Annotated in this window: 104 protein-coding genes and 1 riboswitch (2 of these 105 cut by a window edge); of the genes, 55 read left to right on the top strand and 49 right to left on the bottom strand. The window is 62.4% G+C overall.

Annotated elements, in window-relative coordinates; translation table 11 throughout:
* Both REH34_RS14260 and REH34_RS14255 read right to left on the bottom strand, forming a co-directional pair.
* Positions 1 to 842, bottom strand: partial view of a DUF2235 domain-containing protein gene (locus REH34_RS14260; RefSeq protein WP_311971969.1) — the 5' portion only. 403 nt of this gene lie to the left of the window's left edge; only the first 842 of its 1245 coding nucleotides appear in the window; it begins with the start codon at positions 840 to 842; the stop codon falls past the left edge of the window.
* A gap of 183 nt (positions 843 to 1025) precedes the next feature.
* Positions 1026 to 2402: a glutamine synthetase family protein gene (locus tag REH34_RS14255; RefSeq protein WP_311971968.1), complete on the bottom strand. Its 1377-nt coding sequence runs from the start codon at positions 2400 to 2402 to the stop codon at positions 1026 to 1028.
* A gap of 789 nt (positions 2403 to 3191) precedes the next feature.
* Between REH34_RS14255 and REH34_RS14250 the strand changes: the two genes are divergently transcribed.
* The 8 genes from REH34_RS14250 to REH34_RS14215 all read left to right on the top strand — a co-directional run bounded on the left by REH34_RS14250 (position 3192) and on the right by REH34_RS14215 (position 12448).
* Positions 3192 to 4550, top strand: a complete 1359-nt coding sequence (locus REH34_RS14250) for a glutamine synthetase family protein (RefSeq protein WP_311971967.1) — start codon at positions 3192 to 3194, stop codon at positions 4548 to 4550.
* Between the two features lie 48 nt (positions 4551 to 4598).
* Entirely contained in the window at positions 4599 to 5966 is a 1368-nt protein-coding gene (locus REH34_RS14245; protein WP_311971966.1) for an aspartate aminotransferase family protein, read from the top strand.
* A gap of 90 nt (positions 5967 to 6056) precedes the next feature.
* Positions 6057 to 7157, top strand: coding sequence for a polyamine ABC transporter substrate-binding protein (locus REH34_RS14240; protein WP_226505418.1), 1101 nt, complete (start codon positions 6057 to 6059; stop codon positions 7155 to 7157).
* Between the two features lie 161 nt (positions 7158 to 7318).
* Positions 7319 to 8413 carry a polyamine ABC transporter substrate-binding protein gene (locus tag REH34_RS14235; RefSeq protein ID WP_311971965.1) on the top strand — a complete coding sequence of 365 codons (1095 nt, stop codon included), beginning with the start codon at positions 7319 to 7321 and terminating at the stop codon, positions 8411 to 8413.
* A 56-nt stretch (positions 8414 to 8469) separates the two neighbouring features.
* The gene (gene potA / locus REH34_RS14230; protein WP_311971964.1) at positions 8470 to 9612 is read left to right on the top strand and encodes a polyamine ABC transporter ATP-binding protein; all 1143 of its coding nucleotides are present in this window, start codon (positions 8470 to 8472) and stop codon (positions 9610 to 9612) included.
* Between the two features lie 38 nt (positions 9613 to 9650).
* Positions 9651 to 10532 carry an ABC transporter permease subunit gene (locus REH34_RS14225; RefSeq protein ID WP_226505653.1) on the top strand — a complete coding sequence of 294 codons (882 nt, stop codon included), beginning with the start codon at positions 9651 to 9653 and terminating at the stop codon, positions 10530 to 10532.
* A complete protein-coding gene (locus REH34_RS14220; protein ID WP_311971963.1) occupies positions 10529 to 11419 on the top strand; it encodes an ABC transporter permease subunit in 891 nt (296 codons plus the stop codon). Before REH34_RS14225 ends, REH34_RS14220 begins: the two co-directional genes overlap by 4 nt.
* 78 nt (positions 11420 to 11497) lie before the next feature.
* Positions 11498 to 12448, top strand: a complete 951-nt coding sequence (locus REH34_RS14215; protein ID WP_311971962.1) for an alpha/beta hydrolase — start codon at positions 11498 to 11500, stop codon at positions 12446 to 12448.
* Between the two features lie 135 nt (positions 12449 to 12583).
* On the opposite strand, the gene REH34_RS14210 is transcribed toward REH34_RS14215, so the two are convergent.
* Positions 12584 to 13330 (bottom strand): hypothetical protein, encoded by a 747-nt coding sequence (locus REH34_RS14210; protein WP_226505423.1) that lies wholly within the window; start codon positions 13328 to 13330, stop codon positions 12584 to 12586.
* Between the two features lie 140 nt (positions 13331 to 13470).
* Here REH34_RS14210 and REH34_RS14205 point away from each other — a divergent pair, with 140 nt between their 5' ends.
* Together REH34_RS14205 and REH34_RS14200 are read left to right on the top strand one after the other, a co-directional pair.
* Complete coding sequence (locus REH34_RS14205; protein WP_311971961.1) at positions 13471 to 14103, top strand: 2OG-Fe(II) oxygenase; 633 nt, start codon at positions 13471 to 13473, stop codon at positions 14101 to 14103.
* A gap of 1 nt (position 14104) precedes the next feature.
* A complete protein-coding gene (locus REH34_RS14200; RefSeq protein ID WP_226505425.1) occupies positions 14105 to 14590 on the top strand; it encodes a DUF523 domain-containing protein in 486 nt (161 codons plus the stop codon).
* Between the two features lie 108 nt (positions 14591 to 14698).
* Here REH34_RS14200 and REH34_RS14195 read toward each other — a convergent pair whose 3' ends face one another.
* Together REH34_RS14195 and REH34_RS14190 are read right to left on the bottom strand one after the other, a co-directional pair.
* Positions 14699 to 15802 (bottom strand): phosphoserine transaminase, encoded by a 1104-nt coding sequence (locus tag REH34_RS14195; protein ID WP_311971960.1) that lies wholly within the window; start codon positions 15800 to 15802, stop codon positions 14699 to 14701.
* A gap of 19 nt (positions 15803 to 15821) precedes the next feature.
* Positions 15822 to 17120, bottom strand: a complete 1299-nt coding sequence (locus REH34_RS14190; RefSeq protein WP_311971959.1) for a hypothetical protein — start codon at positions 17118 to 17120, stop codon at positions 15822 to 15824.
* Positions 17121 to 17238: 118 nt separating this feature from the next.
* Here REH34_RS14190 and REH34_RS14185 point away from each other — a divergent pair, with 118 nt between their 5' ends.
* A complete protein-coding gene (locus tag REH34_RS14185; RefSeq protein WP_311971958.1) occupies positions 17239 to 17442 on the top strand; it encodes a hypothetical protein in 204 nt (67 codons plus the stop codon).
* A 46-nt stretch (positions 17443 to 17488) separates the two neighbouring features.
* Here the strand turns inward: REH34_RS14185 and serA are convergent, their stop codons facing one another.
* Positions 17489 to 18718 (bottom strand): phosphoglycerate dehydrogenase, encoded by a 1230-nt coding sequence (serA, locus tag REH34_RS14180; protein ID WP_311971957.1) that lies wholly within the window; start codon positions 18716 to 18718, stop codon positions 17489 to 17491.
* 169 nt (positions 18719 to 18887) lie between these two features.
* On the opposite strand from serA, the gene REH34_RS14175 reads away from it, so the two are divergent.
* Both REH34_RS14175 and REH34_RS14170 read left to right on the top strand, forming a co-directional pair.
* Complete coding sequence (locus REH34_RS14175) at positions 18888 to 20291, top strand: FAD-binding oxidoreductase (RefSeq protein WP_311971956.1); 1404 nt, start codon at positions 18888 to 18890, stop codon at positions 20289 to 20291.
* Positions 20292 to 20335: 44 nt separating this feature from the next.
* Positions 20336 to 21001: a fumarylacetoacetate hydrolase family protein gene (locus tag REH34_RS14170; RefSeq protein ID WP_226505431.1), complete on the top strand. Its 666-nt coding sequence runs from the start codon at positions 20336 to 20338 to the stop codon at positions 20999 to 21001.
* Between the two features lie 112 nt (positions 21002 to 21113).
* Here the strand turns inward: REH34_RS14170 and rpiA are convergent, their stop codons facing one another.
* Positions 21114 to 21785 carry a ribose-5-phosphate isomerase RpiA gene (gene rpiA, locus REH34_RS14165; protein ID WP_226505432.1) on the bottom strand — a complete coding sequence of 224 codons (672 nt, stop codon included), beginning with the start codon at positions 21783 to 21785 and terminating at the stop codon, positions 21114 to 21116.
* 147 nt (positions 21786 to 21932) lie between these two features.
* On the opposite strand from rpiA, the gene ilvA reads away from it, so the two are divergent.
* Both ilvA and REH34_RS14155 read left to right on the top strand, forming a co-directional pair.
* Entirely contained in the window at positions 21933 to 23447 is a 1515-nt protein-coding gene (gene ilvA, locus REH34_RS14160) for a threonine ammonia-lyase, biosynthetic (protein ID WP_226505433.1), read from the top strand.
* A 120-nt stretch (positions 23448 to 23567) separates the two neighbouring features.
* Positions 23568 to 24020, top strand: a complete 453-nt coding sequence (locus REH34_RS14155; protein WP_311971955.1) for a DUF2269 family protein — start codon at positions 23568 to 23570, stop codon at positions 24018 to 24020.
* A 125-nt stretch (positions 24021 to 24145) separates the two neighbouring features.
* On the opposite strand, the gene REH34_RS14150 is transcribed toward REH34_RS14155, so the two are convergent.
* Positions 24146 to 24805 (bottom strand): HAD family phosphatase, encoded by a 660-nt coding sequence (locus tag REH34_RS14150; protein ID WP_226505435.1) that lies wholly within the window; start codon positions 24803 to 24805, stop codon positions 24146 to 24148.
* A 141-nt stretch (positions 24806 to 24946) separates the two neighbouring features.
* Here REH34_RS14150 and REH34_RS14145 point away from each other — a divergent pair, with 141 nt between their 5' ends.
* Positions 24947 to 25426, top strand: coding sequence for an RNA pyrophosphohydrolase (locus REH34_RS14145; protein ID WP_226505654.1), 480 nt, complete (start codon positions 24947 to 24949; stop codon positions 25424 to 25426).
* A 22-nt stretch (positions 25427 to 25448) separates the two neighbouring features.
* Positions 25449 to 27728, top strand: a complete 2280-nt coding sequence (gene ptsP / locus REH34_RS14140; RefSeq protein ID WP_226505436.1) for a phosphoenolpyruvate--protein phosphotransferase — start codon at positions 25449 to 25451, stop codon at positions 27726 to 27728.
* 112 nt (positions 27729 to 27840) lie between these two features.
* On the opposite strand, the gene REH34_RS14135 is transcribed toward ptsP, so the two are convergent.
* A complete protein-coding gene (locus tag REH34_RS14135) occupies positions 27841 to 28602 on the bottom strand; it encodes an NRDE family protein (RefSeq protein WP_311971954.1) in 762 nt (253 codons plus the stop codon).
* A 301-nt stretch (positions 28603 to 28903) separates the two neighbouring features.
* On the opposite strand from REH34_RS14135, the gene lgt reads away from it, so the two are divergent.
* Both lgt and REH34_RS14125 read left to right on the top strand, forming a co-directional pair.
* Positions 28904 to 29716, top strand: a complete 813-nt coding sequence (lgt, locus tag REH34_RS14130) for a prolipoprotein diacylglyceryl transferase (RefSeq protein WP_311971953.1) — start codon at positions 28904 to 28906, stop codon at positions 29714 to 29716.
* Between the two features lie 48 nt (positions 29717 to 29764).
* A complete protein-coding gene (locus tag REH34_RS14125; RefSeq protein WP_226505439.1) occupies positions 29765 to 30736 on the top strand; it encodes a thymidylate synthase in 972 nt (323 codons plus the stop codon).
* Between the two features lie 64 nt (positions 30737 to 30800).
* Here REH34_RS14125 and cadR read toward each other — a convergent pair whose 3' ends face one another.
* On the bottom strand, positions 30801 to 31250 hold the full coding sequence (gene cadR, locus REH34_RS14120) for a Cd(II)/Pb(II)-responsive transcriptional regulator (RefSeq protein WP_226505440.1): 450 nt from the start codon (positions 31248 to 31250) through the stop codon (positions 30801 to 30803).
* Positions 31251 to 31338: 88 nt separating this feature from the next.
* Between cadR and REH34_RS14115 the strand changes: the two genes are divergently transcribed.
* The 6 genes from REH34_RS14115 to REH34_RS14090 all read left to right on the top strand — a co-directional run bounded on the left by REH34_RS14115 (position 31339) and on the right by REH34_RS14090 (position 40064).
* On the top strand, positions 31339 to 33705 hold the full coding sequence (locus REH34_RS14115; RefSeq protein WP_311971952.1) for a heavy metal translocating P-type ATPase: 2367 nt from the start codon (positions 31339 to 31341) through the stop codon (positions 33703 to 33705).
* A gap of 313 nt (positions 33706 to 34018) precedes the next feature.
* On the top strand, positions 34019 to 34177 hold the full coding sequence (locus REH34_RS14110; protein ID WP_226505442.1) for a hypothetical protein: 159 nt from the start codon (positions 34019 to 34021) through the stop codon (positions 34175 to 34177).
* Between the two features lie 83 nt (positions 34178 to 34260).
* Positions 34261 to 35535, top strand: coding sequence for an HlyD family efflux transporter periplasmic adaptor subunit (locus tag REH34_RS14105; RefSeq protein ID WP_311971951.1), 1275 nt, complete (start codon positions 34261 to 34263; stop codon positions 35533 to 35535).
* The gene (locus tag REH34_RS14100) at positions 35532 to 37682 is read left to right on the top strand and encodes a peptidase domain-containing ABC transporter (RefSeq protein WP_311971950.1); all 2151 of its coding nucleotides are present in this window, start codon (positions 35532 to 35534) and stop codon (positions 37680 to 37682) included. Before REH34_RS14105 ends, REH34_RS14100 begins: the two co-directional genes overlap by 4 nt.
* On the top strand, positions 37675 to 38667 hold the full coding sequence (locus REH34_RS14095; RefSeq protein ID WP_311971949.1) for a hypothetical protein: 993 nt from the start codon (positions 37675 to 37677) through the stop codon (positions 38665 to 38667). The genes REH34_RS14100 and REH34_RS14095 overlap by 8 nt, the downstream gene beginning before the upstream one ends.
* The gene (locus tag REH34_RS14090; RefSeq protein ID WP_311971948.1) at positions 38664 to 40064 is read left to right on the top strand and encodes an efflux transporter outer membrane subunit; all 1401 of its coding nucleotides are present in this window, start codon (positions 38664 to 38666) and stop codon (positions 40062 to 40064) included. Before REH34_RS14095 ends, REH34_RS14090 begins: the two co-directional genes overlap by 4 nt.
* Before the next feature lie 76 nt (positions 40065 to 40140).
* On the opposite strand, the gene REH34_RS14085 is transcribed toward REH34_RS14090, so the two are convergent.
* Entirely contained in the window at positions 40141 to 41514 is a 1374-nt protein-coding gene (locus REH34_RS14085) for a DUF3482 domain-containing protein (RefSeq protein ID WP_226505447.1), read from the bottom strand.
* On the bottom strand, positions 41507 to 42922 hold the full coding sequence (locus REH34_RS14080) for a DUF2868 domain-containing protein (RefSeq protein ID WP_409373299.1): 1416 nt from the start codon (positions 42920 to 42922) through the stop codon (positions 41507 to 41509). Before REH34_RS14080 ends, REH34_RS14085 begins: the two co-directional genes overlap by 8 nt.
* A gap of 48 nt (positions 42923 to 42970) precedes the next feature.
* On the opposite strand from REH34_RS14080, the gene REH34_RS14075 reads away from it, so the two are divergent.
* The gene (locus REH34_RS14075) at positions 42971 to 43483 is read left to right on the top strand and encodes a dihydrofolate reductase (RefSeq protein ID WP_311971946.1); all 513 of its coding nucleotides are present in this window, start codon (positions 42971 to 42973) and stop codon (positions 43481 to 43483) included.
* Between the two features lie 141 nt (positions 43484 to 43624).
* On the opposite strand, the gene REH34_RS14070 is transcribed toward REH34_RS14075, so the two are convergent.
* Together REH34_RS14070 and ilvD are read right to left on the bottom strand one after the other, a co-directional pair.
* Positions 43625 to 45016, bottom strand: a complete 1392-nt coding sequence (locus REH34_RS14070) for an L-cystine transporter (RefSeq protein ID WP_311971945.1) — start codon at positions 45014 to 45016, stop codon at positions 43625 to 43627.
* A 177-nt stretch (positions 45017 to 45193) separates the two neighbouring features.
* The gene (gene ilvD / locus REH34_RS14065) at positions 45194 to 47035 is read right to left on the bottom strand and encodes a dihydroxy-acid dehydratase (RefSeq protein WP_311971943.1); all 1842 of its coding nucleotides are present in this window, start codon (positions 47033 to 47035) and stop codon (positions 45194 to 45196) included.
* A 471-nt stretch (positions 47036 to 47506) separates the two neighbouring features.
* On the opposite strand from ilvD, the gene mgtE reads away from it, so the two are divergent.
* The gene (gene mgtE, locus REH34_RS14060) at positions 47507 to 48853 is read left to right on the top strand and encodes a magnesium transporter (RefSeq protein ID WP_226505451.1); all 1347 of its coding nucleotides are present in this window, start codon (positions 47507 to 47509) and stop codon (positions 48851 to 48853) included.
* 356 nt (positions 48854 to 49209) lie between these two features.
* On the opposite strand, the gene REH34_RS14055 is transcribed toward mgtE, so the two are convergent.
* Positions 49210 to 50406 (bottom strand): class I SAM-dependent rRNA methyltransferase, encoded by a 1197-nt coding sequence (locus REH34_RS14055; RefSeq protein ID WP_226505455.1) that lies wholly within the window; start codon positions 50404 to 50406, stop codon positions 49210 to 49212.
* A 345-nt stretch (positions 50407 to 50751) separates the two neighbouring features.
* Here REH34_RS14055 and REH34_RS14050 point away from each other — a divergent pair, with 345 nt between their 5' ends.
* From REH34_RS14050 to REH34_RS14040, 3 genes are all read left to right on the top strand, one after another.
* Positions 50752 to 51564 carry an HDOD domain-containing protein gene (locus tag REH34_RS14050; RefSeq protein ID WP_226505656.1) on the top strand — a complete coding sequence of 271 codons (813 nt, stop codon included), beginning with the start codon at positions 50752 to 50754 and terminating at the stop codon, positions 51562 to 51564.
* A gap of 18 nt (positions 51565 to 51582) precedes the next feature.
* On the top strand, positions 51583 to 52395 hold the full coding sequence (gene mutM, locus REH34_RS14045) for a bifunctional DNA-formamidopyrimidine glycosylase/DNA-(apurinic or apyrimidinic site) lyase (RefSeq protein WP_226505456.1): 813 nt from the start codon (positions 51583 to 51585) through the stop codon (positions 52393 to 52395).
* A 125-nt stretch (positions 52396 to 52520) separates the two neighbouring features.
* On the top strand, positions 52521 to 52877 hold the full coding sequence (locus REH34_RS14040; protein ID WP_226505457.1) for a multidrug transporter: 357 nt from the start codon (positions 52521 to 52523) through the stop codon (positions 52875 to 52877).
* A gap of 135 nt (positions 52878 to 53012) precedes the next feature.
* Here the strand turns inward: REH34_RS14040 and REH34_RS14035 are convergent, their stop codons facing one another.
* Positions 53013 to 53264, bottom strand: coding sequence for a YfhL family 4Fe-4S dicluster ferredoxin (locus tag REH34_RS14035; protein ID WP_311971942.1), 252 nt, complete (start codon positions 53262 to 53264; stop codon positions 53013 to 53015).
* A 107-nt stretch (positions 53265 to 53371) separates the two neighbouring features.
* Complete coding sequence (gene coaD, locus REH34_RS14030; protein WP_226505459.1) at positions 53372 to 53851, bottom strand: pantetheine-phosphate adenylyltransferase; 480 nt, start codon at positions 53849 to 53851, stop codon at positions 53372 to 53374.
* 266 nt (positions 53852 to 54117) lie between these two features.
* Here coaD and REH34_RS14025 point away from each other — a divergent pair, with 266 nt between their 5' ends.
* Together REH34_RS14025 and REH34_RS14020 are read left to right on the top strand one after the other, a co-directional pair.
* Positions 54118 to 54768, top strand: coding sequence for a TetR/AcrR family transcriptional regulator (locus REH34_RS14025; protein ID WP_226505460.1), 651 nt, complete (start codon positions 54118 to 54120; stop codon positions 54766 to 54768).
* 54 nt (positions 54769 to 54822) lie between these two features.
* A complete protein-coding gene (locus REH34_RS14020; RefSeq protein WP_311971941.1) occupies positions 54823 to 55677 on the top strand; it encodes a sulfurtransferase in 855 nt (284 codons plus the stop codon).
* Here REH34_RS14020 and REH34_RS14015 read toward each other — a convergent pair.
* From REH34_RS14015 to REH34_RS14000, 4 genes are read right to left on the bottom strand one after another with little or no spacing between them, the layout of a single operon-like run.
* The gene (locus REH34_RS14015; protein ID WP_311971940.1) at positions 55640 to 56683 is read right to left on the bottom strand and encodes a hydrolase; all 1044 of its coding nucleotides are present in this window, start codon (positions 56681 to 56683) and stop codon (positions 55640 to 55642) included. The two genes, REH34_RS14020 and REH34_RS14015, sit on opposite strands and share 38 nt — an antisense overlap.
* A gap of 9 nt (positions 56684 to 56692) precedes the next feature.
* Positions 56693 to 57289 carry a 16S rRNA (guanine(966)-N(2))-methyltransferase RsmD gene (gene rsmD, locus REH34_RS14010; protein ID WP_311971939.1) on the bottom strand — a complete coding sequence of 199 codons (597 nt, stop codon included), beginning with the start codon at positions 57287 to 57289 and terminating at the stop codon, positions 56693 to 56695.
* Positions 57289 to 58794 (bottom strand): pitrilysin family protein, encoded by a 1506-nt coding sequence (locus REH34_RS14005; protein WP_311971938.1) that lies wholly within the window; start codon positions 58792 to 58794, stop codon positions 57289 to 57291. The genes rsmD and REH34_RS14005 overlap by 1 nt, the downstream gene beginning before the upstream one ends.
* On the bottom strand, positions 58787 to 60142 hold the full coding sequence (locus tag REH34_RS14000; protein WP_311971937.1) for a pitrilysin family protein: 1356 nt from the start codon (positions 60140 to 60142) through the stop codon (positions 58787 to 58789). Before REH34_RS14000 ends, REH34_RS14005 begins: the two co-directional genes overlap by 8 nt.
* A gap of 232 nt (positions 60143 to 60374) precedes the next feature.
* On the opposite strand from REH34_RS14000, the gene ftsY reads away from it, so the two are divergent.
* The 4 genes from ftsY (at position 60375) to rpoH (ending at position 64606) form a co-directional block, all read left to right on the top strand.
* Entirely contained in the window at positions 60375 to 61952 is a 1578-nt protein-coding gene (gene ftsY, locus REH34_RS13995) for a signal recognition particle-docking protein FtsY (RefSeq protein ID WP_311971936.1), read from the top strand.
* On the top strand, positions 61949 to 62620 hold the full coding sequence (ftsE, locus tag REH34_RS13990; protein ID WP_226505467.1) for a cell division ATP-binding protein FtsE: 672 nt from the start codon (positions 61949 to 61951) through the stop codon (positions 62618 to 62620). Before ftsY ends, ftsE begins: the two co-directional genes overlap by 4 nt.
* The gene (gene ftsX, locus REH34_RS13985) at positions 62617 to 63642 is read left to right on the top strand and encodes a permease-like cell division protein FtsX (RefSeq protein ID WP_226505468.1); all 1026 of its coding nucleotides are present in this window, start codon (positions 62617 to 62619) and stop codon (positions 63640 to 63642) included. Before ftsE ends, ftsX begins: the two co-directional genes overlap by 4 nt.
* A 109-nt stretch (positions 63643 to 63751) precedes the next feature.
* Positions 63752 to 64606, top strand: a complete 855-nt coding sequence (rpoH, locus tag REH34_RS13980) for an RNA polymerase sigma factor RpoH (protein ID WP_226505469.1) — start codon at positions 63752 to 63754, stop codon at positions 64604 to 64606.
* Positions 64607 to 64751: 145 nt separating this feature from the next.
* Here the strand turns inward: rpoH and mtgA are convergent, their stop codons facing one another.
* Positions 64752 to 65474, bottom strand: a complete 723-nt coding sequence (mtgA, locus tag REH34_RS13975; protein ID WP_226505470.1) for a monofunctional biosynthetic peptidoglycan transglycosylase — start codon at positions 65472 to 65474, stop codon at positions 64752 to 64754.
* Positions 65475 to 65551: 77 nt separating this feature from the next.
* On the opposite strand from mtgA, the gene REH34_RS13970 reads away from it, so the two are divergent.
* The 4 genes from REH34_RS13970 to trmB all read left to right on the top strand — a co-directional run bounded on the left by REH34_RS13970 (position 65552) and on the right by trmB (position 67906).
* Complete coding sequence (locus REH34_RS13970) at positions 65552 to 65923, top strand: DUF423 domain-containing protein (protein WP_226505471.1); 372 nt, start codon at positions 65552 to 65554, stop codon at positions 65921 to 65923.
* Between the two features lie 200 nt (positions 65924 to 66123).
* Positions 66124 to 66324: a sulfur carrier protein ThiS gene (gene thiS, locus REH34_RS13965; protein ID WP_226505472.1), complete on the top strand. Its 201-nt coding sequence runs from the start codon at positions 66124 to 66126 to the stop codon at positions 66322 to 66324.
* Positions 66325 to 66376: 52 nt separating this feature from the next.
* The gene (locus tag REH34_RS13960; protein WP_311971935.1) at positions 66377 to 67171 is read left to right on the top strand and encodes a thiazole synthase; all 795 of its coding nucleotides are present in this window, start codon (positions 66377 to 66379) and stop codon (positions 67169 to 67171) included.
* Positions 67172 to 67180: 9 nt separating this feature from the next.
* Positions 67181 to 67906, top strand: a complete 726-nt coding sequence (trmB, locus tag REH34_RS13955; protein WP_311971934.1) for a tRNA (guanosine(46)-N7)-methyltransferase TrmB — start codon at positions 67181 to 67183, stop codon at positions 67904 to 67906.
* A gap of 74 nt (positions 67907 to 67980) precedes the next feature.
* On the opposite strand, the gene REH34_RS13950 is transcribed toward trmB, so the two are convergent.
* The 8 genes from REH34_RS13950 to REH34_RS13915 all read right to left on the bottom strand — a co-directional run bounded on the left by REH34_RS13950 (position 67981) and on the right by REH34_RS13915 (position 74281).
* Positions 67981 to 68304, bottom strand: a complete 324-nt coding sequence (locus REH34_RS13950) for a DUF3392 domain-containing protein (protein WP_226505475.1) — start codon at positions 68302 to 68304, stop codon at positions 67981 to 67983.
* Positions 68305 to 68313: 9 nt separating this feature from the next.
* Positions 68314 to 69522 (bottom strand): radical SAM family heme chaperone HemW, encoded by a 1209-nt coding sequence (gene hemW / locus REH34_RS13945; protein WP_311971933.1) that lies wholly within the window; start codon positions 69520 to 69522, stop codon positions 68314 to 68316.
* On the bottom strand, positions 69519 to 70118 hold the full coding sequence (rdgB, locus tag REH34_RS13940; RefSeq protein ID WP_311971932.1) for an RdgB/HAM1 family non-canonical purine NTP pyrophosphatase: 600 nt from the start codon (positions 70116 to 70118) through the stop codon (positions 69519 to 69521). Before rdgB ends, hemW begins: the two co-directional genes overlap by 4 nt.
* A 55-nt stretch (positions 70119 to 70173) precedes the next feature.
* Entirely contained in the window at positions 70174 to 70794 is a 621-nt protein-coding gene (gene metW, locus REH34_RS13935; RefSeq protein WP_311971931.1) for a methionine biosynthesis protein MetW, read from the bottom strand.
* A gap of 7 nt (positions 70795 to 70801) precedes the next feature.
* Positions 70802 to 71941 carry a homoserine O-acetyltransferase gene (locus REH34_RS13930; protein WP_311971930.1) on the bottom strand — a complete coding sequence of 380 codons (1140 nt, stop codon included), beginning with the start codon at positions 71939 to 71941 and terminating at the stop codon, positions 70802 to 70804.
* 172 nt (positions 71942 to 72113) lie between these two features.
* Complete coding sequence (locus REH34_RS13925; RefSeq protein WP_311971929.1) at positions 72114 to 72731, bottom strand: YggT family protein; 618 nt, start codon at positions 72729 to 72731, stop codon at positions 72114 to 72116.
* Positions 72732 to 72741: 10 nt separating this feature from the next.
* Positions 72742 to 73560, bottom strand: a complete 819-nt coding sequence (gene proC, locus REH34_RS13920; RefSeq protein WP_311971928.1) for a pyrroline-5-carboxylate reductase — start codon at positions 73558 to 73560, stop codon at positions 72742 to 72744.
* Positions 73561 to 73594: 34 nt separating this feature from the next.
* Positions 73595 to 74281, bottom strand: a complete 687-nt coding sequence (locus tag REH34_RS13915; protein ID WP_311971927.1) for a YggS family pyridoxal phosphate-dependent enzyme — start codon at positions 74279 to 74281, stop codon at positions 73595 to 73597.
* A gap of 66 nt (positions 74282 to 74347) precedes the next feature.
* On the opposite strand from REH34_RS13915, the gene REH34_RS13910 reads away from it, so the two are divergent.
* A complete protein-coding gene (locus tag REH34_RS13910) occupies positions 74348 to 75382 on the top strand; it encodes a type IV pilus twitching motility protein PilT (protein ID WP_226505483.1) in 1035 nt (344 codons plus the stop codon).
* 105 nt (positions 75383 to 75487) lie between these two features.
* Here the strand turns inward: REH34_RS13910 and REH34_RS30210 are convergent, their stop codons facing one another.
* Positions 75488 to 76345, bottom strand: a complete 858-nt coding sequence (locus tag REH34_RS30210; RefSeq protein WP_409373298.1) for a C40 family peptidase — start codon at positions 76343 to 76345, stop codon at positions 75488 to 75490.
* 250 nt (positions 76346 to 76595) lie between these two features.
* Between REH34_RS30210 and REH34_RS13900 the strand changes: the two genes are divergently transcribed.
* A complete protein-coding gene (locus tag REH34_RS13900) occupies positions 76596 to 77018 on the top strand; it encodes an NINE protein (RefSeq protein ID WP_226505484.1) in 423 nt (140 codons plus the stop codon).
* A gap of 112 nt (positions 77019 to 77130) precedes the next feature.
* Here REH34_RS13900 and REH34_RS13895 read toward each other — a convergent pair whose 3' ends face one another.
* The 7 genes from REH34_RS13895 to gshB form a co-directional block, all read right to left on the bottom strand.
* Entirely contained in the window at positions 77131 to 78402 is a 1272-nt protein-coding gene (locus tag REH34_RS13895) for a dihydroorotase (RefSeq protein ID WP_311971926.1), read from the bottom strand.
* Entirely contained in the window at positions 78399 to 79403 is a 1005-nt protein-coding gene (locus REH34_RS13890; protein WP_226505486.1) for an aspartate carbamoyltransferase catalytic subunit, read from the bottom strand. The genes REH34_RS13895 and REH34_RS13890 overlap by 4 nt, the downstream gene beginning before the upstream one ends.
* Positions 79404 to 79416: 13 nt before the next feature.
* Positions 79417 to 79935, bottom strand: coding sequence for a bifunctional pyr operon transcriptional regulator/uracil phosphoribosyltransferase PyrR (gene pyrR / locus REH34_RS13885; RefSeq protein ID WP_226505487.1), 519 nt, complete (start codon positions 79933 to 79935; stop codon positions 79417 to 79419).
* A gap of 118 nt (positions 79936 to 80053) precedes the next feature.
* Positions 80054 to 80491: a Holliday junction resolvase RuvX gene (gene ruvX, locus REH34_RS13880; RefSeq protein ID WP_226505488.1), complete on the bottom strand. Its 438-nt coding sequence runs from the start codon at positions 80489 to 80491 to the stop codon at positions 80054 to 80056.
* Entirely contained in the window at positions 80491 to 81060 is a 570-nt protein-coding gene (locus REH34_RS13875; RefSeq protein WP_226505489.1) for a YqgE/AlgH family protein, read from the bottom strand. Before REH34_RS13875 ends, ruvX begins: the two co-directional genes overlap by 1 nt.
* 65 nt (positions 81061 to 81125) lie before the next feature.
* Complete coding sequence (locus REH34_RS13870; RefSeq protein ID WP_409373324.1) at positions 81126 to 81953, bottom strand: energy transducer TonB; 828 nt, start codon at positions 81951 to 81953, stop codon at positions 81126 to 81128.
* 224 nt (positions 81954 to 82177) lie between these two features.
* Complete coding sequence (gene gshB, locus REH34_RS13865; RefSeq protein WP_311971924.1) at positions 82178 to 83131, bottom strand: glutathione synthase; 954 nt, start codon at positions 83129 to 83131, stop codon at positions 82178 to 82180.
* Positions 83132 to 83355: 224 nt separating this feature from the next.
* Between gshB and REH34_RS13860 the strand changes: the two genes are divergently transcribed.
* From REH34_RS13860 to trhA, 7 genes are all read left to right on the top strand, one after another.
* Positions 83356 to 83778, top strand: a complete 423-nt coding sequence (locus REH34_RS13860) for a PleD family two-component system response regulator (protein WP_226505491.1) — start codon at positions 83356 to 83358, stop codon at positions 83776 to 83778.
* Between the two features lie 46 nt (positions 83779 to 83824).
* A complete protein-coding gene (gene pilH / locus REH34_RS13855; protein ID WP_226505492.1) occupies positions 83825 to 84190 on the top strand; it encodes a twitching motility response regulator PilH in 366 nt (121 codons plus the stop codon).
* A 3-nt stretch (positions 84191 to 84193) separates the two neighbouring features.
* A complete protein-coding gene (locus REH34_RS13850; protein ID WP_226505493.1) occupies positions 84194 to 84736 on the top strand; it encodes a chemotaxis protein CheW in 543 nt (180 codons plus the stop codon).
* A gap of 33 nt (positions 84737 to 84769) precedes the next feature.
* On the top strand, positions 84770 to 86818 hold the full coding sequence (locus REH34_RS13845; RefSeq protein WP_311971923.1) for a methyl-accepting chemotaxis protein: 2049 nt from the start codon (positions 84770 to 84772) through the stop codon (positions 86816 to 86818).
* Positions 86819 to 86874: 56 nt separating this feature from the next.
* Positions 86875 to 92109 carry an Hpt domain-containing protein gene (locus tag REH34_RS13840; protein WP_311971922.1) on the top strand — a complete coding sequence of 1745 codons (5235 nt, stop codon included), beginning with the start codon at positions 86875 to 86877 and terminating at the stop codon, positions 92107 to 92109.
* The gene (locus tag REH34_RS13835) at positions 92102 to 92554 is read left to right on the top strand and encodes a chemotaxis protein CheW (RefSeq protein WP_311971921.1); all 453 of its coding nucleotides are present in this window, start codon (positions 92102 to 92104) and stop codon (positions 92552 to 92554) included. The genes REH34_RS13840 and REH34_RS13835 overlap by 8 nt, the downstream gene beginning before the upstream one ends.
* Before the next feature lie 190 nt (positions 92555 to 92744).
* Positions 92745 to 93362 carry a PAQR family membrane homeostasis protein TrhA gene (gene trhA / locus REH34_RS13830; protein WP_226505497.1) on the top strand — a complete coding sequence of 206 codons (618 nt, stop codon included), beginning with the start codon at positions 92745 to 92747 and terminating at the stop codon, positions 93360 to 93362.
* On the opposite strand, the gene REH34_RS13825 is transcribed toward trhA, so the two are convergent.
* Entirely contained in the window at positions 93359 to 94087 is a 729-nt protein-coding gene (locus REH34_RS13825; protein ID WP_311971920.1) for a 16S rRNA (uracil(1498)-N(3))-methyltransferase, read from the bottom strand. The two genes, trhA and REH34_RS13825, sit on opposite strands and share 4 nt — an antisense overlap.
* A gap of 175 nt (positions 94088 to 94262) precedes the next feature.
* Positions 94263 to 95669: an adenosylmethionine--8-amino-7-oxononanoate transaminase gene (locus REH34_RS13820; RefSeq protein ID WP_311971919.1), complete on the bottom strand. Its 1407-nt coding sequence runs from the start codon at positions 95667 to 95669 to the stop codon at positions 94263 to 94265.
* A 234-nt stretch (positions 95670 to 95903) separates the two neighbouring features.
* On the opposite strand from REH34_RS13820, the gene REH34_RS13815 reads away from it, so the two are divergent.
* The 3 genes from REH34_RS13815 (at position 95904) to REH34_RS13805 (ending at position 99079) form a co-directional block, all read left to right on the top strand.
* Complete coding sequence (locus REH34_RS13815) at positions 95904 to 97631, top strand: flavin monoamine oxidase family protein (protein WP_311971918.1); 1728 nt, start codon at positions 95904 to 95906, stop codon at positions 97629 to 97631.
* 266 nt (positions 97632 to 97897) lie between these two features.
* Entirely contained in the window at positions 97898 to 98449 is a 552-nt protein-coding gene (locus tag REH34_RS13810; RefSeq protein WP_226505501.1) for a cytochrome b, read from the top strand.
* Between the two features lie 33 nt (positions 98450 to 98482).
* A complete protein-coding gene (locus REH34_RS13805; protein WP_226505502.1) occupies positions 98483 to 99079 on the top strand; it encodes a YceI family protein in 597 nt (198 codons plus the stop codon).
* 202 nt (positions 99080 to 99281) lie between these two features.
* Here the strand turns inward: REH34_RS13805 and REH34_RS13800 are convergent, their stop codons facing one another.
* The 4 genes from REH34_RS13800 to ahcY all read right to left on the bottom strand — a co-directional run bounded on the left by REH34_RS13800 (position 99282) and on the right by ahcY (position 104868).
* A complete protein-coding gene (locus tag REH34_RS13800) occupies positions 99282 to 101204 on the bottom strand; it encodes a DEAD/DEAH box helicase (protein WP_311971917.1) in 1923 nt (640 codons plus the stop codon).
* Between the two features lie 240 nt (positions 101205 to 101444).
* Positions 101445 to 102281 carry an ABC transporter substrate-binding protein gene (locus REH34_RS13795; protein ID WP_226505504.1) on the bottom strand — a complete coding sequence of 279 codons (837 nt, stop codon included), beginning with the start codon at positions 102279 to 102281 and terminating at the stop codon, positions 101445 to 101447.
* A gap of 199 nt (positions 102282 to 102480) precedes the next feature.
* Positions 102481 to 103326 carry a methylenetetrahydrofolate reductase [NAD(P)H] gene (gene metF / locus REH34_RS13790; protein ID WP_311971916.1) on the bottom strand — a complete coding sequence of 282 codons (846 nt, stop codon included), beginning with the start codon at positions 103324 to 103326 and terminating at the stop codon, positions 102481 to 102483.
* A 132-nt stretch (positions 103327 to 103458) separates the two neighbouring features.
* Complete coding sequence (gene ahcY, locus REH34_RS13785; protein ID WP_226505506.1) at positions 103459 to 104868, bottom strand: adenosylhomocysteinase; 1410 nt, start codon at positions 104866 to 104868, stop codon at positions 103459 to 103461.
* Between the two features lie 21 nt (positions 104869 to 104889).
* Positions 104890 to 104988: riboswitch (S-adenosyl-L-homocysteine riboswitch) on the bottom strand.
* 301 nt (positions 104989 to 105289) lie between these two features.
* On the opposite strand from ahcY, the gene REH34_RS13780 reads away from it, so the two are divergent.
* Entirely contained in the window at positions 105290 to 105685 is a 396-nt protein-coding gene (locus REH34_RS13780) for an acyl-CoA thioesterase (RefSeq protein ID WP_275948755.1), read from the top strand.
* Positions 105686 to 105749: 64 nt separating this feature from the next.
* Here the strand turns inward: REH34_RS13780 and REH34_RS13775 are convergent, their stop codons facing one another.
* Together REH34_RS13775 and REH34_RS13770 are read right to left on the bottom strand one after the other, a co-directional pair.
* A complete protein-coding gene (locus REH34_RS13775; protein WP_311971915.1) occupies positions 105750 to 107006 on the bottom strand; it encodes a sodium:proton antiporter in 1257 nt (418 codons plus the stop codon).
* 293 nt (positions 107007 to 107299) lie between these two features.
* Positions 107300 to 108469 carry an MFS transporter gene (locus tag REH34_RS13770; RefSeq protein WP_226505508.1) on the bottom strand — a complete coding sequence of 390 codons (1170 nt, stop codon included), beginning with the start codon at positions 108467 to 108469 and terminating at the stop codon, positions 107300 to 107302.
* A gap of 204 nt (positions 108470 to 108673) precedes the next feature.
* On the opposite strand from REH34_RS13770, the gene REH34_RS13765 reads away from it, so the two are divergent.
* On the top strand, positions 108674 to 109507 hold the full coding sequence (locus tag REH34_RS13765) for a DMT family transporter (protein WP_311971914.1): 834 nt from the start codon (positions 108674 to 108676) through the stop codon (positions 109505 to 109507).
* A gap of 28 nt (positions 109508 to 109535) precedes the next feature.
* Entirely contained in the window at positions 109536 to 109922 is a 387-nt protein-coding gene (locus tag REH34_RS13760) for an MAPEG family protein (RefSeq protein WP_226505509.1), read from the top strand.
* 133 nt (positions 109923 to 110055) lie between these two features.
* Here REH34_RS13760 and REH34_RS13755 read toward each other — a convergent pair whose 3' ends face one another.
* The 3 genes from REH34_RS13755 to metK form a co-directional block, all read right to left on the bottom strand.
* The gene (locus REH34_RS13755; protein ID WP_226505510.1) at positions 110056 to 110448 is read right to left on the bottom strand and encodes a DUF1090 domain-containing protein; all 393 of its coding nucleotides are present in this window, start codon (positions 110446 to 110448) and stop codon (positions 110056 to 110058) included.
* 82 nt (positions 110449 to 110530) lie between these two features.
* Positions 110531 to 112240, bottom strand: coding sequence for an NAD-dependent DNA ligase LigB (ligB, locus tag REH34_RS13750; RefSeq protein WP_311971913.1), 1710 nt, complete (start codon positions 112238 to 112240; stop codon positions 110531 to 110533).
* Between the two features lie 360 nt (positions 112241 to 112600).
* Positions 112601 to 112676, bottom strand: the 3' end of a protein-coding gene (gene metK, locus REH34_RS13745) for a methionine adenosyltransferase (protein WP_226505512.1). 1115 nt of this gene lie beyond the right edge of the window; 76 of the gene's 1191 nt are visible here — the last part of the coding sequence; its start codon lies off the right edge, out of view; it ends in the stop codon at positions 112601 to 112603.

Here is a 112676-nt window from a genome sequence, read left to right as displayed (position 1 = left end):
GTGCGGATCTGCAGCTCGAAGCCATAGTCCGGCGGGTGGGTCGCGGGCCGGTCGAGCAGTGCGGCGGTGCGCAAATAGCTGGGTGCGCTTTCCAGCGGCCGTTGGGGTGCGATGCAGCTGCCATCGGGGCGGGTCAGAATGAGCCTTTCTTCCATCAGCGGCGGATAGCCACCGCCGATATCGCCGTGGGCGCCGGGCACGGGCAGGTCATAGGCACCAGCGCTCGACAGCGCAAAGTTGTGCCGATGCTCATCGGCGGCCACCAGATGCACGATGCGTCGGGCCATGTTGTCGCGCAGTTGCAGGCACGGTTGAGCGCCAGGGCCCATGATCGCCGCGACGGTGTCGAACAGGCCCATGAAGCCGATGCGCAGGGGCGCGCGGTGCAGCGCCGGGGCAATGATCTTGCTCTTGTGTAGCGCTCGCCCCAGTACGCCTTCGGGCCCGGCACACAGATCGTTGGCGAAATGCCGGGCGCAGGCGGCTCCACGGCTGAAGCCGAAGAGGTCGAGGGTCAGGCTGTCGATCTGACGGCCCGGGTGTTGGCTGATCCAGGCTCGAAGCAGCTCGAGGGTGCCTTTGTGCGCTCGACCGATGGCCGCCTCCCAGCCCAGGCTGCCTTTGCCGGTCGCCATCGCGAAGAGCGAAGATTCCTCGTCGTCAGCGGTACCGATCCCTTCGATGTACAGGCGCAACTGGTGTTGTTCGGGCGCATGCGGGTACCGCGCGAACAGCTTGGCGACATTGCTGGCATCGTCGTTATGGGCGTGGGCGAGGTGGTTGCCGGTGCCGTCGAAGAAGACGCCCAGCTGCACGTTTGCGGGGGGAATAGTGTGGGACATGATGCGCTTCCATCAGGTGAGATGGCCGCATCGTAAAAGCTGGGGGAGCATGACAGAGGCGGCTTGGTCGCCGGCCACTGTAGGACGATTCGGTAGTGCTCTGTACTCTCGGAAATGATAGGTATTGCACTGGCTCTCTGTGGGAGTGAGCAGAGCCACTCCCACAGAGAGATTTGCAAGCAATCAAACCGTATGCAGGTACCAGTTGTACTCGAGGTCGGAGATCGAGTGCTCGAATTCTTCCAGCTCGCTCTCCTTGCAGGCGACGAAGATATCGATGTACTTCGGATCGATATAGCGCGCCATCACTTCGCTGTCGTCCAGCTCACGCAGTGCATCACGCAAGTTGTTGGGCAGGCTTTGCTCGTTCTGTTCGTACGAGTTGCCTTCGACCGGCGCGTTGGGTTCGATCTTGTTGGTCAGGCCATGGTGGATGCCCGCCAGCACGCCTGCCATCAGCAAGTACGGGTTGGCGTCGGCGCCCGCTACGCGATGCTCGATACGCACGGCATCGGCGCTGCCCGTCGGTACACGGATGGCTACGGTACGGTTGTCCAGGCCCCAGCAAGGCGAGTTGGGCACGTAGAACTGCGAGCCGAAGCGCCGGTACGAATTGACGTTCGGGCACAGGAAGGCCATTTGCGCCGGGAGGGTCTCGAGCACACCGCCGATCGCGTGACGCAATGCGGCGTTCTGCTCGGGATCCTCACTGGTGAAGATATTCTTGCCGTCCTTGTCGAGAATCGAAATGTGCACGTGCAGACCGTTGCCCGCCTGGCCAGGGTAAGGCTTGGCCATGAAGGTGGTGTCCATTTCATGATCGTAGGCGATGTTCTTGATCAACCGCTTGAGCAACACCGCATAGTCGCAGGCCTTGATCGGGTCGGCCACGTGATGCAGGTTGACTTCGAACTGGGCCGGGGCGCTTTCCTTGACGATGGCGTCCGCTGGAATGCCTTGCTCCTTGGCACCTTCGAGGATGTCCTGGAGGCAATCGACGTACTCGTCGAGGTCATCGATCAAATATACCTGAGTCGAATGTGGGCGCTTGCCGGAGATCGGCGAGCGAGGCGGCTGTGGACGGCCGTTCACGTTCTCCTGGTCGATCAGGTAGAACTCCAGCTCGAACGCGGCGCAGATGGTCAGGCCCATTTCGTCGAACTTGGCCACTACCTGGCGCAGCACTTCACGCGGATCGGCGAAAAAGGGCTCGCCTTCGAGCTCGTGCATGGTCATCAGCAGTTGCGCGGTGGGGCGCTTCTGCCAAGGCTCGTTGGACAGGGTGTCCGGGATCGGATAGCAGATGCGGTCTGCATCGCCGATGTCCAGGCCCAGGCCAGTGCTTTCGACCGTGGAACCGTTGATGTCCAGCGCGAAGAGCGACGCCGGCAGATTGATGCCTTTTTCGTAAACCTTGTGGAGACTGGTGCGCTCAATGCGCTTGCCGCGCACCACACCATTCATATCTGCAATCAGAAGGTCGACGTACAGAACCTCAGGATGTTCCTTAAGGAATGCGTTCGCTTCATTCAGCTGAACGGCACGCGGGGGTACCGACATGATGCAACACCTTTGTTGTTAAAAATATCAATCATTGGGCTACAGCTGGTTCAGTCAATCCGAAAGGACTGTTGAAGTCAAGCAAGCCCACTTTTGCCCTAAAAAGCGCTGATTAGCCGATTTTGCCGCAATTCAGGGCGCGTATGACGCGTTTTATAACGATATAACCGAGATCGCGAACAGGGCCATTTACATTTGTAGCCGGGGTGTTGTGGAAAAAAATGAACAAGGCTAAGCTCGGCGGCAACCCATAACAGCAAGAATAACGGGGGATACCATGTCGCATCGGCCGTCGAACGGCGTCAACGGTTGCACTTTGCAGTTCAAATCTTTCTACCGTCACGCCCCGTGCGTTCGCCATCGGCGCACGACACCGCAATTCGCCCGGCAATGCGCTTGGGTGCGGGCATCGACCGCCTCTGCGGCCGATCTCATTGACAGCCCGCTCAAGCCCGCCACTTTCACTCTAGAACCCTATCGCTGGATTGGCCAAGTCTGCATGACTGGCGCAGCGAATATTCGTGTCGCAGACCATACTACCCTATCCCCGGGCATCCGCGTGGCCCGTGCCAGAGCCGCTCGCGGCCGGCTCGCGGCGGCCTCGGGCCTGGGTTTTGCACTGTTCATGCAACAGCTGGTCACACAAAACACGCGGTAATGACGTATTTTTCAGCGCGGGGCTAATAGCCTTGAGCGGTAAGCAGAAGTTCTGCAGCACCCACCGACGCATCTGCGTCAAACAGCGCCCGCGCCGCCCATGGCCGGGCTTCTTGAAGTCCTGAGGTCTTTATGAGCGCCAACCTCGACCAGCTCACCGATTGGTTGAAACAGCACAAGATTACCGAAGTCGAATGCCTGATCAGCGACCTGACCGGTATCACCCGCGGCAAGATATCGCCGACCAACAAGTTCATCGCCGAGAAGGGCATGCGCTTGCCGGAGAGCGTACTGCTGCAGACGGTCACCGGTGATTACGTCGAAGACGACATCTACTACGAACTGCTCGACCCGGCCGATATCGACATGATCTGCCGCCCTGACGAGAACGCGGTGTTTCTCGTGCCCTGGGCCATCGAGCCGACGGCTCAGGTGATCCATGACACTTATGACAAGCAGGGCAACCCCATCGAGCTGTCGCCGCGCAACGTGCTCAAGAAAGTCCTCAAGCTCTATACCGACCGAGGCTGGCAGCCCATCGTCGCGCCGGAAATGGAGTTTTACCTGACCAAGCGCTGTGACGATCCGGACTTCCCGCTGCAGCCGCCAATCGGCCGTTCCGGGCGCCCCGAGACCGGCCGCCAGTCGTTCTCCATCGAGGCCGCCAACGAATTCGATCCGCTGTTCGAGGATGTCTACGATTGGTGCGAGGCCCAGAACCTGGACCTCGACACGCTGATTCACGAAGACGGCACGGCGCAGATGGAGATCAACTTCCGTCACGGCAATGCCCTGGCGCTGGCCGACCAGATTCTGGTGTTCAAGCGCACCATGCGCGAGGCCGCGCTCAAGCACAACGTCGCCGCCACCTTCATGGCCAAGCCCATGACCGGCGAGCCCGGCAGTGCCATGCATCTGCACCAGAGCATCGTCGACCTGAACACCGGCAAGAACATCTTCGCCAACGAAGACGGCAGCATGAGCGAGCTGTTCCTGCACCACATCGGCGGCCTGCAAAAATTCATCCCCGAGCTGTTGCCGCTGTTCGCCCCCAACGTCAACTCGTTCCGCCGCTTCCTGCCCGACACCTCGGCGCCGGTCAACGTCGAATGGGGCGTCGAGAACCGCACCGTGGGCCTGCGCGTCCCGGACGCCGTGCCGCAGAACCGCCGCGTCGAAAACCGCCTGCCGGGCGCCGACGCCAATCCCTATCTGGCCATCGCCGCCAGCCTGCTGTGCGGCTACATCGGTATGGTCGAGGGCCTCAACCCGAGCGCGCCGGTGCATGGCCGTGGCTACGAGCGCCGTAACCTGCGCCTGCCGTTGACCATCGAAGACGCGCTGGAGCGCATGGAAAACAGCAAGACCATCGAGAAATACCTCGGGCGCAAATTCATCATCGGCTACGTCGCCGCCAAGCGCGCCGAGCACGAAAACTTCAAGCGCGTGATCAGTTCGTGGGAACGCGAGTTCCTGCTGTTCGCCGTCTGATCGCAGCGGGCCCGCCTTGGCTGGCGGGCCTTTCACAAGGAGCCTGCAATGAGCGTCACCAGCAACCCGCAAACCCGTCAGTGGCAGGAGCTCAGCAGCGACCACCATCTGGCACCCTTCAGCGATTACCAGCAGCTCAAGGAGAAAGGCCCGAGGATCATCACCCACGCCAAGGGCGTGCACCTCTGGGACAGCGAAGGCCACAAGATTCTCGACGGCATGGCCGGGCTCTGGTGCGTGGCCATCGGCTACGGGCGTGACGAGCTGGCAGATGTCGCCGCCAGACAGATGCGCGAGCTGCCGTACTACAACCTGTTTTTCCAGACCGCTCACCCGCCGGTGCTGGAACTGGCCAAGGTGGTGGCCGAGCTGGCGCCTGCCGGCATGAGCCACGTGTTCTTTACCGGCTCCGGTTCCGAAGGCAACGATACTGTGCTGCGCCTGGTTCGCCATTACTGGGCGCTCAAGGGCCAGCCGCAGAAAAAAGTCATCATCAGCCGCATCAACGGTTACCACGGCTCCACCGTGGCTGGCGCCAGTCTGGGCGGCATGGTGGGCATGCATGAACAGGGCGACCTGCCGATCCCCGGCATCGTCCATATCGCGCAGCCGTACTGGTTTGGCGAAGGCGGCGACATGACCCCCGAGGCCTTCGGCATCTGGGCCGCGGAGGAGCTGGAAAAGAAAATCCTCGAGGTCGGCGAAGCAAACGTCGCGGCGTTCATCGCCGAGCCGATTCAGGGCGCCGGCGGCGTGATCATCCCGCCGGACAGCTACTGGCCGAAGATCAAGGAAATCCTCGCCAAGTACGACATCCTCTTCGTGGCCGACGAAGTGATCTGCGGTTTCGGCCGCACCGGCGAGTGGTTCGGCAGCGACTACTACGACCTGCAACCCGATCTCATGACCATTGCCAAGGGCCTGACCTCGGGCTATATCCCCATGGGCGGGGTGATCGTGCGCGACACGGTGGTCAAGGTCATCAGCGAGGGCGGTGACTTCAACCACGGCTTCACCTATTCCGGCCACCCGGTAGCGGCGGCCGTGGCGCTGGAGAACATCCGCATCCTGCGCGACGAACAAATAGTCACGCGTGTCAGAGAAGAAACGGCACCCTATTTGCAAAAGCGTTTGCGCGAACTTGCTGACCACCCATTGGTGGGCGAAGTCCGCGGCCTGGGGCTGCTGGGGGCGATCGAACTGGTCCGTGACAAGGCCACTCGGGCCCGTTACGAAGGCTTGGGGGTCGGCATGATCTGCCGCCAGTTCTGCTTCGACAACGGCCTGATCATGCGGGCTGTCGGTGACACGATGATCATCGCGCCGTCGCTGGTGATTACCAAGGCTGAAATTGACGAGCTGCTCGACAAGGCACGCAAATGCCTCGACCTGACGCTCGAAGCGGTGAATGGCTAAATGCTAGGCTTGCCGGCGGGGCGCAAGGGTTGTTGGGGGCTCCCCGCTCGAACACACGTGATCGACCTAAAAGAATCTGGAGCATTACGCATGAAGAAATTTGGCAAGTCCCTCCTCGCCGTGTCCCTGCTGGGTGTGGTCGCTGGTGTCGCGCACGCTGACGATAAAATCCTGCACGTCTACAACTGGTCCGATTACATCGCGCCGGACACCACCAAGAAATTCGAGGCGGCGACAGGGATCAAGGTTGTCTACGACGTGTATGACAGCAACGAAACCCTTGAAGCCAAGTTGCTGGCCGGCAAATCCGGTTACGACATCGTCGTGCCGTCGAACAACTTCCTGGCCAAGCAGATCAAGGCCGGCGTGTACCTCGAACTGGACAAGTCCAAGCTGAGCAACTACGGCAACCTCAACAAGAACCTGCTCAAGGCCGTGGCCGTCAGCGACCCGGACAACAAGCACGCCTTCCCGTACCTGTGGGGCACCATCGGCATCGGCTACAACCCGGACAAGGTCAAGGCTGCGCTGGGCGACAACGCACCGACCAATTCCTGGGACCTGCTGTTCAAGCCTGAATACGCCGACAAGCTCAAGGGCTGCGGCATCAGCTTCCTCGATTCACCCACCGAGATGCTGCCGATCGCGCTCAAGTACCTGGGCTACCCGACCGATTCCCAGGACAAGAAGCAGATCGAAGAAGCGAAGAACCTCTACATCAAGAACGTTCGCAAGGACGTCGCCTACTTCCACTCCTCCAAGTACATCTCTGACCTGGCCAACGGCAACATCTGCGTAGCCGTCGGTTATTCGGGTGACATCTTCCAGGCCAAGTCCCGTGCCGCCGAAGCCGGTGGCAAGGTCAAGATCAACTACAGCATTCCGAAAGAAGGTGCGGGCAGCTTCTATGACATGGTCGCCATTCCCAAGGATGCCGAAAACGTCGAGGGCGCCTACAAGTTCATGAACTTCCTGCTGCAGCCGGAAGTCATGGCGGAAATCTCCAACGCCGTTTCCTACCCGAACGGTAACGAGGCTGCGACTCCACTGGTCAACGAGGACATCCGCGAAGACAAGGGCATCTATCCACCGGCCGACGTGCAAGCCAAGCTGTACGCCATCGCCGACCTGCCTGCCGCTACCCAGCGCGAAATGACGCGTGCCTGGACGGCGATCAAGACCGGTAAATAAACCGGATTCGATCAATGGCCAGGCGCTTCGGTGCCTGGTCATTCAGGGTAAACAAGCAATTTTTTTTGCTGGAAGAGTTTTTCAAATGTACGGTACGCCGATTTTTGCAGTTCGGCCGGCCGAATGGCGCCTGACAACAGCACATTGAGAGGATCTCCCACTTGGCTATTTCTTTATTTCGCAAGGCATTGCTGGCAAGTGCCGGTCTGACGCTGGCCCTGAGCACCCAGGCCGCGCCCACCGTGCATATTTATAATTGGTCCGATTACATCGGCGAAACCACCCTGAGCGATTTTGAAAAAGCCACCGGCATCAAGCCGATCCAGGATGTGTTCGACTCCAACGAAACCCTCGAAGGCAAGCTGCTCGCCGGGCGTACCGGCTATGACGTGGTGGTGCCGTCCAACCACTTCCTGGGCAAGCAGATCAAGGCAGGGGCGTTCCAGAAGCTCGACCGCTCGCAGTTGCCCAACTGGCAGAACCTCGACCCGGCACTGATGAAGCGCCTCGAGGCCAACGACCCTGGCAACCAATATGCGGTGCCGTACCTGTGGGGCACCAACGGCATCGGCTATAACATCGACAAGGTCAAAAAGGCCCTGGGCGTCGACCACATCGATTCCTGGGCCGTGCTGTTCGAGCCTGAGAACATCAAGAAGCTCTCCAAGTGCGGCGTGGCCTTCCTCGATTCCGCCGACGAAATGATCCCCACGGTCCTCAACTACATGGGTCTGGATCCCAACAGCACCAATCCCGAAGACTACAAGAAGGTTGAAGCCAAGCTGATGGCCGTACGCCCGTACGTCACCTACTTCAACTCGTCCAAATACATCACCGACCTTGCCAATGGCGATATCTGCGTTGCTGCGGGCTTCTCGGGCGACGTATTTCAGGCCCGCGCACGTGCCAAGGAGGCCGGAAAGAACGTCAACATCGCCTACGCCATCCCCAAAGAGGGCGGTGCGCTGTGGTTCGACATGCTGGCCATCCCGGCGGACTCGCAAAACGTCAAGGAGGCCCACGCCTACATCAACTACATCCTGCAACCTGAGGTGATCGCCAAGGTCAGTGACTATGTGGGCTATGCCAACCCGACGCCGAAATCCATCGAGTTCATGGACGCCAAGGTGCACAGCGATCCGACCGTGTACCCGTCTCAGGCGGTGCTCGACAAGATGTACGTGAGCACTGAGTTGCCACCCAAGATTCAACGCGTCATGACCCGCAGCTGGACCAAGGTCAAGACCGGCAAGTAATAGCTATCGGCCTGCGCCAGGGCGCAGGCCACCCATTTTTGTGGAGAATCTCGTTAATGGCCGTTGCCTCCAGCGCCTATAAGAAAGCCCTCGAAGGCGACCGGACACCCAAGCAGGTGTTGGTCAAGATCGATCGGGTAACGAAGAAGTTCGATGAGACGATCGCCGTGGACGACGTGTCGCTGGAAATCAAAAAGGGCGAAATATTCGCCTTGCTCGGTGGATCGGGTTCCGGCAAGTCGACGCTGCTGCGCATGCTCGCCGGCTTCGAGCGGCCCACCGAAGGGCGGATCTTCCTCGACGGCATCGATATCACCGACATGCCGCCGTACGAGCGTCCGATCAACATGATGTTTCAGTCCTACGCGCTGTTCCCGCACATGACCGTGGCGCAGAACATCGCCTTCGGCCTCAAGCAGGACAAGATCTCTTCCGCCGAAATCGACGCCCGGGTCGCGGAGATGCTCAAGCTGGTGCAGATGAGCCAGTACGCAAAGCGCAAACCCCATCAACTATCGGGTGGCCAGCGCCAGCGCGTGGCCCTGGCCCGGTCGTTGGCCAAGCGCCCGAAACTGCTGCTGCTCGACGAGCCCATGGGCGCACTGGACAAGAAACTGCGTTCGCAGATGCAGCTCGAACTGGTCGAGATCATCGAGCGCGTCGGCGTGACCTGCGTCATGGTGACCCACGACCAGGAAGAGGCCATGACCATGGCCCAACGCATCGCCATCATGCACTTGGGCTGGATCGCCCAGATCGGCAGCCCCATCGATATCTATGAAACCCCCACCAGTCGCCTGGTGTGCGAGTTCATCGGCAACGTCAACCTGTTCGACGGCGAAGTGATCGAGGACATGGAAGGCCACGCGCTGATCGCCAGCCCGGAGCTGGAACGCAGCATCTACGTAGGCCACGGCGTCAGCACCTCGGTGCAGGACAAGCGTGTGACCTACGCCATTCGCCCGGAAAAACTGCTGGTCACCACCACTCAGCCGGCCCACGAATACAACTGGTCGCGCGGCAAGGTCCACGACATCGCCTACCTGGGCGGTCATTCGGTTTTCCACGTGCAATTGCCCTGCGGCAAGTTGGTGCAGTCTTTCGTCGCCAACGCCGAGCGCCTGAGCGCACGACCGACCTGGGACGATGAAGTGTTCGTCTGGTGGGAGGATGACAGCGGCGTGGTACTGCGCTCATGACAGACCACTCCACTCTCAAGCGCCGCCTCGGCCGCCTGCTGCCCAACGGGCGTCAGGCGGTCATCGGCGTGCCGTTCATCTGGCTGTTCCTGTTCTTCATGCTGCCGTTCTTCATCGTCCTGAAGATCAGCTTCGCCGAAGCCGACGTGGCGATTCCGCCCTACACCGAAATCCTCACCTACCTCGACGACAAGCTGCAGATCGCCCTGAACATGGGCAACTACCTGCTGCTGAGCGGCGACGATCTGTACATCGATGCCTATCTGGGCTCGTTGAAGATGGCCTTTATCAGCACGCTGCTGTGCCTGTTGATCGGCTATCCGATGGCCTACGCCATGTCGACGGCCAAGAAGGAAAGCCAGACGGTCCTGTTGCTGTTGATCATGATGCCGACCTGGACCGCCATCCTCATTCGCGTCTACGCCTGGATGGGTATCCTCAGCAACAACGGCCTGCTCAACGGCTTTTTGATGTGGACAGGCATCACCAGCCAGCCGATCGAGATCCTCAACACCAACCTGGCGGTGTACATCGGCATTGTCTATTCGTACCTGCCTTTCATGATTCTGCCGCTGTTTGCCAACCTGGTGAAGCACGATCAAAGCTTGCTGGAGGCGGCCTCCGACCTGGGCTCGAGCACCTTCAACAGTTTCTGGAAGATTACCGTGCCGCTGTCCAAGAACGGCATCATCGCCGGCTGCATGCTGGTGTTCATTCCGGTGGTCGGCGAGTTCGTCATTCCTGAGCTGCTAGGCGGCCCGGAAACCCTGATGATCGGCCGCGTGCTGTGGCAAGAGTTCTTCAACAACCGCGACTGGCCGGTGGCGTCGGCGCTGGCGGTGGTGATGCTGGCGATCCTGATCATCCCGATCGTGCTGTTCAACCGCAGTCAGGCCAAGGAACTGGAGGGCAAGATATGAAAGGCTTCAAGTTCTCGCGGTTCATGCTGGTAGTGGGGCTGCTGTTCATCTATCTGCCCATGCTGATTCTGGTGATCTATTCGTTCAATGCCTCGCGGCTCGTGACGGTGTGGGGCGGCTGGTCGGTGAGCTGGTACACCGGCTTGCTCGACAACACGCAGTTGATCACCTCGGTGGGCCGTTCGTTGCAGATCGCCGCGTGCACGGCGGTGTCGGCGGTCATCCTTGGCACCCTGGCGGCCTTTGTGCTGACGCGGGTGCCGCACTTCAAGGGGCGTACGCTGTTCGGCGGTATGGTCACCGCGCCGCTGGTGATGCCGGACGTGATCACCGGTCTTTCGTTGCTGCTGCTGTTCGTGGCGATGGCGCAATGGATCGGCTGGCCGCAAGAGCGCGGGCTGATGACCATCTGGATCGCCCACACCACGTTTTGCACCGCGTATGTGGCGGTGGTGGTGTCGTCGCGCCTGCGCGAGCTGGACCTGTCTATCGAAGAGGCGGCCATGGACCTCGGCGCGCGGCCATGGAAGGTGTTCCTGCTGATCACCATCCCGATGATCGCGCCGTCGCTGGCGGCGGGGGCGATGATGTCGTTCGCCTTGTCCCTCGACGACCTGGTACTGGCCAGTTTCGTCTCGGGGCCGGGCTCGACCACGTTGCCCATGGAAGTGTTCTCGGCGGTGCGCCTGGGCGTGAAGCCGGAGATCAACGCGGTGGCCAGCTTGATTTTGCTGGTGGTGTCGACCTTCACCTTTATCGTCTGGTATTTCACCCGCCGCTCCGAGCAGCAGAAACGCAAGGCGATCCAGCTGGCGATCGAGGAGAGCGCTGCAGGCGGCGATCTAAAGCGCGATTCGCGGCGTGATCCATCGCAAAACACCGCTTGATTCCTGTCGCGAGGGGCTTGCCGCCGAATCGGGCGCAAGCCTCTCGCTACAGTGTTCGTTACGTTCTGGAAGCTTTTTATGCCCCCCGCTGCATTCGATCCCGAAGCCTTGCGCACCCGTCTCAAGCCTTTACTGGAGCGCAGCTCGCTGTCGAGCCAGGCGCGCTATTACCAGCAGTTCTACGGACTGGATCTGGCCCATCGCGGCGACACGGTGGAGCGCCTGCTCGGGCAAATGAGGGTAGGGGCGTTCGACATCGTCACTCAGCTGTGGCTACCCGCTCGGCCGGTGGCGACGGTGTTTCTGCTGCATGGCTTCTACGACCATATGGGTTTGTACCGGCATGTGATCGACTGGGCACTGGAGCAGCATTTCGCGGTGATCGCCTGCGATTTGCCTGGGCACGGCTTGTCCAGCGGGCCGCGTGCGAGCATCGATGACTTCGCCCACTACCAGCAGGTGCTGCACGCGCTGTTCGCCGAGGCCGAGCAGTTGCAACTGCCGCAGCCTTGGCATCTGTGTGGGCAGAGCACCGGTGGCGCCATCGCAATCGATCACTTGCTGCACTGCGGTTCGGACACGCCGATTGGAGGCCAGACTATCTTGTTGGCGCCACTGGTGCGGCCGCGCGCATGGGGGTGGTCGAAGCTGAGCTACCGGCTGCTCAAGCCTTTCGTCTCGGGCATCGATCGGCGTTTCAGCGAGAACAGCAACGATCCGGCGTTCATGCCGTTTCTGCAGGCCGATCCGCTGCAGCCCTTGCGCCTGCCGACGGCCTGGGTGGGGGCGCTGGTGAAGTGGGTGGAGAGGATCGAAGCGGCACCGGTGTGTCATCGCTCGCCGCTGATCGTTCAGGGCGATGCCGATATGACCGTCGATTGGCAGCACAACCTGAAGGTGCTGAGCAGCAAGTTCGATCAGCCACGGGTGCTGATGCTGGCGAAGGCGAAGCATCACTTGGCCAATGAGTTGCCGCAGTTCAGGGAGGAGTATTTTCGGTTTCTTGGAGATGCGTTGGGCGGTAGGTGAACCAACGGCATCGATGTTGGCAATACCGGACTCTTCGCGGGCAAGCCCTGCTTCCACAGGTGTACGGCTATCGAACTGTTAACACTGTGGGAGCAATGCTTGCCCGCGAAGACGCCGGTGCACGCCATGCAACTATCAGCCGCCGGTACCCGTTTGCCCCACCGCCAGCCCTGCACGAACCGCCGCCAGCGCGGCCTGGTAATAAGCCTTGCCCTCGGCCGATTCGGCAAAGGTCACGAACTCCTCCAGCTCCAGATCGCTCAGATCGCGATACACGTACAGCAAGGTGTTGGGCAGTTCGGTACTGATCTGCTCCATCAGCCTTTGCCGCTGCCCATCGAGCATGCCCTGCGCCTGCCCGGCACCCAGCAGGCCAGGGATCATCTGGCTCAAGCTGTCGGCCGCCACGCCAGCGATGGCCAGGCTGACTTCGGCGCCGGCTTCGCGGGCGGGCAGGGCGGTGGCCAAGTGACCGATGAGCAGCACGCGATCGTCGCTGGCCTGGATGTGCGGCAGGCCCTGAGCGTTCTTGGCCAATTGGTCCTTACGAGTCGCCAGCAGCTCGGCAGCCACGATCTTGTGCCCCAGCGGCGAATCGAAAAACGTCAGGGCGGGCAGCGGATCGACCAGCGTCTGGCGTAATTTGCCTTCGGCGCGGTTGTCCATGGCCTGGGCGGCGAAGCGCTTGTTGCTGTTGTTGACCAGTGCCTGGAACACCGCTGGCGGCAGGCTGTTGCTGTAGCGTTGCTGGGCAGCGGTGAGGGCATCGTTGAAATGCGCGCGTTGTTCTGGCCAGCCGGCGACCTTGTACAACTGGTCGTGGTTGTCTGCCCAGGCGGGCACGGTGCAGAACATGATGAGCAACAAACACAAACGACGCATAAAGACTCCTGTCGGCAGGCCGCTATTGTCCTTGGGCCGGCGTGGCTTTGTCGAGATTTGCAGGCAATCGATGCCCATGAAACATGTGCAGAACGTCGACAGCCAAGTGGCGCTGTCTGTTTTGCGGGGTTGTGGATACTATGCGCGCCATGCCCATATCCCTTGATGCCCCTGTGCTGTTGCGCGTTGTCGATGACCTGGCCGAGCGTGGCTGGTCGCAGCAGAACCTCTTCCTGCCCCAGGGTCTGACCCTGGAACTGGCGGCTGAGTGCCGTAAACGTTCGCGTGCGGGTGAGTTGGCGCCCGCAGCGGTAGGACGCGGCGTCAGTCAGGAGGTGCGTGAAGGCATCCGCGGCGATCGCATCCAGTGGATCGAGCCCGGCGAATCCGCCCCGTGCGATGCATATCTGCACATCATGGACAGCCTGCGCGAGGTGCTCAATCGCAGCCTGTTCATGGGGCTGGAAGAGTTCGAGTGCCATTTTGCGCTTTATCCGCCGGGGGCGTTCTATCGTCGGCACGTGGACCGGTTCCGCGACGATGACAGCCGCATGGTGTCGGTGGTGCTGTACCTCAACACCGGCTGGGTGCCAGGGGACGGCGGCGAATTGCGCCTCTATCTCAAGGGCGATGTCGCTCACGATGTAGCCCCCATTGGCGGCAGCCTGGTGGTGTTCCTGTCCGGGGACATGCCCCATGAAGTCCTCCCGGCCGAGCGAGATCGGCTGTCACTCACGGGCTGGTTCCGACGCCGCCCCAACGAGCCCTTTTGAGATGCACAAGATCCTCGTCAGTCGTTGCTTGCTAGGCCACCCGGTGCGTTATGACGGCGGCTCCAGCGGGCCATTCGATCGCTTGGCGGCCTGGCAGGCCGAAGGTCGGGTGGTGGGCCTGTGTCCTGAAGTGGCGGGCGGTTTGCCGACGCCGCGCCCCCCCGCCGAGATCCCCGGCGGCCAGGGCACGGCGGTGCTGGCCGGGGAGGCGCAGGTGTTGACCGTGCAGGGTGAGGATTTCACTGCAGCCTTTGTACGCGGCGCCGAGATCGCCTTGCGCCAGGTACGCGAGCAGGGCATTCGTATTGCCATCCTCAAGGCCAACAGCCCTTCGTGTGGCAATCGCGAGACTTACGATGGCTCGTTCAGTGGCGTGCGGGTGAGTGGCGAAGGGGTGACGGCGGCGCTGCTGCGCCGCGAGGGGGTGCAGGTGTTCAACGAGCATGAGCTTGAGGCGGCGCAATTGGCGCTGGCGCAATTGCTGTAATGGAGGGTGGCCTTTCGGGCCCCTTCACGAGCAAGCTTCGCTCCCGCAGGTCTATGAACGCTGTGGAGCAAGGCCTGCCCGCGAAAGGGCCGGCCCTGTTTGCACACATCACCGATGCTGACGATGGAAGCTGTCCATGAACTCCGTCAACTTCTGCGCCGCCTGCACTGACAGCGCGTTATAGATCGACGCCCGGACTCCGCCAATCGCCCGGTGTCCTTCCAGCCCCGAAAACCCTAGCGCCCGGCTCTGTTCAAAAAAAGCCTGCTGCAGTTGCGCATTGGGCAGATTGAACGCCACGTTCATGGTCGAGCGATCCGCGCGTGCCGCCCAGCCGCGATAGAAACCCTCGGCGTTGTCCAGGGCGCTGTACAGCAGCTCGGCCTTGCTGCGGTTGATCTGCGCCATTTTCTCCAGGCCGCCGACATCGTTGAGCAGCCAGCGGGTCACCAGCAGCACCACGTAAATGGCGAAAACCGGTGGCGTATTAAGGTTCGAACGGGCCTCGATATGCTTGCGATAGTTGAGGAACGATGGCAAGTCATCCGACGCCTGCTGGGCGATCTCATCCTTGACCAGTACCACGGTCACGCCGGCCGGGCCGATGTTTTTCTGTGCGTGGGCGTAGATCACCGAAAACTTCTCGGCGTCGCAGGGCTTGGAGAGAAAGTCCGAAGACATGTCGCAGATACGCGGCACGTCATCGCGGCCCAGCACCCGATGAAACTGCAGACCTTCGACCGTTTCGTTGGCGACGTAATGCAGATAGGGCGCGTCAGCCGAAAAGCTCAGCTCGTCGTCGGCAGGCAGGCGATTGAAGCCGCAGGATTCGCCGCTCCAGATGGTCTTGACCGGACCTTCGCGGCGCGCTTCGGCAATCACCTTGCGGCTCCAGTAGCCCGAATCGATGTACTCGGCAGGGTGCTCCTTGCCGCGCAGCAAGGTCATGGGCACCATCGAGAACTGCTGAGTGGCGCCGCCCTGCAAGAACAGCACGTGATAGTTCTCAGACAGCCCCAGCAGCGTGCGGATATTGCGCTCGGCTTCGTCGACGACGGCGGCGAACCAGTCTGAGCGATGGCTGATGCCCAGAATCGAAAGCCCGGTTTCCGGCACCTCGACGATGGACTGTTGAACCTCTGCCAGCACACTCTCCGGCAAGGCCCCAGGGCCGCCGGAAAAATTCAGGGCATTGCGCGGATTCGTAGACATAACCAAGGGGACTTCCAGATCAGGTAGTGATCCCCCTGGCATGATCTGCGGCGCGGCGCATGAGCAGGTCCCTGAGGGCGTTCTTTACTTTTTGCATGTGGTACTGCTTGTTCGGGAACACGCTCTCCAGGTCCATGGCGTGGATCACCATGGCTGGATCGATCTCGAACACCAACAACTCGCCGTCACGGGTCTCTGCGCAATCGATGCCGAGGTAGTCGAGCCCGGTACGCTCGGCAATCGCCTTCAGGGCGGCGCCGTGACGTGCCGCAAACGCCGGAAAATCGTCGAGGAACCGCGCTTCTTCCGCTCTGCGCTGCGGGTCTTCGTACATCCGGGCGTTGAGGTAGTGAATCATCCAATTTTCTGACGTTGCCATATGGCAGGCATAAGGTGTGCCATCAATGAGAAACACCCGGGCTTTTCTGAACAGGCCGTCGGCTTTGCTGTAGTCGACGAAGCGCGCTAGGAAGTATTCCTCGGCCTGTACGCGGCCCAGGTAGCCATGCACGGCCTCGGCCGATTCGATGCGCTCCAGGCCATGGCCGCCGTGGGTGCCGACCGGGCGCAGGATGATCGGGAAATTGACACCTTGAGTCGCGGTGGCCAGTTCCACGGTGCCGGTGGCGATGGCCCGCAAGGTGTCCGGGGCGATGCGTTGCACCGGGCACATCACCAGGCCGGGTATACCTTGCATCAGCAGACTGGCGGTCTGGCGCTCCGATTGGGGGACGTGTTCGGGTGGATTGATGATCGGTCGCGGCCAGTTGGCCAGGGGCGACACGAGCTGGGCAAGGGCCTCGAAAGTGCTGTCAGCGGCGCTGATGCCGACCAGCAGCACATCGTGCTCGGGAATCGGCGCCGTCAACGGGGTGCCGGGGCTGATGTAATAGTAGATGAGCTCGATATCGCTGTTTTCCAGCAGGCAGTCGATCGGCACGTTGGCCGACAGCTCGCCGGGGACCATCAGCATCAGCAGGGTCAGGCGGCGCGGTTGCTTGGGGGCAATGCGGTAGACCCGCTGCATTTCCAGCGCCCGGGCCTGAATCTGCAAGCCGAGCTCCTGCTCGTTCAGGCACAGCAGAATGGTCGAAAGATTCAGCCACAACTCGGCGTCTTCGGGATGCAGTTGCGCCAGATCGAGCATTTCAGCGGCCTGGAGGCTGAAATCGATGCCGGCGATGCTCATGCGCAGGAACGGCGCCAGGCCGATGAAAGCGGTGGCCGGCGGGTGTTCCGGGGGCGGGGTGAAGGTGGTCAGGTGCAAAGTGATATCCCCGCAGCGGGCAGCGTTGGAAAAATGAAATGACTTTAGCATGTCGGCCGGACGACACGGTTGCCGGGCTATTCGGAAGAGTCCTACGCTTTGCTCGGCGTTCTCTGACATCCATTCTTTGCGCATCGGACTACTCTCGCCGATTTGCGGGAGGCTGGCGATGCGTTGGATAGCAGCAATACTGATTGGCGTACTGGTGAGTGGATGCGCAGGGGCGCAGCCGCCGGAACAGCATCAGTCGATCAATCGGCAGGGCAAGCCCGATCCTGGCGTCGATGCATGGGGTTCGGGTTCGGCCGACTGGTATCGCTGCCACTTCGAGCCGCATCTGAGCTGGTGCCCCACCGCCGGCGGCGAGGAATAAAAAAAGGAGGCCACCCGGGCCTCCCTTCTTCAACGCTGCAGAACAATCAGAACAGTACGCGGCAACGAATGGTGCCGTTGACCTGTTGCAGTTTTTCCTGCGCCAGATCGGAGTATTCGGCATCGACGTCGATGACGACGTAGCCGACTTTCTCGTTGGTCTGCAGGAACTGACCGGAGATGTTGATGCCGTTTTCGGCGAACACCTTGTTGATCTCGCTCAGCACGCCCGGGACGTTCTCGTGGATGTGCAGCAGGCGGTGCTTGCCAGGGTGAGCGGGCAGGGCCACTTCCGGGAAGTTGACCGAGGACACCGACGTGCCGTTGTCGCTGTACTTGACCAGTTTTTCCGCCACTTCCAGACCGATGTTGGCTTGGGCCTCAGCGGTGGAACCGCCGATGTGCGGGGTCAGGATGACGTTGTCGAGGCCACGCAGCGGGCTTTCGAAGATGTCATCGTTGGAGCGTGGCTCGACCGGGAACACGTCGATGGCGGCGCCGATCAGGTGCTTGTCCTTGATCGCGTCGGCCAGGGCGTTCAGCTCGACCACGGTGCCGCGGGCGGCGTTGATCAGGATCGCGCCTTTCTTCATCGAGCGGATTTCCTTCTCGCCGATCATCCATTGGGTGGATGGCAGTTCTGGCACGTGCAGCGAGACGATGTCGGCCAGGCCCAGCAACTCGGTCAGGCTGGCGACCTGGGTCGCGTTGCCCAGTGGCAGCTTGGTCAGCGGGTCGAAGAAGAACACCTGCATGCCCAGGCCTTCAGCCAGGACCGACAGTTGGGTGCCGATCGAGCCGTAGCCGACGATGCCCAGCTTCTTGCCGCGGATTTCGAATGAGTTGGCCGCGCTTTTGATCCAACCGCCACGGTGGCAGGAAGCGTTTTTCTCGGGGATGCCGCGCAGCAGCAGGATGGCCTCGGCCAGCACCAACTCGGCCACCGAACGGGTGTTGGAGTACGGCGCGTTGAACACGGCGATGCCACGCTCGCGGGCAGCGTTCAGGTCCACCTGGTTGGTGCCGATGCAGAAGCAACCGACGGCCACCAGTTTTTTGGCGGCGTCGAACATTTCTTCGGTCAGCTGCGTGCGCGAGCGGATACCGATGAAATGAGCGTCAGCGATCTTTTCCTTGAGCTCGGCTTCCGGCAGCGACTTGGTGTGATATTCGATGCTGGAATAACCGGCGGCCTTGAGGACGTCGACGGCGGATTGATGGACGCCTTCGAGAAGAAGGAACTTGATCTTGCTCTTGTCGAGGGAAGTCTTGCTCATCTGCGTAAACCTGTGTCCCGGAGAAATTGGCAGTAAGTAAAGCGCGGCGCCAACGGCTCGAAGCTCGATTGGCGGGGGGCGTATGCTAGCATATGCACCCCGCAGAACGCCCATCCCTGGCACGTGAATACGGCTCAGGCTGACCATGAATCGTTTGAGAGTTCTATCGATGACCCATCCTGCCCTGATCGATGAGTTGATGAACCTGGTGGAGCCCGGCAAGGTCCTGACCGACGCTGCGTCTCTGGAAACATTCGGCAAGGACTGGACCAAACACTTTCCCCCGGCGCCCCTGGCTATCGTCTTCCCCAAGACCATCGACCAAGTCCAGGCGGTGGTGCGCTGGGCCAACGAGCGCAAGGTCGCCTTGGTGCCTTCGGGCGGTCGCACGGGGTTGTCGGCGGCGGCCGTGGCGGCCAACGGTGAAGTGGTGGTGTCGTTCGACTATATGAACCAGGTACTGGACTTCAATACTGTCGACCGCACCGTGGTCTGCCAGCCGGGGGTGGTTACCGAGCATCTGCAGAACCTCGCGCAAGAGCACAACCTTTATTATCCGGTTGATTTCGCCTCGGCGGGCTCCAGCCAGATTGGCGGCAATATCGGCACCAATGCCGGTGGTATCAAGGTCATTCGCTACGGCATGACCCGCAACTGGGTGGCGGGCATGAAGGTGGTGACCGGCAAGGGCGACCTGCTCGAACTGAACAAGGACCTGATCAAGAACGCCACCGGTTACGACCTTCGGCAGCTGTTCATCGGTGCCGAGGGCACTTTGGGCTTTGTGGTCGAGGCCACCATGCGCTTGGATCGCGCGCCGAAGAACCTCACCGCCATGGTGCTGGGGACCGCCGACTTCGATTCGATCATGCCGGTATTGCATGCGTTCCAGAACAAGCTGGATTTGACCGCGTTCGAGTTCTTTTCCGACAAGGCCCTGGCCAAGGTGCTGGGCCGCGGCGATGTGCCCAAGCCATTCGAGTCCGACTGCCCGTTCTATGCGCTGCTGGAATTCGAAGCCACCACCGAAGAAGTTGCCAACGACGCGCTCGCCACTTTCGAGCATTGCGTGGAGCAGGGCTGGGTGGTCGATGGGGTGATGAGCCAGAGCGAGCAGCAGTTGCAGAATCTCTGGAAACTGCGCGAATACATCTCCGAAACCATCTCGCATTGGACGCCCTATAAGAACGACATTTCAGTGACTGTTTCAAAAGTCCCGGCGTTCTTGAAGGAGGTTGACGCGATCGTCGGCGAATTCTATCCGGACTTCGAGATCGTCTGGTTCGGCCACATCGGCGACGGCAACCTGCACTTGAATATTCTCAAGCCAGACGGTTTGTCGAAGGACGAATTCTTCGCCAAGTGTGCCACGGTCAACAAGTGGGTATTCGAGACGGTGCAGAAGTACAACGGTTCGATATCCGCCGAACATGGCGTGGGCATGACCAAGCGCGATTATTTGACCTACAGCCGGTCGCCAATCGAAATCGAGTACATGAAGGCCATGAAAGCGGTGTTCGACCCCAACGGGATCATGAACCCCGGCAAGATTTTTGCTGTGCAAGACCACTAAGCGCATTGCTTCCACGCATATTCCAGCAGGCAGAGGAGTCGTTCATGAGCTATCAACACCAGTACGCTGACGGGACCCGGATTCACTATCCGGTCGGGAAAGTGGTCTGCATCGGGCGCAACTACGCCGAACATGCCAAGGAACTGGATAACCCGGTACCTACCGAGCCGCTGCTGTTCATCAAGCCTGGCAGTTGTGTGGTGCCGTCGGAGGGTGGCTTCAAGGTGCCGACCGATCGTGGTTCAGTGCACTACGAAACCGAGATCGCCGTATTGCTGGGCAAGTCGCTGTCGACCAAGCCCAGCGAAGAGGAAGTCCTGGACGCCATCAGTGGTTATGCCCCGGCGCTGGATCTGACCTTGCGCGATGTGCAATCGAAGCTCAAAGAAAAGGGCTTGCCGTGGGAAATCGCCAAGTCGTTTGACGGAGCCTGCGTGATTGCGCCGTTCGTGGCGGCCAGCACCTACAGCGATCTGACCGATATTCCGGTACGCCTGACCCTTAATGGCGCAGTGCGCCAGGACGGCAACAGCAGCCTGATGCTCAACCCGATCGTGCCGATGATCCAGTACATGGCGGCATGTTTTTCGCTGCAGGCCGGGGATGTGATCATGACCGGTACGCCAGCGGGCGTGGGGCCGTTGAATCCGGGGGATGAACTCGTCCTTGAGTTGCCAGGTGCCAGCAGCTTCGCTACGACGGTTTTGTAAGAACGACAGATTTGCGGGTCTCTTCGCCGCCAAACGCGCACCCCTGCTTCCACAGGTATCGGCACAGTCTGTGGGAGCAAGGCTTGCTCGCGAAGAGGCCAGTGGCGGGCGCTTACTTCTTCAGGGTTCTCACGCCCTCGGCAGTCCCTAGCAACAGCAGGTCCGCCGAACGTGCCGCAAAGAGGCCGTTGGTCACTACCCCGACGATCGCGTTGATCTGGCTTTCCAGCAGCACCGGATCGGTGATCTGCAGGTTGTGCACGTCAATGATGATATTGCCGTTGTCGGTCAGCACGCCGTCGCGATAGACCGGGTCGCCGCCCAGTTTGACCAGTTGGCGCGCCACGTGGCTGCGGGCCATGGGGATCACTTCGACCGGCAGCGGGAAGTTGCCCAGCACGGGCACCAGCTTGCTGGCATCGGCGATGCAGATAAACGTCTTGGCCACGGCCGCGACGATCTTCTCGCGGGTCAGTGCCGCACCGCCGCCCTTGATCAGGTTCAGGCCTTCATCGCTCTCGTCGGCGCCGTCGACATAGAACTCCAGGTCGCTCACCGTATTCAACTCGTATACCGGGATCCCGTGGCCCTTGAGACGCGCAGCGGTGGCTTCGGAGCTGGCCACGGCGCCGTCGAAAGCACCCTTGTGCAGCGCCAGGGCGTCGATGAAGCAGTTGGCGGTGGAGCCAGTGCCAACGCCCACGACACTCTTGTCGTCGAGCTTGGGCAGAATGAAATCGACGGCGGCCTGGGCGACGGCCTGTTTGAGTTGGTCCTGGGTCATGCGGGCTCCGGAAGCGGGCAGGGTCTATCTGAGGGGCCGCATTATAGCCGTATCCGTTGGCTAAAACCCGGGCGCGTGTGGTCGTTACGCCAGGCGCTGGGTTAGACTCGCCGTCCTTGCAACCACCGCCAGCAGTGATTTTTTCCGATGCTCGAACAGTACGTAAAGAAAATCCTCACCTCGCGCGTCTACGATGTCGCCGTCGAAACTCCGTTGCAGCCGGCCGATCAGCTGTCCCGGCGCCTGGGCAATACGGTGCTGCTCAAGCGCGAAGACCTGCAGCCGGTGTTTTCTTTCAAGGTGCGCGGTGCGTACAACAAGTTGGCGCATTTGACTGATGCCGAGCGCGCCCGGGGCGTCGTTACCGCGTCGGCTGGCAACCACGCCCAGGGTCTGGCTCTGGCGGCGAAGAAGATGGGGGTCAAAGCCACTATCGTGATGCCGCGGACTACGCCGGAGATCAAGGTCGAGGGCGTGCGCTCGCGGGGCGGCAAAGTGGTGCTGCACGGCGATTCCTTCCCTGAGGCGCTGGCTTATTCGCTCAAGTTGGTGGACGAGAAGGGCTATGTCTATGTGCATCCCTATGACGATCCGGACACCATCGCCGGCCAGGGCACCGTGGCCATGGAGATTCTGCGCCAGCACCCGGCACCGCTCAATGCGATCTTCGTGCCGGTCGGTGGTGGCGGGCTGATTGCTGGCATCGCCGCTTATGTGAAGTATCTGCGTCCGGACATCAAGGTCATCGGTGTCGAGCCCGATGATTCCAACTGTCTGCAAGCGGCCATGGCGGCGGGCGAGCGTGTGGTGCTGTCGCAGGTCGGGCTGTTCGCCGATGGCGTGGCGGTGGCGCAGATTGGCCAGCACACCTTCGATATCTGCAAGCATCATGTCGATGAAGTGGTGACGGTCAGCACCGATGAGATCTGCGCGGCCATCAAGGATATCTACGACGATACCCGCTCGATCACCGAGCCTGCCGGTGCACTGGGTGTCGCTGGCATCAAGAAGTACATCGAACTTTACGGGGTGACCGGGCAGACCCTGGTGGCGATCGACTCCGGTGCCAACGTCAACTTCGACCGCCTGCGCCATGTGGCCGAGCGTGCCGAGCTGGGTGAGGGGCGTGAAGCCATCATCGCCGTAACTATTCCGGAGCAGCCGGGCAGCTTCAAGGCGTTCTGCCAGGCCATCGGCAAGCGCCAGATCACCGAATTCAACTATCGTTTCCACAGCGGCCGTGAGGCGCACATCTTCGTTGGCGTGCAGACCCACCCGGAAAACGATCCGCGCGATGCGCTGCTGGCCAACCTGCGCGAGCAGGGTTTCCCGGTGCTGGACCTGACCGACAACGAATTGGCCAAGCTGCATATTCGCCATATGGTGGGTGGGCATGCCGAGAAGGTCAGCGACGAGCGGGTCATGCGTTTCGAATTCCCGGAACGGCCGGGGGCGCTGTTCAATTTCCTCAGCAAACTGGGCGGGCGCTGGAATATCTCGATGTTCCACTACCGCAACCACGGCGCGGCGGATGGTCGGGTGGTAGCGGGGCTGCAGGTACCGGAGGATGAGCGTCATCTGGTGGCCGCAGCCCTGGATGCCATCGGCTATCCCTATTGGGATGAGACGGATAATCCGGCGTACCAGTTGTTTTTGGGCTGAGCCTGACGACCCCTCCGCCCGCTCCCACAGGATTGCGCGTACACCCGTGGGAGCGGGCTCTGCCCGTGAAGGGGCCTTCGGCATCACGCCATATTTCAGCGCCATAAGGAGCCGAACGCTATGCAAAGCTACAGCGCATTCAAGCTTGGATTTTTTGTTGCGATGGTGCTGTTCGTGGTCAGTGCTGGGGTCATTGCCTGGCGGGCCATGCGCGCCGGCGACGACAGTGCCGCACTGGGCCGTAGTCTGCAGCGGCCATGGGTGTTCGCCTGGGGGTTGATGGCCCTGAGCCTCGCCAGCTTGCCGTTCAGTGGCTGGTGGCTGGCCCACCTAGGCGCCTGGCCGCTCGGGCAGTTGTGGATGCTGGGTGCGGAGCTGCTGTACGTGCTGGTGTGGCTGTTCTGGCTGATGGCGGTACGCCGCGTCAATCGTCTGCGCCGCGCGCAGGTTTACTCCCGCGCTGCGGACAAGAAAGACGTGGGGGTGCAGCGTAAGCGGGCCTATATCTACGGTGGCGCCTCGGCGCTGTGTTTTGCGGTGATTGTGGTGTTGGTGGCCGTCAAGCCGGTGTAAGACCGGCTATTCTTTGGTGGCCTTGCGGGCCTCTTCGCGAGCAAGCTCGGCTCCCACAGTGATGAGTCGTGCATTTTGTGGGAGCAAGGCTTGCCCGCGAAGGGGCCATCAGCCACACCGCATAATCACTCGCCGCGCAGCGAAATCTCTTTCCAGCCACGTCGCTTGGCTTCTTCGTGCAGTTTCGGGTCCGGGTCGACCACGATCGGGTGGGCGACTTCTTCAAGCAGCGGCAGATCGTTCATCGAATCGCTGTAGAAGTAGCTGTCGTCGAGATTCAGCCCCTGCTCCTGCAACCAGCGGTTCAGGCGCGTCACCTTGCCTTCGCGGAAGCACGGGACGTCGAAACTGCGGCCAGTGTAGCGGCCGTCCTTCATCTCGCACTCGGTGGCCAGCAGGGTGTCGACGCCCAGTCGCTCGGCGATCGGCCCAGTGACGAAGCGGTTGGTGGCGGTGATGATCACCAGCTTGTCGCCGGCCGCGCGGTGCTGTTCGAGCAGTGCGATGGCCTTGGGCAGAATGATCGGCTCGATGCAGTCGCGCATGAAATCACGGTGCCATTCGTCCAGCTGCGCCAGATCGGTAGCGGCGAGAATTTCCAGGCTGAATTCCAGGTAGGCGCCCTGATCGAGCTGGCCGGCCAGGTAATCTTCATAGAATGCATCGTTGCGGGCTTTGTATTCGACCTTGTCGAGAATCCCGCGCTCGCACAGGTAATCGCCCCAGGCATGGTCGCTGTCGCCGCCGAGCAGGGTGTTGTCGAGATCGAATAATGCCAAACGCATGGAATTTCTCACCTACCTATTGATAAACGCCTCACAGAATACGGACTTTTGACAACTGTGCACATAAGGTATGCGGGCGCGTTGCCGCCTTGACAGGCTTTGTGGAACAATGCGGAAACATGCGTTTACGAGGTTGTTGCCGTGATCGACCCCGATGGTTTCCGTCCCAACGTCGGCATCATTCTGACCAATGACGCCGGACAGGTGCTGTGGGCTCGTCGTATCAACCAGGATGCCTGGCAGTTTCCGCAGGGCGGTATCAACCCCCAGGAGACGCCGGAAGAGGCCTTGTACCGCGAGTTGAATGAAGAAGTAGGGCTCGAGCGGCAGGATGTTGAAATTCTTGCCTGCACGCGCGGCTGGTTGCGTTATCGTTTGCCGCAACGCCTGGTCCGTACACACAGCCAACCGCTGTGCATCGGCCAGAAGCAAAAATGGTTTCTGTTGCGCCTGATTTCCAACGAGCAGCGCGTAAGAATGGATTTGACGCCCAAGCCCGAGTTCGATGGCTGGCGCTGGGTCAGTTATTGGTACCCGCTGGGCCAGGTGGTGACATTCAAGCGCGAAGTTTATCGTCGCGCGCTCAAAGAGCTTGCCCCGCGCCTTTTATCGCGCGACTGACGACGGAGTTCGACCCCGAGCCATGCTCAATACGCTGCGCAAGATCGTCCAGGAAGTCAACTCCGCCAAGGATCTCAAGACGGCGTTGGGGATCATTGTGCTGCGCGTCCGGGAAGCCATGGGCAGCCAGGTGTGCTCGGTCTATCTGCTCGACCCTGAGACCAACCGTTTCGTGCTGATGGCCACCGAAGGCCTCAACAAACGTTCCATCGGCAAAGTCAGCATGGCCCCCAATGAAGGTCTGGTGGGCCTGGTGGGCACCCGCGAAGAACCCCTGAACCTTGAGAACGCCGCCGATCACCCGCGTTATCGCTACTTCGCCGAGACCGGTGAAGAGCGCTTCGCGTCGTTCCTGGGCGCACCGATCATCCACCACCGTCGGGTGGTCGGCGTGGTGGTGATCCAGCAGAAGGAACGCCGCCAGTTCGACGAGGGTGAAGAAGCCTTCCTGGTCACCATGAGCGCACAGCTCGCCGGCGTCATCGCCCATGCCGAGGCGACGGGCTCGATCCGCGGCCTGGGCCGTCAAGGCAAGGGCATCCAGGAAGCCCGTTTCGTCGGCGTACCTGGTTCGCCGGGTGCTGCGGTCGGTACCGCCGTGGTCATGTTGCCGCCGGCGGATCTCGATGTGGTGCCGGACAAGGTAGTCACCGACATCAAGGCCGAGCTGGGCTTGTTCCAGAACGCGTTGGAGGGCGTACGTGGTGATATGCGCACCCTTTCGGCGAAATTGGCCACACAATTGCGCCCGGAAGAGCGGGCGTTGTTCGATGTCTATCTGATGATGCTCGACGATGCTTCACTGGGCAGTGAAGTCACCAATATCATCAAGACCGGGCAATGGGCGCAGGGCGCGTTGCGCAATGTCGTGGCCGAGCACGTCGCTCGCTTCGAGTTGATGGACGACGCCTACCTGCGCGAGCGCGCTTCCGACGTCAAGGACCTGGGCCGGCGCCTGCTGGCCTATCTGCAGGAAGCCCGCTCGCAGACCATGGTGTATCCGGACAACACCATCCTGATCAGCGAAGAGCTGTCGCCGGCCATGCTTGGCGAGGTGCCCGAGGGCAAGCTGGTGGGCCTGGTCTCGGTGCTCGGCTCCGGCAACTCCCACGTGGCGATCCTGGCGCGTGCCATGGGCATCCCCACGGTGATGGGCGTGGTCGATCTGCCGTACTCCAAGGTCGACGGCATCCGCATGATCCTCGACGGCTATCACGGCGAGGTGTTCACCAACCCCAGCGAGATCCTGATCAAGCAGTACAGTGCGGTCATGGAGGAAGAGCGCGAGCTCTCCAAAGGCCTCGATGCGCTGCGCGAGCTGCCGTGCGTGACGCTCGACGGGCATCGCATGCCGTTGCTGGTCAACACCGGCCTGCTGGCCGATGTGGCGCGGGCGCAGGAACGTGGCGCCGAAGGCGTAGGCCTGTATCGCACTGAAGTCCCGTTCATGATCAACCAGCGGTTCCCCAGCGAAAAGGAACAGTTAGCCATTTACCGCGAGCAACTGGCGGCTTTCCATCCGCTGCCGGTGACCATGCGCAGCCTCGACATCGGTGGTGACAAATCGCTGTCGTACTTCCCGATCAAGGAAGACAACCCGTTTCTGGGCTGGCGTGGCATCCGCGTGACCCTCGACCACCCGGAGATCTTCCTGGTGCAGTGCCGGGCCATGCTCAAGGCCAGCGAGGGCTTGAACAACCTGCGCATCCTGCTGCCGATGATCTCGGGCACGCACGAACTCGAAGAGGCGCTGCATCTGATCCACCGCGCCTGGGGCGAGGTGCGCGATGAAGGCACCGACGTGCCGATGCCGCCCGTGGGCGTGATGGTGGAAATTCCGGCGGCGGTCTATCAGGCGCGCGAGCTGGCGCGTCAGGTGGACTTCCTGTCCGTGGGTTCGAACGACCTGACCCAGTACCTGCTGGCGGTCGACCGCAACAACCCGCGGGTGGCCGATCTGTATGATTACCTGCACCCGGCGGTGCTGATGGCCTTGCAGCATGTGGTCAACGAAGCTCATGCCGAGGGCAAACCGGTGAGCATTTGTGGCGAGATGGCCGGTGATCCGGCGGCGGCGGTGCTATTGATGGCGATGGGGTACGACAGTCTGTCGATGAACGCCACCAACTTGCCGAAAGTGAAGTGGATGTTGCGTCAGGTCAGTATGAGCAAGTCCAAGGAATTACTTGCGCAGTTGATGAAAATCGACAACCCGCAAGTTATCCACAGCTCATTGCAGCTGGCGCTGAAGAATCAGGGCTTGTCGCGGATGATCAACCCGGCTGCGCCGAAGACGCTTTGAATGTCAGCGTTTTGCTGATGCTACTGGCCTCTTCGCGAGCAAGCTTTGCTCCCACAGTGGTGAGTCGTACTGTGGGAGCAAGGCTTGCCCGCGAGAGTCCCTGGAGGACGCCTCAATCCTCCAGGGCCACCTCGCCCAGATGCCCGCCATAGGGCCCATAACTGCGCTCGACAATCCGCCTTCCGCCATCCGCCCGCAGTTTCACCAGCGTACTGGCCCGCGTGCCATAGCTCGGGCTGGCAATAAACACGCTCGACAGCAGCCTTTCCGTCGCCAGCCCCACGCCGGTGTCTGGCAAATCGGCATCCGTGGCAGGTTCCGGATCGTTGAGCACGGCCAGTAATTTATCCTCCATGGCATCATCCAATTCAGCGGCCAAGGCCTCACGAGCCTTGATCAGCTTGGGCCAAGGCGAATCCAGCGCGGCATTCGACAACCCATACACCCCAGCCGCAAGCGCAACCGGCTCGCTTTCGCGCGCATTGAAATACATCAGCCGCGGCAACTGCCCGGGCGCTACCGTGCCCAATAGCAGATTGAACCCGGCGTACTCCGCCGAACGACCACGAACCTCGCGCAAATAGTCATCCAGATCGATTCCGCTGGTCAGAAACCGTGCGACCAGGTCACCCCGCGAACGGTGCCCTGTCGGTTGATCAGGATCACGGATATTGGTCAGCGCCGCGAAACGTCCGCCCGGTCCGAGGCCCAGCCAGGTACCACCCGCCTCCAGATCGCGACCGGCAAGCACGTGCGGCGCATCCTCCCAGGCGGCCAGCGGCAGGGTCGGGCGGGCATAGAATTCATCCCGGTTGGCCGCCAGCAGCAGCGGCACGTCGTGCTCGGGGCGCCAGGCGAAAACGATCAGGCACATGGGCGGGTTTCCTTGTCTTTGTCGCTACTGTACCCACGCCGCCCGGCACTATCCATCCTCATTGGCTGGAGCCGCAGGGGCTGTTTCCGCTACCATGCCGGTCCTGATTCGACAGCGTATGGCCGCAGGCCTGGTAAGTCGGCGCGTTCAGGCCTCTGTCACGGGCCTCGGCGTCCGTGTCACAAAATTTCATCATTTCCGGGTGGTCAGTGCCTCGACCCTCCGGGCATAGTTCCTGTTTTATCAAGGTGCAGCCCCAGTTGGCGCGGCCTTGAACCCACAGCTTTATCGAGGAGTCGCAATGCTGGCTTATCCGCAGATCGATCCCGTCGCCCTGGCGATCGGTCCCCTGAAAATCCACTGGTACGGTCTGATGTACCTGATCGGCATCGGCGGCGCATGGCTGCTGGCGCTGAGCCGCATGCAGCGTTTCGACCCGACCTGGACCAAAGAAAAACTCTCGGACATGATCTTCTGGGTGGCCATGGGCGTGATAGTCGGCGGCAGGCTGGGCTACGTCTTGTTCTACGATCTGGACGTCTACCTGGCCAATCCATTGCTGATTTTCGAAGTCTGGAAAGGCGGCATGGCGTTCCACGGCGGCTTGCTGGGCGTAATGATCGCGACCTGGTGGTTCGGCAAGCGCAATGGCAAGTCGTTCTTCCAACTGATGGACTTTATTGCGCCGATGGTGCCGATCGGCCTGGGCGCCGGACGTATCGGCAACTTCATCAATGCCGAGCTGTGGGGCAAGCCGACCGATCTGCCGTGGGCCATGGTGTTCCCGCCGTTCAGCGATCCGGCGCAATTGCCGCGCCACCCGTCCCAGCTGTATCAGTTCGCACTGGAAGGCGTGGCGTTGTTCGCTATCCTTTGGCTTTATTCGCGCAAGCCGCGCCCGACCATGGCCGTGTCCGGCATGTTCGCGCTGTTCTATGGCATCTTCCGCTTTTTGGTGGAGTTCGTGCGGGTGCCGGACGCGCAGCTGGGCTATCTGGCCTGGGGCTGGGTCACCATGGGGCAGGTCTTGTGTGTACCGATGATCATCGGTGGCCTGGCGCTGATCTGGCTGGCCTATCACCGCAAGCCGGCTGAACACAGCGCCGCACTTTAATACTCGTCAGGCAGGGTTCGACCCTGCCGGCATCGATGCAGGTAAGTCATGAAGCAATATCTCGATCTGGTCGCCGACGTCATCAAGCGTGGCTCCCTTCAGTCCAACCGTACCGGGGTGAAGACCATCAGCCTGCCGGGCGCCATGCTGCGTTTCGACCTGCAGGAAGGCTTTCCGGCAATCACCACGCGCAAGCTGGCGTTCAAGTCGGCCATCGGCGAGATGGTCGGCTTTTTGCGCGGGGTCAACAACGCCGCCGAGTTCCGCGCCCTGGGTTGCAAGGTCTGGGACCAGAACGCCAACGAGAACCAGCAGTGGCTCGACAACCCGTTCCGCAAGGGCGCCGACGACCTGGGTGAAATCTACGGCGTGCAATGGCGCCAGTGGCCGGCCTACAAGCGTATTGCGCTGAGCAATCCGGCGGCCATCGAACTGGCGCTCGGCCAGGGCTACACGCAGCTGGCCCAGGCCGAGGAAGACGGTGAGGCCTACGTGGTGCTGTACAAGGCCATCGATCAGATTCGCCAGTGCGTCGATACCATCATCAAGGATCCGGGCAGCCGGCGTATCCTGTTCCACGGCTGGAACTGCGCGCAGCTGGACGAGATGGCGTTGCCGCCGTGTCATCTGCTGTATCAGTTCCACCCCAATGCCGAGACGCGGGAAATCTCCCTGACCCTGTACATCCGCTCCAACGACCTGGGCCTGGGCACGCCATTCAACCTCACCGAAGGCGCGGCGTTGCTGTCGCTGATCGGCCGCCTGACCGGTTACACACCGCGGTGGTTCACCTATTTCATCGGCGATGCGCACGTCTATGAAAACCACCTGAGCATGCTCACCGAGCAACTCGACCGCGAACCCCTGCCAGCGCCCAGGCTGGTGATCTCCGATCGCGTCCCGGAATTCGCCAAGACCGGCCTGTACCAGCCGGAGTGGCTGGAGCTGATCGAGCCGAGCGATTTTTCCTTGGAAGGGTATGAGCACCACCCGCCGATGACGGCGCCGATGGCGGTTTAGTTTCAGGGAAGGATTTTTCCGGGCTACACAGAACCTCCACTGAGACTGGCTTCACGGGCCGCTCTCAATGCCCATGACTGCGTCCCACATGTGAATGCTCTGCCTCCGGCACGGTGACCGCGCCGGTCACTTCCAGGCGTTGGAGGATGCCGCATGGGTCGTGATCAGCCTCGCTGCCGCAGCGCTGGCGTAGCTCCACGAGCTGCTGTTGCAGGGCCATGAGGCCTTCGATGCGGGCGCTGACGTGCTGGATGTGGTCGTCGATCAGGTGGTTGACGCTTTCGCAGCGGTCTTGAGGGCTGTCGCGCAAGTTGAGCAGGCTGCGGATTTCTTCGAGGGTCATGTCGAGGATGCGGCAGTTACGGATGAACGTCAGGCGCTCGACGTGGGCCTGGGTGTATACCCGATAGTTGCCGTCGCTGCGGGCGGGCTCGGGCAACAGGCCTTCGCGTTCGTAATAGCGGATGGTTTCTACCGGGCAGTCGGTGGCCTTGGCCAGTTCGCCGATTTTCATCTCATGTCCCTCGATCTGCAAAAGTCTCTTGACCCTATAGTCGCTACAGGGTGTTCACTTGGCAACAAGCATTTCAGAGACCGGACCCATGAGCCGTCAGCACAGCGACCATCCTAACGAGCACGAGCACGAGCACGAGCACGAGCATTCTCATGACCATGATGAGCACGCCTCGGCGCCTGCAGCTTCCTGCTGCGAGCAAAAAGCTGCGCCGTTCGTATCCCTCAAGCCCGTCGTGCGCGAGGCCAGCCACGCCAGCCACGCTGGCCATGATTGCAGCACTCATGACCATGGCCACGATCACGCCCCGGCTCCCGCGCAGGTCCAGCTCAGCGACGCCACCAGCCCCGACGCCCAGCTCAGCCAGTTCCGCATCGCCGAGATGGACTGCCCGACCGAGCAAACCCTGATCCATAACCGCCTGGGCAAGCTCGACGGTATCGAACAGCTGGATTTCAACCTGATCAACCGCGTGCTTGGCGTTCGCCATACGCTGGGCAGCACCGAGCCGATCATCCAGGCGATCGCCTCGCTGGGCATGAGTGCCGAGCCGCTAAGCGTCGACGCGCAAGGCAAACCCGTGGAAACGCTGCCGCCCGCCAACAAGCCGTGGTGGCCATTGGCGTTGTCCGGCGTCGCGGCGTTTGGCGCCGAAGTGCTGCATTTCTCGGGGGCAGCGCCCACCTGGGTCATTGCTATCGTTGCACTGGTGGCGATCTTCAGCGGTGGTCTGAGCACCTATAAAAAGGGCTGGATTGCGCTCAAGAACTTCAACCTCAATATCAATGCCTTGATGAGCATCGCGGTCACCGGCGCGGTGTTGATCGGTCAATGGCCGGAAGCGGCGATGGTGATGTTCCTGTTCACCGTGGCCGAGTTGATCGAGGCCAAGTCGCTGGACCGGGCCCGCAACGCCATTGGCGGGTTGATGCGGTTGACCCCAGAGACCGCCACCGTGCAGCAGGCCGATGGCGCGTGGCTTGACCAACCGGCCAGCGCGATCGCCTTGGGTGCGCTGGTGCGGGTCAAGCCCGGCGAGCGCATCGCCCTCGATGGCACCGTGCGCACCGGGCAATCGAGCGTCGACCAGTCGCCTATTACCGGCGAAAGCCTGCCGGTGGAAAAGACCACCGGCGACAAACTGTTCGCCGGCACCATCAACCAGGCCGGCTCGCTGGAGTATGAAGTCACCGCTGCAGCTGGCGATTCCACCTTGGCGCGCATCATTCATGCGGTCGAGCAGGCTCAGGGCGCCAAGGCACCTACGCAACGTTTCGTCGACAGTTTCTCGCGCATCTACACCCCGGCGGTGTTCATTCTGGCGGTGCTGGTGGCGGTGGTGCCGCCGCTGTTGATGGCCGCGCCCTGGTTCGACTGGCTGTACCGGGCGTTGGTATTGCTGGTCGTGGCCTGCCCCTGCGCGCTGGTGATCTCCACCCCGGTGACCATCGTCAGCGGCCTGGCCGCCGCGGCGCGCAAGGGCATCCTCATAAAGGGCGGGGTATACCTTGAAAGCGGTCATCGCCTGCAAGTGCTGGCGCTGGACAAGACCGGCACGCTGACCCACGGCAAACCGGTGCAGACCGACATGCAACTGCTGGTTTCTGCTGCCGCCGATGCGCCCCTGATCGCTGCCAGCCTGGCGCGGCGTTCGGATCACCCGGTGTCGCTGGCCATCGCCCGCGAGGCGCAGAGCCAATCGGCACAATGGCTGGACGTGCAAACGTTCACGGCATTGCCGGGGCGTGGCGTGAAAGGCGAGGTCAACGGCCAGCTGTATCACCTGGGCAACCACCGTTTGGTGGAAGACCTGGGCCTGTGTTCGACCGAGCTGGAAGCCAAGCTGGACGTGCTGGAGCGTCAAGGCAAAAGCGTTATCGTGCTGTGTGACAGCCAGCGGCCGTTGGTGCTGTTCGCCGTGGCCGATACCGTCAAGGACAGCAGCCGCGAAGCCATCGAGCAGTTGCACGCCTTGGGTATCAAGACCCTGATGCTCACCGGCGACAATAGCCACACTGCCGCCGCGATCGCCCGCGAGGTCGGCATTGACGAGGCCCGTGGCGACCTGCTGCCCGAGGACAAGCTGCAGGTCATCGAGAGTTTGAGCGGCGAAGGTCGCCAGGTCGGCATGGTCGGCGACGGCATCAACGATGCCCCCGCCCTGGCGCGCGCCGACGTCGGGTTCGCCATGGCGGCAGCCGGTACGGATACCGCCATCGAAACTGCGGATGTCGCGCTGATGGACGACGATCTGCGCAAGATTCCGGCATTTATCCGCCTCTCGCGCCAGACCCGCAGCGTGCTGGTGCAGAACATCGTGCTGGCGCTGGTGATCAAGGCGGTGTTCCTGGTGATCACTTTCGCCGGCATGGCCACGTTGTGGATGGCCGTGTTCGCCGACATGGGGGTCAGCTTGCTGGTGGTATTCAACGGGCTGCGCCTGCTGCGGCGGTAGTCATAATTTCCGGGGCCAGCCCCCTCGCTACAATTACCAACCCTGTAGTGAGGGGGCTTGCCCCCGAAAATAACCGCGCTGTAGGAACGCTCCTACTGTTAGGCCGACCTTCTCAGACTTGCCCTACGCCCCTGTCAGACTTGCCCGCTATTCCCCTCCCGCCCCGATCGAGATAATCACCCCCGCCACTGAGCGAGTTCATCCGGCTTGCCCAAGGGCGGCGTTGTCGAGCCTTGCTGTTCGGAGCACTGCTCGAACGCGTCTGCCGTCTCGGCGGCAATTCCTATCAATAACAATAAATCGAGGTATCGCCATGTCTACACAAGCCCAGCTGGAAATCGCCAACGCTCCCCAGGAAATGACGCTCGAAGACACTCACGAAGTACGCGGTGCCGGTATTTTCGCCGACATCGGCGGGGTGATCGATGCGGCCATTCCGGTGATCGCTGCCGTGGTTGCCAAAGTAAGCTGATGCCTGCGGCCTGCAAGGGCTCAAGGATGTAAAGGGGGGAGTGGCGCCGCTCCCCTCTGCGGGCTGCATGAAGGTATGACGCGATGTTGGAACTCGGAAAGGTTGCTCTGCGGGCGCCCGTTCGGACCTTGGTGTTCGGCTGGTTGATCTGCCTGTTTTTTTTCATGCTGGTCGCGTTGTTGGTCGCCGGCGAGTATGCCCGCAAGGAAGAAGTACAGGGCCGGGTACTGACCCGCGATGTGGTGCGCATCGCCAGTGAAGGCAACGCTCACGTACAGGAAGTGCTGGTGGTGGCCGGGCAATCGGTGCGCAAGGACCAGCCGCTGCTGAGGATTCGACCTCAGGAGCCAGAAAATTTCAGTGATGGCAGTGGCCAGACCACTGCCACCCAAAGTGCCGAGCGACTGGACAGCCTGCTCGCCGACACTCACAGCGATGAAGCCCAGGCGCACGACGTGTACCGCACGCAGCGTGAATCCTTGAGCCTGCAGATCGACCAGTTACAGGCCGATCTGGATCTCAACGCCCGGATCGAACAATCGATCCAGCGCCGCGTCGCCATCGCCGCCGGTCTGCAGCAGCGCCATGAGCGTCTGGCCCGAGAGGGTGCGGTGTCCGAAGCGGCCCTCAACGAGGCCATCGTGCGCCACGAAACCGCTCAGCAGAATCTCGCCAGCAACCAACAGGGGCGAGCGGCGGCGCGCCAGCGGCTGCTCGAATTGCAGCAGCGCGGCAGCGACGCCGAACATCAGTTGACCTTGCGCCTCAGCGACATCGCCCGCCAGCGTCACGAACTGCTCGAACGCCGCGAAACCCTGCGCAAGCACCAGCAGTATGTATTGCTGTCACCGGTGGATGGCGTGGTCGATGGGGTCTCGGTATTCGCTGGCGGTCGGGCCCAGGCCGGTCAACCGATGCTGTTGCTGCGCATCGACCAGCCCGAGCGGGCGATGCCCACCGTGATGCTTGATGTCAGCCCCTCCAGCATCGGTTTCGCCAGCCCTGGCACGCCGGTGATCGTGCGCATCGACGCCTATCCCTATGAGCGTTATGGCGTGGTCAAGGGCCGCATCGTCCGCAGTACCGCGAGCACTTACCGCGATGTGCCGCTGGGCGCTTCGGCCGACCCACCGACGGAGGGCGCAGTGTATCTGGTGGAAGTGGCGCTGGATTTCAGCGATCCCCGCACGCGCATTCGTGAACACTGGCTCAAGGACGGCATGACCCTGCGCGGCTCGTTGCGTCTCGAATCGCTGAGCCTCATGGAGTGGCTGTTCCTGCCCGTACTCAAAGGCAGCCAGCGTAACCCCGACTATCTCCCGGCGCTGATGCCGAATGCTGCGGGGCAGGCGACATGATCGATGCAACGCTGAGCCGCGTCCGCCGCGCCTTGGGCAAATCCGTACCGGTGATCCTTCAGGACGAGATGTCCGAATGCGGCATGGCGGCCATCGCCATGATCGCCGGGTATCACGGTCATGTCCTCAGCCTGCGCCAGATGCGCCAGCGCTGCAGCGTCGCCCGCGATGGCATGTCGCTGTTTCAGATCATCAAGGTCAGCGAAACCCTGGGGTTCGCCTGCCGTCCGCTGAAGGTCATGCTCGACGGCCTGCGCCAGGTGCGTACGCCGTCCATTCTGTTCTGGAACAAGATGCACTTCGTGGTGCTGGAAGCGGTCGAGCGCCGCGGCCTGCGCATCATCGACCCGGCACTGGGTCGGCGCTTTTACACCTGGGAGGAGGCGCTGCCGTTGTTCAGTGGCGTGGCCCTTGAGCTGGTACCGGGCCTGCACTTTACCCTCCAGCGCAGCATGCCGGCGCGCCAGGCCCTGAGCTTCACCCAGGTGCTGTCGCGCAATCCCTGGCTGCTGCGCTACCTGATCCCCATGGGGCTGCTGGCCATCGTCATGTACCTGGGGGCCATTGCCGCGCCCAAGCTGTTTTCCTTGACCATCGATGAGGTCGTCGCCAAGAACGACGAGGACTTCCTCTATCTCATCCTCTACGTGTTCGGCGCCATCTTTCTGTTCAAGACCGTCGCCGCCTGGCTGCGCACCTGGCTCGACGCACAATTGCGCATTGCATTGAGCCAGGACCTGGGCATCGGCGTGATGGCCTGGTTGCTGCGCTTGCCGGTCGGTTGGTTCGAGCGCCGCGCGCCGGGGGATATTCTACGGCGCACACAAGCCACCGATCGTGCCTACACGCAGTTCACCGCAGGCTGGATGGACATGACCATCGACGCGGTATTCGGCCTCGCCTTCCTGTGCCTGATGGCGCTGATCAACCTGCCCCTGGCGGGCCTGTCACTGGTGTTGTGCCTGCTGTTCTTCGGCTTTCGGCTGTTGACCCTGCCGATCATGGAGCGCACCCACAAGGTCGCCATCGAGGCCGAAACCGCCCGCAACGTCAGCCTGCTTGGCACCGTCAACGCCATTGAGTCGATGAAGCTCTACCACTACGAGGCCGCCAAACTGGCGCGCTGGAGCAATCAGCACGTCGACACCGAAGTGGCCCGCGCCAAGGTGCAACGCCTGCAATCGATGAATGGGGTGGTGCATGAAGGGCTGTCCCATGGGCATTCCCTGCTGGTCAGTGCCCTGGGGGCCTTTGCGGTATTGCAGGGCAACAACAGCATCGGCGATCTGTTTGCCTTCGTGCTCTACAAGGACATGTTCATGGGCTGCATGCTCAACCTGCTGGACCGCTATGCCAGCCTGCGCCTGGTGCAGGTGGAACTGCGCCGCGTCGAAGACATCATCGACGAGCCGGCCGAATGGGCTGAAACCGAGACCTACCTCGCCCGCGCCGACGAGCAGCACGCCCCGTTGCTGTCGCTGCAGGTGCGAGGCGGCCTGTTTCGCTACAGCAGCTTCGAGCGGCCGGTGTTCATGGACGTCGATCTGCGTTTGACGGCGGGCAGCAAGGTAGCGATCTTCGGGCCGTCGGGCTGCGGCAAGAGCACCCTGCTCAAGGTGCTGGCGGGATTCTATCGGCTCGAGGCCGGGCAGTTCGAGGTCAACGGCGTCGAGCTGCAACGGTTCGGCTTGCAGCGCTATCGGCAAAACCTTGCTTACGTGACGGCCCACGACGAGATCATTGCCGGCAGCGTGATGGACAACATCACTCTGGATGCCGAGCGCGGTGATGGCATCTGGCTGCAGACGTGCATCGAGCAGGCGGGCCTGCTGGCGGCGGTGCAGGGGCTGGCCAATGGCTTTAACACCTTGCTGGGGCCGACCGGCGTGCAGTTGTCGACCGGGCAGAAGCAACGGCTGTTGATCGCCCGCGCGCTGTACCGACGCCCCCAAGTGCTGCTGCTCGACGAGCCCACTTCCCATCTGGATGCCGAGGCCCGGGACGTGATCATCGCCACCCTCGGGCTGCTGTCGATGCTCTGCGTGGTGGTCACCCATGATCGACACGTCGCCCAGGCCTGCGATGTGGTCCTGCAGATGCGCCAGGGGCGCTTGCTGCCGATGCCGGCTGGAGGTTTGGATGACTGATCGAAGCAGCACGCGAGTGCGCTATTGGATGCTGTGCATGATCTGCAAGGCGCGGCTGGGTCAGTGGCTGATCAAGGGGCTCGCACTGATGTCGCGCGTCGTGCCCATGGGCCGCCTGTTTGTCGGCTTGCCCAAGGTGCTGAGGCGCTTGCCGTCCGGGTGTCGAGGGCGTGACTACAGCTTGTGTCGGCAGAACCTGACCGCGCTCGGGTATGAATCGACACTGGCCAAGAAGCTCAGTTGCCGCTTTGGCGTATTGCAATGGCAGCGCGCCCTGCACGAGCAGCTCTATCCGCGCCAGCGGCCTTTCGACCTGCGTGCCTGGATTGCCGACATCCCGTGGGTCGATCCGCAGCGTTTGGCAGAGGTCGAGCGGCCCACGCTCTATCTGCTGACCCACACGGGGGAGTACTGGATGGCGGTCGCCAGCCTGATGGCCCGGCAGGTGCGGCCGACCCGTTTCGTCATCCCGATCTGGAATTTCGCCGATCCCTTTACCCGTCATTCCCTGCAGCAGCTTGAAGGGCTGGGGCACTGGGTCGACGTGCTGGATGTCGCCGATCCGGGCACGGCGCTGAGCATGGCGCGGGCGTTGAAGCGTGGCGACAGCGTGGTGGTGTTCTGCGACCTGCCGGTGAGTCTGGGGGCGCTGCGTTTCGGCGAGCCGCTGCCGGGCCACCTGTTCCATCGCCCGGCGCAGTTTGTCAAAGGGCCGCTGTTTCTGGCCGCGAAACTGGGCTGTGACGCCTTGCTCATTGGCCATCAGGCGCAGTTGGGCGGCAAAGGCCGGGTACAAGTGCTGGAGCGGATAGCGGCGGCGCCGCTGCCCGCCATGCAAGCGCAGTGGATGGCCGCGCTGGATCGCTTTTTGGCGGCCGCGCCGGAGCAATGGTTCTACCTGCCCAGGCTCGAGGCGTTCTATCACCGGCAGCGGTCGTCGGCCAAGCGGCGGCCCGCAGTGGCCCAGCCAGGGGCGTTGCGGTGAGCGGCTGGGGCGCTGCGGGTTTGCTGGCATGTGTGGCCCTGAGTGCCTGTTCGTTTATCCCGACCTATGTGCGCCCAGCGGCGCCGGTGCCTGCCCAGTGGCGCGATCAGGTTGTCGAACAGGCCGTCACGCCCTTGCCCGCCTGGGAGCAGGTATTCAATGACCCACAGTTGCGCGAGTTGATCGGTCAGGCGCTGGAGCACAATCGGGATCTGCGCATCGCCGTGCAGCGTATCGACGAGGCGCGGGCGGTGTTTGGCGTGGCGCGTGCCGATCTGTTCCCCACCTTGGGTGTTCAGGGAGCGACCCAGCGTCAGCAGCTGTCGGCACTGGATTCACCCACCGGTGAGCGGGTGATCGGTGAGCAGGGGCGCTTTCGACTGGGCGTGGGCATTACGGCCTACGAGGTCGACCTGTGGGGGCGCGTGCAGGCCTTGCGCGACAGTGCCGGCCAGCAATTGCTGGCCAGCGAGGAGGACGCCCGGGCGGTGCAGATCAGCTTGGTGGGTGAGGTCGCGGCTACCTATTACGAGGCCCTGACCTACCTCGGCCTGCAGACACAGCACGGCGATCTGCTCAGCGCTGGGGAGCGCTCGTTGCAACTCATCGAAAAACGCCACGGGCAGGGCCTGGCCAGCGAACTGGAAGTGCGTCAGGCGCGCTCGCTGGTGTTGGGCCTGGCAGCCGAGCAGGCGAGCGCCGAGCGTGGCTACGAGCTGGCGCTCAATCGCCTGGAGCTGCTGACGGGCACCGATTTGCAAGCATCGCGATTGCAAGTGGCGGCGCTCGAGGTGGACCAGCCGGTAGCGCCGGTCGCCGCCGGGCTGACGTCGACGCTGCTGACGCGCCGCCCTGATATCCGCGCCGCCGAAGCCCGGCTCAAGTCCTTCAATGCCAACATCGGTGTGGCACGGGCGGCCTATCTGCCGCGGATCTCGCTGACCGGCGTGCTGGGTTTCAGCAGCCCGCAACTCAATCGGTTGTTTCGCGGTGGCGCGCGGGCGTGGTCGTTTTCACCGGAGGTGACCGTGCCACTGTTCGATCTGGGGCGGCGCGAGTCCAATCTGGCCTTGGCCCGGGCGCAGCGGGATATCGCCGTGTCGCAGTATGAGCGCGCGATTCAGCAGGCGTTCCGCGAGGTGGCGGATGCGCTGGGCGCCCGGGGGCCTTTGCAGCGCGAACTGGCAACCCAGCGGCTGCGAGTCGCCAATGAAGCGCGGCGCGTAGAGTTGGCGACCCTGCTGTACGAGGAGGGGTTGGACAGTTATCTGGAGGTGCTGGATGCGCAACGCAGCCTGAGCGCCGCGCAGCAGGGGTTGGTTCGCACGCGGCTGGCAGGGTTGACCAATGCGGTGTCGCTGTACAAGGCGCTGGGCGGTGGGTGGTCAGCGATATAAGGGGGCTGGTTTCAAGCGCGAGCCTCTTCATCGCCGAACGCGCAAGCCCGCGCGGCGGCGAAGCAGACCACACTGACTACAAATGCTGCAGCAGAGTCTCCAGCGCCTCCAACCGCTCCCCATCACTGAGCCGAGCCCGAGGATTGAGCGACGACCATTGCGGATGCGCCCGAGCCTTGTTCAACGATTCCGGCAATTTACCCTCACGCCACTGCGTCTGTTCGGCGGGCAGGCTCACTTCGATACGTTCGAGGGCCGCATGGCCGCGACGCGTCAGCACAGCCAGAAGCTGCTGCTGACGCAGGGCGAGCAAGCGCAACACGTTGTCGTCCACGGTCAGTTCGCGCTGCCCCTTGAGCTTGCCCATCAGTCGTGTGCCATAACCGCGCATGGTTTGCAGCGCGCCGCCTGCCACCGCGCCGGCGATGGTTGCCAGGCCCAGCGTCAGGCCACCCACCAGCAGATCGATGCCCGCCCCGGCGGCTGCCCCGGCCGCGACACCGCTGCCCAGTTGGATCCCCAGTCGCTTAAGGGTTTGCGGGTTGAACAAATCGTCGCCCCAGCGTCCGTCGGTCAACGGCAAATCAGCGCTGGTGGCGTCGTCCAGCCTGAAGGCATACAGCGCCAGCAACTGCGCCACGCAGCGTTGTTCACGTTGGCGCACGGCCTGACGCAGCGCCTCGATGGCTGCCGGGCCTTGCTCCTGGGTGGCACTGCGTCGGCAGGCGGCGCAGTCGATCAGCAGTTCGGCGATCAAGCGCGTGGCACTGGCCTGTCGGGCCACGCGTTGTGCTTGCTGATCGTCGATCAGCCGTTGCAGGGCCGGGCGCGAGTGCTCCAGCAGCAGCGCCAGGCTTTCATACAAACGCCGCTCGCCGTCTTCCGGTGGCGCCACACTGTCGAAACGCACCAACGCGTGCAAGCCAAGGCGGGCCAAGGCCTCGCGCCAATCGGCTTCGCGATGGTCCGCCGCGCTGACGAAGTTGAGCACCGGCAACAGCGGCTTGCCGCAGCCTGCCAGCACCTGTAATTCGTCGCGGTATTTGGCCAGCACCGGCTCGCGGGCGTCGATCACGTACAGGCCGGCGTCCGAGGCCAGCAACTGGCGCAACACCTTGGCTTCTTGCTCGAATCGCTGGCGCGCCTCGCTGCCTTGCAAAAAGCGCTCGGTGCGCGCCGGGCCATCCAGGCGTTCGCCTGGGCGGTCGAGGCGCTCCAGGTAGTCGAGCAGGGCGATGGCATCTTCCAGCCCCGGCGTATCGTACAGCTCCAGCAGCGCTTCGCCGTCCACCGACAGGCGTGCGCCCTCGACATGGCGGGTGGTGCTGGGGCGATGGGAGACTTCGCCGAAGCCGACATCGCGGGTGAGGGTGCGCAGCAGCGAGGTCTTGCCGACGTTGGTGTGGCCGACCACGGCGAGGCGCAGGGGTCTTGGTGCTCGATCAGTCATCGCCGTGCTCCAGCCAGGCCAGTGGTGGTTGTGGGCTGTGGGGAAGGTGCAGCGCATTCAGGGCGACGTGCCAATCATCCAGGCGTTCGGGGTCGAGTGTTTGCGCCATTGGTGCGGGCAGCAGCCAGACGCGTGTGGCTGTGGCGCAACGCGCCAGCTCGGCCACCAGTGCCAGGCTGCCGCGATCTGGCGAGCGGCGCGGGTCGCAGGCAATCAACAGGCGCGCAGGTGGGAAGCGGGTCAATTGATCGAGCAGGCGTTGACGCGATTCACGGCTGTCGAGGATGCCGGCGTCCTGCACCGTAGCGGGCAATACCGGCGGCCAGGGATGTTGATCGTCGAGCTCGATCGCCACGACCAGTGCGCCTTGGTTGCCGACTTGTCCGCTGGGCGCTTGAGCCTCGGGCCAGACGGCAGGCGCGGCGTCGCTGATCCCCAGGCGTTCACTGCTGGGCATCAATACCTCGCGCAGTCGTGCGTAACCGGGCAGGTCGAGGTCGATGCGCAACTGGCTGCAGCCGCGCCGCCAACGCCATAGGCACAGCCCCCACAGCAGCAGGCGCGGCAACACGCCGTAGACCACCAACACGCCCACTAGCCAGGCGGCCCAGGCTTGTCGGGTGGCTTCCAGATTGACCGCTGCATCGCCGCTGGCGCGGATCATGTCGGTATCAGGAACGTTGAAGCCCAGCAGCCCGGGCAGCGTGCCCAGCGCCTGGGTCAGGGCCACGAAGGTATCGGCGCTCAACAGGGTGGTTTCCCAGACGAAACCGTAGCGCCGCGTCGCCAGCAGCAACAGGGCGATGACCAGAGCGCTGAGCATGGCCAGCAGCCACAGGCCGTGGATCAATGTGCCCAGCAGCCAGCGATTGAGGCGATGGCGCTGCAGCAATAGCACCAGCGCCGGGCCCAGGTGCGCGGCCTTGGCATCGCGGGCGAGTTTGTCGCTGAGCCACAGCCACAGGCGGCCCAGGCTGGCGCCATGCTCGCCGCTGAGCAGCAAGCCCAGCACCCAGCTCAGCAGCAACAGCACGTTCAGGCCGAGCAGGCTGCCCAGGGCCCAGAACACGTTGACCGGGGGCAGGCCATCGCCCAGAGCGGTAAAGGCCAGGCCGGAGCCGCTGAGCAGAGCCATCACCGCCAGGGCGATCAGGGCCAGCCGTGCGCCTTGTTGCCAATGGCGCAGGGCCGTGTCGACGCCGTCACGTTGCGCCAAGCGAGTAGCGCGGTGCTCGATGCGGGTGGCCAGCGAGCCGCCGCCATGGCGGGCCAGGCGGTTGGCTTCGAGGTCTTCAAGGGGGCCGGCATGCTCTTCGCGCAGACGGATGGCTTCGGTGAGCCAGGATGTTTCCAGCAGGGAGGGTTGGGTCACGCAAGGTTCCAGTACTGTTCGATCTGCCAAGAGCATACCCCAGCCGAGCTGATCCGGCGTCCTGGCTCTGCTATGCTCGCCGCCATGAAAAAATCTCTCCCTCTCAGCCTGATCGCCGCGCTCGCGCAGAACCGCGTGATCGGCATCGACAACCGCATGCCCTGGCATCTGCCGGGGGATTTCAAATACTTCAAGGCCACCACCCTCGGCAAGCCGATCATCATGGGCCGCAAGACCTGGGATTCGTTGGGGCGGCCGTTGCCCGGACGCTTGAATCTGGTGGTCAGTCGTCAGACCGATCTGCAGCTCGAAGGTGCCGAGGTTTATCCGACGCTGGACGCCGCTATCGTGCGTGCCGAGGCCTGGGCACTGGAGCAGGGCAGCGACGAGGTGATGCTGATTGGGGGCGCGCAGCTGTATGAATTAGCCATGGCCCGCGCTGATCGCTTGTACCTGACCCGTGTGGCGCTGACGCCTGAAGGCGATGCCTGGTTTCCGGCGTTCGATGAGGCGCAGTGGAAGCGGGTGTCGACTGTCGAAAATCCGGCTGTCGACGACAAGCCGGCGTACGACTTTGAGGTGTGGGAGCGGGTTTGATTCCGGGGCCGACTCTAGGGCCTCTTCGCCAGCAAGCTGTGCTCCCGCAGGTGTACGACTCAGGGTCTGCTTGCAGTTCGGGAGCAGGGCTTGCCCGCGAAGAGGCCGGCCCTGCCCCCCACTTTCACTGAAAACTGAACGTCACCCCTGCGCCAACCGTGCATGCTCATCGGCCTGCATTACCGCCTGATCCGTCTGCTTGAGGATCTGGCTGGTGAGGGTCCCGGCGGTCATCGAGCCACTGACGTTCAACGCTGTACGGCCCATGTCGATCAACGGCTCGATCGAAATCAGCAGCGCCACCAGGGTCACCGGCAGGCCCATCGCCGGCAGCACGATCAGCGCCGCGAAGGTCGCACCGCCGCCAACACCTGCCACGCCCGCCGAACTCAGGGTGACGATGCCCACCAGCGTCGCGATCCACAGCGGATCCAGCGGATTGATGCCCACCGTCGGCGCAACCATGACCGCCAGCATCGCCGGGTAGAGGCCCGCGCAACCGTTCTGGCCGATGGTCGCACCAAACGAAGCGGCGAAACTGGCGATCGATGACGGAATACCCAAACGCAGTGTTTGCGCCTCGATGCTTAGCGGGATGGTCGCGGCACTCGAGCGGCTGGTGAAGGCGAACGTCAGCACCGGCCAGACCTTGCGGAAAAACCGCAGCGGATTGACGCCGGCCAGCGCCAGCAACAGGCCGTGCACGCCGAACATCAGCGCCAGGCCGATGTAGGACACCACCACGAAGCTGCCCAGTTTGATGATGTCCTGCAGGTTCGAGCCGGCCACCACCTTGGTCATCAGGGCCAGCACGCCGTAGGGGGTCAGTTTCATGACCAGGCGTACCAGGCGCATGACCCAGGCCTGCAGCACATCGATGGCCGCCAGCGCGCGATTGCCTTTTTCGGCGTCGTCCTTGAGCAGTTGCAAGGCGGCGACGCCGAGGAAGGCGGCAAAGATCACCACGCTGATGATGGACGTCGGCTTGGCGCGGGCCAGATCGGCCACCGGGTTCTGCGGAATGAACGACAGCAGCAACTGCGGCACGTTGATTTCGGCGACCTTGTCGACGTAGTTGTTCTGCAGCGCCTGCATGCGCGCCACTTCCTGGGTGCCGGCCACGAGGCCCTCGGCAGTCAGGCCGAACAGGTTGGTCAGCCCCACACCGATCAGCGCTGCGATCAGGGTAGTGAACAGCAGCGTGCCGATGGTCAGAAAGCTGATCTTGCCCAGAGACGAGGCGTTATGCAGGCGCGCCACGGCGCTGAGAATGGACGCGAAGATCAGCGGCATGACGATCATTTGCAGCAGCTGTACGTAGCCATTGCCCACCAGATCGAGCCAGCCGATGGTGCTTTTCAGTACAGGGCTGTTGTCGCCGTAGATAGCATGCAGCGCGCCACCGAACACCACGCCGAGAATCAGCGCCACCAGGACCTTTTTGGCCAGGCTCCAATCGGTGCGGCGGGTTTGCAGCAGGCCCAGCAGCAGGGCTGCGAATACCAGCAGGTTGAAGAACAAGGGCAGATTCATGATGGCTCCAAGGGGATGGTCAAGCGCCTCTGCGGGCGCTCTGGCTAGCGGGAAATGCTAACAGAGTCGGGGAGCGGGGTCAGGAATCGGATTTGGCAGTGCCGCGAACAGATCCAGCACCAACCCCCAGACATGAAAATGCCCCGACCTGCGGGGCATTCTCCACACCTTCAGCGCTTACAACCCGTCAAGCATCGCCTTGTTGCGTACTGCACCCTTGTCGGCGCTGGTAGCCAGCAGGGCATAGGCCTTAAGGGCGGTGGTGACTTTGCGCGGACGCTTCTCCACCGGCTTCCAGCCCTTTTTGTCCTGCTCGACCCGGCGCGCGGCCAGTTCTTCGTCGCTGATCAACAGGTTGATCGAACGATTCGGGATGTCGATCAGCACCTTGTCGCCGTCCTGCACCAGGCCGATGGCACCGCCCGCTGCGGCTTCCGGCGAGGCATGGCCGATGGACAGGCCCGAGGTCCCGCCCGAGAAACGTCCGTCGGTCAGCAAGGCGCAGGCTTTGCCCAGGCCCTTGGACTTCAGATACGACGTCGGGTAAAGCATTTCCTGCATGCCCGGGCCGCCTTTCGGGCCTTCGTAGCGAATGATGACGATGTCACCGGCCTTCACTTCGTCGGCCAGAATGCCGCGCACGGCGCTGTCCTGGCTTTCGAAGATCTTGGCGTTGCCTTCGAACACGTGGATCGACTCGTCGACGCCCGCGGTTTTGACCACGCAGCCATCCAGCGCGATGTTGCCGTACAGCACGGCCAGGCCACCTTCTTGCGAATAGGCGTGCTCGACGCTGCGGATGCAGCCGTTTTCACGGTCGTCGTCCAGGGTGTCCCAGCGGGTCGACTGGCTGAACGCCGTCTGGGTCGGGATGCCTGCCGGGCCAGCCTTGAAGAAGTGGTGCACGGCTTCATCGTCGGTCTGGGTGATGTCCCATTTGGCGATGGCTTCTTCCATGCTGCGGCTGTGCACGGTCGGCAGGTCGGTGTGCAGCAGGCCGCCACGGGCCAGCGAGCCGAGGATCGCGAAGATCCCGCCGGCGCGGTGCACGTCTTCCATGTGGTACTTCTGGATGTTCGGCGCCACCTTGCACAGTTGCGGCACGCCGCGGGACAAACGGTCGATGTCGCGCAGGTCGAAGTCGATCTCGGCTTCCTGAGCGGCAGCGAGCAAGTGCAGGATGGTGTTGGTCGAGCCGCCCATGGCGATGTCCAGCGTCATGGCGTTCTCGAACGCCTTGAAGTTGGCGATATTGCGCGGCAGCACCGATTCGTCGTTTTCGGTGTAGTAACGCTTGCACAGCTCGACGATGGTACGGCCGGCCTGCAGGAACAGCTGTTCGCGGTCGCTGTGGGTGGCCAGCGTCGAGCCGTTGCCCGGCAGTGCCAGGCCCAGCGCTTCGACCAGGCAGTTCATCGAGTTGGCGGTGAACATGCCGGAGCACGAACCGCAGGTCGGGCACGCACTGCGCTCGTACTCGGCGACTTTTTCGTCGGAGGCGGTGGAGTCGGCGGCGATGACCATGGCGTCGACCAGGTCCAGGCCGTGGCTGGCGAGCTTGGTCTTGCCGGCTTCCATCGGGCCGCCGGAGACGAAGATCACCGGGACGTTCAGGCGCAGAGCGGCCATCAGCATGCCGGGGGTGATCTTGTCGCAGTTGGAGATGCACACAATGGCGTCGGCGCAGTGGGCGTTGACCATGTATTCGACGGAATCGGCGATGATCTCGCGGCTCGGCAGCGAATAGAGCATGCCGTCATGGCCCATGGCGATGCCGTCGTCGACCGCGATGGTGTTGAATTCCTTGGCCACACCGCCGGCGCGTTCGATCTCGCGGGCCACCAGTTGGCCGAGGTCCTTAAGGTGCACGTGGCCGGGCACGAACTGGGTAAACGAGTTGGCGATGGCGATGATCGGTTTCTTGAAATCGTCGTCCTTCATTCCGGTAGCGCGCCACAGGGCACGGGCGCCGGCCATGTTGCGGCCGTGGGTGGAGGTCTTGGAACGATAGTCAGGCATGGGGCACTCCGGTCGGCTAATCAGGTATGAACAAGGGAGTGAGCTTCTCTTGGTCCTCGATCGCCTGGCAGATGGCCACGATCCGGATGAGGCCGGTGACACTGCGGGATCGCCGCGTGCTCGGCCAGAGCTCATAAACCCGCCGGGGGATGATTGGCGATGAATAGCTCGATTCTACACCCCTGGCCGCGGGAAGGAACGCTCCCGTGGCCGTCTCTCATGGCAGCTCCCGATTGGCAGGTACATTCGCTAACACATCGCGCAATACCTTTGCGGTTGGTAATGCCCGCTATCTCCCCTAATATTCCGCCGCCGCATGTGCGGTTCAAGAGCCAAAAGCACCCATGGACCTTCCCAGTTTTAGTTCGCCCAGAACCAAGACACCGACCGCCCCCGCGGCAGGTTTGCCTGTGAGCTGACCCGGCTTTGCCGTGCCTCTCCAGGCTGCCGCGGGCGCCTGGAGACACAACAATGATCAATGCCCTCAACTTTACCCAACTGCTGCGCACCGCCCTGCAAGACGAGAAATATTCCCGCCCCAAGGAGGTCGCTGGCCAACTGCTGTCTGCCGATATCGCTCGCTATCTCGACCAGCTCGAGGTCGAGCAGATCCTGCCGATCCTCCAGCAATTGCCACTCGAAAAGCGTGCCGAAGCCTTCGGTTACTTCCCGCTGGAACGCCAGTTCGAACTCACCCAGGACATGCCTCGCGCGGCCTTGGCCGCCCTGATCGGCGCCATGTCGGCAGATGAGCGTGCCGATTTGTACAACCGCTTCGATTTGCCACGCCGCGCAACGCTGCTGCCGGCCCTGGCCCAGGCAGAGCGCGACGACCTGTGCCGGCTGGCCAGTTATCCACAGGGTAGCGCTGGCGCAGTGATGACCAGCGAGTACTCCACCGTGGCGGCCCACCTGACGGCCGCCCAGGCCATCGAGGCCCTGCGCCGCGAAGCGGCCGACGCCGAGACCATCTATCAGACCTACGTGCTGGACGCCGAGCGCCGCCTGCTCGGCACCCTGTCACTGCGTGAGCTGGTGCTCGCGACGCCAGACAGGGCCGTGATGCAACTGATGAACACCGAGATCATCAGCGCTCAGGTCAACGTCACCCAGGAGGAAGTGGCACGGCTGATCAACCAGTACGACCTGCTGGCGTTACCCATCGTCAACTCGCAGCGGCAACTGGTCGGTATCGTCACCTGCGACGACGCCATGGACGTGGTGGTCGAGGAGGCCACCGAAGACTTCCACAAAGGCGCCCTGATCGGCACCCACATCGGCAACATGAAAAATGCCACGGTCAGCCTGCTCTACCGCAAACGCGTGCTGTGGTTGGTGCTGCTGGTGTTCGGCAACCTGTTCTCGGGGGCGGGCATCGCCGCGTTCGAGGATGTGATCGCGTCGAACATTGCGTTGGTGTTCTTCCTGCCATTGCTGGTGGACAGCGGTGGCAACGCCGGGGCGCAGTCGGCGACCTTGATGGTGCGGGCGCTGGCTACCGGGGAAGTGCTGATGCGTGACTGGGCGCGCCTGCTGTGGCGCGAATGTGCCGTGGCCCTGGGGTTGGGCGTGACCATGGCCGTGGCGGTGGCTTCGCTGGGTATTCTGCGCGGTGGCGTAGACATCGCTGTGATTGTGGCCAGCAGCATGATGATCATTGTGCTGCTGGGGAGTTTGATTGGCATGAGCCTGCCGTTTTTGCTCAGCCGACTGCGGTTGGATCCGGCCACGGCGAGCGGTCCGTTGATTACTTCGATCGCGGATGCAGCGGGGGTGCTGGTTTATTTTGGGATTGCTTCGTACGTGTTGGAGCTGTGATTCCGTGCGTGGGGCGTAAGCCCCTCGCTACCCCGATGTATGGTGATATCGGCGGGTCCAGCCAGACAAGTCTTGGCACTGTTTCATGCATTGCCTAAGCATTTGCAGCACTTTTCTGAAGGCCGACGCAGACCAATAGGCCTGCGGCTCGCGCAAAAAAATCGGACGAATCCGAAAGGAGGGTGGGATTAGTCTGACGACCCCATTTCTACGGGGCGAAAAAGGGAGAGATGCTGGGTTTTCAATCGATTTGTCTATGCTCGGCTGCGCAAGATAGGGCAAGCCAAGCGCAAGCGCCCGAACCCCGCAAATGAACGCCATGCAGCCCCATTGCAGGGCTGCACGCTTAATCTCACTCAGCTATTAGGCAACAACCGGCAAGTAATGCTCTTGATATACCGCGTCTCCGGGATCGCTGGATGCACCGGGTGATCCGGGCCCTGACCGCCCCTTTCGAGGATCTGGATGTTGCGGTCCAGATGGCGGGCGCTGGTCAGGAGGATGTTTTGCAAGTCGTCTTCAGGCAGGTGCATGGAGCACGAGGCACTGACCAGGATGCCGTCTTTGCTGAGCAGGCGCATGGCTTGCTCGTTGAGGCGACGGTAGGCGCCTTCGCCATTCTTCAGGTCTTTCTTGCGTTTTATGAAGGCGGGCGGATCGGCGACGATCACGTCGAAGCGTTCTTCGCCGGCTTTCAGTTCGCGCAGGGCTTCGAAGACATCGCCTTCCATGCAAGTGACTTTTTCGGCGAAGCCGTTGAGGGCGGCGTTGCGCTCGACGCCGTCGAGGGCGGAGCTCGAAGCATCCACACAGAAAACTTCACTGGCGCCGAAGGCACCGGCTTGGATGCCCCAGCCGCCAATGTAGCTGAACAGGTCGAGGACGCGCTTGCCTTTGACGTAGGGGGCCAAGCGCGCGCGGTTCATGCGGTGGTCATAGAACCAGCCGGTTTTCTGGCCTGTCATGACCGGCGCTTCGAACTTCACGCCGTTTTCTTCCAGGGCGACCCACTCCGGCACCACGCCGAACACGGTTTCGACGTAACGCGGCAGGTCTTCGGCGTCGCGGGCGGCCGAGTCGTTCTTGAACAGCACGCCGCTCGGCTTGAGCACCTGTATCAGGGCGGCCAGGACGTCGTCCTTGTGGCGTTCCATGGTCGGCGAGGCCAACTGGACCACCAGGATGTCGCCGAAGCGGTCGACCACCAAGCCCGGCAGCAAGTCGGAATCGCCGTAGACCAGGCGGTAGAACGGCTTGTCGAACAAGCGATCGCGCAACGACAGGGCAACGTTGAGGCGGTGGACCAGCAGTGACTTGTCGAGCGGCAGCTTGGCATCGCGGGACAGCACGCGGGCGCAGATGAGGTTTTTGGGGCTCATGGCGACCACGGCGATCGGTTTGCCGGTCGCCGATTCGAGGATGGCCTGGTCGCCGGCGACGAAACCTTGCAGGGGGGTGGCGGCGACGTCGATCTCGTTGCTGTAGATCCACAGGTGACCGTTGCGCAGCCGGCGATCGGCGTTGACTTTGAGGCGAAGGCTGGGCAGGGACATGACGTCGCTCCGGAAAAAAGAGCGGGAGTATACCTTGTAGGGCGAGGCGGGGGATGACCATTCATGCGTTGGCCCTCCGATGTCTGTGCGGGCCTGTTCGTGGGCAAGCCTTGCTCCCGCTTGCCTACGTTTCAATCTGTGGGAGCGAGCTTGCGCGCAAAAGGCCCGAGCAGTTGGCACGGAACCCGCAAGTGTAGATGCAGAGATGAAATTTTGACGCCGATTGCCCGGCGGTTGCCCGATCCGCCTTCGGCGGGAGTAGAATCTTTACTCAGCCCAGAGTACGTACCAATGTCCCAAGAGCTTTCCGCCGAGCAGATCCAGCAGGCCCTGCAAGGCATCAGCGTGCCGCCACAACCGCAGATCATGGTCGACCTGCAGATGGAGCAGTACATGCCCGACCCGGATCTCGAAGCGATCGCTCGTCTGATCGCTCAGGACCCTGGCTTGTCCGGCGCGCTGCTCAAAATCGTCAATTCGCCGCATTACGGGCTGACCAACAAGATCGCTTCGATCCAGCGTGCGGTGAATCTGCTCGGCAGTCGTTCGGTCATCAACCTGATCAATGCGCAATCGATCAAGGGCGAGATGAGCGACGAGACCATCGTGACCCTCAACCGTTTCTGGGATACAGCCCAGGACGTCGCCATGACCTGCCTCACCCTGGCCAAGCGTATCGGCTCCCAGGCGGTGGACGAGGCCTATGCGCTGGGGCTGTTCCACGATTGCGGGATTCCGCTGATGCTCAAGCGTTTTCCGGATTACATGAGCGTGTTGGAGCAGGCCTATGCCAGCACCAACGGCGAGTTCCGCGTGGTCGACACCGAGAACCAGGTGTTCAATACCAACCACTCGGTGGTCGGTTACTACACGGCCAAGTCCTGGCGCCTGCCGGAGCATGTCAGTGATGCCATCGCCAATCACCACAACGCCCTGGCGATTTTCCGCGATCAATCACCACGTGACATTCCACTCAAGAACCTCCTTGCCGTGCTGAAAATGGCCGAGCATATCTGCGCGTCCCACCGGGTGCTGGGCAACCAGGCGGAGGACCATGAATGGAATGCCATCTCGGCGCTGGTCCTGGACTACGTCGGCCTGTCAGACTACGACTTCGAGAACCTCAAGGAGTCGATCCGCGAGCTCGGTGTGCGCTAAGTCTTTTTCGAGTCGAACATGCCTGAACTACCCGAAGTCGAAACTACCCGTCGCGGTATTACCCCGCATCTGCAAGGCCAGCGCGTCAGCCAAGTGATCGTGCGCGATCGGCGCTTGCGCTGGCCGATCCCCGAAGATCTTGACGTGCGCCTGTCCGGGCAACGGATCGTCGGTGTCGATCGGCGCGCCAAGTACCTGCTGATCAACGCCGAGGAAGGTACGCTGATCAGCCATCTGGGCATGTCGGGCAATTTGCGCCTGGTGGACGCCGGGCTGGCACCGCTCAAGCACGAGCATGTCGACATCGTGCTGGAATCCGGGCTGGCGCTGCGCTATACCGATCCGCGCCGCTTTGGTGCCATGCTCTGGAGCCATGACCCACATAACCACGAGCTGCTAAGACGACTGGGCCCCGAGCCGCTGACCGATCTGTTCGACGGCGATCGGCTGTTCAGCCTGTCGCGCAACAAGACCATGGCGGTCAAGCCGTTCATCATGGATAACGCCGTGGTGGTCGGGGTGGGCAATATCTACGCGACCGAGGCGCTGTTTGCTGCCGGGATCGATCCGCGGCGCGAGGCCGGGGGCATCTCTCGAGCCCGCTATCTGAAACTTGCCGTCGAAATCAAGCGCATCCTCGCCCACGCCATCGAACGCGGCGGCACCACCTTGCGTGACTTCATCGGTGGCGATGGCCAGCCCGGTTATTTCCAGCAGGAACTGTTCGCCTACGGGCGTGGCGGCGAACTGTGCAAGGTGTGCGGTACGACCTTGCGCGAGGTCAAGCTGGGCCAGCGTGCCAGTGTGTTCTGCCCGCGCTGCCAGCGCTGATTCACATCCTGTTCAACACCCGTGGTCGCGGGCACGCTGACAAGTGCCCGGACGCTGATATAGTTGAATAGTCGCCTGTCGCCTTATCCCGTGTTGTCGCCCTTATCGAGCAGAAGGACTGTGTCATGAATGTTTTGCGCGTCTTATCGATTGCCTTGGCGCTGTGCCTGGGCTTGTCCGCCATGCCAGCCGTCGCCGGGATGACAGAAACCACGCAATCGAACGCCAGTGGCGATCCGACCTATCGAATCCAGAACCCTCCCGCCTTCGCGATGATCGCCGACCTGATCATCGCCCGGCCGCTGCTGATAGCGGCGACAGTGGTGGGCGGGGCGGTGTTCGTGGTGTCGCTGCCGTTTACCGCAGCGGGTGGCAATATGGGCGCAGCAGGCAAGGCGCTGGTAGTGGACCCGGGCAAGGCCGCGTTCGTGCGCTGCCTGGGATGCACCACGTCGGGCTACGGCAAGACTAACGAAGACTGATCAACCTGCCATTGCGGCGATCTTTTTGGCGCCTTCGCGGGCAAGCCTTGCTCCCACAGGGGTACTGCGCTGGAACTCTTTGCACCGTGGGAGCAGGGCTTGCTCGCGAAGAGGTCGGCGCGGTTAGACGCAGAGTCAAACCTTGCCAGTGATCTTGCGGTACTTGTCCATCAACTGCTCTTCGGTTTCCGGATGCGCCTCATCCAGGGGAATGCAGTCAACCGGGCAGACCTGCTGGCACTGTGGCTCGTCGTAGTGACCTACGCACTGGGTGCACAGGTTCGGGTCGATCACGTAGATCTCCTCGCCCTGGGAGATGGCAGCGTTCGGGCACTCGGGTTCGCAGACGTCGCAGTTGATGCAATCGTCGGTGATGATCAGGGACATGGATACTCCAGCCCGGGCCAGACGCTCGGGCGTAACAAATCGAATGCGCGCAATTGTGCCGTATTAGCGCCCGCAGTGCACGCGGGCGCGGATTCGTCGGTCGGATATCAGTTGGCGAAGCGCTGTTTGAGGGCGTCTGCGACGGCTGGATGGACGAATTTGGTGATGTCGCCACCCAGCGCGGCAATTTCTCGAACCAGCGTCGACGATATGAACGAGTAGCGCTCCGAAGGCGTCAAGAAAAGGCTCTCGACGTCGGGCGCCAATTGGCGATTCATGTTCGCCAGCTGGAATTCATATTCGAAATCCGACACGGCACGCAGGCCACGCAGCAGCACGTTCGCGCCTTGTTCCTTGGCGAAATGCGCTAAAAGCGTCGAAAAGCCGACCACTTCGACGTTAGGCAAGTGTCTTGTCACTTCCTGAGCCAAGGCGACCCGCTGGTCCAACGGGAACAGTGGATTTTTTTTCGGGCTCGCGGCGACCGCGATGACCACGTGGTCGAACAGCCGCGAGGCTCGCTCGACCAAGTCGCCATGGCCCTTGGTAATAGGGTCGAAGGTACCTGGGTACAACACTCGGTTCATCGCGTCGTCCTGGCGGGAGTCCGTTGGGGATTCGGATGGTATCGCAGCACGTGCAGTCGGCCAAGTCGGCATGCGTGCAAGTGAAACGTGCAGTCCTTGCGCACATGGCCCAGAAAGTCCACTGCCACGGTGTCGAAGGCCGTGGGAGGCCCAATTTCGCTAGCTTTCGGCTAGCCTAAGGTCGGCCTTGGGCTGCGGATGGCAAAATCGTACTATGCGGGTACAAATCTGGGCGCTAGGGCCCGCAGGATGAGAGATCAGAGTCAATGAAAACCCGCCAACGCATCGTGCAGGCCACTCTGGAGCTGTTCAATCAGCAAGGCGAGCGGACCGTCAGCACCAATCACATCGCCGCCTATATGGAAATTTCCCCTGGCAATCTTTACTACCACTTTGCCAACAAGCAGGAAATCATTGCCGAGTTGTTCGCTGAATACGAGCAAGGGGTCGATACTTACCTGCAGCTGCCGAAAGGTGTCAGTGTAGGCGTCGATGACATGCGTTTTTATTTGCAACGGCTGTTCGAGAGCAACTGGAGCTACCGGTTCTTTTATCGGGACCTGGAGCACCTGCTCGAAAGCGATCCGCAATTGGCACTGCGCTATCGACAGTTTTCCCGTCGTTGCCTGCGCCAGGGGCAGGTGATCTTCGAGGCGTTCGCGCAGGCCGGGTTGTTGCGTTTGCATGCTGGGCAAGCCGAAGCACTGGCCCTGAACGCCTGGATTATCCTGACGTCGTGGACGCGTTTCCTTACCACTTCCCAGGCTGCGACGGCGCAGCTCAGCGAGGAAGTCGTCAAACGCGGGATTTTCCAGGTGCTGACTATGGTATCCGGCCTGGTCGCGGAACCTTGGCGGGCCGCCGTGAATACGTTGTTCGAAGAATTCAATACGCCACTGACGCTGGCAGAGGAATAGGCCGGGAACTTCGTTCCGGGCCATGAATCCACTGCATTTCCCAGGGAGGTTTACATGCCTATCGCGCAATTGATCAGCCCTCAAGGGCTGCACGCTCGTCTCGACGAGCCGGGGCTGGTGATACTGGATTGTCGCTTTGCGCTTGAAGACACCGACTACGGCCAGCGCAGTTACGCCGAGGGTCACTTGGCCGGCGCGCGCTTTGCCGATTTGGACAAGGACCTCAGCGGCGCGGTGGTCAAGCAGGTGACCGGACGTCATCCGCTGCCGGCTCCCGGGGAGTTGATCGAGCGCTTGCAAGGCTGGGGCGTCAATGCCGACAGCGATGTGGTGCTTTACGACGATGGCCCCGGTGCCTTCGCAGCCCATGCCTGGTGGTTGCTGATGTGGTTGGGTAAACGCGAGGGTGTCTACCTGCTCGATGGCGGCCTCAAGGCCTGGCATGCGGCCGGGTTGCCGCTCAGCCTCGATCCCCCGGCACACGAAGCCGGGCACTTTTCTGGCAAGCCTGATAACAGTCTGGTGGTCAGCGCACAGCAATTGCAGGCGCAGCTGGAATCACCAGACCTGACCTTGATCGACGCCCGGGCTCCCGCACGCTTTCGCGGTGAGGTCGAGCCGATCGATCCTGTGGCGGGGCATATTCCCGGTGCGCGTTGTGCGGTGTTTACTGACAATCTGGCAGCCGATGGGCGGTTTTTGCCGGCCGATCAACTCAAGGCGCGTTTCGAAAAAATTCTGGCGGGGCGCCCGGCCAGCACGCTGGTGTCCTACTGCGGGTCCGGGGTGACGGCCTGTCACAACCTGTTTGCACTGTGCTTGGCGGGTTACCCACTGGTACCGCTATATGCGGGCTCCTGGAGCGAGTGGATCACCGATCCACAGCGGCCGCGGGCGACGGGAGACTGAACGCGCAGTCTTTCGCCAACCACTGCGGGATGCGGCGTTCGAGGTAATAGGTCGGACTTCGCAGTGTGCCATCCACAAACCCCACATGTCCGCCTCGTGCATGGCGCTCGAAGGTGGTGCCGGGCGCCAGTTCGTTCGGCGTCGGCAGGCTGTGGGGGAACACGAAGGGGTCGTCCAGCGCCTGGATGATCAGCGTGCGGGTGCGGATATCTCCGAGGAAATAACGGCTGGATGACTTGCGGTAGTAATCCCGAGCATCGGCGAAGCCATGCAGGGGCGCCGTCACCCGCCCGTCGAAATCCCAAAAGGTGCGCATCTTTTCCAGCGATCCGAGGCCTGCCAGCTTCGCCAGCCCTTCTTTTTGCCCCTCGCGCTGGAATCGCGCCTGCTTGTCCCGCACATAGGCCAGCATTGCGCGCATGAAGTGCGCCTGATAGACCTTCGAAAACCCTTGGCCGATACGGTCGGCGCACTGATCGAGGCGAAAGGGCACCGATACTGCCACCGCGCCTTGCAACTGTGAGTGAGAGCCGGTCTCGCCCAGATACTTGAGCAACACGTTGCCGCCCAGAGAGTAGCCGACGGCGTAGAGCGGTGCCGACGGCCGTCGAGCGCGCAGTAGCCCGATGACTTCGGCCAGATCGTCGCTGGCACCGGAATGGTAACTGCGCACCTGCAGATTGGGCTCGCCCGAGCAGCCCCGCCAGTTGATGGCGACGCTGGCCCAGCCTTGGGCTGCCAAGGCGCGCTGCAAGCCCGCGACGTAGGGCGAATTGGACGAGCCGGTGAGGCCGTGCAGGACCAAGACCAGTGGCGCGTCGGTGGTGTGCGGACCGTACCAGTCGACGTCGAGAAAATCGCCGTCGGCCAGCCACAGGCGCTCCCTGGGCCGTGTCAGATGCACGGTGGGGCGCCACAGCGGGCCCCATAGCGTCTGCAGGTGCGGGTTGCCCAGCCCGAGCGCTGGCAGGAAAGCCTCGGGTGCCGCTACTGGCGCGTCAGCCACGATGGCTTTTTATCCCCGCTGCCACAGCGCGTAGTACACCTGACCGGCCTTTTTTTCGCGGTGCAGACGCCAGCTGGCGGGTAGCTCCAGGGTCGAAGGGGGTGTTTCGCTTTCGGTGTAGATCCATGCGCGCTCTGCCAGCCACTGGCGCTCTTCGAGCAAGGTGCAGGCACTGGCCAGCAATTGCTGATGGAAGGGTGGGTCGAGAAATACCAGGTCGAACGGCGTTGCAGGCTGGGTTTCCAGATGGCGCAAAGCGTCAGCCTGGTGCAACTGGCCAACGCTGCACTCCAGTAGATCAAGGTTCTTGCGCAGCGCGGCGATGGCGGCGGCGTTGTTGTCCAGCGCCAGCCCCAGGCCAGCGCCGCGCGACAGAGCCTCGAGGTACAGGGCGCCGCTGCCTGCGAACGGGTCCAGCACCTTGGCGCCTTCGATATAGGGCGCGAGCCAGTTGAACAGCGTCTCGCGCACGCGATCCGGCGTCGGGCGCAGGCCGGGCGCATCCGGGAAGCTCAGGCGACGGCTGCGCCACTGGCCACCGATGATACGCAACTGGCCCAGGCCGCCATGGACGGCCTTGGGTGTTTTGGGGGATGGACTTGCCATTAATGCTCCGGGACCCCGAGCGGTTGCTCGGTGGGCCTTTCAGTAGGGGGCGGCAGCGGCTTTTGCGCGAGCGTCGGGCCTGCCGTGACGATGACTAGTTTGTCGGCGTCCAGGTGCTTGTTCAATGCCGTTTTCACTTGATCGATGGTCAGTGCCTGGGATTGCTGCATGAAATCTTCGATAAAGGTCAGCGGCAGGTCGTAGAAGCCAATGGCACCCAGTTGCCCGACGATGCTGCCATTGCTGGCGTTGGACAGCGGAAAGCTGCCGGCCAGTTCGCGTTTGGCGTCGTCGAGCTCCTTTTGCGTCGGCCCCGTCTTCAGGTAGTCGCGCAGGATGTCCTGCACCAGTTTCAGGGTGCCTTCGCTCAGTTCGGCGCGGGTTTGCAGGCTGATCATGAACGGGCCGCGGGCTTGCATGGCGGTGAACGCGGAGTACACGCCGTAGGTCAGGCCGCGTTTTTCCCGGACCTCGCTCATGAGCCGGGTGCCGAAGGCGCCGCCGCCAAGGATCTGGTTACCCATCGACAGCGCGGCGTAGTCCGGATCGTTACGGTCGATGCCCAGCTCGGCGAGCAGCAGGTGTGTCTGCTTGGAGGGGAACTCCAGATGGGTCTGGCCGGGTTTGGGTTCGCTCGGCTCGGCGACCACCGCCAGATGAGGGCCCTTGGGTAGTGCCGACGACACTTGCTCGGCGATCGCGTGGGCGTCGTCCATAGACAGGTCGCCGACCAAAGCGATCACCGCGTTGCCAGCGGCGTAGGCGCGTTTGTGGAAGGCTTGAAGCTGCGCCAGGCTGATCGGCGCAATGGTCTGCGCTGTGCCGTCGGTGGCATGAGCATAGGGGTGCGTGCCGTAAAGCCCTTTGTACAAGGCCTGGCTCGCTTGCGCGCCGGGGTTCTGCTTCTGGTACTCAAGGCCGGCGAGGATCTGATTCTTGATGCGCGCCAGCGAGTCGGCCGGGAATGTCGGATGGCCGACCACTTCGGCGAACAGCTTGAGCGCCGGGTCGCGCTTGTCGGGAGCGCTCAGGCTGCGCAGCGAAGCCACGGCCATGTCGCGATACGCGCCGTTGCTGAAGTCCGCCCCCAACCCTTCGAAGCCCTGAGCGATGGCTTCGACATTCTTGCCCTTGACGCCTTCGTTGAGCATGGCGTTAGTCAGCAGCGCCAGGCCGCCGGCGTTGCCGTCCTGGCTGCTGCCAGCGGCGAAGGTTACGCGCAGGTCGAACATCGGTAACTGCGGGGCTGCGACGAACAGCACCTTGCTGCCGTCTTTGGTCTGCCAGGTCTTGATGTCCAGCTTGCGGTGTTCCGGCGCCTTGCTGTCCAGCTCGTTGAGGGTCTGGAGGCCATTGACGGGTGCAGGGGCGGATGCCGGCGCGGGTGCGGCCGCGGGCGTCGCGTCGTCGGCTTGGGCCGGCAGGGCGGCGAATGAAGCGAGCAGGCTGGCGATCAGGGCGGTGCCCAGGCGGCGTGCGTGATGGGGCGTGATGCGCTCAATCATGAGCCTTTTCCTCGGGCAATACGTGGGCGACGCTCAAGCGTTCGCGGGTGAAATAGGTACGTGCGGCGGTCTGGATGTCGGCTGGCGTGACGCTGTTGAGGTCATCCAGCTCGCTGTCCATGAGCTTCCACGACAGGCCGACGGTTTCGAGCTGGCCGATGGTGGTGGCCTGGCGGCTGATGGAATCGCGACCGAAGACCAGTCCGGCGATGACTTCGGCACGTACACGCTCAAGCTCCGCAGCGGTGGGCGGTTTGTCCTTGAGCTGATCGAGTACGCCCCAGAGGCCCTTCTCGACGTCGGTCAGGGTCTTTTTCTTTTGCGTATTGGGTGTGGCAGACAGCATGAACAGCGTGTCGCCGCGGGTGAACGCGTCGTAGCTGGCCGAAGCGCCGGACACCAGCTCGCTGCCGCGCTCGAGCTGGGTGGACAGCCTCGCGCTGTAGCCGCCGTCTAGCAGGGCGGCGATCAGGCGCAGGGCCTGCACGCCGCGCGGGTCTTTGGCGGTAGCGAGGCTGGGCACGTTGAAGGCCAGCATCAGGCTGGGCAATTCGGTGCGCACATGCAGGGTGATCTGCCGCTCGCCCGGCTCGGCGACTTCCAGCGGGATTTTCGCCGGTGGCGTCGGGCGCCGTGCGATACCGCCGAAGAAGCGTTGAGCCAGGACCTTGACGTCATCGGGCTTGACGTCGCCGACCACCACCAGTGTCGCGTTGTTGGGCACGTACCAGGACTCGTACCAATGACGCAGCTCTTCGACCTTCATGCGTTCGAGGTCGGCCATCCAGCCAATGGTCGGGGTGTGGTAGCCGCTGGCGGGGTACGCCATGGCCTTGAAGGCTTCGAAGGCCTTGGCGCTAGGCTGGTCATCGGTGCGCAGGCGGCGCTCTTCCTTGATGACTTCGATTTCCTTGGTGAATTCTTCCGGCGGCAGGCGCAGGGTGGCCATGCGATCGGCTTCGAGCTCGAAGGCCACCGGCAGCCGGTCCTTGGCCATCACCTGGTAATAGGCGGTGTAGTCGTCGCTGGTGAAGGCGTTCTCTTCGGCGCCCAGGTCGCGCAGCACGCGGGAAGATTCGCCCGGGCCCATTTTGCTGCTGCCCTTGAACATCATGTGCTCGAGGGCGTGGGAGAGGCCGGTCTGGCCGGGGGTTTCGTAGCTCGAACCGACCTTGTACCAGATCTGCGAGACCACCACGGGGGCACGGTGGTCTTCGCGTACGACGACCTTGAGGCCGTTGTCGAGCGTAAACTCGGTGGTGGGTTGGGGATCGGCGGCAAAGGCGGCGAGTGGCAGGCAAAAAGTACCGAGCAGCAGACCGGCAGCGCGGCGGGCAAGATCATTCATTCGATTTTGAACCTGTAAGGCTGCCCGCTTGGCCTTAGCGTCAGTGGGCGAGGAGGTGCTAGGATACTGATCCGGCTCGCTGGCGACCATGCCTGATGTGAAAGCGGGCCTGCGATCATCTTGTCAGGATGTAACGCGTGAACGAGCCGGGTAAAAAGCAGTCTGTTCTGCGATATCAGAATTTTCAGAGGCGCCGCTTTGGCGCGTCGCTACCGTGAGATAGCCGTCCTCCATGTTTGGTTCCAACGACGACAAGAAGACTCCGCCACCGGCTGGAGAGAAGAAAGGCCTGTTCGGGTGGCTGCGCAAAAAACCGCAGGAAACCCCTCCCGAGCCGCCGCAAGCCCCTGTGATTGCTGAGGCCCCCGAGACGCCCGAGACGCCTGAACTGGCCGTCGAGGTAGCGCCCGAGCCCGCGTTGGCGGCAGCCCCGCCTGCTGCCGAGCCCGTTGCGCCGATTGTTCCGGCCGAGCCCGCGGCGAGCGGCCTGGTGCTGCCGGTGCCCGAGGAGCCCGTGGCGTTGGTGCCTGATGTCGAGGCCGAGCCTGTCGCGCCCTCCATTCCTCCTGCTACCGTGCCCGCGCTGCCAGAAACCACGGCGGCGCCGCTGGCCGAACTCGCACCGACGCCGAGCGACCTGACACCGACACCGGTCGCCGAGCCGGCTGCTCCGGTGCAGCCAGTGGTGCCCGCCGCTCCCGTAGTGGTCGAGCGCCCTGCGCCGGCGGTCGAGCACGTTGCACCGATCGCCGCCCCGCCTGCACCCGAGTCTGCAAACGTGCCCGCTGTACACGCTGGTACAGTGGCCGAGCCCGTTGTAGCGCCCGCTGCAGTTCCGGTCCCGGCGCCTGCCGCCCCAGCGTCTGCGGAGCCTACCAAAGCCGGTTTCTTCGCCCGCCTCAAGCAGGGGCTGAGCAAGACCAGCGCCAGCCTTGGCGAGGGCATGGCCAGTCTGTTCCTCGGCAAGAAGGCCATCGACGACGACCTGCTCGACGAGCTCGAAACCCGCTTGCTGACCGCAGACGTCGGCGTCGAAGCCACCAATCTGATTATCGGCAACCTGACGCAGAAGGTCGCGCGCAAGCAGCTGACCGACAGCGACGCCCTGTACGCGTCTTTGCAGGCCGAGCTGTCGGCCTTGCTCAAGCCCGTCGAGCAACCGCTGGTGATCCCAGCGCAGCAAAAGCCTTTCGTGATTCTGGTGGTGGGCGTCAACGGCGCCGGCAAGACTACGACCATCGGCAAACTGGCGAAAAAACTTCAGGGTGAAGGCAAGAAGGTCATGCTGGCCGCCGGCGATACCTTCCGCGCCGCTGCCGTCGAGCAATTGCAAGTGTGGGGCGAGCGTAACCGCATCCCGGTGATCGCCCAGCACACGGGTGCCGACTCTGCCTCGGTGATTTTCGACGCCGTACAGGCCGCCACCGCTCGGGGGATCGACGTGCTGATCGCCGATACCGCAGGACGCCTGCACACCAAAGACAATCTGATGGAAGAGCTGAAGAAGGTGCGCCGCGTGATCGGCAAACTGGACGAGACAGCGCCTCACGAGGTGTTGCTGGTGCTGGACGCTGGTACGGGCCAGAACGCCATCAATCAGGCCAAGCAGTTCAACCAGACGGTGTCCCTGACCGGTCTGGCGCTGACCAAGCTCGACGGCACCGCCAAGGGTGGGGTGATCTTCGCCCTGGCCAAGCAGTTCGGTTTGCCGATCCGGTACATCGGTGTCGGCGAAGGCATCGATGACCTGCGGACCTTCGAAGCCGAGCCCTTCGTCCAGGCGCTCTTCGCAGAACGGGAACGCTCATGATTCGATTCGAACAGGTTGCCAAGCGCTATCCCAATGGCCATGTCGGCCTGCACGAGCTGAGTTTTCGCGTTCGTCGTGGCGAATTTCTGTTTGTGACCGGCCACTCCGGCGCCGGCAAGAGCACGCTGCTGCGCCTCCTGTTGGCCATGGAGCGGCCGACCAGTGGAAAATTGCTGCTGGCCGGGCAGGATCTGGGGCAGATCACCAACGCGCAGATTCCATTCCTGCGCCGGCAGATCGGCGTGGTGTTCCAGAATCACCAGCTCCTGTTCGATCGCACCGTGTTCAACAACATTGCCTTGCCGCTGCAGATTCTCGGCCTGTCCAAGCCCGAGATCGCCAAGCGGGTCGATTCAGCGCTGGAGCGCGTAGCCCTGGCCGACAAGGCCGAGCTGTACCCTGGCGATCTGTCCACCGGGCAGCAGCAGCGCGTCGGCATCGCCCGCGCTATCGTCCACCGCCCAGCCTTGCTGCTGGCGGATGAACCCACCGGTAACCTCGACCCGCGGCTGGCCGCGGAGATCATGGGCGTGTTCGAAGACATCAACCGCTTGGGCACCAGTGTGCTGATCGCCAGTCACGACCTGGCCCTCATCGCGCGCATGCGCCATCGCATGCTGACCTTGCAGCGCGGCCGTTTGATCGGTGACGGGGAGGCCGGCCAATGAGTGCGACACGTAGCCCTAAAGTCTCGGATCGTGTGGCACCCAAGCCTGTCGATCAGGAACCACAGAAGAAAAAGCCGCACAACGACGATGACGGCCCGGCGTTCAGCCAGCTGTTTCACGCCTGGATCGAAAATCACCGTGCCAGCCTGCTGGACAGCCTGCGACGTTTGGCCAAGCAGCCCATTGGCAGTTTTTTCACCTGTCTGGTGATGGCAGTGGCGTTGAGCCTGCCCATGGGGCTGTCGTTGCTGCTCAAGAACGTCGAGCGACTGGGTGGCTCCTGGCAGCGTGCGGCGCAGATATCCCTGTATATGGACCTCAATGCCAGCGACAGCGATGGTCAGGCGCTGGTGGCGAAGGCCAAGGCCCTGGGCGGAGTGGCGGATGCCGAGTACATCGACAAGAAGCGCGCCCTTGATGAGTTCCAGCAGCAATCCGGGCTGGGCGAGGCGATCAAGGAGCTGCCGCAGAACCCCTTGCCTGGGGTCGTCGTGGTGACGCCGCTCGAGGTCGACAAGGCCGCGCTGGAGTCTTTGCGCCAGACGCTGTCGGAACTGCCCAGCGTCCAGCAGGCGCAGTTGGACCTGGTGTGGGTCGAGCGGTTGGCGGCGATCCTCAAGCTCGGGGACCGTTTCGTCTTCGGCTTGACGGTTTTGCTGGTAGCGGCTTTGCTGTTAGTGATTGGTAACACTATTCGTCTGCACATCGAAAACCGCCGCGTCGAGATCGAAGTGATCAAACTGGTAGGCGGCACCGACAGCTATGTGCGCAGGCCTTTCCTGTACATGGGCGCTTTGTATGGGCTGGGCGCAGGAATTCTTTCATGGGGCATACTGGCATTTGGCCTTGACTGGCTGAACGGCGCGGTAATCGGGCTCTCCGGCCTCTATGGAAGTGATTTTGCCCTAGGTGGGGTACCCCCCTCGGACGGCCTTTCCCTATTGCTAGGAGCGGTGCTGTTAGGGTATATCGGTGCATGGATTGCGGTGGCGCGTCATTTGCGAGAACTCGCGCCTCGCTAATTATTTTGACAGTACGTACGTCCCTTCAGCATGTGGGAACTTGGTTCTCGGTTCCCTGTCTTATACGCAGTGCTGAACTGCACGAGTCACGTGAGTCGGAGGTTTGTGTATGACCACTTCGTTGCAACCTGCTTATGCCTTGGTCCCGGGTGCGAACCTGGAGGCCTATGTGCACACGGTGAACAGCATTCCACTGCTGACACCCGAGCAGGAGCGTTCACTGGCCGAGAGTCTCTTTTACGAACAGGATCTAGGGGCGGCTCGGCAGATGGTGCTCGCCCACCTGCGTTTTGTTGTCCATATCGCTCGTAGCTACTCTGGTTATGGCCTGGCGCAAGCCGACCTGATCCAGGAGGGCAATGTCGGTCTGATGAAGGCGGTCAAGCGCTTCAACCCCGAGATGGGCGTGCGCCTGGTGTCGTTCGCCGTGCACTGGATCAAGGCTGAAATCCACGAATTCATCCTGCGCAACTGGCGGATCGTCAAGGTCGCGACCACCAAGGCGCAGCGCAAGCTGTTCTTCAACCTGCGCAGCCAGAAGAAGCGTCTGGCCTGGCTGAACAATGAAGAAGTGCATCGCGTGGCTGAAAGCCTGGGCGTCGAGCCCCGTGAAGTGCGCGAGATGGAAAGCCGTCTGACGGGCCAGGACATGGCCTTCGACCCGGCCGCGGAAGCGGACGACGACAGCGCCTTCCAGTCGCCTGCCAACTACCTTGAAGACCACCGCTACGACCCGGCGCGTCAACTGGAGGATGCTGACTGGAGCGACAATTCCAACAGCAATCTGCATGAAGCCCTGGAAGTACTGGATGACCGCAGCCGCGACATTCTCTATCAACGCTGGTTGGCTGAAGAGAAAGCGACGCTGCACGAGTTGGCCGAAAAGTACAACGTGTCCGCCGAACGGATTCGTCAGTTGGAAAAAAGCGCGATGAACAAGCTCAAGGTTTCGATCGCTGCATAAGCGTTGAGCTTGAACCGTAAAAAGCCCTGACATTGCTCAGGGCTTTTTTATGGTCGGGCAGATGAGAAGTGGCGTGTGGCTTTGCTGCGGGCTTGTGCAGAACGCACAGGCCCGCAGCAAAAACCTCTCCCATCGCAAAAGCTGGCTACTGCGCCCAAGGCGCCTTGCGCGAGTCGTTCAGCCGCAGCAGGTAATCATCGCCACCCAATTGCCCCATCTGCTGGCGGATCCAGCCGGCTCGACGCTGCACATAGGCGCTGGGGCGGCTGGCACTCCAGTTGCGCGGGTTGGGCAATACGGCGGCCAGATAGCTGGCCTGCTGGCGCGACAAGTTGGCCGCATTCACACCAAAGTGATGCTGCGCTGCGGCCTGAGCGCCGAATACGCCGTCGTCCCATTCCGCGCTGTTGAGGTACACCTCGAGGATCCGCTGTTTGGGCCACAGCATCTCGATCAATACCGTGAACCAGGCTTCCAGGCCCTTGCGCACATAGCTGCGTCCGGACCACAGGAACACGTTCTTGGCCACTTGCTGGCTGATGGTACTGGCGCCGCGGATCGAGCCGCCCTGCTCGTTGTGCAGGAAAGCCGCTTGAATGGCCGGGAGATCGAAGCCCCAGTGCTCGGCGAAGCGCTGGTCTTCGCCGGCGATGACGGCAACCTTGAGGTCATCGGAGATCTTTGCCCAAGGCTGCCAGCTGCGTTGCAGATCGATGGGCTGGCCATCGGTCAAGGATTCGATCTTGCGCTCGACCATCAACATGGTGCCGGGCGGCGGGATCCAGCGGAACGCCAAGACCAGCAGGGCGCTGCCGACCGCGAACCAGAGCAGGGCTTTTTTGAGGCGATGCAGAAAGGTACGCAGCATGGATAGGCTTGGCCAAAGCGGGTGAGCGGGCCATTATACAGACCCTGTGCCTGAACACCTGTCCACGGAGTTTCCAGATGCTTCGCAGTTTTTTGCTGTTGGCGGCCTTTTTCGGCTTTACCGGTGTGGGCCTCGGCGCCTTTGCCGCCCACGGGCTCAAGGATCGCTTGAGCACCGATTACCTGGCGGTGTTCCACACTGGCGTCACTTATCAGTTGATCCACGCCCTGGCTTTGCTGGCGGTCGCCATCCTCTGCACCCTGGTGCCCGGGCGCCTGATGAACTGGGCGGGGGTGTTGTTCTGCGTCGGTATCGTGCTGTTCTCGGGTAGCCTCTATGCGTTGACCCTGACCGGTATCGGCAAGCTGGGCATCATCACCCCATTCGGCGGGCTGGCGTTTCTTGCAGGCTGGGTGTGTCTGGGCCTGGCGGCGTGGCGTTTGGGCTGAGCGGGGCTGGATCCCTTTGGTGGCAATGATCGCCCCTTCGCGAGCAGAGCTCGCTCCCACAGGGGGATGCGTATTGCCTGTAGGACAGGCCTGCGCCTCCAGCGGCGAAGGGGCCCAAGACGAATGGTGCCCCTGCATCTTGGTCATCGCCAGTGATCGGGCTAGAATGCCCCCCCTTGAAAATAATGGCTGCCTGTCGCATGCGTATCCAGCTGAACGGTGAACCCTACGAATTGCCCGATGGCGAGACCGTCGCCGCGCTGCTTGTGCGTCTGGACTTGACCGGACGCCGCGTGGCCGTCGAGCTCAACCTGGACATCGTGCCGCGCAGCCAGCATGCCGCGACTTCCCTCAGTGAAGGCGATCAGGTCGAAGTAGTGCACGCCATCGGTGGCGGCTAGGCTGTCCCTTCGCTCGCTACACCCTTACACCTCAACCGCAAGAGGATGACCGATGAGCAACGCTCGCACTGACAAGCCTTTCACCCTGGCCGGCCGCACCTACGGGTCGCGCCTGCTGGTCGGTACCGGCAAATACCGCGACATGGAGCAGACCCGCCTGGCCATCGAGGCCTCGGGCGCCGAAATCGTCACCGTCGCCGTGCGCCGGACCAACATCGGGCAAAATCCGGGTGAGCCGAACCTGCTGGATATCCTCCCGCCCGATCGCTACACCATTCTGCCCAACACCGCGGGTTGCTATGACGCGATCGAGGCCGTGCGCACCTGTCGCCTGGCCCGTGAGCTGCTCGATGGCCACAAGCTGGTCAAGCTCGAAGTGCTGGCCGACCAGAAAACCCTGTTCCCCAACGTGATCGAAACCCTCAAGGCCGCCGAAGTGCTGGTCAAAGATGGTTTCGACGTCATGGTGTACACCAGCGACGACCCGATCATCGCGCGCCAACTGGCAGAAATCGGCTGCATCGCCGTGATGCCACTGGCAGGCCTGATCGGTACCGGCCTGGGGATCTGCAATCCGTACAACCTGCAGATCATCCTCGAAGAGGCCAAAGTTCCGGTACTGGTCGACGCTGGTGTCGGCACTGCGTCCGATGCCACCATCGCCATGGAGCTGGGTTGTGAAGCCGTGCTGATGAACTCGGCGATCGCCCATGCGCAAGATCCGATCCTGATGGGTGAAGCCATGAAGCACGCGATCATCGCCGGGCGCATGGCCTATCTGGCCGGCCGTATGCCAAAAAAACTCTATGCCAGCGCATCCTCGCCGCTGGATGGTCTGATCAAGTAAGAGCCGTTGATGACTGAATCAAACGAAACGCCGAACACCGTGGAAGATGCAGACGAGTCCAAGCACCGCCGTATCAAAAGTTTCGTGATGCGCGCCGGGCGCATGACTGAAGGCCAGCAAAAGGGCCTGGACCAGGGCACACCGCTGTTCGTTCTGCCCTTGGCCGATGCGCCTGTGGACTATGACCAGGTGTTCGGTCGTTCGGCCCCACGCTCCCTCGAAATCGGCTTCGGCATGGGCCACTCGCTGCTGGAGATGGCGGCGGCCGCACCGGAACAGGACTTTATCGGTGTGGAAGTGCACCGCCCGGGCGTCGGTGCGCTGCTCAATGGCGTGCTGACCCAAGGCCTGACCAACCTGCGCGTGTATGACTGCGATGCCATCGAAGTGCTCAACCGCTGCATTGCCGACAACAGTCTCGATCGCTTGATGCTGTTCTTCCCGGACCCATGGCACAAGAGCCGCCATCACAAGCGCCGCATCGTTCAGGCGTCATTCGCCGAACTGGTGCGCAGCAAGCTCAAGCCAGGTGGCGTACTGCACATGGCCACCGACTGGGAACCCTACGCCGAGTACATGCTGGAAGTGATGAGCGTGGCGCCTGGTTATCGCAATCTGGCCGAAGACGGCAAGTGCGTGCCACGCCCGGCCGAGCGTCCGGTGACCAAGTTCGAACGCCGCGGCGAGCGCTTGGGGCATGGCGTGTGGGATTTGAAGTTCGAGAAGGTTGACTGAAATCGTTCAAGGCTTGCTGGCCCTTTTGCGGGCAAGCCTTGCCCCCACATGGGTTGTGTGGGGTGCTTAGGTCTTCAGCGTCTATCGGCAACCACACCGATCAACACCAGCACCACCAACAGCACCGGCGCCAGGCTGTAGTTGTTGAACTGGCTCAGCCCGCGGATCACCCAGGGCGTCACGTAGATCAGCGCCGCGCCGCTGCCCACTGCACACACCAGCGCCATTACGGGCACCCGTAGCGCACCGGCCAGTGCGCCCAGGCGGCCTTCGATCCAGCCTTTGAAATCGGCACCGAACAGCACCAGCAGGCATCCCACCAGCGCCAAGGCGATTTCCGAGATGTGGCTGCGGCTCCAGCGAGACATGGACGCCAGCAGGTCGAGAACAAAATCCATGGGTAATCCTTAGGTCAAGAAATACTGCAGCAGATCGTTGAGGAACAGCTGTCCCCGCGGGGTCGCAGCCAGGCGCGACGGTTCGACCTGCAAAAGGCCTTTTTGTTCGGTCTCGCGGCGCGCATCGGCCAGGCTGTGCAACGCCAGGCCGGTGCGCTGATGATAAAGCTCGGCCTCCACGCCATCGGTCAGGCGCAAGGCGTTCATCAGGAATTCGAACGGCAACTCGTCGTCGCTCAGCGCCTTGTTGCCCGCCTGAAACGGCTTGGCCGGATTCAGATAGTCCTTGGGCAGCCGGGTTTTCCAGGTGCGCAGGATGCGGCCGTCGGGGTGGCTGAGCTTGCCATGGGCGCCGGCACCGATTCCGATGAAATCGCCGAAGCTCCAGTAATTGAGGTTGTGCCGCGCTGGGCGCCCTGGCTGCGCGTAGGCGGAGACTTCGTACTGGGCGAAGCCACGGCTGGCCAACAGCGCCTGGCCGGCCTCCTGGATGTCCCATAAGGTGTCGTCTTCGGGCAGTAACGGCGGCTGATTCCAGAACACCGTGTTCGGCTCCAGGGTCAACTGGTACCAGGACAGATGAGTCGGCGCCATGGCGATGGCTTGGCGCAGGTCGCCCAAGGCGTCGTCGAGGGACTGATCGGGCAACCCGTGCATGAGGTCGAGGTTGAAATTGTCGAAGCCGGCCTTGCGCGCCATGTCAGCGGCGCGGATCGCTTCGTCACCGTTGTGGATGCGGCCCAGCGCCTGCAGCTTGGCTTCCTGAAAGCTCTGGATGCCGATCGACAGGCGATTGATGCCCAGCCCCCGATAAGCGACGAACTTGTCCTGCTCGAAGGTGCCCGGGTTGGCCTCCAGGGTGATCTCGATGTCTGGCGCGAAGGGGATACGCTGCTCGACCCCGGCCAACAGGCGCCCCAATGCTCTGGCGCTGAACAGGCTGGGGGTGCCGCCGCCGAAGAAGATCGATGTCAGCGGCCGCCCGTAGACGGCCGGCAGGTCCTGATCGAGATCGGCCAGCAACGCATCCACGTATTCTTCCTCGGGCAACACCGCGCTGGCCGTGTGCGAGTTGAAATCGCAATACGGGCATTTGCGTACGCACCAAGGGATGTGGATGTACAGCGACAACGGCGGCAACTGTGCCAGCCCCGGACGCGGTGCCAGCGAGGAAAATCCACCGGCGCTTGGGTGCAGGGTCTGGCTGTGGCCGGTCATTCGTGTTCCAGGCTCAAGCGCTGACGCAGGATGGCCATGGCCCGAGCACGGTGGCTCAGCAGGTTTTTCTCGCTGGGGCTCAGCTCGGCGCTCGAGCAATCGCGCTCGGGTACCCAGAACAACGGGTCATAGCCAAAGCCGTGGTCGCCGCTGGCCGCGTGCAGGATGCGGCCGTGCCACAAGCCTTCGCAGAGGATCGGCAGCGGGTCGTCGGCATGGCGAACCAGCGCCAGCACGCAGACGAACTGCGCGCCGCGTTCGGCCTCGGGCACAGCCTTGAGGGCGTCCAGCAACTTGGCGTTATTGGCCGCGTCGCCTTTGCCGTCGGCGTAACGCGCGGAATAGATGCCCGGCGCGCCACCGAGGTAGTCCACCGCCAGTCCGGAGTCGTCGGCCAGTGCCGGCAGCCCGGAAATACGCGCGGCGTTGCGGGCCTTGAGGATGGCGTTTTCGACGAACGACAGTCCGGTTTCGTCAGGTTCGACCTGGCTGAACTCGCCGATCGAGCGCAGTTGCACCGCATCGCCCAGCATGGCCTGGAGTTCTTTGAGCTTGCCGGCGTTGTGGCTGGCCAGTACGAGTTGCTTGAAATTCATGAGATGCCTTGTAGCGAGGGAGCTTGCCCCCGAAATATTGCAAACGAACGCAGCGCTATACGGCGACCTGATGTGCCTGCAGGCCAGGACTCTGGACCCGATAGATACCGATCTCCCCCAACAGATTAGGCCATAGCTTGCTGGCCCACCCGTGGCGATGCTGCTGATCGACGGCCAGGCGGTCGAGGACCTGCGCTGTGCGCTCCTGGCACAGCGCCTCGAAATCCTTGAAGGTGCAGAAGTGAATGTTCGGCGTGTTGTACCAGGTGTACGGCAAGAATTCCGACACTGGCATCCTGCCCTTGCTTGCCAGATACCAGCGGCAGCGCCAGTGGCCGAAATTGGGGAAGGTGATGATGCACTGGCGGCCGACACGCAGCATTTCGTCGAGAATCCGGTCCGGATACTCCACCGCCTGCAGCGCCTGGGTCATGACCACCACGTCGAAGCTGTTGCTGGCGAAATTGCCGAGGCCCTTGTCCAGGTCCTGTTCGATGACGTTGATGCCTTTGCGTACGCATTCGGTGATGTTGTCGGCATCGATCTCCAGGCCGTAGCCGCTGACCTGCTTGTGGTCGCGCAGCCAGGCCAGCAGTTCGCCGTTGCCGCAGCCCAGGTCGAGCACGCGGCTGCCGGCAGGGATCCAGTCCTGGATGATTTCTAGATCAGCTCGCATGGCAGCCTCAGAGTTCGATTCGGTTCATGTAGCTGGAGAAGGCTTGCAGATAGCGCGGGATCGGGATCAGGAAGGCGTCGTGGCCTTGCGGTGCGTCGATCTCCAGGTAGCAGACGTTCTTTTTCGCCGCCATCAGCGCATCCACCAGTTCCCGCGAGCGTGCCGGCGAGAAGCGCCAGTCGGTGGTGAAGGACATCACGCAGAAATCCGCGGTGACATTGGCGAAGGTCTTGGCGAGGTTGTCGTTGTGGGCCGCTGCTGGGTCGAAGTAATCCAGCGCTTTGGTCATCAGCAGGTAAGTATTGGCGTCGAAACGCCCGGAAAACTCTTCACCCTGATAACGCAGGTAGCTTTCGACCTGGAACTCGACGCTGTGAAAGTCGTAGTTGAGTTTTTCGCTCTTGAGCCCGCGGCCGAATTTCTCGCCCATGGAATCATCCGACAGGTAGGTGATATGCCCGACCATGCGCGCCAGCATCAAGCCGCGCTTGGGAATCACGCCCAGCTCCTGGAACGACCCGCCGTGGAACTCGGGGTCGGTGAGGATCGCCTGACGGGCGACCTCGTTGAACGCGATGTTCTGCGCCGAGAGCTTGGGCGCGGAGGCGATAGCCAGGCAGTGGCGAACACGATCCGGGTAGCTGATGGTCCATTGCAGCGCCTGCATGCCGCCCAGGCTGCCACCCACCACGGCGGCCCATTGGCGCACGCCCAGCAAGTCGGCCAGGCGCGCCTGGCTGTGGACCCAGTCTTCGACGGTGAGCACCGGAAAATCGGCGCCGAAGGGCTTGCCGGTTTCCGTGTTGAGGCTGCTGGGGCCTGTTGAACCGTTGCAGCCGCCCAGGTTGTTGAGGCTGACCACGAAGAACTTGGTGGTGTCGATCGGCTTGCCCGGCCCGATGCAGCTGTCCCACCAGCCCGGTTTGCGGTCTTCGCTGGAATGAAAACCGGCCGCGTGATGATGGCCCGACAGCGCGTGGCAGATGAGCACGGCGTTGCTGGCAGCGGCGTTGAGCGTGCCATAGGTTTCGTAGATGAGGTCGTAGGCGGGCAGCGAACGGCCGCAGGCCAAGGCCAGGGGCTCGCTGAAGTGAGCCAGCTGAGGTGTGACTAATCCGACGGAATCTTCGGGGAAGACAGTGGGCATCGACCCTGCTCTCGCATAAATGAGGCGTAAGTCTAAAGACCGCTGCCCTTAGCGGCAAGCGAAGCCGGTGGCCTGAGTGGCCACCCCATCTCCCTGTGGGAGCGGGCTCTGTCCGCGAAGCCTTTAACCGCTTCGCGGGCAGAGCCTGCTCTCACAGAGAGATGGGTGCTCGTCAAACCAGCAGGCGCAGGATATCCGGCATGCCGCTCATGGCCGCCAGGTTGTTGATCACCAGCATGTCCAGCAGCTTGAGCACCATGAATGCCAGGATCGGCGAGATATCCAGGCCACCAAGGCTCGGCACGATGCGGCGAAACGGCGCCAGCGCGGGCTCGCAGATCTGGTTGACCAGCTCGGCACCGGGGTTGTGGCTACCTTGAGCGACCCAGGAGAGGATCACGCTGATGATCATTGCCCAGAAGAAGATCTTCAAGAACAGCGCGGTCACGCCGATGATCGACCACACCAGCATCTGCACGGCCAGAGCGCCTGCCGACGGCGCGTAGGGAGGGCCGAAGGTACCGCCGGCCAGTAGATAGGTCAGGCTCATCAACAAGTATTGGACGACCAGCGCCAGGACCAGTGAGGACATGTCCAGGCCGAACAGGCTGGGGATTACCTTGCGCAGTGGCCGCAGCAGAGGCTGGGTGGCACGCACGATGAACTGGCTGAGCGGGTTGTAGAAGTCCGCTCGCACCAGTTGCAGGACGAAGCGCAGCAGCACGATCAGCAGGTAAAGGCTGCCAATGGTCTGAATTACGTAAATTGCAGCGGTGTTCAATCCAATCATCATCGACTCCTCAGTTGCCCAACTGCTCGGCGAGCTCTGCCGATCGGTGTGCGGCGGCGCTCAGCGCCTTTTCGACCAGTGCTTCGAAGCCATCGGCCTGGAAACTCTTGATAGCGGCTTCGGTGGTACCGTTTGGTGAGGTCACCCGGCGGCGCAGCTCGGCGGCGTCGACATCGCTGTTGATGGCCATATGCGCAGCGCCAAGGGCGGTCTGCAGGGTCAGCCTGGCGGCTGTTTCTGCCGGCAGGCCGAGCTTGACGCCGGCGGCGGTCATGGCTTCGATCAGCAGAAAGAAATACGCCGGACCGCTACCGGACACCGCAGTGACGGCGTCCAGTTGCTGTTCTTCATCCAGCCACAAGGCGACGCCGACGGCCGACAGTAGCTCCTCGGCCTGCTGGCGTTGCTCCGCGGTCACCTGAGCGGTGGCGTACAGGCCGCTGACGCCCTGGCGTACCAACGCCGGTGTGTTGGGCATGCAGCGCACGATGGGGCGCTCGCCGAGCCAGCGGGTCATGCTGGCGCAGTTGATGCCCGCAGCCACAGAGACCACTAGTTGGCCAGGCTGCAAGTGTGGGCGCAGGCTTTCGCACACGGCCTTCATTACCTGCGGCTTGACGGCAATCAGCACCACGTCGGCGCCGTCGATGGCATGGGCGCTGTCGGCGAAAGTTTCAATGCCGTGCTCGGCGCTGATCCGCGCGCGGGTTTCCGCGCCCGGGTCGCAGGCGCGGATCTGCGCTGCTTCGACGCCTTGGGCACGCATGCCGCCAATCAGGCTGGCAGCCATGTTGCCGGCGCCAATAAACGCAATACGAGTCTTGCTCATGACTGATCCTTGAAAAGAAGGGGGGAGCGCATCATCAGGGCTGGCCATAGTCGCGGGCACCAAACAGCGCGGTGCCGACGCGCACCCAGGTCGCGCCTTGGGCAACGGCGGATTCCAGGTCGTGGCTCATGCCCATGGAAAGCGTATCCAGAGGTAGATCCAGTTCTTGCTGCAAGCGTCGGACCGTCGCGAAGGCCGCATCTTGTGCTGCGCGGTCCTCGGTGGGCTCGGGGATCGCCATGAGTCCACGTAGACGCAGGTTCGGCAGCGCCGCGATAGCGGCAGCGAGCGCAGGCAGGTCGGCCGCGCTACAGCCGGACTTGCTGGCCTCGCCACTGACGTTTACCTGAATGCAGATATTCAGAGGTGCCAAGCCGGCGGGGCGTTGTTCGGACAGGCGTTGGGCAATTTTCAGGCGATCCACGGAGTGCACCCAGTCGAAATGTTCGGCGATGGGCCGCGTCTTGTTTGACTGAATGGGGCCGATGAAATGCCAACTCAAGGGCAGGTCGGTCAATTGCGCCTGTTTTTCGAGGGCTTCCTGCAGATAATTTTCGCCAAAATCCTTGATGCCGGCGGCGTGGGCTTCGCGCACCGCCTCAGCGGGCTTGGTCTTGCTCACTGCCAGCAGGCCGACGGCGGCAGTTTCACGACCGGCTGCCTGGGCGGCTGCATAAATTCGCGCGCTTACCGATAAAACGTTGTCTGCTATCGTGGACATTGATTTTTGCCAGTGGATCCGAGGGTCTGCGGCATTCTACCTGCTTGTCCGTATTTGGGGAGTCTCATGGACATTACCGAGCTGTTGGCTTTCAGTGCGAAACAAGGTGCTTCCGACCTCCACCTGTCGGCCGGCTTGCCGCCGATGATCCGTGTGGATGGCGATGTGCGCCGCATCAACCTGCCGGCGCTGGACAAGAAAGCCGTCACCGACCTTATCTACGACATCATGAACGATCGCCAGCGCAAGGACTTCGAGGAGTTCATGGAGACGGACTTCTCCTTCGAGGTGCCGGGCGTGGCGCGCTTTCGGGTCAACGCATTCAATCACAATCGTGGCGCGGGTGCGGTTTTCCGAACCATTCCGTCCAAAGTACTGAGTATGGAAGACTTGGGCATGGGGGATGTGTTTCGGCGTATTGCCGATGTCCCTCGTGGTCTGGTGCTGGTGACCGGCCCGACCGGTTCGGGCAAATCGACCACCCTGGCGGCAATCATTGATTACCTCAATGCCAACAAGCATCACCACATCCTCACCGTGGAAGACCCAATCGAGTTCGTCCACGAGTCGAAGAAGTGCCTGGTCAACCAGCGCGAAGTGCACCGCGACACCCTGGGCTTCTCCAATGCCCTGCGCTCGGCATTGCGTGAAGACCCGGACGTGATCCTGGTGGGCGAGATGCGCGACCTGGAGACCATACGTCTGGCCCTGACAGCCGCGGAGACCGGTCACCTGGTGTTTGGCACCTTGCACACCACCTCGGCGGCGAAAACCATTGACCGGGTGGTCGACGTATTCCCGGCCGAAGAAAAGTCCATGGTTCGCTCGATGCTGTCGGAATCGTTGCAAGCGGTGATTTCCCAGACTCTTCTGAAGAAGATCGGTGGCGGGCGGGTAGCCGCGCACGAAATCATGATCGGCACTCCGGCCATCCGCAATTTGATCCGCGAGGATAAGGTGGCGCAGATGTATTCGGCCATTCAGACCGGTGGTTCGATTGGCATGCAGACGCTGGACGCCTGCCTGAAGGATCTGCTGAGCAAAGGGATCATCGCGCGTGAGAGTGCGCGGGAGAAGGCGAAGACGCCGGATAATTTCTAGAGGCAAAAAGCGAAAAGCTTCGCGGGCAAGGCTTGCTCCCACAGGTGTATGACTCAGGATCAGTCAACGCTGTGGGAGCAAGGCTTGCCCGCGAAGCTTTTGATTTCAGCGTTGGCTCAGGCGCAACACGGGGGCTTGTTTCTGCTTGGGCAATACGCGCTTGGCGACGACGTAATGCTCATCCCAATACGGCTTGTCGAGCGTGTCGATGGACACGTTCTTGCCCGTGCGTGGGGCGTGAATGAAGCGGTCGTTGCCCAAGTAGATGGCAACGTGGTTGACCTGGCGCCCTTCGATGTTGAAGAACAGCAGATCACCCGGTTTCAAGTCTTTGCGATCGACCTTCTGGCCGTGACCTTCGGCCATGGCATTGGAGGTGCGCGGCAAGTCCACCGAACGTACATCCTTGAAGGCATATTTGACCAACCCGCTGCAGTCGAAGCCTTTCTTCGGGGTGGTGCCACCATACACATACGGGGTACCGAGCATGTTCACGGCGCGGCTGAGGACTTCGCTGCTCTGCTTGGTGGACATCTGTGCGGCGGTGTTACGGGCCGACACCAGCGATTCGCTGTGCTTGCCGCGACGGATAGGCTGACTTGGGCCGTTCAACTGTGCAGAGAGTTCGGCAACCTTGGCGTCAATCGCCTCGTTGGCGGCCTGGGCTTCGGCAGCAGCCTCCAGTTTGTGCAGTTCTTTGTCTTTTACGCTGTTCTTCGCCAGAACAGGGGCCTTGTGCTTGGTGTTGCGAGCTTCGGTAGGTGTCTTGTGCTTGGCGGCTGCCGATGGCTTGGCAGTCTTGGTAGCGGTTTCGGTTTTAGCCAGCTTGATGTTCGGTTTGGTTTTCTCGTTTTTGGCCGTGTGACCGGCTGGTTCAGGAAGTCGTTGCTCACGGTTGGTGGCGTGGGCGGCCAGGGGCAATAGTAGGCAGATGGTTAGCCATGTCTTGAAAAAAGGACGCATTTGGCAAGGCTCGTTTGGTTAGGCGCGAAACTTTATAACAGGTTTTTTTTCTGAATTAACCCCTTCATTCAGCGTCGAGGCTGTGTCAAAGACGTGCCATCACGGTGAAAAAGCTAACTGGGTGACCAGAGAGTCAGGTAAAACGCGGGTTTGACCGGGGTGTACGAGAAAATGACCACACGTCGGGGCAGGACAAAAAAGTCACAGAAATAATGAAAAAATTTAACTATCAGCTGTCTGGAGGTCTCCTATGAGTAGCTATCGTTCTTACCCGGTCACCCAGGATACCCATAGCAAGCTGCTCGGGTACCTGTTGTGGATTTTTGGTTTTACCGGTGCCCATCGCTTCTATTACGGCAAGCCAGTGACGGGCACGATCTGGTTCTTCACGCTGGGCCTGCTCGGAATCGGCTGGATCATCGACTTCTTCCTGATCCCGTCCATGGACCGGGAAGCGGACCTGCGCTTTACCCCTGGGCCGACGGATTACAGCGTGGCCTGGCTGCTACTGGCGTTTCTGGGTTTGTTCGGCGTGCACCGGATGTATCAGGGCAAATGGATCAGCGGGATAATTTATCTACTGACCGGCGGGTTGTTCTTTCTAGGGGTGCTGTATGACTTCTGGACGTTGAATGATCAAGTGTCGCTTTCCAATGCCCGGTCCGGGCGCTGAATAATGGGCGACCCCTCACCCCTGCGGGATCGAGCTCTGTCCACGAAGCCGTTAAACGCTTCGCGGGCAGAGCGCGATCCTACCGGGGAGTGGTGAATGATTAAGGACGGTCTCAGCCGCCGTGGCTGATATGCCCATCCACCAGGGTGTAACGCACCGCCCCCGGCAGGCAGTGGCCCAGAAACGGGCTGTTCTCGCCCTTCGACAACCAACGCTCGCCGGCCACGGTAGAGGCGTCCAGATCGAACAACACCAAGTCCGCCGCAGCGCCTGCTTTCAACTCGCCCGCTGGCAGGCGCAAGGCCTTGGCTGGGCCGGCGCTCAAGCGCGTCAGCAGTGTCGGCAAGTCCAGCAGGCCGTCGGCCACCAGCGTCAGTGCCAACGGCAATAGCAGTTCGACGCTGCTGATGCCTGGCTCGGTCGCCCCGAACGGCGCCAGCTTGGCATCGCGTTCGTGGGGCTGGTGATGGCTGGAGATCGCTTGAATCACCCCGGCCTTTACCGCTTCGCGCAGGCCATCGCGGTCCTTGCGGGTGCGTAGCGGCGGTTGCACGTGGTAGAGGCTGGAGAAGTCGATCAGCGCCTCGTCAGTAAGGATCAGCTGATAAAGCGCCACATCGGCCGTGACCGGCAAGCCGCGCGCCTGCGCATCAGCAATCAACTGCACGCCGCGAGCGGTGGTCAGCTGGCTGAAGTGCGCACGCACACCGCTTTGCTCGACCAGCAGCAGGTCCCGGGCCAGGGCCACGGTCTCGGCGGTTTCGGGAATCCCCGGCAGGCCGAGGAAGCTGGCGGTCGGGCCTTCGTGGGCGAGGCCGCCCTGAGCCAGATCACGGTCCTGGGAATGGAAGATCACGGTCAGGTCGAAGGTGGCGGCATATTCCAGCGCCCGGCACAGCGTGCGGGTGTTGTGGAAGCTTTGCAGGCCGTTGCCGAAGGCGATGCAACCGGCATCGCGCAGGGCGACCAGCTCGGCCAGTTGCTCGCCTTCCAGCCCCTTGCTCAGCGCACCGATGGGGAACACCTTGCAGTGCCCGGCCTCGCGAGCGCGGTCGAGGATCAGCTCGGTCACTGCCGAGGTGTCCAGCACCGGGCGCGTATGCGGTGGGCAGCACAGGCTGGTCACGCCGCCGGCCGCCGCGGCGCGGGTTTCACTGGCAATAGTGCCCTTGCGGCTGTAACCCGGCTCGCGCAGGGCGACGCTGAGGTCGACCAGGCCAGGGGCGGCTACCAGGCCCTTGGCGTCGAGTTGCTGGCTGGCGTTGAAACCGGCCGGCGCGGCGCCAATGGCGACTATCTTGCCTTCGCTGATGTGCAGATCGCTGATGCTGTCCAGGCCGCTGGTGGGGTCGATGACACGGGCCCCGAGGATGCTGAGACTCACTGCACGTTCTCCTGCTCGAATTGACGCTGGGCGGTTTGCCCGCTCATGGCCATGGACAGCACCGCCATGCGCACCGCGATGCCATAGGTGACTTGGTTGAGAATGACCGAATGGGGACCGTCGGCCACCGCCGATTCGATCTCGACACCGCGGTTGATCGGCCCTGGGTGCATGACGATGGCATCCGGCTTGGCGCCGGCCAGGCGCGCGGTGGTCAGGCCGAACAGGCGGTAGAACTCGCCCTCGCTCGGCAGCAGGCCACCCTGCATGCGTTCGCGCTGCAGGCGCAGCATGATCACCACGTCGACGTCCTTAAGGCCTTCTTCAAGATTGGTGTAGACCTTGACGCCGTACTGCTCGATGCCGATCGGCAGCAGCGTCTTGGGCGCAACCACGCGGATGTCCGGGCAGCCCAGCGCCTTGAGGGCGAGCATGTTGGAGCGCGCGACGCGCGAGTGCAGGATATCGCCGACGATGGCTACCGAGAGGTTCTCGAAGCTGCCCTTGTGACGGCGAATGGTGAGCATGTCGAGCATGCCCTGGGTCGGGTGCGAATGGCGGCCGTCGCCACCGTTGATGATCGCTACCTCGGGGCACACGTGCTCGGCGATGAAGTGCGCGGCACCGGAATCGCCATGGCGGACCACGAACATGTCGGCGGCCATGGCTTCGAGGTTGCGCAGGGTATCGAACAGCGTCTCGCCCTTGCTGGTCGAGGAGGTCGACACGTTCAGGGTGATGACATCGGCCGACAGGCGCTGGGCGGCCAGTTCAAAGGTGGTACGGGTGCGCGTGGAGTTCTCGAAGAACACGTTGCACACCGTTTTGCCGCGCAGCAGCGGGACCTTCTTGACCGCCCGCGCGCCGACTTCGAGGAACGAGTCGGCGGTGTCGAGGATTTCGGTCAGCAAGGCCTTGGGCAAACCGTCGAGCGAAAGAAAATGCCGCAGCTGACCGTGGTCGTTGAGCTGCAGCGGGCGCTTGGCGTCAATGGGCGTCATCGCGTGGGGACCCTTAAAGGCTGGAGGCGGAGGCGAGGTCCTGGCGCTCGAGGGCGAGCGGTGAGGGGCCGGACAATTTTACCCGTTCGTGGGCGGCCAGCGACAGTGTCGCGCCGACGATATTGGGCCGAATAGGCAACTCGCCAGCATCAAGGTCAAGCAGCGATACCAGGGTCACGCTGGCGGGGCGGCCATAATCGAACAGCTCGTTGAGGGCCGCGCGGATAGTGCGACCGCTCATCAAGACATCGTCGATCAGCACCAGATGCTGGCCTTCGATCTCGAACGGCAGCTCAGAGGGGCGCACTTGCGGGTGAAGGCCGTTCTGGCTGAAGTCGTCGCGATAGAACGACACGTCGAGGGTGCCCAGCGGCGCCTCGCTGTGCAGCTCGGCCAAAAGCGCCTGGGCAACCCAGACGCCGCCGGTGCGGATGCCGATGTACCGTGGCTCGCTGATCTCGCGCTTGGCCAGATGGGCCTGCAGGTCGATGGCCATCTGACGGATCAGATCGGCGGGGTTGGGAAGGCTCATGGGTACTCCTGAAAGGCGCCGGGCATCGATTCACACCGGGCGAAATATTTTCACTCCTGAGCCGGCCCCAGGTTCAGGGGAGCACGGCCGCAGGAAGTGTGGCTTCTGAAAATAGCGCTCAGGCGCCTAGCTGATCGGCGTTGGCCTCGAGCCAGCCTTGCAACAGCAGGGCGGCGGCGATGGCGTCCACCGGATTGTCGCGGTAACTGCCGCGCTGCCCGCCGCGGGCCATACGCTCGCCCTTGGCCTCGAAGGTGGTCAGGCGTTCATCGTGGGTGTGCACGGGAATGTTGTAGCGGCCGTTGATGCGCCTGCCGAATTTTTCGGCGCGTTCGCTCATGTCGCTAGGGCTGCCGTCCATGTTCAACGGCAAGCCGACGACAATTGCATCGGGCTTCCATTCCTTGATCAGTGCTTCGACCTGGTTCCAGTCCGGCACGCCGTTCTGCGCCTTGAGCGTGCACAGTTCGCGGGCCTGGCCGGTGATGACCTGGCCGACCGCGACGCCGATCTGTTTGGTGCCGTAGTCGAAACCCAGTAGCAGACGAATGGCCATCAGGCGTGCCCCGCCTGTGAGGTCAGCAGGCTGAGGTTGATCCCCAGGCTGCGCGCCGCCGCATCCAGACGCAGCTCGCTGGTGGTGCCGAACAGGATATCGGCGTCGAAAGGGCAGGTCAGCCAGGCGTTGTCGGTCAGCTCGGCTTCCAGCTGCCCGGCTTCCCAGCCGGCATAGCCAAGGGTGATCAGGCTTTGCTTGGGGCCCACGCCGTCAGCGATGGCGAACAGCACGTCCTGAGAGGTGGACAGGGCGATATCGCCCAGATCGACGGTCGCCTGGTACTTGGGCCCCAGGCTGTGCAGCACGAAGCCGCGGTCGGTCTGCACCGGGCCGCCCATATAGATAGGCACGTACTGACAGCTCACCGGCGGATCGATTTCCGGTCGCAGCTGCTCGAGGATGTCCGCCAGATTTAGCGACTGCGGGCGGTTGATCACCAGGCCCATGGCGCCATTGGCGCTGTGCTCGACGATGTAGGTCAAGGTGTGGGCAAAGTTCGAGTCGGCCATGTGCGGCATGGCGATCAGGAACTGATGCTTGAGGTAACTGGGTTCGACTTTTTTCATGGCATGTAGTGTGGCGTTGACCCGACCACCTGACAAGCTGGCAGATGCTTCAGCGTGTGAGGGGTTCAGTTGCTGGAAAGACGATCACCCTTGGCGAAACGCCAGGTACGTATGATTTCGAGCCGGTCAACGTCGGAAAGGTCCCCAGTGAACGGTTGGAAAGGTGCCGCCAGGCGCACGATGCGCTGCGCGGCCTGATCCAGCAGCGGTTGCCCGGACGACTCCAGCACCAGCACTTCATACAGCGAGCCGTCGCTGTTGATCGAGACCATCAGCCGCAGGCTGCCGTAGATCTGCTGGCGACGTGCCTCTTCAGGGTAGTTGAGGTTGCCGATGCGCTCGACCTTCTTGCGCCATTCGTCTTTATACCAGGCACCCTTGTCATGCATGGTCGAGGCAGCGCTCAGGCGATGGATGCGCGGGCGCTTGGCGTAGGCCTGCTGCTCCTGGGCCAGTTCGGCTTCGAGGCTGGCGATTTCGTTGGACTGCTCGGTATTCTCGAAATCCGGGGTGTTGGTCTTCGGCGTCTCCTGCGGTTTGACCGGATCGGGCCGCGCTTCGGTCTTTTGTGGCTGCTGCGCGCGGGTGGCCACGGCTTTGCGGGCTTGCGGGGTGTCCGGGTTGACCAGCGGTTTGGGCGTGGGCGGCGGCGTGACCTTGTTGATGGCTTCGTCCTGGAACGGCGCGATCTCGGTGGTCTTGGGCAGCGCCTTGGCGTCGAGCGTGCCGCTGCCTTCCTGATTGTCCTGGGCGAGGTAATCGGCCTTGTCCGGCGCCTTGGCGCTCTTGAACGGTGCCAGGGTGATTTCCAGCGTGCGTGAAATCTCGCTCGGCGGGGTAACGGCAAAGCTCACGCCAAGGATCACCGCCACGTGCAGCAAGGCCGCCACCATCAGGGTGAACCCCAGACGGTCGGCCGGACGTACGCGCGAACGCGGGGCCTTGGCTGACGCAGGTGCAGGATTGGCAGGCACGGGGGCAACGCGTTTCATCGGTTATCCATTAGCCACCGCTCCTGTGGGAGTGGGCTGTGCCCACGAATGGCGCGGTGCGGTGTCATGTCGGGCCTCTTCGCGGGCAGAGCCCGCTCCCACAGAAGCGGTGTTCCTTGAAGGGTTCAGCGAGCCTTCAGCTTTTGATCGATGGCATCCATCAACTGCACGCCGATGCGGGTGCCGAAGGCATTGTCGATCTCGCGGATGCAGGTCGGGCTGGTGACGTTGATTTCGGTCAGGTGCTCACCGATCACATCGAGGCCCACGAACAGCAAGCCTTTCTCGCGCAACGTCGGGCCGACCTGGGCGGCGATCCAGCGATCACGGTCGGTCAGCGGCCGTGCTTCACCCCGTCCGCCAGCCGCCAGGTTGCCGCGGGTCTCGCCGGCCGCCGGAATGCGCGCCAGGCAGTAGGGCACGGGCTCGCCGTCGATCATCAGGATGCGTTTGTCGCCGTCCTTGATCGCCGGCAGATAGGCCTGGCCCATGGTCTGCTGCGTGCCGTTGACGGTCAGGGTTTCGAGGATCACCGAGAGGTTCGGATCGCCTGGGCGGTGACGGAAGATCGAGGTGCCGCCCATGCCGTCCAGCGGCTTGAGGATCACATCGCCATGCTTGGCCACGAACTCGCGCAGCACATCCGCGCGGCGGCTGACCACCGTGGGCGGCGTGCACTGCGGGAACAGCGTGGCGAACAACTTCTCGTTGCAATCGCGCAGGCTCTGTGGACGGTTGACCACCAGCACACCCTCGCGCTCGGCTTGTTCGAGCAGGTAGGTGGAGTAGACGAATTCGAGATCGAAGGGCGGGTCCTTGCGCATCAGGATGACGTTGAGGTCGGCCAGCGGCGCGTCGGATTCGGCGTCGAGTTCGAACCATTTGTCCGGGTTGGCGAACACTTTCAGGGGGCGCATCCGCGCGCGGGCCTGGCCGTCGCCCTGATAGAGGTCCTGGATCTCCATGTAGAACAGCTCCCAGCCGCGCTCCTGGGCGGCCAGCAGCATGGCCAGCGAGCTGTCCTTCTTGTAGGAGATCTCGGCGATCGGGTCCATGACAATTCCGAGGCGAACGCTCATGGGTAATTCCTCTTGTCGGCAATGCCTGAATAGGGCGTGAAAAGTGGCGTCAGGGTGGCGCTGACGGCCGCTGCGGTCAAGGGAAAACCGCAGGCCGGCGTGGTTGATGGAATGCCTTCCCCGAGTGTGTTAAAAATGCTGGCAATACACACAGGCCCCTTGTGGACTCAGGTCCGCAGCCCGGCCTGGCTCGCCAGCATGCTGGCCATCACCGTCGAGCACTCATGGAACAGCATCAGGGCACCTTGAATCCGGGCGTGAAGGTCATGGTGATCGATGACTCCAAGACCATTCGCCGTTCTGCACAGGCATTGCTCAAGGACACCGGTGTCGAGGTCATCACTGCGGTGGACGGCTTCGACGCACTGGTCAAGATCATCGATAATGCCGTGCATATCATTTTCGTCGACGTCATGATGCCGCGCCTCGACGGCTACCAGACCTGCGCCTTGATCAAGCACCACAGTGCCTTGATGGCGACGCCGGTGGTGATGCTGTCGTCGCGCGACGGGGTGTTCGACAAAGCCCGGGGGCGCAGCGTCGGCTCCGAGCAGTTTTTGACCAAGCCTTTCAGCAAGGAAACCCTGCTGGGTGCGATCCAGGCCCATGTGCCCGGCTTCACCGTTGCAGCGCAACCCGCGCCCTGACAGGGGCTGAACGTGTCACGACGTCTTATCAAGTATGGGGAACAGCATGGCTCGAATTCTGATCGTCGATGACTCGCCGACCGAGATGTACAAACTCACCAGTATCCTGGAAAAGCACGGCCACACCGTGCTCAAGGCCGAGCACGGCGCCGATGGCGTGGCCCTGGCCCGCCAGGAAAAACCCGATGCGGTGCTGATGGACATCGTCATGCCCGGCCTCAACGGTTTTCAGGCGACCCGGCAACTGACCAAGGACCCGGAAACCAGCCACATTCCGGTGATCATCATCACCACCAAGGATCAGGAAACCGACAAGGTCTGGGGCACGCGCCAGGGCGCCCGTGACTACCTGACCAAGCCGGTCGATGAAGACAGCCTGATCAGGACCCTGAACGCCGTCCTCGCAGGCTGATGGGTGTCGAAGTTGCAAGCGCGTACCGCGTTCGACCTGCTGCTGGCTATCGATCAGCGTTGTCGCGCCCACGCTGCCGGGCTGCCGTCCCAGAATGCGCCCGCGCGGAGCTGGAGCGGTATCGGTTTCCGCCTGGCCGGGCACTGGCTGGTGGCGCCCATGCAGGACATCGCCGAGGTCCTGCGTGAGCCGCAGCTCACCCGCCTGCCCGGGGTCAAGCCCTGGGTTCTGGGCATGACCAACCTGCGCGGCCGCTTGCTGCCGGTCATGGACCTGTGCGAGCTGCTCGATGTCGAGCCCTCCGGTGCGCGGCGGCGCCGGGTGCTGGTGGTCGACCACGCCGAGGTGTTCGCGGGCCTGGTGGTCGATGAAGTCCTGGGTCTGCAGCATTTTCCTCGGGAGAGCCTCGAGCCCGCCGCGCCCTTGCAGATCCGTGCGGCCATGGCCCCCTTCGTCCAGGGGCATTTTCAGCGTGAACAGGTGTGGAGCGTCTTCAGCCTCCAGGCCTTGGTGCAGTCAGTGGAGTTTCGTGATGTCGCGCTTTGAGCCGATCGCCAACCGTCGACGCCGGAGGTTGCCATGATGGCGGCCGTGACCGGCAACTCGCTTCAGGGCTCGCGCAGCAGTGCGCAGATCGCCGGGCTGTTCGTGGCCCTGATCATCTTCATCATGTTGCTGTTCGCCAACTTCGCCTACCTCAACACCCAGTCCAATTACGACAAGCAGTACATCGGCCATGCCGGCGAGCTGCGGGTGCTGTCCCAGCGCATCGCCAAGAACGCCGGGGAAGCGGCGGCAGGCAAGGCTGATGCGTTCAAGCAATTGAGCGACGCGCGCAATGAATTCGATCGGCGTTGGGGCTATCTCAAAGAAGGCGACAAGCGCACCGGCCTGCCCTCGGCGCCGCCGGAAGTGCGCGACGAGATGAAAACCGTCCAGCACGACTGGGAGAGCCTGCGCAAGAACACCGATACCATCCTCGCCAGCGAGCAGACCGTGCTGTCGTTGCATCAGGTCGCCGCGACCCTGGCCGAAACCGTGCCGCAACTGCAGCGCGAGTCCGAGCGCGTGGTGGAGATCCTCCTCCAGCGCGGCGCGCCGGCCAGTCAGGTGGCACTGGCGCAGCGTCAGTCGCTGCTGGCCCAGCGCATCCTCGGCTCGGTCAATACCGTGCTGGGTGGCGACGAGAACGCCGCCCAGGCCGCAGAATCCTTCGGCCGCGATGCCACGCGCTTCGGCGTGGTGCTCAATGGCATGCTCAGCGGCAATGTCGGCCAGCGCATCGCTCAAGTGCAGGATGCCGATGCTCGCGCGCGTCTGCAGGAAATCTCCGAGTTGTTCGAGTTCATCTCCGGCTCCGTGGATGAAATCCTCGCCACCTCGCCCGAGCTGTTCAAAGTGCGGGTGGCCGCCAACAATATCTTCACGATGTCCCAGACCCTGCTGGACGAAGCCTCGCAGCTGGCCACCGGCTTCGAGCACCTGGCCGGGCGGCGTTCGCTGGACACCATCGGCGGCTACATCCTCGGCCTGCTGGCCTTGCTCTCGATCATCTTCATCGGCCTGGTGATGGTGCGCGAGACCAACCGCCAGCTGCGCGAAACGGCGCAGAAGAACGAGCGCAACCAGAACGCGATCATGCGCTTGCTGGACGAGATCGAAGACCTGGCCGACGGCGACCTCACCGTCACCGCGTCGGTGACCGAGGACTTCACCGGCACCATCGCCGATTCGATCAACTATTCCATCGATCAACTGCGCGACCTGGTGGCGACCATCAACCACATCGCCGAATCGGTGGCCAGCGCCGTGCAGGACACCCAGACCACCGCCAAGCAGCTGGCCAAGGCCTCCGAACACCAGGCCACGCAAATCACCGACGCCTCCATGGCCATCAGTGACATGGCGCAGTCCATCGATCACGTATCGACCAACGCCTACGAGTCGGCCAAGGTCGCCGAGCGTTCGGTAGCCATCGCCAACAAGGGCAACGAGGTGGTGCACAACACCATCCACGGCATGGACAACATTCGCGAGCAGATCCAGGACACTTCCAAGCGGATCAAGCGCCTGGGCGAGTCTTCCCAGGAAATCGGCGACATCGTCAACCTGATCGACGACATTGCCGACCAGACCAACATCCTCGCCCTCAACGCCGCCATCCAGGCGTCCATGGCCGGTGAGGCCGGGCGCGGGTTCGCGGTGGTCGCCGACGAGGTGCAGCGCCTGGCCGAGCGCTCGTCCTCGGCCACGCGACAGATCGAGACTCTGGTGCGGGCGATCCAGGCCGACACCAACGAGGCGGTCATCTCCATGGAGCAGACCACCGCCGAGGTGGTACGCGGTGCGCGCCTGGCGCAAGATGCCGGGGTAGCGCTGGAAGAGATCGAGAACGTCTCCCAGGACCTCGCCGCGTTGATTCAAGGGATTTCCAACGCGGCGCAGCAGCAGACGTCGTCGGCGGGGCAGATATCCCATACCATGGCGGTGATCCAGCAGATCACCAGCCAGACCTCGGCGGATTCCACCACCACCGCCGAAAGCATCGGCAATCTGGCCCGCATGGCCAGCGAGATGCGCCGTTCGGTCTCGGGTTTCACTTTGCCGCCGCCCTCCGATGCACGTTGATGCAGGCGTGTGGGTCGAGAGGAGCAGGCAGGCGCTGAACTTTGATCGGAGTCGTTATGGTTGATCGGCAGGATGACGGCGCGGCGCCACTGCTCAGGGGCGCCATGGCCGAATCGCTGAAACAGGCCAGCCAGGCCCTGCTTGGCCCGCAACTGCCGCCTTTGGCAGGCCCGGACCGCGATGCGTTGCGCTCGGTGGTCAGCGCCGTGTGCGACGAACTGCGCCACAGCAAGCAGCGCCTCGACCAGTTCGTGCAAAGCGATCGCCAGCACGTCGACGCCTTGAACGGGCTGCTGCCGGCCTTGCGCCAGGTCGCCGACACCCTGGCCGTGCTCGGCTTTGGCCAGCCGCGCAAGGTCATCATCGATCAGGTCTCGGTGATCCAGGGCCTCAGCCAGGGCCAGCGCGAACCTGGCGAGGCGGTGCTGATGGATGTGGCCGGTGCGCTGCTGTATGTAGAGGCGACCCTGGCCGGCATGATCGGTGCTGGCGACGGCGCCGAGCGCGAGGTGATCAGCCCGCAGGCGCCAGATCAGGACGCCGACATGGTGCAGATCCACCGCGTGGTGCTGATCGAATCGCGCGCCTGCCTGCAGGAAGCGCTGGATCTGATCGACGATTGCCTCGACAGTGTTCCTGGCCCTGAACGTGGCGTTGAGCACGGCCCCGAAAGCGGCCCGGCACAGCAGCAGGTGCTGAACGCCGTGCCGACGTTGCTCGATCAAGTGCGCGGCGCCATGGAGATGATCGGCCTGCAGCGCGCCGCCAACCTGCTGCGCCGCTGCCGCACCCACGCCTTGCACTATTGGCAGGGCGCTGACGGTCTGAGCCAGGACCCGCATGTCGAGGCCCTGGCCTCGGCGCTCACGGCGATCGATTTCTATCTCGGCCGGCGCGTGGATAATCCGCAATCACCGGTGGACACCGCGCTGGGGGTCGCCGAGGAAAACCTCGCGCGCCTGAGCCTGCTGCCTGCGCCGACACCCACGCCGGTCGTTGAAGCCGACCCCCTGCCCGTGGCCGCTGCGGAGCCTGTGGCTGTGCCGGTCGTGCACGCGGCGGACAGCGACCCGATCGACGACGAATTGCGCGCGATTTTCCTTGAAGAGGCCATCGAACTGAGCGCCCAGGCCCGCGACAGTCTGGCCGAGTGGCGGCAGGACCCGGCCGCCCATGGCCCGGCCCTGATCGAGCTGCGCCGCTGCCTGCACACGCTCAAGGGCAGCGGGCGGATGGTCGAGGCCAGCATCGCCAGCGAGATGTGCTGGGCCGCCGAGCACCTGCTCAACCGTATTGTCGACCACTGCGTTCAGCCGGGTGCCGCGGTATTTCAGGCCCTGGAACAAGTGCTCGCCCAGTTGCCCGCGTTGCTTGACGATTTCGCTCACGACACCCAGCGCCGGCACCCGGCCGTCGATCCACTGGTGCAACGGCTGGTCGCACTGAGCGAAGGGCAATTGGCGCCGGACAGCCAGCTCGAAGCCATCACCCTGAGTGCTGCAGGTGTATTCGATGCCGATGGTTTCGACCGCCAGTTGCTGGAAATCTTCCGTCACGAGGCCTTGACCCATCTCGCGACCCTCGAGGGCTTTTTGCGCACAGCGGCCGACAACGGTGCGCTGCCGGTCAGCGATGCCGCGCAGCGCGCGGTGCACACCCTCAAGGGCAGCGCCTGGATGGCCGGGGTGTTGCCGATTGCCGCGCTGGCCACCGCCATGGACCGCATGGTGCGCGAGTTCAAGAGCCATCGCTGGCCCATCGAGGCTGCGCAGGTGCAGCTGTTGCGCCGGGTGGTCGAGGCGTTCAAGGCCAGCGTCCAGCGTTTGCCGGCCGAGCCGCTGGCGGTCATCGAGGGCGCCGAGGCGCTGATCGGCGAGTTCGTCCAGCAGGTGCTGGAGCGACTGGAGCAGGGCGACGAAGCCAGCGATGCGCCGCAACGGCTCACCCGTGAGCCGCAGTTGATCAGCCGTTTTCTCGAGCAAGGCATGGATATTCTGCTGGATGCCGACAACCGCCTCGACCACTGGCAGCAGCATCCTGCCCAACGCGACGACTTGACCACGCTGCTGGACGACCTGACCACGCTGGGGCAGGGCGCGCACCTGGCCGATTTGATGGACATGGATGAGTTGTGCGAGGCGCTGCTGGACGTCTACGGCGCCGTTGAAGAAAGCAGCGTGGCGATCAGCGAGGAATTCTTTGCCACAGTCCGCCAGGCGCACGAGGCGCTGATCAATATGCTCGATCAGGTGGCCGCCGGCCAGGAGATCGATCCACAACCGGAGCAGATCAGCGGCTTGCGCGAGCTGCTCGAAGGTGGACTGGCGCCGGATGCTACCGGGCTGGTGGAGCATGGCACTGGGCGGATTACCGAGCTGGCCAGTGCGATCAGCGCCCTCGATAGCGCCACCGCCACCGACCTCGCCGACGCCAAGGATCTCGCTGCCCCCACCGCATCTGTAGCGAGGGGGCTTGTTCGGGAAAATCGTGCCAGCCCGTCGTCAGGGGCTGACGTGCCCAATCGGGGGCAAGCCCCTTCGTTACAGGGTTCGACCGCGCTGGACGAGGTCGCCGAGCTGTTCGTCGAAGAAGCCCGGGACATCCTCGGCAGCGCCGACCAGGCCCTGCAACGCTGGCTCGCCGAGCCCGACAACCTCACGCCGCTGACCGCCCTGCGTCACGATATGGAAACCCTCGACGGCGGCGCGCAAATGGCCGAAGTCGCCCCGGTCAGTGCCTTGGCCGAAGCCCTGTTGCCGTTGTACCTGGGCGTGCAGGACAAACGTTTGCAGGCCGACGAGCGCCTGGGCGCGCTGCTGTCCGAGGCCCACGCGACCCTTGCGGCGTTGTTGCGCCAATACAAGGCAGGCGAAGCGCTGAGCGATCCCCAGGCGCTGGTGCTGGCGCTTGCGGCCTGGCGTCAGGGCGCCTCCAGTGCCATCAGCGAAAGCCTGCAGAGTGCCAGTCGCCCGGCCGCGCAGGAAACCGCCGACCCGGACAACGAACTGCTGGAGATTTTCCTCGAAGAGGCCAGCGACATCCTCGAAAGTGCCGGCGAGGCCCTGCTGCGCTGGCGCGGCGAACCGCAAAACAGCCTGGAGGTAGAAAACCTCCTGCGCGATCTGCACACCCTCAAGGGCGGCGCGCGCATGGTCGAGATCGCCGCCATCGGCGACCTCACCCACGAGCTCGAATTCCTCTATGAAAGCGCTTCGGCCGGCACTCTGCAGCCCGGCAGTGCGCTGTTCAAGCTGTTGCAGAAAGGCCAGGACCGCCTGGCGCAGATGCTCGACCTGGTGCGCAGTGGCCAGCCTGTACCGCAGGCGAGCACGCTGATCGAGGCCATTCGCACCTTCAGCAGCCCGCCCGAGCCAGTGCCCGCAGCGGTTGTTGCGCCCATCGTGGCCGGTGCGCCTGAGGGCGCCGTCAGCGGCACCGAGCGAGGCCAGGCCGATATGGTCAAGGTGCCTGCCGAGGTGCTCGACACCCTGGGCAATCTGGCGGGTGAAGCCTCGATCATTCGCAGCCGGGTCGAACAGCAGGTCAACGACAGCCAAAGCGCGCTGCTGGAAATGGACATCACCCTGGAGCGCATGCGCGAGCAGTTGCGCCGCCTCGACACCGAAGCCCAGGCGCGGGTGCTCAGCCGCCGCGCCAGCGAGCCGGATCGTCTGGGCTATGAAGACTTCGACCCACTGGAGATGGACCGCCATTCCCAGTTGCAACAGCTGTCGCGTTCGTTGTTCGAAGCGGCATCTGACCTGTCCGAACTCAGGGACACCCTCAGCGCCCGCGCCCACGACGCGCAGACGCTGCTCGGCCATCAGGCACGGGTCAACACCGACCTACAGGAAGGCCTGATGCGCACCCGCATGGTGCCCTTCGGCCGCCTGCTGCCGCGCTTGCAGCGGATCGTCCGGCAGGTCGCGGACGAACTGGGCAAGCAGGTGGAATTCGATATCGGCAACCCCGACGGCGAGATGGACCGCAGTGTCCTCGAACGGATGATCGCGCCGCTGGAGCATATGCTGCGCAATGCCGTCGACCATGGGCTGGAGTCCACCGCAGTGCGCCTGGCGGCGGGCAAGCCGGCGCAAGGGCGGATCAGCCTGCAACTGGTGCACGAAGGCAGCGAAGTGGTGCTGGAGATGAGCGACGACGGCGCCGGCGTGCCCCTCGCGGCGGTGCGCCACAAGGCTATCAAGCGCGGCCTGCTGGACCCGGCCAGTGATGTCAGCGATCACGACATCCTGCAATTCATCCTGCAGCCGGGCTTTTCCACGGCGGCCAAGGTCACGCAGATTTCCGGGCGTGGGCTGGGCATGGACGTGGTCCATGAAGAGGTCAAGCAGCTTGGCGGCTCGATGACCATTCACTCCAGTACGGGCAGCGGCGCGACCTTCCGGATTCGTCTGCCTTTCAGTGTGTCGGTCAACCGCGCCTTGATGGTGCAATGCGCCGATGAGCTGTATGCGGTGCCGCTCAATACCATCGAAGGCATCGTGCGGGTGCCACCGGCCGAACTGGCGGCGCGCTATAACGCGGCCGATCCGCACTACGTCTACGGCGGCCAGGATTTCGAACTGCGCTATCTGGGCGATCTGCTGCATTGCAATGAGCGCCCGCCGCTGTTGGGCCAGACATTACCGGTGCCGCTGTTGCTGATCCGCTCTCACGACCATCAGGTGGCGGTGCAGGTCGATGCGCTGGCGGGCTCGCGGGAGATCGTGGTCAAGAGCCTCGGGGTGCAGATGGCGGCGGTGCAGGGGCTGTCTGGTGCGACCATCCAGGGCGACGGGCGGGTGGTGTTGATCCTTGACCTGCTGGCGCAGATTCGCGCCCATCAGGCCCGGCAGATTCATGGTGCATTGCATAGCGAAGAACGCGTTTATGGGCCCGTCGAGCAGGCGCAGCCAAGGCCGCTGCTGGTGATGGTGGTGGACGACTCGGTGACGGTGCGCAAGGTCACCAGCCGCTTGCTCGAACGCCACGGCATGCAGGTGCTCACGGCCCGTGACGGGGTCGAGGCGCTGGCGCTGCTGCGTGAGCAGCGCCCGGATGTGTTGCTGCTGGATATCGAAATGCCGCGTATGGACGGCTTCGAAGTGGCCACCCAGATCCGTCGCGACCCGCGTCTGCGCGATCTGCCGATCATCATGATTACCTCGCGTACCGGCGCCAAGCACCGCGACCGCGCCCTGGCGATCGGCGTCAACGACTACCTCGGCAAGCCCTATCAGGAGACGCAATTGCTCGACAGCATCGCCCAGTGGAGTGGCCAGCATGCCTGATTTCACCAGCGCGCCGCGCACCACCCTGACCACGCTGATGTTGCCGCTGGCCGACCGCAGCCTGGTGCTGCCCAACGTGGCGGTGGCCGAGCTGATCGACTACCAACTGCGTCAACCGGTGCGGGGCGCCCCGGTGTGGCACTTGGGGATGATCGTGTGGCGCGAGCTGCAGATTCCGCTGGTGAGCTTCGAGGCCGCCTGCGGTGCGCCGGTAGTGGTCGGCGAGGATGCGCGGATCGTGGTGCTTAACTGCCTGAGCGATGGGCCGCTGCAGTTCATGGCGATCCTGATCCAGGCTGTGCCGCGGTCATGCAAGGTCGACAGCCAGTTGAGTTATGTCGATGTGCCTTTGGCTGAGCTGGAGTTGGCGGCGGTGCAGATCAGTGATCGGGTGGCGAAGATTCCTGATCTGGATGGGCTGGAGCGGTTGTTGTTGAATTATTGAACGTTGCGGTGCAGGTGATGGCGTCTTCGCGGGCACGCCTTGGCCCCACAATGGTGAGTCGTACGCATATGGGCGCTAGAGGTGCCCGCAAAGCGGCCAGTGAGGCCACCCCAACGCCCAAACCATCAGATTTTTTTCACATCGCCTGTGTAGCATGGGCCCTGAATTCTGGCCATGGAGATTCAACTGCATGTATCACGGCGAAAAGCTCAACGCCTGGACTCATCTGGTCGGCGCAGTGGCAGCAAGCGTCGGCGCCATCTGGTTATTGGTGCTGGCCAGCCTGCAAGGCAATCCCTGGAAGATCGTCAGCGTGGCCATCTACGGCGTCACTCTGATGGTGCTCTATAGCGTCTCCACCGTGTATCACAGCGTCCGCGGGCGGACGAAGGTGGTGATGCAAAAGCTCGATCACCTGTCCATCTATCTGTTGATCGCCGGCAGCTACACACCCTTCTGTCTGGTGAGCTTGCACGGGCCCTGGGGCTGGAGCTTGTTCGGGGTGGTCTGGGGGCTGGCGGTGATCGGCATGCTGCAGGAGATCAAGCCCCGTAGCGAGGCGCGGATCCTGTCCATCGTCATCTATGCGGTAATGGGCTGGATCGTGCTGGTGGCGGTCAAGCCGTTGCTGGCGACGCTGGGGGTGGCGGGCTTCGCCTGGCTGGCGGGGGGAGGGGTGTTCTATACCCTGGGCATTATCTTTTTTGCCCTGGATCACCGTATGCGCCACGCTCACGGCATCTGGCATCTGTTTGTGATTGCTGGGAGCGTGATGCACTTCATTGCGGTGTTTTTCTATGTGATTTAGGAGGCCTGGAAATCACCCCACAGCTGCTGGGCCACCGCTAGCGCCACCACAGGCGCGGTCTCGGTACGCAGCACCCGCGGGCCCAGGCGTGCGGAGTGGAAGCCGTTGACTTGGGCCTGCTCGACTTCGGCATCCGACAAGCCGCCTTCCGGCCCGATCAGAAACGCCAGGGTCGCCGGCGCTGGATGATTGGTGAGCGGTTCGGCCACTGGATGCAGTACCAGCTTGAGCGCTGCTTCGGTGCCGGCCAGCCAGTCCGCCAGCAATTGTGGTGGATGAATCACCGGCACGGTCGAGCGGCCGCATTGCTCGCAGGCGCTGACTGCGATCTGGCGCCAGTGCTGCAGGCGTTTGTCGGCGCGCTCGTCCTTGAGGCGCACCTCGCAGCGTTCGCTGACAATCGGCGTGATCTCGTCGACGCCCAGTTCGGTGGCCTTCTGTATGGCCCAGTCCATGCGCTCGCCCCGGGACAGGCCCTGGCCCAGATGAATAGGCAACGACGACGCGGGCTGGCCGGCGATCGCCTGGTCCAGGCGCACGCTGACGCGCTTCTTGCCGACTTCCAGCAGCGCGCCAAGAAACTCCTGGCCGGAGCCGTCGAACAGTTGCACAGCATCGCCCTCGGCCATGCGCAGTACGCGGCTGATGTAATGGGCCTGGGCCTCGGGCAGTTCGTGTTCGCCGAGGCTCAGGGGGGCGTCGATGAAGAAGCGGGAAAGTCGCATTTGCGGTGTCTCTTTGAATATTGTGGTGTTTCTTCGGGCCTCTTCGCGAGCAAGCTTTGCTCCTACAGCCGTACACCTGTAAGAGCAGCTTTTTGTCCGACAGCCGTACACCTGTGGGAGCAAGGCTTGCCTGCGAAGAGGCCATCAGCATCAATGCAAAAGCTGCGGCGTGCGACTACCCCGGATCGCGAAAATCCGGATGAAAGTTCGCCGGCACCGCCACGCTCACATCGCTGCGGGTGGCGATATCGATGCCTTCGCTGGCCACTTCGGCGAGGAAGTCGATCTGCTCCGGCGTAACGATATACGGCGGCAGGAAGTACACCACGCTGCCGAGCGGACGCAGCAGCGCACCGCGGCTCAAGGCATGCTGGAATACCTTGAGGCCGCGGCGTTCCTGCCAGGCGTAAGGGGTCTTGCTGGCTTTGTCCTGGACCATTTCGATCGCCAGCACCATGCCGGTCTGGCGCACTTCGGCAACGTGCGGGTGATCGACCAGATGCGCGGTGGCGGTGGCCATGCGCTGCGCCAATGCGCGGTTGTTGGCGATCACGTTGTCTTCTTCGAAGATATCCAAGGTGGCCAGCGCCGCAGCACAGGCCAGTGGGTTGCCGGTGTAGCTGTGGGAATGCAGGAACGCGCGCAGGGTCGGGTAGTCGTCGTAGAAGGCGCTATAGACTTCCTCGGTAGTCACGCAGGCCGCGAGCGGCAGGTAGCCGCCGGTGAGGGCCTTGGACAGGCACAGGAAGTCCGGGCGGATGCCGGCCTGCTCACAGGCGAACATAGTGCCGGTGCGGCCGAAGCCGACGGCGATTTCGTCATGGATCAGGTGCACGCCATAGCGGTCACAGGCCTCGCGCAGCAGTTTGAGATACACCGGGTGGTACATGCGCATGCCGCCCGCGCCCTGAATCAACGGCTCGACGATCACCGCCGCGACCGTGTCGTGATGCTCGGCCAGCGTCTGCTCCATGGCCGCGAACATGTTTCGCGAATGCTCCTCCCAGCTCATGCCTTCAGGGCGGTGGTAGCAATCCGGGCTGGGTACTTTGAGGGTGTCGAGCAGCAGCGCCTTGTAGGTTTCGGTGAACAGCGGCACATCGCCCACGGCCATGGCGGCGATGGTTTCACCGTGATAGCTGTTGGTGAGGGTAACGAAGCGCTTCTTGTTCGGCTGGCCGCGGTTGATCCAGTAATGAAAGCTCATTTTGAGCGCGACTTCGATGCACGATGAGCCGTTATCGGCGTAAAAGCACCGCGTCAGGCCCTCTGGTGTCATTGCCACCAGGCGCTCCGACAGCTCGATCACCGGTTGGTGGCTGAAGCCCGCGAGGATCACGTGCTCCAGCTGGTCGACCTGATCCTTGATGCGCTGATTGATGCGCGGGTTGGCATGCCCGAACACGTTGACCCACCAGGAGCTGACGGCGTCGAGGTAGCGCTTGCCTTCGAAGTCTTCGAGCCACACGCCCTCGCCGCGCTTGATAGGGATGAGGGGCAGCTGTTCGTGGTCTTTCATCTGGGTGCAGGGGTGCCAAAGGACCTTGAGGTCACGTTGCATCCACTGGTCATTGAGGCCCATTTTTTCTCTCCTGGCAGCGACCGCATTGGCGCGCTCGGCAAACAATCGCGCAAGCCTATGCAATGCCCGCCTGCGGGACAACCCGTGGCGGCCATTGATTTGCATTCGGGCGACGAGAGATGACGGCAAAAGGCGGCGCTGGCGGGGCTATCGGCGCTCGCGTATCCTTCGCTGCACTTGGCCATCATTGGCGTTTGTTGCCCCTTCTACTGCCCTGTTTCCGGAGTTCGCTGAATGTCTGCTGGTTGGCTGCGCGCCTGTGCGCTGGTAATGATTGGACTGTTCTGCGCGCAAGCGTTCGGGCAGGAGAAACAACCCACGGCGATCGTCGTCGGCGCGGGGATGGCGGGCCTGACGGCCGCCTATGAACTGCAGAGCAAAGGCTGGCAGGTAACCGTGCTTGAATCGCGCCCGAGCGTAGGCGGGCGTTCCGGCCTTGCCTCCAGCGAGTGGATCGGTGACGGCAAGGCCCAGCCGGTGCTGAACAAATACTTGCAGACCTTCAAGCTGGCCACCGTGCCAGCACCGGAGTATGTGCGCACGCCCAGCTACCTGATCGATGGCGAGTATTTCACCGCCGCCGACCTGGCGACCAAGCAGCCCGATGTCGCGCAAGCCTTGCAACGTTACGAGAAGACCCGTGACGATCTGGCACGCTCCATCGCCGACCCGCTTAACCCGGCCGCCAACCCGACGTTGTTCGCCCTCGACCAGATCAACGTGTCCAACTGGCTCGACCGGCTCAACCTGCCGCCCACTGCGCGGCAACTGGTCAATCAGCAGATTCGTACCCGTTATGACGAGCCTTCGCGCCTGTCGTTGCTCTATTTTGCCCAGCAGACCCGCGTCTATCAGGACGTCGACGATCGTGACATGCGCGCCGCGCGCCTGCCCGGCGGCAGCGTGGTGCTGGCCCAGGCTCTGCTCAAGCAGATCAAGGTGCTCAAGACCGGCGCTGAAGTGTCGGCGATCAATCAGGACAAGGATGGCGTCACCGTCAAGGTCGGCAGCGTCGGCTACCAGGCCGATTACGTGGTGTTGGCCGTGCCACTGCGCGCCCTCAATCACATCCAGCTGAGCCCGGCGCTGGATGCTCAGCATCTGGCGGCCATCAAGGGCACCAATTACGGCTGGCGCGACCAGATCATGCTCAAGTTCAAGACCCCGGTGTGGGAGAGCAAGGCGCGGTTGTCCGGCGAGATCTACAGCAACGCGGGCCTGGGCATGATGTGGATCGAGCCCGCGCTCAAGGGGGGTGCCAACGTCATCATCAACGTGTCGGGCGACAATGCACGCCTGTTGCAGACCTTCGGCGACAAGCAGATGGTCGATCAGGTGCTGATTCGTCTGCACGGTTATTACCCTCAGGCGCGTGGGGCCTTCACCGGCTATGAAATCCGCCGCTACAGCACCGATCCGTCCACAGGTGGCGCCTACCTGGCGTTCGGCCCGGGGCAGATCAGCAAATTCTGGCGCCTGTGGGAGCGTCCGCTGCAGCGGGTGATCTTTGCTGGCGAGCATACCGATGCGTTGTATCCGGGCACGCTGGAAGGGGCCTTGCGCAGCGGTGAGCGTGCGGCCAGCCAGGCGCAGGATCTGCTGGCGGGTAAATCCTTCGAGCCTGTGGTGAAAAAACCCGAGCCTGTGGTGGCACCTGTCGCCAAGCCGGCTGAAGGCGGATTCTTCTCCAATCTGTTTGGTGGCAAGCCTGCTACGCCTGCGCCTGTCCCGGCTCCGGTTGCCCCCGCTCTTGCACCCGTCGCGCCCGCGCCGGCTGTGGTGCCTACTGTGGTCGCACCTGTGATTGCTCCAGTGCCTGCCAAGGTCGAGCCTCCCGCCAAGGCACCGGTGAAGAAAGCGACTCATCCGGCGCCGAAGAAGCCTGCGCCTAAAAAAGCAGTCGAGAAAAAGCCGGTCGCCAAGAAGCCTGCTGTCAAGACTGACACCCCTGCTGCGCAATGATCCGCTAAACCCGGTGAGAGCAGGCTCTGCCCGCAAAGCTTTTAAAAGCTTCGCGGGCCGAGTCTGCGTCTGCACAATCAAAAGCGGTAGCTGTAGTGCTTTTTCGATTTGTGACTATTCTGTCATTCGACCCGCTTAATATTGTCTTAATGAGCCTGTATCACACTTTAAGTATCGAATATATCGATCGTTTAAAGCGATTTTTTCCGCTTTCATTCGATAGATAAAACGATAATCTTGAGCGCAGTTCTTACAGGATGGCAGCGATGCAGATACGTAACTCCACCTCTCGATATGGTGCGCTCAGTGTGTTTCTGCACTGGGGCGTCGCTATCACCGTGTTCGGCATGTTCGCCCTCGGCCTGTGGATGGTTGGCCTGGGTTACTACGATCCTTGGCGCAAGGAAGGCCCGGACTTGCACAAGAGCATCGGCCTTGTGCTGTTTGCTTTCATGGTCCTGCGGGTAGTCTGGCGCTGGATCAGTCCACCGCCGCCTCCGACGCCTAACCAAGGGCGCCTGACCCGCATCGCCGCCCATCTGGGGCACATGTTCCTCTACGTGGCGCTGTTCGCGCTGATGATTGCCGGTTACCTGATTTCCACCGCTGAAGGTGTCGGTATCTCGGTGTTTGGCCTGTTCGACGTACCCGCGCTGGTATCCAACCTGCCTAATCAGGCGGACACTGCCGGGGAAATCCATCTGTATATTGCCTGGACCGTGGTGATCTTCGCCGTACTGCACGGCCTGGCAGCCCTGAAACACCATTTTATCGACCGTGATGCGACCCTGATCCGCATGCTGGGTCGTAAAGCCTGAAGCCACACTTAACTTTCCAAGGAATAGACCGCAATGTTGAAAAAGACTCTCGCTGCTCTGGCTATCGGTACCGCACTGCTGACCGCAGGTCAGGCCATGGCTGCCGATTACACGATCGACAAGGAAGGCCAGCACGCTTTCGTCGACTTCACCATCAGCCACTTGGGCTACAGCTTCATCAAAGGTACTTTCAAAGACTGGAAAGGTACTTTCAGCTGGGATGCCGCCAAGCCTGAAGAAACCAAGATCGACGTGACCCTGCAAACTGCCAGCGTGTTCACCAACCAGGCTGAACGCGACAAGCACATCAGCAGCGACGCTTTCCTGGACGTGGCCAAGTATCCGACCGCTACCTTCAAGTCCACTAGCGTCAAGCCAACCGGTAAAGACGCCGCTGGCCATCTGACCGCTGACGTGACTGGCGACCTGACCCTGCATGGCACCACCAAGCCAGTGGTGATCAAGGCGACTTTCAACGGTGAAGGCAAGGATCCGTGGGGCGGCTACCGTGCTGGCTTCAACGGCACCACCACCATCAACCGTCAGGACTTCGGCAAGATGATGGACCTGGGCCCAGCGTCGAACGAGCTGACTCTGGACTTCACCTTTGAAGGTGTTCGCGCCAAGTAATTTGTCGCTGGCATAAAAAACGCCGCACTCCTGAACAAGGGGTGCGGCGTTTTTTTGTGCTCTCTGTGCGGGCCTCTTCGCGAGCAAGCTTTGCTCCCACAGTGATAAGGCATACATCTGTGCAAGGAAGCTGCTCCCACAGTGTTGAATCATGCAGCTGTGGGAGCAAGGCTTGCCCGCGAAGGGGCCCCTGAGGCCAGCCTCAGCCTTCGCGGTTACGCGTCAGCAGCGCAGGCTTTTCACCACGCGGACGGCTCGGCAAGTCTTCCAGTTGCTCGGGCGTGGGGAAACGATCAATCTTCGATTCCTTGTGCACGATCTTCGGCGCAGTGCCGCTGGGGTTTCTTACCGCTGGCTCTTCGCGGGTGACCATCGGCTGCTCATCGCGCGCCGGACGACGGTCACGACCGCCGCCGCCTTCACGACGGGCCTGGCCATTGCGAGCACCGCCCGCATTGCCAGCCCCACCGCTACGGGCGCCGCCGCTGCCATTACGTGGACCGCCGCCGGTGCGCTTGGCAACTTCGCCGCCAGCCGGTGCGCCAGTGCGCGGCGCGCTCGGACGACCTTGACGTGCAGCCGGTGCAGCACCAGTGGCTGCGGCCGGAGCGCCTGGGCGACGACCGCGGTTCTGGTCCTTCTTGCCCTGGTAAGGGCTCACGTAGTCGGCGCGGTTGCCGAAGTTATCGACTTCATCGTCGCGGAACTCGTCCGGTGCACGGTCAGCCGGTGCCCGAGGGGCAGCTGCCTGTGCAGGCTGCTGAGCCTGACGAGGTTTCGAGTCACGGGGTTGGCGTTCAGAACGCGCCCCGGCGGGCTTTTCCTTGCCTTTATCCTTGCCTTTGTCTTTACGACCGCCGCCAGCATTGTTGTTGGCGCCGTTGGCTGCCGTGCCTTCGCGTGGAGCACGAGGGGCATTGCGTGGCTTGTTGGCTTGTGGACGTTCACGAACTTCAGGCTTTTCGGCCTCGACGGTGCTGGAATCGAAGCCCATGAGGTCGCCGTCGGCGATTTTCTGCTTGGTCATGCGTTCGATGCTTTTCAGCAGTTTTTCTTCGTCTGGCGCAACCAGCGAGATCGCTTCGCCCGAGCGACCGGCACGGCCAGTCCGGCCGATACGGTGCACGTAGTCTTCATCGACGTTGGGCAGCTCGAAGTTGACCACATGGGGCAACTGATCGATGTCCAGGCCGCGAGCGGCGATGTCGGTGGCGACCAGGATGCGAACTTCGCCAGCCTTGAAGTCGGCCAGGGCCTTGGTGCGCGCGTTCTGGCTCTTGTTACCGTGGATGGCCACGGCGCTCAGGCCGTGCTTGTCCAGGTACTCGGCCAGGCGGTTGGCGCCGTGCTTGGTGCGGGTGAACACCAGCACTTGCTCCCAGGCCCCTTTGGTGATCAGGTGCGCGAGCAGCGAGCGCTTGTGGCTGGCCGGCAGGCGGAACACGCGCTGTTCGATACGCTCGACCGTGGTGTTCGGCGGAGTGACTTCGATGCGCTCGGGGTTGTGCAACAACTTGCCCGCCAAAGCGGTGATGTCGTTGGAGAACGTGGCCGAGAACAGCAGGTTCTGGCGCTTGGCCGGGAGCCGGGCGAGGACCTTTTTCACGTCATGGACAAAACCCATGTCGAGCATGCGGTCGGCTTCGTCGAGGACAAGGATTTCAACATGGGAAAGATCGACGCTGCCCTGGCCAGCCAGGTCCAGCAGGCGACCGGGGCAGGCGACCAGCACGTCGACGCCGCGGGCCATGGCCTGCACCTGCGGGTTCATGCCGACACCGCCGAAGATCACGGCGCTGACGAACTTGAGATCGCGGGCGTAGAGTTTGAAGCTGTCGTGCACCTGAGCGGCGAGTTCGCGCGTCGGGGTCAGGACGAGTACGCGTGGTTGGCGCGGGCCGTGACGCTGGGACTTGTCTGGGTGACCGTTGGGGAACAGACGCTCGAGGATCGGCAGGGCGAAACCACCTGTCTTACCTGTACCTGTCTGTGCTGCCACCATCAGGTCGCGACCTTGCAACACGGCGGGGATGGCCCGCTGTTGCACCGGAGTGGGCTGGGTATAGCCCGCTGCCTCGATGGCGCGGACTAGAGCCTCGGAGAGACCGAGGGAAGCAAAGGACATGAGTAATCCTGTCTAAGTGAGGGCTGTGCCCGAGGGATAATCGTGCCTGGCGCGACGGGGGCTCTCTGGCGCGGTCGCGTCCGGTCCTGCTGGGCCTCCAATGCGCATTCCAAGGCCGCCTTACCTGGCGAGAAGCCGAGGTGGAGAGCGAATCAGGAGCCTTTTGCGAGGTCGAGCGTCCGGGCGTAAGCCTGGCGGGAAGGCCCGAGTATAACAGAGCAATCCCTTTGCGCCGCTTTCCTACTGCTCAACGGCTGCACTTTTGTCAGAGAATTCCGAGGATGTGTCAGGTTTCGCCCCGAAATGGCTGGTGTTGGCTGGCGTCTTGGTGGGCTCGGGCACGATGTTGGCGTAGCGAGTAATCAGCTCGGCGTAGGCTGGCTCCTGCTTGAAGCGGCGCAGTTCGGCGGCAAAACGCTGCACCAGCAGGTCCATGCCGGCATTACGGCGTACCGCCAGGTACTGCGGGTCGCGGCTGACCATGATCGGCAGCTCCTCGACCTGATCCTGCAGGCCTAGCGCCTTGACGGCATAGCGGCCTACCCGGCGATCGGTGATCACCATGTCGACGCGCCCCAGTAGCAGCTTGCCGAAATTGGCTTCGAGCGTCGGTGCGGTCTCGCGCTCGAACAGCTGCGAGTCACGAAATGCCTGGTCGTAGATAAAGCCCGGCGAGGTGCCGATCTTCAGGCCTTTGAGGTCGTTCAGGCTGGCGAACAGGTGCGGGCGGGCCTTGGCCTGGAACAGCACGAACTCCACTTGCGATAGCGGTTCGGTGGGGTAAAGCAGCTGGCTGTCGCGCTCGGTGGACTCGAAAATATCCAGCGCGCCATCAGCCTTGCCTTCATCGAGCATCATCAGGCAACGCCGCCACGGCAGAAATTGCCACTCCACATCGATGCCCAGGCGTTTGAACACCAGCGCGGTTATCTCGTAATCGATGCCGGTGGGTTTGCCGTCTTGCAGATAGACGTAAGGTGCCCAAGGTTCGGTGACAATACGCAGGCTTTCACCGTGGGCGCTTAGGCTCAGGCAAGTGATCAGCAAAGCAGACAGTAGGAGGGCGTATGCAGGCATGTCGTGGAGATTACGACGCGCGGAGGTCGCTGGCTAGAGGCTTTGCGCGGCAAGTGTCTGTAGCGCAAAGATTTCGTGGCGCACAACGATGTGCCGATCAGTACCGGCCCCTTTGCGGGTAAGCCTTGCTCTCATAAGCGTATCGCTCTGTGGGAGCAGCGCTTGCTCGCCAAGGGGCCGGCAAGCCAAGTGCAATCTATCAGCGCGGCAGCTTGAGGTTGTTCCACACTGCCAGGCTCGGCTCGGCCTGGTTGAGGGTGTAGAAATGCAGCCCCGGCGCGCCGCCTTGCAGCAGTTGCTCGCACATCTGCGTGATGACCTGTTCGCCGAACGCCTGGATGCTGCGGGCGTCGTCGCCGTAGGCTTCCAGTTGCTTGCGGATCCAGCGCGGAATTTCGGCACCGCAGGCGTCCGAGAAGCGCGCCAGCTTGCTGTAGTTGGTGATCGGCATGATGCCTGGCACGATCGGGATGTTCACGCCCAGTTTCTGCACGCGCTCGACGAAATAGAAGTAGCTGTCGGCGTTGAAGAAGTATTGGGTGATCGCGCTGTCGGCACCGGCATTGGCCTTGCGCACGAAGTTCTGCAGATCGTCTTCGAAGTTGCGCGCTTGTGGGTGCATCTCCGGATAGGCAGCCACTTCGATATGAAAATACTCGCCGGTTTCGGCGCGAATGAACTCGACCAGGTCATTGGCGTGACGCAGCTCGCCGCTGGCCATGCCCATACCGGATGGCAGGTCGCCACGCAGGGCAACGATGCGCTTGATACCGGCATCCTTGTATTGGCCGAGCAGGCTGCGCAAGTCGGCCTTGCTGTCGCCCACGCACGACAAGTGCGGCGCGGCCGGTACCTTCACTTCGTGCTCGAGTTGCAGCACGGTGTTCAGGGTGCGATCGCGAGTGGAGCCCCCGGCACCGTAAGTGCAGGAGAAGAAATCGGGGTTGTAGCCGGCCAGTTGACGGGCAACGGTCAGCAGTTTTTCGTGTCCAGCATCGGTCTTGGTAGGGAAGAACTCGAAGCTGAAGCGGCGTTCCTGGGACATGGTCGTTCCTTAGCTGCAAGCTTCAAGCTGCAAGAGGGACTTTTTAAGCTTCAAGGAGCAAGCTGCAAGCTGCAACCTCAAGGCGTGGCCCGCCTTGACTTGCCGCTTGCAGCTCACAACTTGCCGCTGCTTTTAGTAACGGTAGGCGTGCGGCTTGAATGGGCCTTCGGCGTCGACGCCGATGTAATCAGCCTGTTGCTTGGTCAATTTGGTGACCACGCCGCCGAAGCCGCGCACCATTTCCAGGGCCACTTCTTCGTCGAGTTTCTTCGGCAGTACTTCAACGGTCAGACGCTCGGCTTTCTGCGCTGGGCTGAGGTCGGCGTACTTTTGACCGAACAGGAAGATCTGCGCCAGGACCTGGTTGGCGAACGAACCGTCCATGATGCGGCTCGGGTGACCAGTGGCGTTGCCCAGGTTCACCAGACGGCCTTCGGCCAGCAGGATCAGGTAGTCGTCGTTCTGAGCGTCGAACCCGCCAGGACCGGTGCGGTGAATCTTGTGCACCTGCGGCTTGACCTCTTCCCATGCCCAGTTCTTGCGCATGAAGGCGGTGTCGATTTCGTTGTCGAAGTGACCGATGTTGCAGACCACGGCACGCTTTTTCAGAGCCTTGAGCATGTTCGAGTCGCAGACGTTGACGTTACCGGTGGTGGTGACGATCAGGTCGATCTTGCCCAGCAGGGCCTTGTCGATGCTGGCTTCGGAACCATCGTTGATACCGTCGATGAACGGCGACACCAGTTCGAAACCGTCCATGCACGCTTGCATGGCGCAGATCGGGTCGACTTCGGTGACCTTGACGATCATGCCTTCCTGACGCAGCGACTGAGCCGAGCCTTTGCCCACGTCACCGTAGCCGATCACCAGGGCTTGCTTGCCCGACAGCAGGTGGTCGGTACCGCGTTTGATGGCGTCGTTGAGGCTGTGACGGCAACCGTATTTGTTGTCGTTCTTGCTCTTGGTCACCGAGTCGTTGACGTTGATGGCCGGGATTTTCAGCTCGCCTTTGGCCAGCATGTCCAGCAGGCGGTGCACGCCAGTCGTGGTTTCTTCGGTGACGCCGTGTACGCGGTCGAGGATGGCCGGGTATTTCTTGTGCAGCAGCTCAGTCAGATCGCCGCCGTCGTCGAGGATCATGTTGGCGTCCCATGGCGCACCATCCTTGAGGATGGTTTGCTCCAGGCACCACTCGTACTCTTCTTCGGTTTCGCCTTTCCAGGCGTAGACAGCGATGCCGGCAGCAGCGATTGCGGCAGCGGCTTGATCCTGGGTGGAGAAGATGTTGCAAGACGACCAGCGCACTTCGGCACCCAGGGCGACCAGGGTTTCGATCAGCACGGCGGTCTGGATGGTCATGTGGATGCAGCCGAGGATTTTTGCGCCCTTGAGAGGCTGCTCGCCGGCATATTTGCGGCGCAGGCCCATCAGTGCTGGCATTTCCGATTCAGCGATGATGGTTTCACGACGGCCCCAGGCAGCGAGGGACATGTCGGCCACTTTGTAGTCGGAAAAATCTGCAGGCGTGATTACAGCGCTCATAGAGAGCCTCCATTCGTAGTGTGCGAATGGGCGCCGTTGTGCGTTTGTGCCGGCAAGTCCGGCGATCAACGCCCCATCCGAGCCTGACAGGATAGACCTGCTGCAGCGCCCCTCGGACAGGTGGCGGGAACGGCCCGGTTGAAGAGAGGGCCGTCGAAGTGAAGCGAGGGGGATTATATATGGGCTGGCGGTGCTTCCCAAGGGTTATGTGCGAATCCTGCCGGGTGGTGGGTCGCCTCGGCTGGCCTCTTCGCGGGCAAGCCTTGCTCCCACAGATCTAGGGCCCGCCATTGTGGGAGCAAGGCTTGCCCGCGAAGAAGCCAGCGCCGGCTATATCATCCCCATAGACAAACGCCATATAGAGTCACGCCGCCGTGTCTGCGATGATAATGGCCTTCCAGTCGAACAGTCAGGAGCGAGCATGAATTTCCACACGCGCAAATGGGTCAAGCCCGAAGACCTCAACCCCAATGGCACCCTGTTCGGCGGCAGTCTGCTGCGCTGGATCGACGAAGAAGCGGCGATCTACGCCATTGTCCAGCTGGGTAACCAGCGAGTGGTGACCAAGTACATTTCAGAGATCAACTTCGTCAGTGCCTCGCGCCAGGGCGACATCATCGAATTGGGGATCACTGCCAGCGAGTTTGGTCGCACGTCCATCACCCTGACCTGCGAAGTGCGCAACAAGATCACCCGCAAGAGCATCCTCACGGTCGACAAGCTGGTGTTCGTCAACCTCGGTGAAGATGGCTTGCCGGCGCCGCACGGGCGTACGGAAATTCGCTATATCAAGGATCAGTTCGAAGCGGGTGCATGATGTTGTCTGTATGGGCCTCTTCGCGAGCAAGGGCGCGCGTTCGGCGGCGAAGAGGCCCTCGTTGTCAGTGATCAGCTTGCTTTGACACTGGCTCCCGCGTCACCGACTTCACCAGCGGCCCGATCGTCAAACCCTGTAGCAGGATCGACGAAAGCACCACGATGTAGGTGATACTCAGCACCAGGTCGCGCTCCGGGCCCAGCGGCAGGGCCAGTGCCAGCGCGACCGACACCCCGCCGCGCAAGCCACCCCAGGTCAGCACGCGGATGGTCCCGCGCGGCACCGTGCGCCAGCGACGCAGCAACGCAATGGCCGGCGCCACGGTCAGCCAGCGCGACAGCAAAATGGCCACTGCCAGCAAGCCAGCGGCACTCAAGTGCAGCCACGAGAACGGCAACAGCAGCAACTCCATGCCGATCAACGCGAACAGCAAGGCATTGAGGATATCGTCCAGCAGCTCCCAGAAACCGTCCATGTAACGGCGGGTCATGTCGTTCATCGCCAGGTTGCGTCCCAGGTTGCCGATGATCAGGCCCGCGACCACCATCGCGATCGGCGCTGATACGTGCAACTCGGCGGACATGGCCGAGCCGCCGATCACCAGTGCCAGGGTCAGCATGACCTCGACCTGATATTGCTCGATGCTTTTGATCATGCGGTACACCACATAACCAATCAGGCCGCCGAATAGCACGCCGCCCACGGCTTCGTGCACGAACAGCATCACGGTCGCGCCAACGGTCGGTGTCTCGCCCAGTTGCGCGATGCCCAGCAGCACGGTGAACACCACCACTGCGGTGCCGTCGTTGAACAACGATTCGCCGACGATGGTGGTCTTCAGGGGCTTGGAGGCATTAGCCGTACGCAACACGCCGAGCACCGCGATGGGGTCGGTGGGCGAGATCAGCGCGCCGAACAGCAGGCAATAAAGGAAGCTCACGTGCCAGCCGAACAGCCCGAAAATCCAGAACGCCAGGGTACCGATCACGAAAGTGGCGATGAGTACGCCGAACGTCGCCAGCAAGCCGATCGGCCAGCGATAGCTTTTCAGGTCGGCGAGGTTGACGTGCAGGGCGCCGGCGAACAGCAGGAACGACAGCATCCAGTTCATCAGCAGATCACCGAAATCGATCTGGCCGATCAAGGCCCGCACCTGGTCTTCCAGGCCGGGGAAGCCGAGAAAACTCAGCACCTGCAGAATCAATGAAAACAACATGGCCGTGACCATGACCCCGATGGTCGGTGGCAGACCTATAAAGCGGAAATTCACGTAAGTCAGCAGGGTGGTCAAACAGATAAACGCAGCGACAAGCTCAAGCATCAGACATCCTGTAACAGTTGCAGAAAACGCGTATGAAAGCACAACTGGCCGGGCAGTGCGTCAGCCGCGCCCTTTGTGGGGGCGGGTCTGCCGCGAATTGGGTGGTGCTACTGTCCGGTACAGACGCGCCAAATTGGGTGCCATGGCCAGTGCTTTTGCGGGCAAGCCTTGCTCCCACAGATGTATGACTCAAGGCCGGCTTGCACTGTGGGAGCAAGGCTTGCCCGCGAAGACGCCAGGCGCACCCATGCACATTCCCACAGGTTCGACGCTGCGCGCCTGCCGCTACAGGCTCAAGGCGCCGTCGCTGCCTCGGCCGCCCAATGCGGCTGGCGATAGATGAAATACGCCGCCGTCAGCAACGTCATCAAGCCGCTCGCAGCGCCCACCCAAGGCAGTTGCGCCAGATTCGCACCGCTGGCCACCACCGCCCCGCCGAGGCCGGCGCCCAGCGCGTTGCCGAGGTTGAATGCACTCTGGTTCAGGGTCGAACCCAGATTGGGCGCATCCACCGCCTGGTCGATGATCAGCAGTTGCAGGATCGGACACAGCGCGAACGCCGCCACGCCCCACAGCACCAGCGAAATCGCCGCCGGGATCACAGAACGGCTGGTCTGAGTAAACAGCACCATGACCACCACCACGGCAATTGCCATGGCAATCAGCGCCGGCAGCAATTTGGTGTCGGCCAGGCGCCCACCCAGCAGGCTGCCACCGGTGAGGCCTACGCCGAACAGCAACAACATGATGGTCACGGCATGCGGGCCGATACCGGTGACGTCGGTCAGAATTGGCGCGATGTAGGTGAACACGCTGAACAAGCTGGTCGACGCCATCACGCTCATGGTCAGCGGCAATAGCACGTTGGGCTTGCCCAGCACTTTGAACTCGCTCATCAGGTTGCCGCGCTCCATGGTAATGAAGCGTGGCAGCCAGATGGCCTGAGCGATCAGCGCAACGATGCCGATGACCGACACCGCCCAGAAGGTCGCGCGCCACCCAGCGACTTGGCCCAAGGCAGTCCCCAACGGCACGCCGAGCACACTGGCGAGGGTCAAGCCAGTGAACATCAACGCGATCGCCTGTGCCCGCTTGTTCGGTGCCACGAGCCCGGCGGCGACCACCGAGCCGATGCCGAAGAAGGCGCCGTGGCACAGCGCCGTGACCACTCGCGCCGCCATCAACGAGATGTAATTGGGCGCAATGGCGCACAGCACGTTGCCGAGGATGAACATCCCGGTCATGCCCAGCAGCGTCGCCTTGCGCGGCATATTGGCGGTGGCGACGGCGAGGATCGGCGCACCGAATACCACGCCCAAGGCATAGCCAGTAATCAGTAGCCCGGCACTGGGAATGCTTACGCCCAGGTCGGCCGAGACTTGAGGCAACAGCCCCATGATGACGAATTCCGTAGTGCCGATGCCGAACGCGGCAATGGCCAATGCATACAAAGCGAGTGGCATGCGGAGTGATCCCTGTGGTTGGTTCGAACGAACTCGGTTCGATCAGGCGTGCGCATGCCGACGGCCCGAAGAGGGCGAAGGACTTATTGGAATTGTTGCGAAGCGCTTCTGAATGTGACGAATTAAGGCCTAGTATATCGAGCCGGTAAAAGGGGGCGACCTCAGGAACGCCTCATCCGCTCACACAACAACAAGGAACATTGCGTGCTCGCGACAACGCTTGTACTGATTGCCGCCGTCCTTCATGCGACATGGAACACCTTGGTCAAGTTCAGTGCTGAACGGGTGCTGGTGATTGCAAGCATGGATGCCGTGGCGCTGGTCTGTGCATTGTTGCTGATGCCCTTTGTACACATCCCCCCCGCCGAGATCTGGCCCTGGATGCTTGCATCGGCCGGTTTCGAGCTGCTTTACCGCTATCTATTGATCAAGGCTTATCGCGTCGGTGACCTGGGCTTGGTGTACCCGTTGATGCGCGGACTGTCACCAGTGGTGGTGTTGGGGCTGACCCTGCTGTTCGCCGCCGAACCGCTGACGCATCGGCAGGTGATCGGTATATTGCTGATCCCCTGCGGCATGGCAGCGCTATTGTGGCAGGGCGGCGGTGGCGCTCGCTTGCCATGGAAGCTGCTGCCGGTGGTGGGGCTGATCGGCCTGAGCATCGGTTGTTACACTTGGCTCGACGGCCAGGCGCTGGCCCGCTGGGGGCATACCCTGGATTACCTCGGCTGGCTGACCTTGATCAGTGCGTGGCCGTTTCCGCTGTTTGCCGTGGTGCAGCGGCGCTCGGCTTTTCGGCGCTTCTGGCAGACCCAGTGGCGTCTGGGCTTGGCCGTGGGTTTGTGCGTGCTGGCCAGCTATGCGCTGGTGTTGTGGGCGATGGCGCTGGGGTCGGTAGCCGAAGCGGCGGCTTTGCGTGAGGTTAGTGTGATTCTGGTGGTGCTGTTCGGCATGCGATACTTGCGCGAACCTTTCGGCGGGCCACGCCTTTTGGCCTGTGCTCTGGTGCTGGCGGGCATGCTGGTCATGAAGCTTTGATTATCCAACTACAGACAAGGAAACCCCGATGACTGTCGCCTTCTGGTGTGTATTGATTGCGATTGTGTTGCCGATCGTTTGTTCGGGAATCGCCAAATACGGCGGTGGCAAATTCAAGCTGGGCAATAATCACGACCCGCGAAAATTCCTCGAGAATCTGCAGGGCTTGCCCAAGCGAGCCCACGCTGCCCAGCTCAACAGCTTTGAAGCGATACCAGCGTTCGCCGCAGCGGTGATCATTGCCGATATCGTCGGCAATGCCGCGCAAACCACTATGGACGTGCTGGCGGTGGCTTATATCACCAGTCGGCTGTTGTACATCATCTTCTATCTGGCTGATCTGCCGGCGCTGCGCTCGCTGGTGTGGTTTGTGGGGTTGGGGATTGTGGTGAGCTTTTTCTTCGTCTCGATCTGATGGATCGGTCGACTGTACCGGCGTCTTCGCGAGCAAGCTTTGCTCCTACAGGTACAGGCCGTTGCTGAGTCGTGCGTCTGTGGGAGCAAGGGGGCGCGTTCGGCGGCGAAGCCGGCCTCAAGATCAGCGCTGATTACTTGTTCAGCTCGCTCATCGCGTCCTGCAACTCCTTCTGCGATTCAGCCAGCTTTGCCTGACGCTTGCTGATCTTGTCGGCATCGCCCTTCTTGTTGGCCTCTGCCAGATCGGCTTGCCGCTCGGCCACTTCATGCTTGGCTTCGATGATCTTCTTCTCCCGCTCCTGACGAAGCGAAGCGTCTGTGCAATGTGCGTTCACTTCATCCAGCGCCTTCTGCAAGCCCGCTTGCTGATGACTGTTGTTGTGGGCCTTGGCGTAGTCGATCTGGGTTTGCAGATTGGCTTTCTTGGCGTCGCAGCCTTTGAGCGCGGTGGCATCGGCGGCCAGGGCGAGAGGTGTGAACAGGCCACAGGCGGCGAGCAGTGCTACAAAAGACAGAGTTTTCATCTTGATTCCTCGGGTGAAAGTGTCCCTATTGAAGACCATGAGGCACTGGTCGTCTTTAGGACAAGACTGAAAAGGCCGTTTCTCAGTAAAACCCCTCGACCTTCGCCTCATTCAGTTGTAGGGCCAATCGCTGAACCTCGGGATGCCTGAAAAAATCCGTCAGTTGTTGTGCCCTTAAGGCGCCGATCCCTGGAACTGCCTGCCACTGTTCCGGGCTATAGGCGACCAGCTGCTGCCAGCGGCTATCGCTCGCAGGTTCATCGATCGGGCCAGGCAAGGCTTTCACCGACGGCACGCCGAGTGCCTTGAGCCACTGCGTAAACGGCTGCTCGCGAGCTTGAGCAAAGGCGTTCAGCAAACGCCGACGGCTGGCGTCCTTGATGCCAGGTATGTCCTGCAAACCGTCGGCATCCAGTGTCAGCCAGTCCAGCAGCCCTTCCACCCTGCCGCTGGCGATCAAGGTGTCCCAGGCGCCGGGGCCGATGTGCGCCATTTTCAAGCCTTGCTTGCCGCTGAGCCAAGTGAGTCGCGCGCGAAATTGCTGAGTGCACTCGGCGGTCGCGCGCCAGCAACTGAGCGGATGATACTGCTCCGGATCAGGTGAACTGATGGCCGCGCGTGCGGGACTGCGCCACACCACCCCCGCGAATCGCGGAATGGTCAGCCCGGCGAGATCGACGGCGACGTGATCGCCGGGCTGCACATCGTGCGTTTGCCAGCGTTGCAGCGAGGCCATGCTCACACGGCGGACCTGGCGATCATCCAGTTGTACCGCCTGCAACTCCAGCACCGGGGTAATCCGGCCGGTCCGGCCAATGCTGAAAGTGACTTCGCGCACTGTCGCCAAGGCCTGCGCGACCGGGTATTTCCACGCCGCGATCCAATAAGGCACCTTGGCCTCCCAGCGCTCGGCGGGCGGCCGCCGACCCTGACGCAGAATCAGCCCGTCGCTGGCGAAGGGCAGGGTGGCGGTGTGCCAATGGTTGTACCAGCGGGCGGCATCCTCGAAATGCTTTACCGGTTCGGTATAGGCCCCAGACTCAGGAAATCCCAGCTCCTTGAGCCCAGCGAGGCGTTCCGGCAATTGGGCCGGACCTGCTGGCCAGTCCCAGACGAACAGCCCGACTACCGAGCCTTGCTCGACACTCAGCGACTTGCGCGCCATCAGCCCGGCAACTTTGCCCCGAGCATTGCTGCTGCCTGCATTGGCCTGAACATGCTCGTCCAGCCGCCAGTACAACTCGCCTTGCAGCACCAGATCGATCGGCTGTGGCAGCACCGCAGGGATAGCCGCGATGGATTTGGCTGGCCGTGTCCAATCGTGCCCATGGCTGCCGTTGCCCCGACTCAACACCTGATGCAGGTGACCTTTGCGGTACTCCAGCGTCACCGCTACACCATCGATCTTGGGTTGCGCCCAGATATCTTCCCGGCCCTTGAGCCAGCGACGCACCGCTGCTTCGTTGGCAAGCTTGTCGACGCCGGTATGGGGGATGGGATGCTTGATCGGCCCGACTGCAGTTGCCAGCGGCGATTTCTCCGGCCCGCTGCTGGCGGGGAAGCACTGCTGCCAAATGTTCAACTGCAGGCGAGATTGGTCGTAGAGCTCGTCGGGAATGGGCGATTCGCCGAGGCGATGGTAGCGGTCGTCCCAGTCGGCCAGGCGGGCCTGGAGAGTGAGGATTTCGGTGGCGGCGCGGGTTGCTTCCCACTCGGGGCAAGGGCTGGCCTGTACGTGGGGAATGATAGTTAGAAGGCAGGCGGCAAGCCCTATGCGTAGAGGCGTCAACATGGAGGAGCATCCTTGCTCAAGAACGGGCGGACTCGAAGCATACGAAAAATCAGTGAGGTAGATGCTTGAAGAAAGTGATGCTCGATATTTCAAGTTTTCTAATATCAAGTTACAAGTTTTGAGTTTGTTTCGAAGTGCTACGGAGCCGTTCTTGAAAACCCCGCGCCATGTTGATCTGGCTGTTTCGTAGCCTCTGCTTGACCAGGGCGGCCTGCGCCGCCAAGTTTTCCAGCGTTTCTGATATTGCTTTCACCAGCCTTTCGCTGGTCATCCCCGTTGGATTGATCAGTCGCGGGTCTCGGGGCGAACTAAGCCCTGACCGGATCAAGCCGGTCGGGGCTTCAATGACAACCGTTGCCCTTACAACCCAGCAGAAGCCCGCAGCGCTTCAGCGCGATCCGTCTTCTCCCAAGTGAACGCAGTAAACGTGTCATCA

Origin of the sequence: Pseudomonas baltica (assembly GCF_031880315.1) — a bacterium.
Lineage (GTDB): Bacteria > Pseudomonadota > Gammaproteobacteria > Pseudomonadales > Pseudomonadaceae > Aquipseudomonas.
This window is presented reverse-complemented; position numbering and strand designations above follow the sequence as displayed.

Excerpts from the sequence above, each read along its gene's own strand:
- potA (WP_311971964.1), top strand. The coding sequence starts at position 8,470 with ATGGCCGTTGCCTCCAGCGCCTATAAGAAAGCCCTCGAAGGCGACCGG.
- ruvX (WP_226505488.1), bottom strand. The coding sequence starts at position 80,491 with ATGGCCATTCGTCTGCTACTGGGTTTCGACTACGGCACCAAACAGATC.
- mgtE (WP_226505451.1), top strand. The coding sequence starts at position 47,507 with ATGATCAATGCCCTCAACTTTACCCAACTGCTGCGCACCGCCCTGCAA.
- REH34_RS14195 (WP_311971960.1), bottom strand. The coding sequence starts at position 15,802 with ATGTCTACGAATCCGCGCAATGCCCTGAATTTTTCCGGCGGCCCTGGG.
- REH34_RS13760 (WP_226505509.1), top strand. The coding sequence starts at position 109,536 with ATGACTGTCGCCTTCTGGTGTGTATTGATTGCGATTGTGTTGCCGATC.
- REH34_RS14155 (WP_311971955.1), top strand. The coding sequence starts at position 23,568 with ATGCAAAGCTACAGCGCATTCAAGCTTGGATTTTTTGTTGCGATGGTG.
- REH34_RS14215 (WP_311971962.1), top strand. The coding sequence starts at position 11,498 with ATGCCCCCCGCTGCATTCGATCCCGAAGCCTTGCGCACCCGTCTCAAG.
- rdgB (WP_311971932.1), bottom strand. The coding sequence starts at position 70,118 with ATGAATTTCAAGCAACTCGTACTGGCCAGCCACAACGCCGGCAAGCTC.
- REH34_RS13755 (WP_226505510.1), bottom strand. The coding sequence starts at position 110,448 with ATGAAAACTCTGTCTTTTGTAGCACTGCTCGCCGCCTGTGGCCTGTTC.
- ahcY (WP_226505506.1), bottom strand. The coding sequence starts at position 104,868 with ATGAGCGCTGTAATCACGCCTGCAGATTTTTCCGACTACAAAGTGGCC.
- REH34_RS14055 (WP_226505455.1), bottom strand. The coding sequence starts at position 50,406 with ATGTCCCTGCCCAGCCTTCGCCTCAAAGTCAACGCCGATCGCCGGCTG.
- REH34_RS13810 (WP_226505501.1), top strand. The coding sequence starts at position 97,898 with ATGCAGATACGTAACTCCACCTCTCGATATGGTGCGCTCAGTGTGTTT.
- REH34_RS14170 (WP_226505431.1), top strand. The coding sequence starts at position 20,336 with ATGAGCTATCAACACCAGTACGCTGACGGGACCCGGATTCACTATCCG.
- ptsP (WP_226505436.1), top strand. The coding sequence starts at position 25,449 with ATGCTCAATACGCTGCGCAAGATCGTCCAGGAAGTCAACTCCGCCAAG.
- ftsY (WP_311971936.1), top strand. The coding sequence starts at position 60,375 with ATGTTTGGTTCCAACGACGACAAGAAGACTCCGCCACCGGCTGGAGAG.
- REH34_RS13960 (WP_311971935.1), top strand. The coding sequence starts at position 66,377 with ATGAGCAACGCTCGCACTGACAAGCCTTTCACCCTGGCCGGCCGCACC.
- REH34_RS14080 (WP_409373299.1), bottom strand. The coding sequence starts at position 42,922 with ATGCTCTTGGCAGATCGAACAGTACTGGAACCTTGCGTGACCCAACCC.
- REH34_RS14205 (WP_311971961.1), top strand. The coding sequence starts at position 13,471 with ATGCGCGCCATGCCCATATCCCTTGATGCCCCTGTGCTGTTGCGCGTT.
- mtgA (WP_226505470.1), bottom strand. The coding sequence starts at position 65,474 with ATGCTGCGTACCTTTCTGCATCGCCTCAAAAAAGCCCTGCTCTGGTTC.
- REH34_RS13970 (WP_226505471.1), top strand. The coding sequence starts at position 65,552 with ATGCTTCGCAGTTTTTTGCTGTTGGCGGCCTTTTTCGGCTTTACCGGT.
- hemW (WP_311971933.1), bottom strand. The coding sequence starts at position 69,522 with ATGACCGGCCACAGCCAGACCCTGCACCCAAGCGCCGGTGGATTTTCC.
- REH34_RS14240 (WP_226505418.1), top strand. The coding sequence starts at position 6,057 with ATGAAGAAATTTGGCAAGTCCCTCCTCGCCGTGTCCCTGCTGGGTGTG.
- rpiA (WP_226505432.1), bottom strand. The coding sequence starts at position 21,785 with ATGACCCAGGACCAACTCAAACAGGCCGTCGCCCAGGCCGCCGTCGAT.
- REH34_RS13825 (WP_311971920.1), bottom strand. The coding sequence starts at position 94,087 with ATGCGACTTTCCCGCTTCTTCATCGACGCCCCCCTGAGCCTCGGCGAA.
- rsmD (WP_311971939.1), bottom strand. The coding sequence starts at position 57,289 with ATGGCAAGTCCATCCCCCAAAACACCCAAGGCCGTCCATGGCGGCCTG.
- REH34_RS13805 (WP_226505502.1), top strand. The coding sequence starts at position 98,483 with ATGTTGAAAAAGACTCTCGCTGCTCTGGCTATCGGTACCGCACTGCTG.
- REH34_RS14185 (WP_311971958.1), top strand. The coding sequence starts at position 17,239 with ATGCGTTGGATAGCAGCAATACTGATTGGCGTACTGGTGAGTGGATGC.
- REH34_RS13910 (WP_226505483.1), top strand. The coding sequence starts at position 74,348 with ATGGACATTACCGAGCTGTTGGCTTTCAGTGCGAAACAAGGTGCTTCC.
- thiS (WP_226505472.1), top strand. The coding sequence starts at position 66,124 with ATGCGTATCCAGCTGAACGGTGAACCCTACGAATTGCCCGATGGCGAG.
- proC (WP_311971928.1), bottom strand. The coding sequence starts at position 73,560 with ATGAGCAAGACTCGTATTGCGTTTATTGGCGCCGGCAACATGGCTGCC.
- REH34_RS14135 (WP_311971954.1), bottom strand. The coding sequence starts at position 28,602 with ATGTGCCTGATCGTTTTCGCCTGGCGCCCCGAGCACGACGTGCCGCTG.
- REH34_RS14125 (WP_226505439.1), top strand. The coding sequence starts at position 29,765 with ATGAAGCAATATCTCGATCTGGTCGCCGACGTCATCAAGCGTGGCTCC.
- REH34_RS13780 (WP_275948755.1), top strand. The coding sequence starts at position 105,290 with ATGAATTTCCACACGCGCAAATGGGTCAAGCCCGAAGACCTCAACCCC.
- REH34_RS14040 (WP_226505457.1), top strand. The coding sequence starts at position 52,521 with ATGAATGTTTTGCGCGTCTTATCGATTGCCTTGGCGCTGTGCCTGGGC.
- rpoH (WP_226505469.1), top strand. The coding sequence starts at position 63,752 with ATGACCACTTCGTTGCAACCTGCTTATGCCTTGGTCCCGGGTGCGAAC.
- REH34_RS13770 (WP_226505508.1), bottom strand. The coding sequence starts at position 108,469 with ATGCCACTCGCTTTGTATGCATTGGCCATTGCCGCGTTCGGCATCGGC.
- REH34_RS14100 (WP_311971950.1), top strand. The coding sequence starts at position 35,532 with ATGATCGATGCAACGCTGAGCCGCGTCCGCCGCGCCTTGGGCAAATCC.
- REH34_RS14210 (WP_226505423.1), bottom strand. The coding sequence starts at position 13,330 with ATGCGTCGTTTGTGTTTGTTGCTCATCATGTTCTGCACCGTGCCCGCC.
- REH34_RS14245 (WP_311971966.1), top strand. The coding sequence starts at position 4,599 with ATGAGCGTCACCAGCAACCCGCAAACCCGTCAGTGGCAGGAGCTCAGC.
- REH34_RS14070 (WP_311971945.1), bottom strand. The coding sequence starts at position 45,016 with ATGAATCTGCCCTTGTTCTTCAACCTGCTGGTATTCGCAGCCCTGCTG.
- coaD (WP_226505459.1), bottom strand. The coding sequence starts at position 53,851 with ATGAACCGAGTGTTGTACCCAGGTACCTTCGACCCTATTACCAAGGGC.
- REH34_RS14035 (WP_311971942.1), bottom strand. The coding sequence starts at position 53,264 with ATGTCCCTGATCATCACCGACGATTGCATCAACTGCGACGTCTGCGAA.
- REH34_RS13815 (WP_311971918.1), top strand. The coding sequence starts at position 95,904 with ATGTCTGCTGGTTGGCTGCGCGCCTGTGCGCTGGTAATGATTGGACTG.
- REH34_RS13875 (WP_226505489.1), bottom strand. The coding sequence starts at position 81,060 with ATGAAAAAAGTCGAACCCAGTTACCTCAAGCATCAGTTCCTGATCGCC.
- REH34_RS14110 (WP_226505442.1), top strand. The coding sequence starts at position 34,019 with ATGTCTACACAAGCCCAGCTGGAAATCGCCAACGCTCCCCAGGAAATG.
- REH34_RS14005 (WP_311971938.1), bottom strand. The coding sequence starts at position 58,794 with ATGATTGAGCGCATCACGCCCCATCACGCACGCCGCCTGGGCACCGCC.
- REH34_RS13870 (WP_409373324.1), bottom strand. The coding sequence starts at position 81,953 with ATGGTGGCGGCCTTGCTGCACGTGGCGGTGATCCTTGGCGTGAGCTTT.
- REH34_RS13860 (WP_226505491.1), top strand. The coding sequence starts at position 83,356 with ATGGAACAGCATCAGGGCACCTTGAATCCGGGCGTGAAGGTCATGGTG.
- REH34_RS13950 (WP_226505475.1), bottom strand. The coding sequence starts at position 68,304 with ATGGATTTTGTTCTCGACCTGCTGGCGTCCATGTCTCGCTGGAGCCGC.
- cadR (WP_226505440.1), bottom strand. The coding sequence starts at position 31,250 with ATGAAAATCGGCGAACTGGCCAAGGCCACCGACTGCCCGGTAGAAACC.
- ligB (WP_311971913.1), bottom strand. The coding sequence starts at position 112,240 with ATGTTGACGCCTCTACGCATAGGGCTTGCCGCCTGCCTTCTAACTATC.
- trmB (WP_311971934.1), top strand. The coding sequence starts at position 67,181 with ATGACTGAATCAAACGAAACGCCGAACACCGTGGAAGATGCAGACGAG.
- metW (WP_311971931.1), bottom strand. The coding sequence starts at position 70,794 with ATGCGAGCTGATCTAGAAATCATCCAGGACTGGATCCCTGCCGGCAGC.
- REH34_RS13800 (WP_311971917.1), bottom strand. The coding sequence starts at position 101,204 with ATGTCCTTTGCTTCCCTCGGTCTCTCCGAGGCTCTAGTCCGCGCCATC.
- pilH (WP_226505492.1), top strand. The coding sequence starts at position 83,825 with ATGGCTCGAATTCTGATCGTCGATGACTCGCCGACCGAGATGTACAAA.
- REH34_RS13930 (WP_311971930.1), bottom strand. The coding sequence starts at position 71,941 with ATGCCCACTGTCTTCCCCGAAGATTCCGTCGGATTAGTCACACCTCAG.
- REH34_RS13820 (WP_311971919.1), bottom strand. The coding sequence starts at position 95,669 with ATGGGCCTCAATGACCAGTGGATGCAACGTGACCTCAAGGTCCTTTGG.
- REH34_RS14255 (WP_311971968.1), bottom strand. The coding sequence starts at position 2,402 with ATGTCGGTACCCCCGCGTGCCGTTCAGCTGAATGAAGCGAACGCATTC.
- REH34_RS14175 (WP_311971956.1), top strand. The coding sequence starts at position 18,888 with ATGACCCATCCTGCCCTGATCGATGAGTTGATGAACCTGGTGGAGCCC.
- REH34_RS14105 (WP_311971951.1), top strand. The coding sequence starts at position 34,261 with ATGTTGGAACTCGGAAAGGTTGCTCTGCGGGCGCCCGTTCGGACCTTG.
- REH34_RS13775 (WP_311971915.1), bottom strand. The coding sequence starts at position 107,006 with ATGCTTGAGCTTGTCGCTGCGTTTATCTGTTTGACCACCCTGCTGACT.
- REH34_RS14220 (WP_311971963.1), top strand. The coding sequence starts at position 10,529 with ATGAAAGGCTTCAAGTTCTCGCGGTTCATGCTGGTAGTGGGGCTGCTG.
- REH34_RS14025 (WP_226505460.1), top strand. The coding sequence starts at position 54,118 with ATGAAAACCCGCCAACGCATCGTGCAGGCCACTCTGGAGCTGTTCAAT.
- REH34_RS13845 (WP_311971923.1), top strand. The coding sequence starts at position 84,770 with ATGATGGCGGCCGTGACCGGCAACTCGCTTCAGGGCTCGCGCAGCAGT.
- pyrR (WP_226505487.1), bottom strand. The coding sequence starts at position 79,935 with ATGAGCCTTCCCAACCCCGCCGATCTGATCCGTCAGATGGCCATCGAC.
- trhA (WP_226505497.1), top strand. The coding sequence starts at position 92,745 with ATGTATCACGGCGAAAAGCTCAACGCCTGGACTCATCTGGTCGGCGCA.
- ilvA (WP_226505433.1), top strand. The coding sequence starts at position 21,933 with ATGCTCGAACAGTACGTAAAGAAAATCCTCACCTCGCGCGTCTACGAT.
- REH34_RS13795 (WP_226505504.1), bottom strand. The coding sequence starts at position 102,281 with ATGCCTGCATACGCCCTCCTACTGTCTGCTTTGCTGATCACTTGCCTG.
- gshB (WP_311971924.1), bottom strand. The coding sequence starts at position 83,131 with ATGAGCGTTCGCCTCGGAATTGTCATGGACCCGATCGCCGAGATCTCC.
- ftsE (WP_226505467.1), top strand. The coding sequence starts at position 61,949 with ATGATTCGATTCGAACAGGTTGCCAAGCGCTATCCCAATGGCCATGTC.
- REH34_RS13840 (WP_311971922.1), top strand. The coding sequence starts at position 86,875 with ATGGTTGATCGGCAGGATGACGGCGCGGCGCCACTGCTCAGGGGCGCC.
- REH34_RS14095 (WP_311971949.1), top strand. The coding sequence starts at position 37,675 with ATGACTGATCGAAGCAGCACGCGAGTGCGCTATTGGATGCTGTGCATG.
- REH34_RS14085 (WP_226505447.1), bottom strand. The coding sequence starts at position 41,514 with ATGACTGATCGAGCACCAAGACCCCTGCGCCTCGCCGTGGTCGGCCAC.
- REH34_RS14020 (WP_311971941.1), top strand. The coding sequence starts at position 54,823 with ATGCCTATCGCGCAATTGATCAGCCCTCAAGGGCTGCACGCTCGTCTC.
- REH34_RS14150 (WP_226505435.1), bottom strand. The coding sequence starts at position 24,805 with ATGCGTTTGGCATTATTCGATCTCGACAACACCCTGCTCGGCGGCGAC.
- REH34_RS14200 (WP_226505425.1), top strand. The coding sequence starts at position 14,105 with ATGCACAAGATCCTCGTCAGTCGTTGCTTGCTAGGCCACCCGGTGCGT.
- serA (WP_311971957.1), bottom strand. The coding sequence starts at position 18,718 with ATGAGCAAGACTTCCCTCGACAAGAGCAAGATCAAGTTCCTTCTTCTC.
- REH34_RS13915 (WP_311971927.1), bottom strand. The coding sequence starts at position 74,281 with ATGTCCACGATAGCAGACAACGTTTTATCGGTAAGCGCGCGAATTTAT.
- REH34_RS13890 (WP_226505486.1), bottom strand. The coding sequence starts at position 79,403 with ATGACGCCCATTGACGCCAAGCGCCCGCTGCAGCTCAACGACCACGGT.
- REH34_RS13925 (WP_311971929.1), bottom strand. The coding sequence starts at position 72,731 with ATGATTGGATTGAACACCGCTGCAATTTACGTAATTCAGACCATTGGC.
- REH34_RS14250 (WP_311971967.1), top strand. The coding sequence starts at position 3,192 with ATGAGCGCCAACCTCGACCAGCTCACCGATTGGTTGAAACAGCACAAG.
- mutM (WP_226505456.1), top strand. The coding sequence starts at position 51,583 with ATGCCTGAACTACCCGAAGTCGAAACTACCCGTCGCGGTATTACCCCG.
- REH34_RS14190 (WP_311971959.1), bottom strand. The coding sequence starts at position 17,120 with ATGCTAAAGTCATTTCATTTTTCCAACGCTGCCCGCTGCGGGGATATC.
- lgt (WP_311971953.1), top strand. The coding sequence starts at position 28,904 with ATGCTGGCTTATCCGCAGATCGATCCCGTCGCCCTGGCGATCGGTCCC.
- REH34_RS13900 (WP_226505484.1), top strand. The coding sequence starts at position 76,596 with ATGAGTAGCTATCGTTCTTACCCGGTCACCCAGGATACCCATAGCAAG.
- REH34_RS14000 (WP_311971937.1), bottom strand. The coding sequence starts at position 60,142 with ATGAATGATCTTGCCCGCCGCGCTGCCGGTCTGCTGCTCGGTACTTTT.
- ilvD (WP_311971943.1), bottom strand. The coding sequence starts at position 47,035 with ATGCCTGACTATCGTTCCAAGACCTCCACCCACGGCCGCAACATGGCC.
- metF (WP_311971916.1), bottom strand. The coding sequence starts at position 103,326 with ATGTCCCAGGAACGCCGCTTCAGCTTCGAGTTCTTCCCTACCAAGACC.
- REH34_RS30210 (WP_409373298.1), bottom strand. The coding sequence starts at position 76,345 with ATGCGTCCTTTTTTCAAGACATGGCTAACCATCTGCCTACTATTGCCC.
- REH34_RS14115 (WP_311971952.1), top strand. The coding sequence starts at position 31,339 with ATGAGCCGTCAGCACAGCGACCATCCTAACGAGCACGAGCACGAGCAC.
- ftsX (WP_226505468.1), top strand. The coding sequence starts at position 62,617 with ATGAGTGCGACACGTAGCCCTAAAGTCTCGGATCGTGTGGCACCCAAG.
- REH34_RS14075 (WP_311971946.1), top strand. The coding sequence starts at position 42,971 with ATGAAAAAATCTCTCCCTCTCAGCCTGATCGCCGCGCTCGCGCAGAAC.
- REH34_RS13835 (WP_311971921.1), top strand. The coding sequence starts at position 92,102 with ATGCCTGATTTCACCAGCGCGCCGCGCACCACCCTGACCACGCTGATG.